At 43.1% G+C, this 115,343-nt stretch carries 117 protein-coding genes, 1 tRNA gene and 2 pseudogenes (2 of these 120 cut by a window edge); 34 read left to right on the top strand and 86 right to left on the bottom strand.

The window, feature by feature from the left end; translation table 11 throughout:
- From ACSW3C_RS16180 to ACSW3C_RS16150, 7 genes are all read left to right on the top strand, one after another.
- Window positions 1-732, top strand: the 3' portion of a protein-coding gene (locus ACSW3C_RS16180; protein ID WP_486563845.1) for a hypothetical protein. The gene continues 720 nt to the left of window position 1, outside the view; only the last 732 of its 1,452 coding nucleotides appear in the window; its start codon lies beyond the left edge, outside the window; the stop codon is at window positions 730-732.
- A gap of 149 nt (window positions 733-881) precedes the next feature.
- Window positions 882-1,424, top strand: a complete 543-nt coding sequence (locus tag ACSW3C_RS16175) for a helix-turn-helix domain-containing protein (RefSeq protein WP_486563843.1) — start codon at window positions 882-884, stop codon at window positions 1,422-1,424.
- A 13-nt stretch (window positions 1,425-1,437) separates the two neighbouring features.
- Window positions 1,438-2,541 carry an ABC transporter ATP-binding protein gene (locus tag ACSW3C_RS16170; protein WP_486563842.1) on the top strand — a complete coding sequence of 368 codons (1,104 nt, stop codon included), beginning with the start codon at window positions 1,438-1,440 and terminating at the stop codon, window positions 2,539-2,541.
- Window positions 2,534-3,355 carry an ABC transporter permease gene (locus tag ACSW3C_RS16165; protein ID WP_238079861.1) on the top strand — a complete coding sequence of 274 codons (822 nt, stop codon included), beginning with the start codon at window positions 2,534-2,536 and terminating at the stop codon, window positions 3,353-3,355. Before ACSW3C_RS16170 ends, ACSW3C_RS16165 begins: the two co-directional genes overlap by 8 nt.
- Complete coding sequence (locus ACSW3C_RS16160) at window positions 3,339-4,139, top strand: ABC transporter permease (protein ID WP_486563841.1); 801 nt, start codon at window positions 3,339-3,341, stop codon at window positions 4,137-4,139. The genes ACSW3C_RS16165 and ACSW3C_RS16160 overlap by 17 nt, the downstream gene beginning before the upstream one ends.
- The gene (locus tag ACSW3C_RS16155) at window positions 4,136-5,209 is read left to right on the top strand and encodes an ABC transporter substrate-binding protein (RefSeq protein WP_486563839.1); all 1,074 of its coding nucleotides are present in this window, start codon (window positions 4,136-4,138) and stop codon (window positions 5,207-5,209) included. The genes ACSW3C_RS16160 and ACSW3C_RS16155 overlap by 4 nt, the downstream gene beginning before the upstream one ends.
- 179 nt (window positions 5,210-5,388) lie before the next feature.
- Window positions 5,389-6,588 carry an MFS transporter gene (locus ACSW3C_RS16150; protein ID WP_486563837.1) on the top strand — a complete coding sequence of 400 codons (1,200 nt, stop codon included), beginning with the start codon at window positions 5,389-5,391 and terminating at the stop codon, window positions 6,586-6,588.
- Window positions 6,589-6,628: 40 nt separating this feature from the next.
- On the opposite strand, the gene ACSW3C_RS16145 is transcribed toward ACSW3C_RS16150, so the two are convergent.
- The 14 genes from ACSW3C_RS16145 to ACSW3C_RS16080 form a co-directional block, all read right to left on the bottom strand.
- Complete coding sequence (locus ACSW3C_RS16145; RefSeq protein ID WP_486563836.1) at window positions 6,629-9,226, bottom strand: VWA domain-containing protein; 2,598 nt, start codon at window positions 9,224-9,226, stop codon at window positions 6,629-6,631.
- Window positions 9,210-10,976, bottom strand: coding sequence for a vWA domain-containing protein (locus tag ACSW3C_RS16140; protein WP_486563835.1), 1,767 nt, complete (start codon window positions 10,974-10,976; stop codon window positions 9,210-9,212). Before ACSW3C_RS16140 ends, ACSW3C_RS16145 begins: the two co-directional genes overlap by 17 nt.
- 14 nt (window positions 10,977-10,990) lie before the next feature.
- Window positions 10,991-11,860: a DUF58 domain-containing protein gene (locus ACSW3C_RS16135; RefSeq protein WP_486563833.1), complete on the bottom strand. Its 870-nt coding sequence runs from the start codon at window positions 11,858-11,860 to the stop codon at window positions 10,991-10,993.
- Entirely contained in the window at window positions 11,860-12,852 is a 993-nt protein-coding gene (locus tag ACSW3C_RS16130) for an AAA family ATPase (protein WP_486563832.1), read from the bottom strand. The genes ACSW3C_RS16135 and ACSW3C_RS16130 overlap by 1 nt, the downstream gene beginning before the upstream one ends.
- Before the next feature lie 17 nt (window positions 12,853-12,869).
- Entirely contained in the window at window positions 12,870-14,375 is a 1,506-nt protein-coding gene (locus ACSW3C_RS16125) for a hypothetical protein (RefSeq protein ID WP_486563830.1), read from the bottom strand.
- A gap of 17 nt (window positions 14,376-14,392) precedes the next feature.
- On the bottom strand, window positions 14,393-15,241 hold the full coding sequence (locus ACSW3C_RS16120) for an ABC transporter permease (RefSeq protein ID WP_486563828.1): 849 nt from the start codon (window positions 15,239-15,241) through the stop codon (window positions 14,393-14,395).
- A 1-nt stretch (window position 15,242) separates the two neighbouring features.
- Complete coding sequence (locus ACSW3C_RS16115; RefSeq protein ID WP_486563827.1) at window positions 15,243-16,175, bottom strand: ABC transporter ATP-binding protein; 933 nt, start codon at window positions 16,173-16,175, stop codon at window positions 15,243-15,245.
- On the bottom strand, window positions 16,172-18,580 hold the full coding sequence (locus ACSW3C_RS16110) for a hypothetical protein (RefSeq protein WP_486563826.1): 2,409 nt from the start codon (window positions 18,578-18,580) through the stop codon (window positions 16,172-16,174). The genes ACSW3C_RS16115 and ACSW3C_RS16110 overlap by 4 nt, the downstream gene beginning before the upstream one ends.
- Window positions 18,581-18,670: 90 nt before the next feature.
- Window positions 18,671-19,564 (bottom strand): transcriptional regulator CcpC, encoded by an 894-nt coding sequence (ccpC, locus tag ACSW3C_RS16105; RefSeq protein ID WP_238079873.1) that lies wholly within the window; start codon window positions 19,562-19,564, stop codon window positions 18,671-18,673.
- Window positions 19,551-21,032, bottom strand: a complete 1,482-nt coding sequence (locus ACSW3C_RS16100; RefSeq protein ID WP_486563875.1) for an MDR family MFS transporter — start codon at window positions 21,030-21,032, stop codon at window positions 19,551-19,553. The genes ccpC and ACSW3C_RS16100 overlap by 14 nt, the downstream gene beginning before the upstream one ends.
- A gap of 181 nt (window positions 21,033-21,213) precedes the next feature.
- Window positions 21,214-21,654 (bottom strand): cyclic-di-AMP-binding protein CbpB, encoded by a 441-nt coding sequence (gene cbpB, locus ACSW3C_RS16095; RefSeq protein ID WP_238079875.1) that lies wholly within the window; start codon window positions 21,652-21,654, stop codon window positions 21,214-21,216.
- 186 nt (window positions 21,655-21,840) lie between these two features.
- The gene (locus ACSW3C_RS16090; RefSeq protein WP_486563825.1) at window positions 21,841-22,092 is read right to left on the bottom strand and encodes a hypothetical protein; all 252 of its coding nucleotides are present in this window, start codon (window positions 22,090-22,092) and stop codon (window positions 21,841-21,843) included.
- Window positions 22,093-22,161: 69 nt separating this feature from the next.
- Window positions 22,162-22,920, bottom strand: coding sequence for a 2,4-dienoyl-CoA reductase (fadH, locus tag ACSW3C_RS16085; RefSeq protein WP_486563823.1), 759 nt, complete (start codon window positions 22,918-22,920; stop codon window positions 22,162-22,164).
- A 150-nt stretch (window positions 22,921-23,070) separates the two neighbouring features.
- On the bottom strand, window positions 23,071-25,113 hold the full coding sequence (locus ACSW3C_RS16080; protein WP_486563821.1) for a putative bifunctional diguanylate cyclase/phosphodiesterase: 2,043 nt from the start codon (window positions 25,111-25,113) through the stop codon (window positions 23,071-23,073).
- A gap of 237 nt (window positions 25,114-25,350) precedes the next feature.
- Between ACSW3C_RS16080 and ACSW3C_RS16075 the strand changes: the two genes are divergently transcribed.
- Window positions 25,351-25,812, top strand: a complete 462-nt coding sequence (locus tag ACSW3C_RS16075; RefSeq protein WP_486563819.1) for a YkyB family protein — start codon at window positions 25,351-25,353, stop codon at window positions 25,810-25,812.
- Between the two features lie 103 nt (window positions 25,813-25,915).
- Here the strand turns inward: ACSW3C_RS16075 and ACSW3C_RS16070 are convergent, their stop codons facing one another.
- The 5 genes from ACSW3C_RS16070 to ACSW3C_RS16050 all read right to left on the bottom strand — a co-directional run bounded on the left by ACSW3C_RS16070 (window position 25,916) and on the right by ACSW3C_RS16050 (window position 30,479).
- Window positions 25,916-26,782: an NAD(P)-dependent oxidoreductase gene (locus ACSW3C_RS16070; protein WP_486563817.1), complete on the bottom strand. Its 867-nt coding sequence runs from the start codon at window positions 26,780-26,782 to the stop codon at window positions 25,916-25,918.
- 171 nt (window positions 26,783-26,953) lie between these two features.
- The gene (locus ACSW3C_RS16065) at window positions 26,954-28,195 is read right to left on the bottom strand and encodes a hypothetical protein (RefSeq protein ID WP_486563815.1); all 1,242 of its coding nucleotides are present in this window, start codon (window positions 28,193-28,195) and stop codon (window positions 26,954-26,956) included.
- On the bottom strand, window positions 28,153-29,349 hold the full coding sequence (locus tag ACSW3C_RS16060; RefSeq protein ID WP_486563814.1) for a DUF58 domain-containing protein: 1,197 nt from the start codon (window positions 29,347-29,349) through the stop codon (window positions 28,153-28,155). The genes ACSW3C_RS16065 and ACSW3C_RS16060 overlap by 43 nt, the downstream gene beginning before the upstream one ends.
- Window positions 29,349-30,284: an AAA family ATPase gene (locus tag ACSW3C_RS16055; RefSeq protein WP_486563812.1), complete on the bottom strand. Its 936-nt coding sequence runs from the start codon at window positions 30,282-30,284 to the stop codon at window positions 29,349-29,351. The genes ACSW3C_RS16060 and ACSW3C_RS16055 overlap by 1 nt, the downstream gene beginning before the upstream one ends.
- A 27-nt stretch (window positions 30,285-30,311) precedes the next feature.
- Entirely contained in the window at window positions 30,312-30,479 is a 168-nt protein-coding gene (locus ACSW3C_RS16050; RefSeq protein ID WP_272493164.1) for an aspartyl-phosphate phosphatase Spo0E family protein, read from the bottom strand.
- Window positions 30,480-30,692: 213 nt separating this feature from the next.
- Here ACSW3C_RS16050 and ACSW3C_RS16045 point away from each other — a divergent pair, with 213 nt between their 5' ends.
- Together ACSW3C_RS16045 and ACSW3C_RS16040 are read left to right on the top strand one after the other, a co-directional pair.
- Window positions 30,693-30,881 (top strand): YkvS family protein, encoded by a 189-nt coding sequence (locus tag ACSW3C_RS16045; protein ID WP_207962332.1) that lies wholly within the window; start codon window positions 30,693-30,695, stop codon window positions 30,879-30,881.
- A 50-nt stretch (window positions 30,882-30,931) separates the two neighbouring features.
- Window positions 30,932-31,549 (top strand): hypothetical protein, encoded by a 618-nt coding sequence (locus ACSW3C_RS16040; RefSeq protein WP_486563810.1) that lies wholly within the window; start codon window positions 30,932-30,934, stop codon window positions 31,547-31,549.
- A gap of 77 nt (window positions 31,550-31,626) precedes the next feature.
- Here the strand turns inward: ACSW3C_RS16040 and ACSW3C_RS16035 are convergent, their stop codons facing one another.
- Window positions 31,627-32,073 carry a MarR family winged helix-turn-helix transcriptional regulator gene (locus ACSW3C_RS16035; RefSeq protein WP_486563808.1) on the bottom strand — a complete coding sequence of 149 codons (447 nt, stop codon included), beginning with the start codon at window positions 32,071-32,073 and terminating at the stop codon, window positions 31,627-31,629.
- 72 nt (window positions 32,074-32,145) lie between these two features.
- Window positions 32,146-33,579, bottom strand: coding sequence for an ATP-binding protein (locus ACSW3C_RS16030; RefSeq protein ID WP_486563806.1), 1,434 nt, complete (start codon window positions 33,577-33,579; stop codon window positions 32,146-32,148).
- Between the two features lie 167 nt (window positions 33,580-33,746).
- Here ACSW3C_RS16030 and ACSW3C_RS16025 point away from each other — a divergent pair, with 167 nt between their 5' ends.
- Entirely contained in the window at window positions 33,747-35,501 is a 1,755-nt protein-coding gene (locus ACSW3C_RS16025) for a B12-binding domain-containing radical SAM protein (RefSeq protein WP_486563804.1), read from the top strand.
- Window positions 35,502-35,632: 131 nt separating this feature from the next.
- Here ACSW3C_RS16025 and ACSW3C_RS16020 read toward each other — a convergent pair whose 3' ends face one another.
- From ACSW3C_RS16020 to ACSW3C_RS16010, 3 genes are all read right to left on the bottom strand, one after another.
- Window positions 35,633-36,982: a TrkH family potassium uptake protein gene (locus tag ACSW3C_RS16020; RefSeq protein WP_486563874.1), complete on the bottom strand. Its 1,350-nt coding sequence runs from the start codon at window positions 36,980-36,982 to the stop codon at window positions 35,633-35,635.
- A 133-nt stretch (window positions 36,983-37,115) separates the two neighbouring features.
- The gene (locus tag ACSW3C_RS16015; RefSeq protein ID WP_486563803.1) at window positions 37,116-37,871 is read right to left on the bottom strand and encodes a TerC family protein; all 756 of its coding nucleotides are present in this window, start codon (window positions 37,869-37,871) and stop codon (window positions 37,116-37,118) included.
- Between the two features lie 355 nt (window positions 37,872-38,226).
- Entirely contained in the window at window positions 38,227-38,625 is a 399-nt protein-coding gene (locus tag ACSW3C_RS16010; protein WP_486563878.1) for a hypothetical protein, read from the bottom strand.
- 129 nt (window positions 38,626-38,754) lie between these two features.
- Here ACSW3C_RS16010 and ACSW3C_RS16005 point away from each other — a divergent pair, with 129 nt between their 5' ends.
- The gene (locus tag ACSW3C_RS16005) at window positions 38,755-39,030 is read left to right on the top strand and encodes a hypothetical protein (protein ID WP_486563801.1); all 276 of its coding nucleotides are present in this window, start codon (window positions 38,755-38,757) and stop codon (window positions 39,028-39,030) included.
- A 12-nt stretch (window positions 39,031-39,042) separates the two neighbouring features.
- Here the strand turns inward: ACSW3C_RS16005 and ACSW3C_RS16000 are convergent, their stop codons facing one another.
- The 4 genes from ACSW3C_RS16000 to ACSW3C_RS15985 all read right to left on the bottom strand — a co-directional run bounded on the left by ACSW3C_RS16000 (window position 39,043) and on the right by ACSW3C_RS15985 (window position 46,594).
- The gene (locus tag ACSW3C_RS16000) at window positions 39,043-42,126 is read right to left on the bottom strand and encodes an efflux RND transporter permease subunit (RefSeq protein ID WP_486563799.1); all 3,084 of its coding nucleotides are present in this window, start codon (window positions 42,124-42,126) and stop codon (window positions 39,043-39,045) included.
- A gap of 156 nt (window positions 42,127-42,282) precedes the next feature.
- Window positions 42,283-43,857 carry a peptide chain release factor 3 gene (locus tag ACSW3C_RS15995; protein WP_486563797.1) on the bottom strand — a complete coding sequence of 525 codons (1,575 nt, stop codon included), beginning with the start codon at window positions 43,855-43,857 and terminating at the stop codon, window positions 42,283-42,285.
- 179 nt (window positions 43,858-44,036) lie between these two features.
- Window positions 44,037-45,527 (bottom strand): UDP-N-acetylmuramoyl-L-alanyl-D-glutamate--2,6-diaminopimelate ligase, encoded by a 1,491-nt coding sequence (locus ACSW3C_RS15990; RefSeq protein ID WP_486563796.1) that lies wholly within the window; start codon window positions 45,525-45,527, stop codon window positions 44,037-44,039.
- Between the two features lie 14 nt (window positions 45,528-45,541).
- Window positions 45,542-46,594 (bottom strand): M42 family metallopeptidase, encoded by a 1,053-nt coding sequence (locus ACSW3C_RS15985; protein WP_486563872.1) that lies wholly within the window; start codon window positions 46,592-46,594, stop codon window positions 45,542-45,544.
- A 90-nt stretch (window positions 46,595-46,684) separates the two neighbouring features.
- Between ACSW3C_RS15985 and ACSW3C_RS15980 the strand changes: the two genes are divergently transcribed.
- Window positions 46,685-48,277 carry an ATP-binding protein gene (locus tag ACSW3C_RS15980; RefSeq protein WP_486563794.1) on the top strand — a complete coding sequence of 531 codons (1,593 nt, stop codon included), beginning with the start codon at window positions 46,685-46,687 and terminating at the stop codon, window positions 48,275-48,277.
- A 220-nt stretch (window positions 48,278-48,497) separates the two neighbouring features.
- Here the strand turns inward: ACSW3C_RS15980 and ACSW3C_RS15975 are convergent, their stop codons facing one another.
- Window positions 48,498-49,880: an aldehyde dehydrogenase gene (locus ACSW3C_RS15975; protein ID WP_486563793.1), complete on the bottom strand. Its 1,383-nt coding sequence runs from the start codon at window positions 49,878-49,880 to the stop codon at window positions 48,498-48,500.
- 390 nt (window positions 49,881-50,270) lie between these two features.
- Here ACSW3C_RS15975 and ACSW3C_RS15970 point away from each other — a divergent pair, with 390 nt between their 5' ends.
- On the top strand, window positions 50,271-50,423 hold the full coding sequence (locus ACSW3C_RS15970) for a hypothetical protein (RefSeq protein ID WP_486563792.1): 153 nt from the start codon (window positions 50,271-50,273) through the stop codon (window positions 50,421-50,423).
- A gap of 125 nt (window positions 50,424-50,548) precedes the next feature.
- On the opposite strand, the gene ACSW3C_RS15965 is transcribed toward ACSW3C_RS15970, so the two are convergent.
- The gene (locus ACSW3C_RS15965) at window positions 50,549-52,444 is read right to left on the bottom strand and encodes an endonuclease MutS2 (RefSeq protein ID WP_486563790.1); all 1,896 of its coding nucleotides are present in this window, start codon (window positions 52,442-52,444) and stop codon (window positions 50,549-50,551) included.
- A 521-nt stretch (window positions 52,445-52,965) separates the two neighbouring features.
- Here ACSW3C_RS15965 and ACSW3C_RS15960 point away from each other — a divergent pair.
- Window positions 52,966-53,038: transfer RNA gene (locus ACSW3C_RS15960), tRNA-Val, on the top strand.
- A 255-nt stretch (window positions 53,039-53,293) separates the two neighbouring features.
- Here the strand turns inward: ACSW3C_RS15960 and ACSW3C_RS15955 are convergent.
- Together ACSW3C_RS15955 and ACSW3C_RS15950 are read right to left on the bottom strand one after the other, a co-directional pair.
- Window positions 53,294-53,962: a Type 1 glutamine amidotransferase-like domain-containing protein gene (locus tag ACSW3C_RS15955; RefSeq protein WP_486563789.1), complete on the bottom strand. Its 669-nt coding sequence runs from the start codon at window positions 53,960-53,962 to the stop codon at window positions 53,294-53,296.
- A 251-nt stretch (window positions 53,963-54,213) separates the two neighbouring features.
- Window positions 54,214-54,723 (bottom strand): DinB family protein, encoded by a 510-nt coding sequence (locus tag ACSW3C_RS15950; protein ID WP_486563788.1) that lies wholly within the window; start codon window positions 54,721-54,723, stop codon window positions 54,214-54,216.
- A 333-nt stretch (window positions 54,724-55,056) separates the two neighbouring features.
- Here ACSW3C_RS15950 and ACSW3C_RS15945 point away from each other — a divergent pair, with 333 nt between their 5' ends.
- Together ACSW3C_RS15945 and ACSW3C_RS15940 are read left to right on the top strand one after the other, a co-directional pair.
- A complete protein-coding gene (locus ACSW3C_RS15945; RefSeq protein ID WP_486563786.1) occupies window positions 55,057-55,926 on the top strand; it encodes a cation diffusion facilitator family transporter in 870 nt (289 codons plus the stop codon).
- Window positions 55,927-55,993: 67 nt separating this feature from the next.
- On the top strand, window positions 55,994-57,214 hold the full coding sequence (locus tag ACSW3C_RS15940; protein WP_486563785.1) for an amidohydrolase: 1,221 nt from the start codon (window positions 55,994-55,996) through the stop codon (window positions 57,212-57,214).
- A gap of 63 nt (window positions 57,215-57,277) precedes the next feature.
- On the opposite strand, the gene ACSW3C_RS15935 is transcribed toward ACSW3C_RS15940, so the two are convergent.
- The 4 genes from ACSW3C_RS15935 to ACSW3C_RS15920 all read right to left on the bottom strand — a co-directional run bounded on the left by ACSW3C_RS15935 (window position 57,278) and on the right by ACSW3C_RS15920 (window position 60,339).
- Window positions 57,278-57,895: an NUDIX hydrolase gene (locus ACSW3C_RS15935; RefSeq protein WP_486563784.1), complete on the bottom strand. Its 618-nt coding sequence runs from the start codon at window positions 57,893-57,895 to the stop codon at window positions 57,278-57,280.
- On the bottom strand, window positions 57,892-58,539 hold the full coding sequence (locus ACSW3C_RS15930) for an HAD family hydrolase (protein WP_486563782.1): 648 nt from the start codon (window positions 58,537-58,539) through the stop codon (window positions 57,892-57,894). The genes ACSW3C_RS15935 and ACSW3C_RS15930 overlap by 4 nt, the downstream gene beginning before the upstream one ends.
- A gap of 202 nt (window positions 58,540-58,741) precedes the next feature.
- Window positions 58,742-59,227, bottom strand: coding sequence for a GNAT family N-acetyltransferase (locus ACSW3C_RS15925; RefSeq protein WP_486563780.1), 486 nt, complete (start codon window positions 59,225-59,227; stop codon window positions 58,742-58,744).
- Between the two features lie 65 nt (window positions 59,228-59,292).
- On the bottom strand, window positions 59,293-60,339 hold the full coding sequence (locus ACSW3C_RS15920) for a flavin-containing monooxygenase (protein WP_486563779.1): 1,047 nt from the start codon (window positions 60,337-60,339) through the stop codon (window positions 59,293-59,295).
- 241 nt (window positions 60,340-60,580) lie between these two features.
- On the opposite strand from ACSW3C_RS15920, the gene ACSW3C_RS15915 reads away from it, so the two are divergent.
- Window positions 60,581-61,462 (top strand): alpha/beta fold hydrolase, encoded by an 882-nt coding sequence (locus ACSW3C_RS15915; protein WP_486563777.1) that lies wholly within the window; start codon window positions 60,581-60,583, stop codon window positions 61,460-61,462.
- 56 nt (window positions 61,463-61,518) lie between these two features.
- Here the strand turns inward: ACSW3C_RS15915 and ACSW3C_RS15910 are convergent, their stop codons facing one another.
- From ACSW3C_RS15910 to ACSW3C_RS15900, 3 genes are all read right to left on the bottom strand, one after another.
- Complete coding sequence (locus ACSW3C_RS15910) at window positions 61,519-61,929, bottom strand: phage holin family protein (RefSeq protein WP_486563775.1); 411 nt, start codon at window positions 61,927-61,929, stop codon at window positions 61,519-61,521.
- Between the two features lie 245 nt (window positions 61,930-62,174).
- Window positions 62,175-62,420 carry a DUF3006 family protein gene (locus ACSW3C_RS15905; RefSeq protein WP_486563774.1) on the bottom strand — a complete coding sequence of 82 codons (246 nt, stop codon included), beginning with the start codon at window positions 62,418-62,420 and terminating at the stop codon, window positions 62,175-62,177.
- Window positions 62,420-63,469 carry an MBL fold metallo-hydrolase gene (locus tag ACSW3C_RS15900; protein ID WP_486563773.1) on the bottom strand — a complete coding sequence of 350 codons (1,050 nt, stop codon included), beginning with the start codon at window positions 63,467-63,469 and terminating at the stop codon, window positions 62,420-62,422. Before ACSW3C_RS15900 ends, ACSW3C_RS15905 begins: the two co-directional genes overlap by 1 nt.
- 103 nt (window positions 63,470-63,572) lie before the next feature.
- On the opposite strand from ACSW3C_RS15900, the gene ACSW3C_RS15895 reads away from it, so the two are divergent.
- On the top strand, window positions 63,573-64,031 hold the full coding sequence (locus tag ACSW3C_RS15895) for a GNAT family N-acetyltransferase (protein ID WP_486563771.1): 459 nt from the start codon (window positions 63,573-63,575) through the stop codon (window positions 64,029-64,031).
- A 42-nt stretch (window positions 64,032-64,073) separates the two neighbouring features.
- On the opposite strand, the gene ACSW3C_RS15890 is transcribed toward ACSW3C_RS15895, so the two are convergent.
- On the bottom strand, window positions 64,074-65,396 hold the full coding sequence (locus ACSW3C_RS15890; RefSeq protein WP_486563770.1) for a sodium-dependent transporter: 1,323 nt from the start codon (window positions 65,394-65,396) through the stop codon (window positions 64,074-64,076).
- A gap of 156 nt (window positions 65,397-65,552) precedes the next feature.
- Between ACSW3C_RS15890 and ACSW3C_RS15885 the strand changes: the two genes are divergently transcribed.
- Window positions 65,553-66,056, top strand: a complete 504-nt coding sequence (locus ACSW3C_RS15885; protein WP_486563768.1) for a TspO/MBR family protein — start codon at window positions 65,553-65,555, stop codon at window positions 66,054-66,056.
- Window positions 66,057-66,121: 65 nt separating this feature from the next.
- Here ACSW3C_RS15885 and ACSW3C_RS15880 read toward each other — a convergent pair whose 3' ends face one another.
- Both ACSW3C_RS15880 and cax read right to left on the bottom strand, forming a co-directional pair.
- A complete protein-coding gene (locus tag ACSW3C_RS15880) occupies window positions 66,122-66,535 on the bottom strand; it encodes a pyridoxamine 5'-phosphate oxidase family protein (protein ID WP_486563767.1) in 414 nt (137 codons plus the stop codon).
- 73 nt (window positions 66,536-66,608) lie between these two features.
- Window positions 66,609-67,661: a calcium/proton exchanger gene (gene cax, locus ACSW3C_RS15875; RefSeq protein WP_486563766.1), complete on the bottom strand. Its 1,053-nt coding sequence runs from the start codon at window positions 67,659-67,661 to the stop codon at window positions 66,609-66,611.
- Between the two features lie 398 nt (window positions 67,662-68,059).
- Here cax and ACSW3C_RS15870 point away from each other — a divergent pair, with 398 nt between their 5' ends.
- From ACSW3C_RS15870 to ACSW3C_RS15855, 4 genes are all read left to right on the top strand, one after another.
- Window positions 68,060-68,587 (top strand): DUF3139 domain-containing protein, encoded by a 528-nt coding sequence (locus tag ACSW3C_RS15870; protein WP_486563765.1) that lies wholly within the window; start codon window positions 68,060-68,062, stop codon window positions 68,585-68,587.
- A 163-nt stretch (window positions 68,588-68,750) separates the two neighbouring features.
- Window positions 68,751-68,957, top strand: coding sequence for a YuzF family protein (locus ACSW3C_RS15865; protein ID WP_248511619.1), 207 nt, complete (start codon window positions 68,751-68,753; stop codon window positions 68,955-68,957).
- Between the two features lie 277 nt (window positions 68,958-69,234).
- On the top strand, window positions 69,235-69,636 hold the full coding sequence (locus ACSW3C_RS15860) for a VOC family protein (RefSeq protein ID WP_486563763.1): 402 nt from the start codon (window positions 69,235-69,237) through the stop codon (window positions 69,634-69,636).
- A 253-nt stretch (window positions 69,637-69,889) separates the two neighbouring features.
- On the top strand, window positions 69,890-70,141 hold the full coding sequence (locus tag ACSW3C_RS15855; protein WP_486563762.1) for a hypothetical protein: 252 nt from the start codon (window positions 69,890-69,892) through the stop codon (window positions 70,139-70,141).
- 11 nt (window positions 70,142-70,152) lie between these two features.
- Here ACSW3C_RS15855 and ACSW3C_RS15850 read toward each other — a convergent pair whose 3' ends face one another.
- A complete protein-coding gene (locus ACSW3C_RS15850; protein WP_486563761.1) occupies window positions 70,153-71,880 on the bottom strand; it encodes an ABC transporter substrate-binding protein in 1,728 nt (575 codons plus the stop codon).
- 106 nt (window positions 71,881-71,986) lie between these two features.
- Here ACSW3C_RS15850 and ACSW3C_RS15845 point away from each other — a divergent pair, with 106 nt between their 5' ends.
- The 4 genes from ACSW3C_RS15845 (at window position 71,987) to ACSW3C_RS15830 (ending at window position 76,552) form a co-directional block, all read left to right on the top strand.
- Window positions 71,987-73,201: an MFS transporter gene (locus ACSW3C_RS15845; RefSeq protein ID WP_486563760.1), complete on the top strand. Its 1,215-nt coding sequence runs from the start codon at window positions 71,987-71,989 to the stop codon at window positions 73,199-73,201.
- Window positions 73,202-73,563: 362 nt separating this feature from the next.
- Window positions 73,564-74,799, top strand: coding sequence for a diaminopropionate ammonia-lyase (dpaL, locus tag ACSW3C_RS15840; RefSeq protein WP_486563759.1), 1,236 nt, complete (start codon window positions 73,564-73,566; stop codon window positions 74,797-74,799).
- Between the two features lie 27 nt (window positions 74,800-74,826).
- On the top strand, window positions 74,827-75,990 hold the full coding sequence (locus tag ACSW3C_RS15835) for an acyl-CoA dehydrogenase family protein (RefSeq protein WP_486563758.1): 1,164 nt from the start codon (window positions 74,827-74,829) through the stop codon (window positions 75,988-75,990).
- 4 nt (window positions 75,991-75,994) lie between these two features.
- On the top strand, window positions 75,995-76,552 hold the full coding sequence (locus ACSW3C_RS15830) for an SLOG family protein (protein ID WP_486563757.1): 558 nt from the start codon (window positions 75,995-75,997) through the stop codon (window positions 76,550-76,552).
- A gap of 270 nt (window positions 76,553-76,822) precedes the next feature.
- On the opposite strand, the gene ACSW3C_RS15825 is transcribed toward ACSW3C_RS15830, so the two are convergent.
- Both ACSW3C_RS15825 and ACSW3C_RS15820 read right to left on the bottom strand, forming a co-directional pair.
- A complete protein-coding gene (locus ACSW3C_RS15825) occupies window positions 76,823-76,963 on the bottom strand; it encodes a hypothetical protein (protein WP_486563756.1) in 141 nt (46 codons plus the stop codon).
- 143 nt (window positions 76,964-77,106) lie between these two features.
- Window positions 77,107-78,897 carry a S9 family peptidase gene (locus ACSW3C_RS15820; protein WP_486563755.1) on the bottom strand — a complete coding sequence of 597 codons (1,791 nt, stop codon included), beginning with the start codon at window positions 78,895-78,897 and terminating at the stop codon, window positions 77,107-77,109.
- A gap of 188 nt (window positions 78,898-79,085) precedes the next feature.
- Here ACSW3C_RS15820 and ACSW3C_RS15815 point away from each other — a divergent pair, with 188 nt between their 5' ends.
- Complete coding sequence (locus tag ACSW3C_RS15815; protein WP_486563754.1) at window positions 79,086-79,361, top strand: DUF4190 domain-containing protein; 276 nt, start codon at window positions 79,086-79,088, stop codon at window positions 79,359-79,361.
- A gap of 40 nt (window positions 79,362-79,401) precedes the next feature.
- Here ACSW3C_RS15815 and ACSW3C_RS15810 read toward each other — a convergent pair whose 3' ends face one another.
- From ACSW3C_RS15810 to ACSW3C_RS15800, 3 genes are all read right to left on the bottom strand, one after another.
- Window positions 79,402-79,797, bottom strand: a complete 396-nt coding sequence (locus tag ACSW3C_RS15810; RefSeq protein ID WP_486563753.1) for a DUF4870 domain-containing protein — start codon at window positions 79,795-79,797, stop codon at window positions 79,402-79,404.
- Between the two features lie 55 nt (window positions 79,798-79,852).
- Window positions 79,853-80,569, bottom strand: a complete 717-nt coding sequence (locus ACSW3C_RS15805; RefSeq protein ID WP_486563752.1) for a hypothetical protein — start codon at window positions 80,567-80,569, stop codon at window positions 79,853-79,855.
- Window positions 80,570-81,209: 640 nt separating this feature from the next.
- Entirely contained in the window at window positions 81,210-82,004 is a 795-nt protein-coding gene (locus ACSW3C_RS15800; RefSeq protein ID WP_486563751.1) for a VLRF1 family aeRF1-type release factor, read from the bottom strand.
- 147 nt (window positions 82,005-82,151) lie between these two features.
- Here ACSW3C_RS15800 and ACSW3C_RS15795 point away from each other — a divergent pair, with 147 nt between their 5' ends.
- The gene (locus ACSW3C_RS15795; protein ID WP_238079941.1) at window positions 82,152-82,310 is read left to right on the top strand and encodes a YfhD family protein; all 159 of its coding nucleotides are present in this window, start codon (window positions 82,152-82,154) and stop codon (window positions 82,308-82,310) included.
- A 104-nt stretch (window positions 82,311-82,414) separates the two neighbouring features.
- On the opposite strand, the gene ACSW3C_RS15790 is transcribed toward ACSW3C_RS15795, so the two are convergent.
- The 24 genes from ACSW3C_RS15790 to ACSW3C_RS15675 form a co-directional block, all read right to left on the bottom strand.
- Window positions 82,415-82,963 carry a GNAT family N-acetyltransferase gene (locus ACSW3C_RS15790; protein WP_486563750.1) on the bottom strand — a complete coding sequence of 183 codons (549 nt, stop codon included), beginning with the start codon at window positions 82,961-82,963 and terminating at the stop codon, window positions 82,415-82,417.
- 43 nt (window positions 82,964-83,006) lie between these two features.
- The gene (locus tag ACSW3C_RS15785) at window positions 83,007-83,369 is read right to left on the bottom strand and encodes a cupin domain-containing protein (protein WP_486563749.1); all 363 of its coding nucleotides are present in this window, start codon (window positions 83,367-83,369) and stop codon (window positions 83,007-83,009) included.
- Window positions 83,369-83,839: an NUDIX hydrolase gene (locus ACSW3C_RS15780; RefSeq protein ID WP_486563748.1), complete on the bottom strand. Its 471-nt coding sequence runs from the start codon at window positions 83,837-83,839 to the stop codon at window positions 83,369-83,371. The genes ACSW3C_RS15785 and ACSW3C_RS15780 overlap by 1 nt, the downstream gene beginning before the upstream one ends.
- A 2-nt stretch (window positions 83,840-83,841) precedes the next feature.
- Window positions 83,842-84,252: a VOC family protein gene (locus ACSW3C_RS15775; protein WP_486563747.1), complete on the bottom strand. Its 411-nt coding sequence runs from the start codon at window positions 84,250-84,252 to the stop codon at window positions 83,842-83,844.
- Window position 84,253: 1 nt separating this feature from the next.
- Entirely contained in the window at window positions 84,254-84,700 is a 447-nt protein-coding gene (locus ACSW3C_RS15770; RefSeq protein WP_486563746.1) for an ASCH domain-containing protein, read from the bottom strand.
- 12 nt (window positions 84,701-84,712) lie between these two features.
- Entirely contained in the window at window positions 84,713-85,555 is an 843-nt protein-coding gene (locus ACSW3C_RS15765) for a nucleotidyltransferase domain-containing protein (RefSeq protein WP_486563745.1), read from the bottom strand.
- Window positions 85,556-85,560: 5 nt separating this feature from the next.
- Window positions 85,561-86,040 (bottom strand): NUDIX hydrolase, encoded by a 480-nt coding sequence (locus ACSW3C_RS15760; RefSeq protein ID WP_486563744.1) that lies wholly within the window; start codon window positions 86,038-86,040, stop codon window positions 85,561-85,563.
- A 16-nt stretch (window positions 86,041-86,056) separates the two neighbouring features.
- Window positions 86,057-87,181, bottom strand: coding sequence for a DNA polymerase III subunit beta (gene dnaN, locus ACSW3C_RS15755; RefSeq protein WP_486563743.1), 1,125 nt, complete (start codon window positions 87,179-87,181; stop codon window positions 86,057-86,059).
- Window positions 87,182-87,201: 20 nt separating this feature from the next.
- On the bottom strand, window positions 87,202-87,672 hold the full coding sequence (locus ACSW3C_RS15750; protein WP_486563742.1) for a nucleotidyltransferase family protein: 471 nt from the start codon (window positions 87,670-87,672) through the stop codon (window positions 87,202-87,204).
- Window positions 87,673-87,677: 5 nt separating this feature from the next.
- Window positions 87,678-88,556, bottom strand: a complete 879-nt coding sequence (locus ACSW3C_RS15745) for a GNAT family N-acetyltransferase (RefSeq protein WP_486563741.1) — start codon at window positions 88,554-88,556, stop codon at window positions 87,678-87,680.
- Window positions 88,557-88,569: 13 nt separating this feature from the next.
- Window positions 88,570-89,430 carry a hypothetical protein gene (locus ACSW3C_RS15740; protein ID WP_486563740.1) on the bottom strand — a complete coding sequence of 287 codons (861 nt, stop codon included), beginning with the start codon at window positions 89,428-89,430 and terminating at the stop codon, window positions 88,570-88,572.
- Window positions 89,405-89,728 (bottom strand): DUF2087 domain-containing protein, encoded by a 324-nt coding sequence (locus ACSW3C_RS15735; RefSeq protein ID WP_486563739.1) that lies wholly within the window; start codon window positions 89,726-89,728, stop codon window positions 89,405-89,407. Before ACSW3C_RS15735 ends, ACSW3C_RS15740 begins: the two co-directional genes overlap by 26 nt.
- A gap of 24 nt (window positions 89,729-89,752) precedes the next feature.
- Window positions 89,753-90,130 (bottom strand): hypothetical protein, encoded by a 378-nt coding sequence (locus tag ACSW3C_RS15730; protein ID WP_486563738.1) that lies wholly within the window; start codon window positions 90,128-90,130, stop codon window positions 89,753-89,755.
- Between the two features lie 50 nt (window positions 90,131-90,180).
- Window positions 90,181-90,738: a ribonuclease FAU-1 family protein gene (locus ACSW3C_RS15725; protein WP_486563737.1), complete on the bottom strand. Its 558-nt coding sequence runs from the start codon at window positions 90,736-90,738 to the stop codon at window positions 90,181-90,183.
- 12 nt (window positions 90,739-90,750) lie between these two features.
- Complete coding sequence (locus ACSW3C_RS15720; RefSeq protein WP_486563736.1) at window positions 90,751-91,290, bottom strand: Rossmann-fold NAD(P)-binding domain-containing protein; 540 nt, start codon at window positions 91,288-91,290, stop codon at window positions 90,751-90,753.
- A 20-nt stretch (window positions 91,291-91,310) separates the two neighbouring features.
- Window positions 91,311-91,871 (bottom strand): NUDIX hydrolase, encoded by a 561-nt coding sequence (locus ACSW3C_RS15715; protein ID WP_486563735.1) that lies wholly within the window; start codon window positions 91,869-91,871, stop codon window positions 91,311-91,313.
- A 60-nt stretch (window positions 91,872-91,931) separates the two neighbouring features.
- Window positions 91,932-92,390 carry a GNAT family N-acetyltransferase gene (locus ACSW3C_RS15710; protein WP_486563734.1) on the bottom strand — a complete coding sequence of 153 codons (459 nt, stop codon included), beginning with the start codon at window positions 92,388-92,390 and terminating at the stop codon, window positions 91,932-91,934.
- A gap of 245 nt (window positions 92,391-92,635) precedes the next feature.
- Window positions 92,636-92,875 carry a hypothetical protein gene (locus tag ACSW3C_RS15705; RefSeq protein WP_486563733.1) on the bottom strand — a complete coding sequence of 80 codons (240 nt, stop codon included), beginning with the start codon at window positions 92,873-92,875 and terminating at the stop codon, window positions 92,636-92,638.
- A 111-nt stretch (window positions 92,876-92,986) separates the two neighbouring features.
- Window positions 92,987-93,637 carry an SIMPL domain-containing protein gene (locus ACSW3C_RS15700; RefSeq protein WP_486563732.1) on the bottom strand — a complete coding sequence of 217 codons (651 nt, stop codon included), beginning with the start codon at window positions 93,635-93,637 and terminating at the stop codon, window positions 92,987-92,989.
- A 94-nt stretch (window positions 93,638-93,731) separates the two neighbouring features.
- Window positions 93,732-94,457 carry an amino acid ABC transporter ATP-binding protein gene (locus ACSW3C_RS15695; protein WP_486563731.1) on the bottom strand — a complete coding sequence of 242 codons (726 nt, stop codon included), beginning with the start codon at window positions 94,455-94,457 and terminating at the stop codon, window positions 93,732-93,734.
- 4 nt (window positions 94,458-94,461) lie between these two features.
- Window positions 94,462-95,187, bottom strand: a complete 726-nt coding sequence (locus ACSW3C_RS15690; protein ID WP_486563730.1) for an amino acid ABC transporter permease — start codon at window positions 95,185-95,187, stop codon at window positions 94,462-94,464.
- 49 nt (window positions 95,188-95,236) lie between these two features.
- The gene (locus tag ACSW3C_RS15685) at window positions 95,237-96,046 is read right to left on the bottom strand and encodes a basic amino acid ABC transporter substrate-binding protein (RefSeq protein ID WP_486563871.1); all 810 of its coding nucleotides are present in this window, start codon (window positions 96,044-96,046) and stop codon (window positions 95,237-95,239) included.
- A gap of 350 nt (window positions 96,047-96,396) precedes the next feature.
- Complete coding sequence (gene cyoE / locus ACSW3C_RS15680; RefSeq protein WP_486563729.1) at window positions 96,397-97,335, bottom strand: heme o synthase; 939 nt, start codon at window positions 97,333-97,335, stop codon at window positions 96,397-96,399.
- A gap of 168 nt (window positions 97,336-97,503) precedes the next feature.
- Entirely contained in the window at window positions 97,504-97,749 is a 246-nt protein-coding gene (locus ACSW3C_RS15675; RefSeq protein ID WP_486563728.1) for a hypothetical protein, read from the bottom strand.
- Between the two features lie 126 nt (window positions 97,750-97,875).
- Here ACSW3C_RS15675 and ACSW3C_RS15670 point away from each other — a divergent pair, with 126 nt between their 5' ends.
- The gene (locus ACSW3C_RS15670; protein ID WP_486563727.1) at window positions 97,876-98,307 is read left to right on the top strand and encodes a YusW family protein; all 432 of its coding nucleotides are present in this window, start codon (window positions 97,876-97,878) and stop codon (window positions 98,305-98,307) included.
- A gap of 75 nt (window positions 98,308-98,382) precedes the next feature.
- Window positions 98,383-99,219 carry a KPN_02809 family neutral zinc metallopeptidase gene (gene ypfJ / locus ACSW3C_RS15665; RefSeq protein ID WP_486563726.1) on the top strand — a complete coding sequence of 279 codons (837 nt, stop codon included), beginning with the start codon at window positions 98,383-98,385 and terminating at the stop codon, window positions 99,217-99,219.
- Between the two features lie 61 nt (window positions 99,220-99,280).
- On the opposite strand, the pseudogene ACSW3C_RS15660 reads toward ypfJ, so the two are convergent.
- From ACSW3C_RS15660 to ACSW3C_RS15645, 4 genes and pseudogenes are all read right to left on the bottom strand, one after another.
- A pseudogene (locus ACSW3C_RS15660) lies at window positions 99,281-99,745 on the bottom strand (methyl-accepting chemotaxis protein); the annotation flags it as partial.
- Window positions 99,746-99,817: 72 nt separating this feature from the next.
- Window positions 99,818-100,192 (bottom strand): annotated as a pseudogene (locus ACSW3C_RS15655) (PAS domain S-box protein); the annotation flags it as partial.
- A gap of 193 nt (window positions 100,193-100,385) precedes the next feature.
- Window positions 100,386-103,205, bottom strand: a complete 2,820-nt coding sequence (locus tag ACSW3C_RS15650; RefSeq protein ID WP_486563725.1) for an S-layer homology domain-containing protein — start codon at window positions 103,203-103,205, stop codon at window positions 100,386-100,388.
- A 278-nt stretch (window positions 103,206-103,483) separates the two neighbouring features.
- Complete coding sequence (locus ACSW3C_RS15645; RefSeq protein WP_486563724.1) at window positions 103,484-104,491, bottom strand: GTPase; 1,008 nt, start codon at window positions 104,489-104,491, stop codon at window positions 103,484-103,486.
- A 142-nt stretch (window positions 104,492-104,633) separates the two neighbouring features.
- Here ACSW3C_RS15645 and ACSW3C_RS15640 point away from each other — a divergent pair, with 142 nt between their 5' ends.
- Together ACSW3C_RS15640 and ACSW3C_RS15635 are read left to right on the top strand one after the other, a co-directional pair.
- Window positions 104,634-105,080, top strand: coding sequence for a hypothetical protein (locus ACSW3C_RS15640; RefSeq protein WP_486563723.1), 447 nt, complete (start codon window positions 104,634-104,636; stop codon window positions 105,078-105,080).
- A gap of 237 nt (window positions 105,081-105,317) precedes the next feature.
- Window positions 105,318-105,770 carry a hypothetical protein gene (locus ACSW3C_RS15635; protein ID WP_486563722.1) on the top strand — a complete coding sequence of 151 codons (453 nt, stop codon included), beginning with the start codon at window positions 105,318-105,320 and terminating at the stop codon, window positions 105,768-105,770.
- A 110-nt stretch (window positions 105,771-105,880) separates the two neighbouring features.
- On the opposite strand, the gene ACSW3C_RS15630 is transcribed toward ACSW3C_RS15635, so the two are convergent.
- From ACSW3C_RS15630 to yhbH, 10 genes are all read right to left on the bottom strand, one after another.
- Window positions 105,881-108,280 (bottom strand): DUF2339 domain-containing protein, encoded by a 2,400-nt coding sequence (locus ACSW3C_RS15630; protein WP_486563721.1) that lies wholly within the window; start codon window positions 108,278-108,280, stop codon window positions 105,881-105,883.
- Between the two features lie 340 nt (window positions 108,281-108,620).
- Window positions 108,621-109,190: a manganese catalase family protein gene (locus ACSW3C_RS15625; protein ID WP_238079986.1), complete on the bottom strand. Its 570-nt coding sequence runs from the start codon at window positions 109,188-109,190 to the stop codon at window positions 108,621-108,623.
- Between the two features lie 15 nt (window positions 109,191-109,205).
- A complete protein-coding gene (locus ACSW3C_RS15620; protein ID WP_486563720.1) occupies window positions 109,206-109,475 on the bottom strand; it encodes a spore coat protein CotJB in 270 nt (89 codons plus the stop codon).
- Window positions 109,472-109,690: a spore coat associated protein CotJA gene (locus tag ACSW3C_RS15615; RefSeq protein ID WP_238079988.1), complete on the bottom strand. Its 219-nt coding sequence runs from the start codon at window positions 109,688-109,690 to the stop codon at window positions 109,472-109,474. Before ACSW3C_RS15615 ends, ACSW3C_RS15620 begins: the two co-directional genes overlap by 4 nt.
- Before the next feature lie 69 nt (window positions 109,691-109,759).
- Window positions 109,760-110,293, bottom strand: a complete 534-nt coding sequence (locus tag ACSW3C_RS15610; protein WP_486563719.1) for a mycothiol transferase — start codon at window positions 110,291-110,293, stop codon at window positions 109,760-109,762.
- A gap of 2 nt (window positions 110,294-110,295) precedes the next feature.
- Window positions 110,296-111,234, bottom strand: a complete 939-nt coding sequence (locus ACSW3C_RS15605; protein ID WP_486563718.1) for an aminoglycoside phosphotransferase family protein — start codon at window positions 111,232-111,234, stop codon at window positions 110,296-110,298.
- Window positions 111,235-111,258: 24 nt separating this feature from the next.
- Window positions 111,259-111,984 (bottom strand): alpha/beta fold hydrolase, encoded by a 726-nt coding sequence (locus ACSW3C_RS15600; protein ID WP_486563717.1) that lies wholly within the window; start codon window positions 111,982-111,984, stop codon window positions 111,259-111,261.
- Between the two features lie 4 nt (window positions 111,985-111,988).
- Entirely contained in the window at window positions 111,989-112,504 is a 516-nt protein-coding gene (locus ACSW3C_RS15595) for a GNAT family N-acetyltransferase (protein WP_486563716.1), read from the bottom strand.
- Between the two features lie 305 nt (window positions 112,505-112,809).
- Window positions 112,810-114,210: a SpoVR family protein gene (locus tag ACSW3C_RS15590; protein ID WP_486563715.1), complete on the bottom strand. Its 1,401-nt coding sequence runs from the start codon at window positions 114,208-114,210 to the stop codon at window positions 112,810-112,812.
- Window positions 114,207-115,343: the 3' portion of a sporulation protein YhbH gene (gene yhbH, locus ACSW3C_RS15585; RefSeq protein ID WP_486563714.1), read on the bottom strand. Its footprint extends 21 nt past the window's final position; the window shows 1,137 of its 1,158 coding nt (coding positions 22-1,158); its start codon lies beyond the right edge, outside the window; its stop codon occupies window positions 114,207-114,209. The genes ACSW3C_RS15590 and yhbH overlap by 4 nt, the downstream gene beginning before the upstream one ends.

The raw sequence follows: 115,343 nt of genomic DNA, 5'->3' as shown, positions 1-115,343 counted from the left end.
GGTAGAACCCCATCGGGAGAAACTTTTGTCTCTGCCCATAATCCTGAATATATAAGACGATCACTCGCCCATACCTTGCATGATCGCTGGTCGCCGCATACATACACGGTCACGACCGAACATGCCTATGTAACGGTCACGGATCAAGCACCTGACGCCATGCAGGATGAACTCGTTCATTATATGGGTACGCATTACTATAATTTTTTAATCCATTACTTCTATCGCATTATGTTATTGCGGGTTTCCTACGAATACAGCGAAATCGTCTGGAGCAAAGATGAAGAGTACGTGAAATCACTAATAAAGTTAATCACGTTGTTTTCTTCCTGGTACTATTTCAGAGAAATCAGCACCCGTTCTGAAGGAAAAGAGCTCTCTTTGGCATTCTATAAAGCCTTCAATATCGAAAACTTATTTAATGAAGTTAACTTATCCCTGAATGAATTGTATAAAGCCCAGGAGAACAGCAGAGCAGGACGCATGAATATGTTATTATTCATTCTCACTGTCTTTACTGTTGTGTCAGGTATTTATGGTATGAACCTCGTCATTTCGGATTGGGAAGATCCATTCGGCTGGAAAAAATATACCTCTTATACGTTTTTCGAATGGATTTCGCTAGTGACAGCAGTAAGTGGCATCGGCCTTTCCGGCTATTTGATCGTCAGCATGCTGATTAAGTTCATTTTGCGAAAATCAAGGGATAAAAAGTCCGATCTGTATATGTAATCAAACCGGTTTCCTGCCCAGGCGGCAAGGACCGGTCTTTTTTTAGTTACCCACTTGATTTCCCAGTGTAATTTTGTATAATAAAAAAGGTTTATAGTAAACTTAAAGTACAGTATTACTAAACTCCGAAAAAAGAGGAGGGATGTTGCGTGCAAATCGGAGGGAAGATCAAGAAACTTCGTTTAAAAAAAGGACTTACCCAAGAGGAACTAGGTGAACGGACCGATTTAACGAAGGGATACATCTCCCAGTTGGAACGTGAATTAAACTCACCTTCCATCGAAACTCTTTTCGCCCTGCTCGAAGTGCTTGGCACAACACCGAAGGAATTCTTTGAGGAACCGAAAAAAAATATGAAAGTGGTCTATTCTCCTGAGGACCAAACAACATATACGAACGACGAACACCAATACAGCATTCGTTGGTTAGTTCCACGTTCAAATGAGAACGAAATGGAACCGGTACATATCACCTTCGAACAAGGCGGTGAGTTCAAACAATTTGAACCGTCACTTGCGGAGACGTTCATTTACGTGTTGACAGGCAAAATCGAAGTAGAGCTAGGCAAAAAACGGTACCTTGCGAGTGCAGGCGAATCCGTCTATTACGAGGCGTCCGACCATCACCGGGTTTCCAATGCAAATGATGGCCCGAGCGAACTGATACTTGTAGCGACAGAATCTTATTTATAAAGGGAGGTCCACCATGACTACTGAACCAATTATCCGCTTTGAAAACGTATCAAAGCGCTATGGCACGGACACAACCGTGTTGAATGAAGTTTCTTTTGAAATGGAAAGAGGTAAATTTTATACATTGCTAGGTCCATCTGGCTGTGGGAAAACAACGATCCTGCGATTAATTGCCGGCTTCATCGAACCGAGTGAAGGCAGCATCTTTTTTAATGGCCGTAAAATCAATGATGTACCGGCCAATGAACGCCAAGTGAACACCGTGTTTCAAGACTACGCTCTCTTTCCTCATTTAAATGTCTATGAAAATGTCGCTTTTGGGCTGCGTATTAAAAAAGTGAAAAAGGCGGAAATTGATCAGCGCGTAAAAGAAGCATTGAAGTTCGTCAATTTGGAAGGCTATGAAAATCGGGAGATTACCGAAATGTCTGGTGGACAACGTCAACGTGTCGCTATCGCCCGTGCCATTGTCAACGATCCTGAAGTAATTTTACTTGATGAACCGCTTTCGGCTCTTGACTTGAAGCTTCGTTCCGAAATGCAATATGAGCTTCGTGAATTGCAGCAGCGCCTTGGAAAGACCTTCGTATTCGTTACCCACGATCAAGAAGAGGCTCTTGCCATGTCGGATGAAATCTTTGTCATGAATGCAGGAGTCATCCAGCAATCAGGAACACCTATTGATATTTATGATGAGCCGATCAACCGCTTTGTTGCAGACTTCATCGGCGAATCCAATATTGTCTCCGGACGGATGATCGAGGACTATGTAGTCGAATTTACAGGGAAGCGATTCGACTGTGCAGATGCCGGCTTACAGCCAAATGAGAAAGTGGATATTGTACTCCGGCCAGAGGACTTAGAGATTACTTCTACAGATAAAGGAAAATTGAATGTCAAAGTGGATACCCAATTGTTCCGCGGTGTCCATTATGAGTTATCTACGTATGACACAGACGGGAACGAATGGCTCGTCCACTCCACTAAGAAAGCAGAAGTCGGAGAGATGATCGGCCTGGACTTCAATCCTGAGGACATTCACGTCATGCGTTTGAATGAAAGCGAAGAAGATTACGATGCACGTCTCGAATCGTATGGAGCATTGGAAAATGAATAAAGGATTACAGCGGATCTACATGCTTCCCTATGCACTATGGATTGTGCTGTTTGTTGTGGCGCCAATCGCACTCGTCCTTTACTATTCGTTTTTCGATATAACAGGACATTTCACATTTAGTAACTACAAGAGTTTTTTTTCGTCGACCTATTTGACGTTAACCATCAGCTCATTCTGGTATGCCCTGCTCATTACGTTCTTTGCCCTGCTCGTCTCATACCCGACAGCCTATCTGTTGACGAAGACAAAACATAAGCAGCTTTGGCTTTTGCTAATTATTATCCCTTCGTGGATTAATCTGTTGCTGAAAACGTATGCCTTTATCGGTCTGATGGGACTCTATGGTCCTTTGAATGCTTTCCTGGAAGCGATCGGCATCGGCAAGCAACAAATTCTGTTCACCGATTTCAGCTTCGTCTTCGTGTCGGTTTATATTTTTATTCCGTTTATGATCCTTCCGATCTTCAATGCGCTGGATAAGCTGAATCCTGCGCTGATCGACGCTTCCCGTGATCTTGGGGCAAGTTCTTGGACAACATTTAGACGGGTCATCTGGCCTCTTACTTTGAATGGAGTGAAATCAGGTGTTCAAGTCGTATTCATCCCTGCTCTGTCGTTGTTCATGATTACCCGGTTGATTGCCGGAAATAAAGTCATTACACTCGGAACCGCCATTGAACAGCAATTTCTCGTCACGCAGAACTGGGGCATGGGTTCGACGATCGCCGTCTTCCTCATCCTCTTCATGTTCATTGTGATGGTCATTACAGGCGGCAGCGATAAGGGGGCGTCCGTAAATGAAAAAAATAAATAATTTACAAAAACTATATCTAATTGCTGTGTTTATCATTTTGTATGCCCCTATTTTCTATTTGATTTTTTATTCGTTCAACTCGGGCGGCGGCATGTCTCATTTCGAGTCATTCACCTGGGAACATTATGCCGCAGTCTTTGAGGATAAACGACTCATTGTCATCGTGCTGAACACCGTAATCATCGCATTGCTCTCCGCCCTGCTTTCCACAGCAATCGGCGTGCTTGGAGCAATGGCCATTCATTTCATGCGCAATAAAGGCATGCGGAATGCTGTACTTTCATTAAACAATATATTGATTGTCAGTCCGGATGTTATTATTGGTGCTTCCTTTTTGATTCTATTCACGATGATTGGCGTGAAGCTCGGATTCGCCTCGGTGCTGATTTCCCATATCGCGTTCAGTATTCCGATTGTGGTGATCATGGTTCTTCCGAAATTGCAGGAAATGAGCTCCTCCTTAATCGATGCGGCGTTAGATTTAGGGGCGTCTAGAAGGGATGTCGTGACACGGGTTATTCTGCCTTTCATCCAGCCAGGCATTTTCGCAGGCTTTTTCTTGGCGTTAACGTATTCGTTGGATGACTTTGCCGTCACCTTCTTCGTGACCGGAAATGGCTTCTCTACCCTTTCCGTCGAGATCTATTCTATGGCACGTGCAGGAATCACTCTGACTATCAATGCACTGTCCGGTTTGATTTTTGTCATTACCGTCATACTCGTTCTTGGTTATTATGCTATTAGCAACCGGACGAAAATGCCTCTTACGGGGGTGAAGAAATGAAAGAATTGCTTCGAGGCGCCATTCTGATCGTGGCCGTTTCCCTTATCTTGCTGCTGATCAATGACAATTTAAGTGAAGGCAGCAATAAAACAGGGAAAAACATTTTGACCGTTTACAACTGGGGAGAATACATTGACCCCGACCTGCTGAAGCAGTTTGAAAAGGAAACGGGCATAAAAGTGATTTACGAAACATTTGATTCTAACGAAGGAATGATGGGGAAAATCGAACAAGGCGGGACATCCTATGATATTACGATGCCGTCTGAATATATGGTAGAAATGATGGCTGAAAAAGATTTATTGCTGCCTATCGATTACAGTCAAATTCCGAACATCAAACATATTGATCCTTATTTTCTTGATCTTCCGTTCGATCCGGGCAACAAATTTTCCATTCCGTATTTCTGGGGAACGGTAGGCATTGCTTACAACCCTGATCTGCTCGATGGCCAAACATTCGAAAGCTGGGAGAATCTTTGGGATCCGTCCTTAAAACAACAAGTTATTCTTGTAGATAGCGCAAGGGAAACAATTGGCATGGGGCTGAATTCCTTACATTACTCCTTGAATTCAACTAACATCAATGAATTGCAAGAAGCGACCGAGAAGCTGAAAAAGCTCAGTCCGAATGTGAAAGCGGTCATTGGAGACGAAGTGACTCAATTAATGGTGAACAACGAAGCGGCGGTTTCACTCACTTGGTCTGGCCAGGCAGCTGATATGATGAGTGAAAATGAATCAATCGACTATGTTGTGCCCGAAGAGGGCTCCAACTTATGGTTTGATAACTTTGTCATTCCACGGACCGCCAAAAATATTGAAGGCGCTCACGCTTTCATCAATTTCATGCTCGATCCGGAAGTAGCGGCACAGAATGCCGATTATGTTGGTTATTCCACGCCAAACCTGACAGCGCTTGACTATATGGATCCCGAGGTGGTAGCAGATGAACGCTTCTACCCAGATGAAGACACACGCAGCCATTTGGAAGTGTACAAAAACTTAGGTCTTAAAATGTTAGGTATATACAACGAACTCTTCCTGGAATTCAAAATGGATATGAAATGATCAAAGCTGTCACAGAAAGCGGATTTCTGTGGCAGCTTTTTCAATTGCCACGGGTCATACTTCATTATCAATTCATTCCCTCTTACTTTTTCGGTGCCTAACAGTATGAGAACGCCAGCCACATATGATAAAATATTTCAGAATGCGAAATGTTATGTAGATAGAAAGAGGGGATGCCGATGACAACAGCTTCATCGAAAGCCGCATTATATATATTAATGTTTAACATGTTTATTGCCATGTCAGGTATCGGTCTCATCATTCCCATTATGCCGCAGTTTCTGGGCACATTCGGCGCGGCGGGAAAAGTACTTGGATTTCTAATTGCCATCTTCTCTTTTGCACAATTTATTTTCTCCCCACTTGCAGGAAGCCTGTCAGATCGACATGGTAGGAAAAAAATAATTATCTTTGGCCTAATTATTTATGGCCTGTCCCAGCTGGCCTTCAGTTTATCGACAGAAGTCTGGATGCTGTTCATTGCCCGTTTCTTCTCCGGTTTCGGCTCAGCTTTTATCGTGCCGCCGATGATGGCATTCGTTGCGGATATTACTGCCTACGAAGATCGTGGGAAAGGCATGGGGCTGCTCGGTGCATCCATGTCACTCGGCTTTATGATCGGACCAGGAATTGGAGGCTTTCTCTCAAAAGTGAGTTTGGAGTTCCCATTTTATGTCGCGGCAGGCGCAGCCATTTTTGCCGCGCTTTTGTCCATTTTCATCCTGCCGAATCCTGTGCCAACGACTGAACAGGCACAAACAATGAAAAAACAGGATAACATATTGGCCCAATTGGTTCGATCAACAAAAACACCTTATTTCATCATGTTGCTTGTCATGTTCGTTTTCTCATTCGGACTTGCGAATTATCAATCCACGATCTCTTTATACGTAGACCATAAATATGGGTATACGCCTTCTCAAATTGCCGTATTGATTACAGTCGGCGGGTTTGTCGGCGTCATTGTCCAAACTTTTGTCATCACCCCGCTATTTAAGCGTTTTGGCGAAATGAAAGTTATCCTTTTCAATCTGGTACTCGCTGCCTTATCCATGGTATCCATCCTGGCGGTCAATACATTTTGGACAATTTTGATGGTCGCTACCGTCTTTTCGATTGCTACATCCTTGCTTCGGCCCGCTGTCAATACGCTCGTTTCCAAATTGGCTGGAGATGAACAAGGGTTTGCAGCCGGCATGATGAATGCTTACATGAGTTTAGGAAATATGGTCGGCCCAGCGCTGGCAGGCTCCATTTTCGATTTCAATATTGCGTTTCCTTATATTTTAGGAACGGCTATCCTCTTGATCTGCTTCGGGATTGCAGGCTATTGGTCCAAACGAAACGCAGCGCTCTTACATTCAACAAGAACAGCATAGAAATGCCCATCTGACTGATAGAGTCGGATGGGCATTTCCCTTATCTTCGTTTTTTCGCTTTCAACAGCTCGGAAACATGGCCGGACTCTTTCTGCTTTTCATTTACAATCGATTCTGTCTCGCGTTTCTTCATCGGTTTCCCTTCGATGAGCCCGAAGCGTCGAATGGTGATATCAATGAAAAACAGCAGCATGGCCGCAAGTAAAAAGTAATTTCCAATCGGTAATCGATTACCGCTTTTAAATGGATGCTGCCTGAAAACTTCTGCGGGATTTTCCACTAAAGGTTGCCCCCCGGTCTTTTCGGCAATTGCTTGAAGAAGCTTAGTATTTGGCTCTCCTGGTTTGAATTCTGCACTATAAGGTACAGAAACGCCTGCTTCGAATAAGCCGCCACGATCATCCGTCACCCCAAAGAAGACGAGACCGGGTTTAGACTCCAGCGTGACGCGTGTTTTCCCAGGTGCCAGCGGTTCAGTTGTAACAGGGATTTCCTCTCCCTTTTCATTCACCACGGCAATATCCAAAAACGCTGCTTTTCGAGAACTGTCGGTTACGGTATAGGTTCCTCCCCGATCATGGGTAATCATATACGGCACATCTTCGTAACTCGGTAATAGTCTGGAGATGGCTGTATTCCAAAACTCAGGGTAGTGTTCCCATCTGGCCAAATCGCCTGACCATTTGCCCGTTGAATCGGACATGAAGGCGATTGTTTTTCCTAATCCATAACTCCACTCCGCCAAAACCGGGTCATTTTTTGGACTTTCCGCAACAATGGTCGCTGTACTTTTCGGCGTCGTGGCGATGTAAGCATTCATTTGAGGGACACCCTCGCTGAAGAGAGCCAGCCACTTAGGCACTTGATGGAAGGACATGTAGAAAGGGTCGTCTTCAATATATGTCCTTGTCATCATCGTTGTTTCACGCGTCAGAATGGAAGGGACTGTCGATTCATCAATGACATTATAAAAGCGTCCTCCCCCTTGCTCAGCAAGTTCTTCGAGCAAAGCACCATCCGCATCCGAACCGATAGCAACTGTAGTAAGCGTAATATTGTTCTTTTTTCCTTCTTTGATTACTTCCTCATAATCAGGAGGCATCGGCGATTGGCCATCTGTCATCAGAATAATATGTTTTCGCTGTAATTCCAAATCGGCAAGATCTCCGTACGCTTTCTCTACAGAAGGGAAAATGTCAGTTCCGCCACCAACAGGAATAGACAGGATCTTTTCCATGGCATCTTGCTTTTGTAATGGCCCAACAGGTATCAATTCCCATATTTCATGATCAAACGCCGTAAAGCCGAATGTATCATCATCTCTTAGCAGTTCGACTGCACGAGCCGCCGCCTCTCTTGCCAGGACAATTTTCGAACCTGACATACTGCCTGATCTGTCTAAGGCAATGACCAAGCCTAAAGAAGGCAATTGCTCCTTCCCTTTCACTTCCATTTCAACTGGCAGAAGCCGTTCGATCGGTGATTTGAAATATCCTCCCAAACCAAAGCTTTCCTGGCCTCCAACCATCATGAAACCGACTCCGAATTTTTTAACAGCCTGTTCAATAACGGTCATTTTCTGCTCACCGACTAAATGCCCCGGAACATTATCAAAAATAATAGCACTATATCCAAGATAGCCTGAAAGCGATTCAGGAAGCTGCTCAGCAGACACAACATCAACAGCCAAAGAGCGCTGATCGAGCAATGGCGGAATAGCAGATGGGTTATCTTCTGTTTCGACTACTAAAATATGCGGCGATTTTTCAAGCATCGTCACAGAAAGCATCTTGTTGTTTTCGAGGAAGCCATCATCCGGAACGATGAGCTTCGCTTCATATTTTAATAAACCCTTTCCAGAAGCCGTTGTTTTAAATGAAAATGCATTCTTTCCTTCATCTAATTGAACCATTTCACTTAGGACCTCTTCGTCGTTCCGGTAGATGATCACTTGGCCATTCGTTGCCGTAGATGATTCAACGTCCAGTTCGATGAATTGCTGCTCCCCTTCATAAGCCGTTTTCGGTGTTTCAAACTTTGTAATAGAGGCGTCCTTACGATTGGAACGGTTGAGCAGTACCGTATCAATTTCTACTCTTCCGCCTTGGAATTTGGGAAGTATCTCTTCCAGCGATCCATCTGTCTCCAAACCGTCCGTCAGTAGGACGATCCTTGTGGCAACGTCCTTCTTTGCAATACTGGCCGCCAGATCGATCGCTTTCCCAATATTTGTCGCGTCACGGTTTTCCATCGGCTCCATTTTAGGCAAGCTAATCTCATTGTCCGTCAATTGTACATCCGTGCGGAATCCCCCTGCAAATGAATAAATACCGACGGTCTGATTCGATTTGCGATGTTGCAAACTATCGATGATCCAACTATCAGCCGTATCACCTGCATTCTCTATCGAAATGGAACGGTCCACAACGAACAGCACTTGCTCTTCTGTATCGTGAAGCCGAAGATAAGGTACGGTTAATGCTAGAACAACACATAAGATCGTCAAGCAGCGTAGGATGAAAAGCACAACAGCTCTGTCTTTCACTTTTAACTTGGAAGTCTTCCACGCATACACCAGATAAATCACAATGGGAATTAGCAATAAGAGCCACAACGGATGATCAATTCGAATATCCACGTCTGCGTTGCACCTCCCATTCCATTACGAGGAGAAGAAGAATAGGTAAAAGAAAAATCCAACCGATTGATTTTTGCCCTACTTCTTTTTCATTTCCCTTCGATTCCATTCCAATCTTATACGATGTGCCATGCCCCAGTTTTTTTTCTTCCTGCTCGAGTTGAACAGAAATAAGGCTTTCCCGCTTATTGTCGATAAGTTTGTATATCCCCGGTTTTTGCGGCGCAACAAAGTCAGTGCCGCTAGAAAATGACGATTCGTACTCATCTTCCAAATTAAAAATTTCAATCTCCTTCGTATCCGCATGAGACAAAATCGCTTTCCTTTGGGAAGGACTGAACGTTCCTCCTACAGATGATCCGGAGCGGAGCGACTCCGTCACACTCCAAAAGAATAGTGGAAAAGAGGGATGAAGCGGCCAGTCCGTCATCTCAACATCGGCTAAAACGACAATATCTCCACGTTTAGATCGCTGGATAAACGGCTCATCTCCAATGCTAGCAATGGTGTCCATTCCTTCGAATGGCGGATAGAGAGAACTGACATATACGTCGTGAATCGGCGCGATGGAAAACAGTACATCTCCATTGTCTTCTAAAATACCAGAAACCGGATGAGCATTTGCATCATTTCTGCCGATCAGCAAAATAGGCTGTTCCCCTTCCTGCAAAAAGGAAGTTTCATTCGACACTAAAATGGTAGCCGTATTTTGTCGCTGTTTCATTTCGTTAATTGAACCAGCCGTCACATCCATTCCTATCGCCTGAAACGCTTTACGGATTAATTCATGAAGTTGACTGTCCACCATGGCATCTGAAATTTCGTCACCTAGTAGAATAAAAGCTTCATTGTCTACATCATACTGATCATCAACAAGGAGTTGTGCCTTTAGAGCGATTTGAGAAGGCAAATCCTTAAAAGAGATCAATGTCTCTCCTTCACTCTTCAAAGTAAACTTCTTTGATCCCAATTTTCCACCATGTAAGGCATCTGTGATCTGGAGGGTTCCATCCACTTCCTTCTCTGATTGATTGACAAGCTTGACAATCGCCTCTGTTCCATCAGCAGTTTTGACTGCTCCAAACTTATCAATCGAAACATTTGCAAGGTTTGGCTCGCTTGCGTGGACGTAATAATCGATCGCTTCATTTCCATCTGAGAAAACGGATCGATCCAAGTAATCAGTGAAAATATGGACAGTCGCAGATTGGTCGGCTACAACCGATTTCATGAACTCCAGTGTTCTGCCCATGTTTTCATGATCGTATGTAACCGACAACTTTCCAATGGAAGCCTGAATGACTTCCAGGTTAGTTTCATCACGCAGCACCAATTCCGGCTCCTTGCCTGTCGTGATGATCGTTATCGCATTCCCTTTATTGTCTTCGGCTAATTGGGTCATTTCTTGCTTATTCACCTCAAAAATGGATGATCCATCTTCTCCTGCAAGCATACTTGCCGAGGTATCAACAACAAAAACGATTTGTCTTCCCGCTGCTTGTTCCGATTTCACAAAAGGTCCCAGTAAAACAAATAGAAGAAGAAGGAGCGCGGCCATTTGCAAATAAAATAAAGCGTTTTGCTGCAAGTTTTTTAAGAAAGGGGATGCTTTCGTTTCTCGCATGGATTGTTCCCAAAAGAGAGTTGAAGAAATCGTCCGAGTCTCATACCGCTTTCTAAAAAAATAATAGAGCAGGACAGCCAAAGGAAAGATGACTGTCCAGCTATTCACTACATGATTAAACCCCACTTGGCATTCACTCCCTACCGTACCCAGCCTACATGTCGCATTTTCTTCGATACCGTATCCAAAATTCCATCAGCCACTTCTGCCCGAACGGTCTGGATACCGTATTTTTTGGCCAAACTTAAAAATTTTGATTCATGTTCTGATTTTCTGTCCATGTACTGTTGTTTGGACCTTGAAGTCATCGTCACTTCCACCGCTTGCTGTGTCTCCATATCTAGCAGACGGATATCTCCTTGAAGCTGAGGCTCTTCCTCGGATGGGTCATGCACAGTAATCACACGGCAATCTTTGCAAATTCCTGGAAGCCTCTTAAACAATTGCTCCCATTTTCCCAATGGTTCCAGTCCGTCCGTAATAATAAATAAAACCGTGACCGCCTTTGGTATATGGCGTAGTGCATAATCTGTGAAATCCCCAGGTAATGTCGGCTGATCGATTTGGGTAATAAACTTTTTCAGAGCTGCGCGCTGCAAGGCTCCTTTTCTTCGAAAGAAATACTCTTGTTGTTCATTTTTCGTAGAAAAAGTAACCGTATCACCACTCTTTAAACCGATCTGACCAATCCCGATGGCGAGTTGCCGGGCAAAATCCCACTTCTGTTCAAAGCCCATTGATTTTGTGGCGTCTAACAAAATGTGTATCCGCATTTCTTGTTCATCTAGAAATTGTTTAATAAAAGGTTTATCCGTTCGAGCATATACATTCCAATCAATATGCCTAAGATCATCACCTGGATGATATTCCCGAAAGTCAGAAAACTCGAGAGACGTGCCCGTCTTTGTTGAACGATGCGTTCCTTTGTGATGGCCCAGGTATCGGGAACGTGTCACAATTTTCAATGGACCGAGACGGTTTGCGAGGCCATCTGGAAATAAATCCGCCATTACAAGGCTGCTCCTTGACGCGTTTCCTCCACCAGTTTGTCAATCAGGCTGTCGACATTAATTCCTTCCGCCTCGCCTTCATAATTGACAAGAACTCTGTGCCGCAATGCCGGTTTCGCGACAGCTTTAATATCAGAAATCGAAACATGGAACCGTCCTGCCATAAAAGCCCTGGCTTTCGCAAGTCGAATAATCGATTGCAGCCCCCGTGGCCCGCTTCCATACTGAACATACTTCGTCCACATGTCTCCGGTCTCTTCTTTCTCATATGTGGAGGTGACCAAATCGACTGCGTACTCAATCATGTCATCTGCAATGACAATTTCTTTGACCATTTCCTGGGCAATACAAATCTCTTCTTGTTGCATGACTTTACGGACAACGATACTTCTGGCTCCCGTTGTGCGCAACATAATCTCTTTCATTTCTTCCTTCGTTGGATACGGCAGAATGATTTTGCACAGAAAGCGGTCCATCTGGGCCTCCGGCAAAGGATAGGTGCCTTCCATTTCAATCGGGTTTTGAGTGGCTAGAACGAAAAATGGCCGAGCCATCTTTCTCGTCTCTCCCATCACTGTCACCGTTTTCTCCCCCATTGCCTCTAGGAGAGCACTTTGTGTTTTCGGCGTGGCACGGTTTATTTCATCTGCCAAAACCATCTGGCTAAAAATAGGGCCCTCTTTGAAAACAAAGCGCTGGGTGCCGTCTTCACTTCTCTCCAAAATACTAGTTCCCGTAATATCCGCCGGCATCAGATCCGGTGTGAATTGAATTCTGGAAAAGGATAAATCCAAAACTTCGGAAATTGTACGAATTAGCATCGTTTTTCCTAACCCTGGCAGCCCCTCAAGCAAGGCATGCCCGTCAGCTAGAATTGAAAATAAGGAGAATTCAATTGCCTCTTGCTGCCCGACGATAAATGTACTGATTTCCTCTCTTACTTCACTTAATTTGCTGCTCATTTCTCCAAACTGCTCAGGTGTGAATGACATATCTACAACTCCCGTTCTCATTCGATTGACGAAAAATAGTCAGATAGAATTCTTTGCAAATCCGGTGACAATTCCATCTTCTCTGTGCTTCGTATATACGAATCTTTATACTTGCCGACCACTTCTTCGTAAGGACGGATTGTACCCCGTTCCACTAAATCATCACGTTCGTTTTCTTCTATGAAATTGCCTTTGCCCAGATCTCCCTTGACTGTTGAAGGGTCTCCTGAGGTACCAAATCGGTCAAACGGTATGGACAGAAGATCACGGCCGCCTTTCCCAGTGCCTGCCCCGTTTCCTCCTGAGCCTCCGCCTGAGCCTGAGCCTGACCCTTGACCTTGGCCCTGACCCTGGCCTTGGCCTTGGCCTTGGCCCTGACCCTGGCCTTGGCCTTGACCCTGGCCTTGGCCCTGACCTTGGCCTTGACCTTGACCTTGACCTTGGCCTTGACCTTGGCCTTGACCTTGGCCTTGACCTTGCTGGCCTTGGCCTTGACCTTGGCCTTGACCTTGGCCTTGACCTTGGCCTTGACCTTGCTGGCCTTGTCCTTGGCCTTGACCTTGCTGGCCTTGACCTTGGCCTTGACCCTGACCTTGGCCTTGACCCTGACCTTGGCCTTGCTGACCTTGACCATTTTGTTGTCCATTCGGATTATTGCCTGCTGAAGCCAGAGCAGGTAAGGATGGCGATTTGCCGATCTTATTTAATGCGCTTTGTGTCTCACCTGTCTTCCGAGCTAATTTATCCGTAAGGTTTTGGAGGTCCTCCAGTTCTTTCTTTTCGTCATTTGTCAATCCGTCTGAATCCTCGGAAGTGGATTGGCTCTTCTCTGCGAGACGCTGTTCCTTTAATTTTAATTCCTTTTGTTTTTTAATTGCTTCTCTCAATAATTGTTCAGTCGTTTCGGCCTCCCGCAAGTTTTTTGCAAGGGATTCAAGCTCCTTTTTGACTTCATCTGTCTTTTGCTTTTTGGCCAGCTCCTCAATTTCTTTCGTAAACTCTTTCACAATTTCTTTTTCGGCCATTTCCGATTTTGCCTCTAACTGTGCTTCTGAAGGAAATAGAATGAGAAGACTGAGGACGAAAGAAGCAATGCAAAAACTAATCAACATGGCACTATTCCATATCTTCTTCTTCCGTTTCTTGAAAAGTTGTAGAGCCTCATTTGATTGATTTTCCGCTTGTTGCACTAACAACCGGCCCATCGATGACTCTTCGACCCTTTCATCCACCGCGGTCACAAGAAGATTGTCCGGGAAATAATGATCCAACCTCCATTTGGCCTCTTCGTATGTAACTCTGCGTAAAATGATAAATACAATTGTCGCGGCAAGGACTAAACCTGCTGCAACAACGGCAAACCATGCATAGTTAGGGAGGACAAACAGCCGGGAAGAAACCATGACAATGACCGATCCTAGTACCGATAAAAACAATCCAGCCTGTATCATATAAACAGTCTTTTCGAATTGAAGCTTCCTCTGGGCTTTGCGAATAACGTCACGCAATATTCCTTTCCGCACTATTCATCCATCTCCCTTCACTTCCGTCTCTTTGTGTTGACACGTAATTTTTTAACTGCGATCAAAATCGCGATAATGGTAATTACTCCATAAAACAATAGAAAACCAATCCAAATTGGAAAATCTACTTTTGTCATTTCTTCCACCATTCCTCGAACGCCAGGAGATAGAAAAGAAGCAAACAGGACACCCGGGTTAATGGATGCTAAGAAATGGCCAATGTAAGATGGTGTTACAACGGTCCCCGTTTGATTCATCATTTTCATTTGCATAGTAATGATGAATAAAAAGCCGGTCACAACAGAAAGGAATAGCATTGTACCATAGGTGGCGATCATGGAAACGACCGTTTTTCTAATTAGCGTTGAGAACATGACACCTATGCTGCCAAAGGCGAGTAATATTACAAACAAGAATAAAAATATCTTAATGAAATCCCATGGTGAAATACCGCCAAACAGAAAGACCAAACTATATACCGGCATGCCCGCAATGATTAAAAATAGCAAAAATGCTACCGAGGAAAATAACTTTCCTGAAATGATCTGAAACGAACTTTGCGAAGTCGTCAATAAGATCGGCAGTGTTTGCTTTTCCCTTTCAGAACTGATTGTTCCCGCTGTCAACCCAGGGGCGGTGAACAGGACGAGTCCTAATTGAATGTAGGACAGGAAAGCGAAGAGCACAAAACTCTCACTCGGCCTGAAATAGGATGTACCCGATACTGTAACTGTCATGAAGATGTATCCAAAGACAAATACGCACATCGCCAAAAGGAAAAACAGCATGCCGTTGAACGACTTGAACGATCTAAATCGTAATTTAAGCTCCTTGAAAAGAACCGGATTTGTTCCAATCAATTTCATTTCACTCGGCTCCTTTCGTTATTTCCATAAAGACGTCCTCTAGATTCGTCACATGTTCCATGAATGAAACAATCGGAATTTCCTTTTTGACTGCTTGTTGCAGTAAAGAGATTTGACTTTCTTCATTCCCAACATACTTAAACGTGATTCCATCCCATGTTTCAAGCATCTCAATAGTAGAAACATGAGGCTGTTCTTCAAAAAATGACAACGTTCTGCTGACTGCATCGACTGGCACTTTGACTGTAATTACTTTTTCACCTTGAAGTTTGGCTTGGATTTCTGGTACGGAACCATGAGCGATCAATCTCCCATTATCGATCACTCCGATCTCGTCGCACATCTCTGCTAATTCAGGAAGAATATGAGAGGAAATTAATATTGTCTTCCCCATTTTTTTTAGCGTTTTTAAAATATCTCTCATTTCCACTCGCGCACGTGGATCTAATCCGGAAGCCGGTTCATCTAAAATGAGAACCTTCGGATCGTGGATAAGACTTCGTGCCAGACAAAGTCTCTGCTTCATACCACGCGACAGCAGATCTACGTAGGAATATCGTTTATGAGATAGATTCACAAGTTCTAGCAATTGCGGAATTAACTTTTTCCGTTCCTCCGCAGGTATTCCGTAGCTGGCACCATAGAAATCCAAATATTCATCTGCTTTTAATTGGTCATACACGCCGAAGAAATCCGGCATGTAACCGATCAATCGCCGGACAGCAGCCGGTTTTTCTCTCACATTGACGCCGTCGATGATCACGTCTCCAGAAGTGGCTTCCAATAAAGTCGACATGATGAGGAAAGTAGTCGACTTCCCGGCCCCGTTCGCACCAACGAAGCCGAAGACTGTGCCTTCATGTAAAGTTAAATTTAAATTATCCAATGCTGTAAAGGAGCCGTATTTTTTAGTGAGTCCTTTAATTTCTATCATTTCGCCACCTCGCCTTCAATCTTTAATTGAGGTGCCCGCGCCTCTGTCCCTTGCTGTGCATCATGGAAATCCATCCGAATCTTCACTTGGCCATTCGCTGGAATATAAGGATTCGGATGATCAATGGTTATTTTCTTATCTGCCGGAAGTGCATCATATTGTTCTGTTTGGTTGTTCCAGATGGTGACTGCATAGCGGTCTGTTTGAATTTTGGATAGTTCAATTGTCTTCCAGCCCAAATTATGTTTCAGCAGTTCTTCTGGAATTTGCCACGTTTGAATATATACATCTTCATCGAAATAATAGGTATCTGACTGATATCCGATTGAATGAGCTTCAAAGTTGTTTGTCTCCGAAATAAGCTGAACTGCCATTGCTTCAGGGTCGACGGTGAATGAGCCATTAATTTCAACCTTCGCTTCAATTGGCTGCATAATCATCGTTAAAGCGGATGTTTTTGCTGTTTTGACATTTTCCAAATTGACATCGACGAGCTGTGTATCCGTATAACCGGAAATCATCGGTTTTGCTGGTGCTGTCATAAACGAATCAGCGAACGAGACGATGCTTTCTTTCCTCATTTCCATTAGGTCGTCACTTTGGATCGGACTTGGTCCATAATACATTTGATTGGATCTTCTCGCGATAAGAGCGGATGTTTTTAATGTTTCTTTTACATCTGCAGTTTCTCCAGGACCGAGGTCACCGACTTTGATTTGTCTAGTTCCGGACCATATGATTATATCTGTTAACGCAAATGGAAAATGGTTCGTTACGGTTCCAGTCAGCTCTTTATCACGCACGATCAGATCCGTTTCGATAGACCCCTCTGATTCAATGGAAGTTTTCCCTGCCAATGAAGCAACATTCCAATAGCCAACATCCCGCAAATGCATTTTCGATCCCGCTGCATCTCTTTCCAGCATTGCTGTTTTATGTGCTTCTATCTGAGTTGGGCCGAACAGCATATTCATCGATGTGGATGCACTCAGAGACGTAGTAGGAGGTGCATTAAAAGTGAAATCCCCTGATTTATTCGTCAGGATCGTCTCAACAAAATAGCCTTCCATCCCGCCTTCAGGCAAGACATTCAAGACTGCGGTCTGCTGCAGTTGGGCTTTACCTATCCGATCTTTTGCTCCATAAGCAAAAATAAAGATAGAAGTCATAATTGCGATTGTCGGGACAATCCACCAAGTATGTTCCCGTTTATCCTTCTTCTTCAGGAAGATGTATAAGACTGGAACGATAATTATGATATAGAGAATGATAATTCCGACTAATAGTGGCGCAGAAACTTTAAAAGAAGGGAATAATTCATTTGCATTCCCGATTGTATATCGAATGGCTTCTAATGGATTTTCATAATAGCCTTGGCCGCTTGCTAAATTTTTTTGTACTTGGGCATTTAGCAGCGCATTCCACCAAGAAGTCGTTCCTGCCATTTTAGAAAAGGGCTCATCTCCAAAAGAGAAGGACGTCTGGATAATGGCTCCATTTCCAACTTCCCGTATGCCTGCTAACGGCTCAGAAGCCGAACCGTATAACACTTGGGCACCTTCACGAACGGACGCTTTTGATGAGGCGATTGGCGTGTCAAATTGTTCTGAGCTTGCCCATTTATTTAAGACGGATGGATCAATGGTACCCTTACCCTCTTGTTTTAATGGAAGCAAGTCGGAAAACAAACCTGATTCAGCACTTAATTGATCCGAGTCGCTGAAGACAACAATCCCGCCTTGATTCACCCAATCCACTAACGCTTGCTGTTCCTTTTGTGGTAGATCGGCTACAGGGTATTCATCGAAAACGATAAAGTCAGTTGCACCCCAGCCATCTGCTTCTTCTGGAAACTGGTTAACACCGACCTTTGAGGCATCGATCAACTGCGTCGAAGAGGTATTAGGAAATCTGACTCCGCGCAAACCGGCAAGGCGATCCATATTGCCCGTGAAAGCCGTGATCAGTTTGACATCATCGTAATACATGGCAGTGACAATTTGTTTTGATCCTTTATGGTCAATTTCTTTCCCTTTTTTCCATCCACCTTCATAAAAGTGAATGGACTTCGCATTGCTAGAAGACCCATACATGTTGTAATCAAACATCCGCGGGATAACGAATGTAATGGTTTTCGTCTCACCCGCTCCAATATCAAGCGGGAAGGATTCCCCAATACCGGTATCATACGATTGCTGCAAATCAATGACGACATCGCCGCTGAATGCAGTCCCTTTGTTTTCAATGACAATTGTCACTGGTGCTCCCCTGCCATATTTCGCTTTCCCATCTATGCCTGCGGTAACTGTAGCACGAAGTTCAGGTGCCGCCATTGCATGAGTAAGCGGGGTCGCCAATAAGGCGAACATGAACAAAAGAACGATTCCCCACCTATTTTTCAACATTCCGATAATCCTCCCATCAATTGACTCCATTGCTTATTTCTATTTATCTACCTAATTAGTACGTCAATAAAGAATTAAAGTTCCCTTAAATTACAACTCTGTTTCTTTTCTGAATTTATCAGCCCGCTGTTCAACAATTTGAGCAAATGCGGCGACTTGTTTCAAGGAAAAGGTTGAATCATATCCAATGAGCCATGTATCACGAGTCAGTTCAAACTCTTCTTCACTATTTAATAGCGGAATCATGTTAACATCCTCATCTCCGTGCAGCGTTATAGATGGCAATATCGCATACCCGATGCCGTTTAATGCAAGCTGCTTGCATGTTTCGATCTGATCGACGGTGATCTGCCTCTTTGGATATTTGGAGAAATGACGCTGCCACCATCTTTGAATTTCCATATAGTAATTCGAGTCGCTTTTGAATTGAATGAATGGCCGTTCGCTGGTTTTCAATTCATCAATGGATTTGATTTCTTTATCAACAAGGTAGAGTTGATCACGAAACAGATACGTTTTTCTGCTTTTCCAATCGACTTGTCCACGGACGATGCCAACATGGGCTTCTCCCTCATATAATGCTTTAACAATTTCCGAACTCCATCCGGTCATCAATGATATTTTGGCATCTGGATACAAGTTCACATATTCTTTCAGCACTTGGGGGAGCCACGTTTGACCGACAATGGAAGCGCAAGCAATTTTCAATGTTCCATATACCTTATTGCCTAATGAGGCAATCATCTCTGCCGTTTCTTCTTTCTTGGCGATGGTCTCATTGGCATAAGCAATAACAAGCTCTCCTGCTGGAGTCGGTTCAAGTCCTTTTTGAGAACGGACAAACAGTAATGTCCCCCATTCCTTTTCTATGGTCTGCAAACGTTGAGACAACGCAGGCTGAGACAAAAATAACCGCTCAGCTGCTTTTCTCATATTTCCTTCCTCGTATAGTGCTTTAATAATTTCTAATTCAGTCGTTGTCATGTAGTTTCACCTTTCCACGCGGTATCCGCAAAATAAATAGTAAGCTAATGACTGCAAACAGAGCTACCGTCCCATACACCCATTGCAGCGAATGGTCGAGGCCAGCTTGTAATTCTGTAATCTCCTGAACCGGAAGCCGCTGTCTCGTTTCCTCTGTCAACAATGCGTTAATATCATTCACGCCATAGTTGACATGATGATTAGAAAAAAATGACACTAAGGAACTGTTCAGAACAGCACCAAAAATTGCGGCACCTACTGTATTTCCAAAGTTCCTCATAAACATATTTGCAGCCGTAGCTGCCCCTCTTTCGGCTCGAGAAACGGCACCTTGGATGGTTACGATGAAAGAAGTACTTGTTAGTCCCATTCCCACACCGACGAAGAAGCTCGAAGCCGCTGCCCATATAGGACCTGACCCTGCACTCATCAAGACAAACAAAACCGAACCGACAATTAACGAAATCCCTCCAGCAAAGGAAACAGGAAAAGGACCATACCGAAGCAATAAATGACCAGCCACCGATGACGAGATCGGCCATCCAATCGACATCGCGGTCAATGTAAAGCCTGCGATAATGGCCGGCTGCTCCATGACACCTGTGACATATGTCGGCAAGTAAGAAGAAACGCCAATTAAAATGACACCCGTCGTCAATGAAACGATATTTGCGTATAAAATGATTGGATTCTTCCACAATGTAAAGGGAAGCATCGGATTTTCTGCTTTTCGCTCAACAAAAACAAATAACACGAGGATAAAGAGCCCAACGATCAATATGCCTAAACTGATAGCAGAAATCCGTTGAAAGGATTGTCCCCCTTCTACAAGCCAATAAAGGATAATGGATAAGGAACTTGTTAATAGAACAGCGCCTTTCATATCGATGACGGCTTTCCCCTCAACCTTTGGTTCATGTAAAAAGAAATAAATCCCGGCCATGGCGAGCAAGCCGAGCGGCACATTTACCCAAAACACGTATGCCCAATCCAAATACTCGACGATCATACCGCCGATGACTGGACCAGATACTGCTGAAATCCCCCACACACTTGATAAATACCCTTGGATTTTCGCCCTTTCTTCCGTCGAATAGATATCTCCGACAATCGTCGTTGCAATTGGCATTACAGCCCCTGCACCTAATCCTTGAATGAGGCGGTAGACGATCAACAGCTCCATGGAACCCGCAGTTCCACAAAGGATAGATCCCACTAAGAAAATCGTCAATCCGATAAAAAAAATCGGCTTTCTCCCAAAAAGATCAGCCAATTTTCCGTAAATTAACACGGTAACAGTACTCATCAGCAAATAGGCTGAAAAGATCCAACTATATCGGGAAAAACCTCCTAAATCTGAGGCGATTGCGGGCATGGCAGTTGAAACAATGGTTGCTTCCACTGCTCCTACAAACATGGCCAGCATGACGGAAACTAATACAAGAGGGCGTTTCGTCGTCTTTTGCATATTTTTCATTACTATCCAACTCCTTCTGGAAAACAATATAATTCAGTTCCTTCAGGAACAAAGGGCTGTCTTCTGACAGCTCCACAAATAATAAAAGGCCCCTTTACGGAGCCTATGATCTCATCCTATCCGTCCGTTCGCAAAAGGATTTGAAGATCGTTACAGACAATGATTTCAATCATCACGGAGTTGTATATATATATTTTTTAAATTGCTTCAGAACAACTCTTCTTGTTAATATGCCTGCAAAAACACCATCATCATCAGTTACACAAAGAAAAGGGTGGTTTATAAGTAAATCCAATCCTTTTTGAAAACGGTCTGTCGTTTTCACGTTCGGAATATCAGTCTGCATGATTTCATCGACTTTAATCGTTTCAAGTCGCTCATATTCAATTCGCTCCAAGCCTAAAATCGCATCCGTAATCATCCCGATTCCTAGCAGACCCTTCAAACGATTTTGCGAATCCAGTACGGGAATGGCAGAATAACCTGTTTTGGTAAGGACAAGAAGGGCGTGTTCCGCAAAATTGCCGATCTGCACATGAGCAACTTTCTCAGCTGGGATCAGATACTCTGCAATCGGCATAAAAAGAAAATCCCTGTTGTTGACAGAAATCAAGATAAATCCGCTCCTTCTCTATCTAAACTATTCAATATCATATTTCCTCCCTTATCATACCATATGTACCACCCCATCTGCTCGTGGAATTTTCCAACTATAGATAGTGAGAAATGGGGCATCATTCTGTCAATAAGTTCAAATGGAGACATTTCCTTATATTTTGGTCAAAAAGAAAAGGCCCTTCTAATAAGAAGAAGTGCCCCAATAATAAAAGATAACAATTAAAATGAAGATAGAACTTACCAAGATGACCCATAATATCGGATTGACTGTGAAAGGATGTTCCTTCACAACATCAGGGATAGGCCGGTCTCTTTCATTTAAGACGACTTTCGGCATGTTCAGCTTACGGACTGCCTTTATCCCGATCAAGACGATGATGCCGACAACCAGCATTGTCGGGATTACCCAAACATCAAAGAAATAATATGCCACTTTCAACCATCCTCCTGCAACTTATCGTGTGCATTAGCATGTGCGAAAAGGCAAGACTTATCCATTTTATTAGAAAGGATATTGATTAAGCCATTGGCCACCATCCAACGTGACAATTTCACCATTCATATAAGATGCTTTGTCCGACATGATAAATGCAGCCAGCTCAGCAATTTCCTCTGGTGTACCTGTTCGGCCAAGCGGGACAGATTGTATCGTCCGTTCCTTCGCCTTCTCAGATTGAAACAGCTTCTCTGCTCCGCCCGTACGCTCGATTGGACCTGGTGCAATTCCGTTGACTCTGAAGCGATATTTCCTCCCCCACTCCACAGCGAGTGTTCTGGTTAATGACATGACTCCCGCTTTCGCCGCGGCAGAATGCACAACTCCTGGACCTGCATCCCAGGCATACGTCGCCAGCATATTTAAAATGGATCCCTTCATACCTTTCTTGATCCAATAGTTTCCAACCGCGCTAGAACAATAAAACGTGCCATTCAGCACAATATCAATAACCGCTTTCCAGCCATTTGGCGACAGCTCTTCCGCATGGACAATGAAATTACCGGCAGCGTTATTGATCAGCCCATCAATTTTACCAAACTTCTCATCGGCGAAATTGACCATCGCCTGCACAGATTCAACGTCACGGACATCCATCTGAAATACGGAAGCCTTGCCTCCCATTTCTTCATTAGCGGCCTGAAGCCGATCCATGTCTCGTCCTGTAATGATGACGTCTGCTCCCTCTTGCACAAACTTTGCGGCCATCGCCTTCCCCATTCCGCTTGAGCCGCCTGTGACGATAATCACTTTTCCTGTAAACATTCCTACTCCCCCTTTTTATGAATGAATATTCACTCACTATGTTAGCATATACTGGATGAATTTTCGACACTTGTTTCAATTAACAATGTCCCCCCGGTCAAGAGAAATAAAAAAAACTGCCTGGATCGCAAAAATCCAGACAGTTACTCATTAAAATCCTTTAAAATATTTTTCCACCACTTCTTTAGCAGGAATTGCTTTGCTAAAGAGAAAACCTTGCGCTTTATGGCAGTGGGCTTCCTTTAAGATCTTCGCTTGCAAATCCTTTTCCACGCCCTCTGCGATGACTTCCATGCCAAGATTATGGGCGAGATTGATGATCGTTTTTGCGATCGCCTCGTTTTTTTCGTCACTTTCAATATCTTTGACAAACGAACGATCAATCTTGATAATATCGATCGGATATGACTTCAAGTAACTCAAAGAGGAATAGCCTGTGCCGAAATCATCTACTGATATCGTCACGCCGATGCTTTTCAGTTCATTTAAGGTTGCCAGTGTGTCATTCATGTGCATTAACGCGCTTTCCGTTATCTCCACTTCCAACGATGAGGGTTGTATTCCATGGGCATGGATAATTTTTTTAACATTGTCAGCCAGATTGCCCGTTTGGAATTGCTGTGGAGAAATATTAACGGCAATCCGCACCGGCCTAAACTGTTTTGCAGACCACTCTTTTAATTGGGAACAAACCCGGTCCAATACCCATTCCCCGATTTGATGAATTAACCCGGATGCTTCCGCTATCGGAATAAATGTGGCAGGTGACACAAACCCGAATTTGCGATTATTCCACCGGAGCAACGCCTCGAAACTGCTAATATGGCCAGATTTCAGATTCACTTGCGGTTGATAATGAATCTCCAGCTCTTCGAACTCAATGGCACGTCGAAGGTGCGCCTCCATGACCGCTGTATCTGGAAATGCTGTATTCATTTCTTTTTGATAAAAACGATAATGTGCCCTTCCACGATCTTTCACATATTGGATGGCCCGCTCACATTTATGAAGCAATTCTTCCAAAGACTTTCCGTTTTCAGGGAAAACAGCTATCCCGATTGAGGCGGATAAAAAATATTCCTGATGGTGATAATAAAACGGCCTGCTGAAATCACTCAAAATCTTTTGGGAGAACTTTTCAACATCTGTTAACGAATGGCTTCTCATTGTAATAATGAATTCATCGCCGCCATTGCGATACAATTTCCCCGATCGAGGACAGATCACTTTGATCCGTTCCGTAATTTTCTTAAGTATTTCATCGGCACCGGTTCTTCCGAGCGCTTCATTAATAGTTGAAAACCGGTCCAAATCCACATGGATGAATGCCAGATGCTCTTCACTTTTCAGCGCATACTCAGAATCCTCATCAAAATGTTCTTTCAATGCTTTCCGATTCCATAAGCCCGTCAATTGATCATGATACGATAAAAAGAGAAGCTTTTCATTATTCTTGGAATGAATAGATGTATCACGCAAAATGAGATGGATTTCAATCGTTTCTTCATCCACCGAGACCGGGAGAGTCTTAACATAGGCGGGTAAATAGTGACCCAACTTATGGCAGAATAAACTGCCATCCATCTCCAATGATTCGCCTTTCAGTGCTTTGGAGAAAAGTTGTGTGAACGCTTCCCGCTGATCTGCCGCGAATAATTCACCGATATCTTTGCCTACTAGATCCTTCGCATGATAGCCGAACGCACTGTAAACCGCTCGGTTCGAATCAATGATGGCATTATGACAGTCTACCGTAATAATGGGATCCAAATTATCTTCTATCAATGAAGTATATTTTTGATGGATTCGTTCTCTTTCTTTCCGTTCTTTTGCCAACTCGTCATGATAACGCAGTTCAATCCAGAATAACTGCTCATAGGATTCCGTCACTATCGGAATATACGCCACTTCGAACGTTTCATTCGTGATCGGGTGACAGATTATGGTACGATGCGCTTGAACATCTTTTGATCTCACAAGGTCTTGCAAAGGATGCCAAAGCGGACCCAACCTTGCTTCAGCAGTTGCTGTCTTCACATCAGGAAAATGTCGAAGTGCCGCCTCATTCAATTCAAGAACCAAATAATCCTCTGCTTCTTTTTTCCCAATTAAGAATAAGAGTGAATATGGATGGGCAGTGACATAAGTCTCCATGTATTGTATGTATGAATCTTGCAAAACTAATTTTCCCATGAATGCCTCCATGTATGCACAAACTGGTACAGCTTGCTTTCTCAATTGGTTTGATTTGAAAAATATTGACTTGTAACCGCTTTTTCCCTCACTATTTTTCAAGTATACCTTTAATATCGACAAAAATATAGAGAATTCACTACCCCCAGATCTTTTTTTCGACATCCGTTTGGCAAAATGCAAACATACCATTATGATGGAATTACAATATTCGTTTGATGAAGGGAGGAGAATACTATGGATAACCGTCTGACTCCGCACAATTTGGCTGTAGCCATTTATACAGTTAACCGCCACGCAAAAACAGCAATTGATAAAAAAGCCCTATATCACTTGAAAAACGAGGCCATCAAAAAATTACTGGATGAAGGGAAAGCCAAAAAAATTGGACTGCATTTTGTAGAGAATCCGCAATATAGTAAACAAAGCTCGACTGTACTTGTTGAGTGTGGAGATTTTCTTTTTCACACACTGCCTGAGAAAAGCGACTTTGACACATTGCCCCATCTCGGTGAACAAGATCAATCCTACCGGAATCCAAAGGAACGAATGAATTTACGAACAGCACGTATGATTTTGGACAAGTATGTCTATCCGATGCAACAAACGTCAAAACAACCTCAAAGGAAACCACAGAAAATGGAACGTTCCCCCATGTCAAATACAAGCCGTTTCCGTTCTTCTTATTTTGATTCGTAAAATACACCACTTCTCCTCTCAACCCACCAGATCTGCTGAAACATAAGTTTCCGCATATAAAAAAAGGCTTTCTGTCGTCACTCCGAACAGAAAGCCTTTTCGCTTAATCAAGATATGCAAAGTAAAGTGCTTGCGTCCCTTTTGAACCATATCCTTCTGCAACAAGGTTATCATACATTTCCCTTGCAAGGGAAAGTCCAGGCAGGCGCAGATTCATCGCTTCTGCTTCCTGAAGCGCAATGTCCATATCCTTCAGAAAGTGTTTTATGTAGAATCCTGGCTCAAAATTACTGCTCAGCATACGTGGCGCCAGGTTGGACAGTGACCAAGAACCTGCAGCTCCAGAAGAAATCGACTCAAGGACCGTGTCTAAGTCAAGACCCGCTTTTTTGCCATACGCCAAGGCCTCACAAACGCCGATCATATTGGTTGCAATAGCAATTTGATTACACATTTTGGCATGCTGTCCAGCACCGGCTTTTCCTTGATAAACAATTTGAGAACCGAATACCTCCAAAACAGGCAAAACACTTGCGAACGTTTCCTTATCCCCTCCACACATAATCGAAAGGGTCCCATTTCTAGCTCCCACATCTCCTCCTGAAACAGGGGCATCCATTGCATGCATTCCGAGCTGCTCTGCTTCTTCGGCAATTTTTATCGCTAATGTAGGACTGGAGGTAGTCATATCTATAAAGATCTGCCCCTTTGAAGCTCCTGCAAAAACACCATTATCCGAAAAATATACTTCCTCCACATCATGAGGATAACCGACCATTGTGAAAACAATATCCGTTTCAACAGCAGCCTCCCTTGGGGAAGAAACCCATTTGGCTCCTTCATCAACAAGTGGCGCAGCTTTTTCAGCAGTCCTTGTAAAGACGGATACCTCATGCCCTGCTTTGAGCAAATGGCGTACGATACTCGCTCCCATTACACCTGTGCCGATAAACCCTATTTTCTTTTGCATTCCCGCTCTCCTCCAATCGGATCTTTTCTCTATCGTACCAGAAAACCAATTCCTTCACTAATCGAAAAATAAAAAAAAGGAGGACAGAACCTATAAATAGGGTCCGTCCTCAAAAGGGGGAAATGAGAATGTTGCTGTGTTCAATTATAATATCCCCCGGTTAAAACATCTTTAAACATCTTTTTTAAAATATTTATCTTTAATTTTTTCGATTTCAGTTAAGAAAAGCTGAAAGTCAGATTCCGAGGGAGGATGGGAGCCATATCGAACGTTGTTATAAATATCGAAAAGCGGTTTATTATTCCCCCAGCCCATACGCCCAAACCATTCAGAAATCGTTTCACCGCGCATTCTGGACATGTCTTTCTGCTGTGCTTCTGTTTCGAAACGTTCGAATGTCTTGCGGATTTCATCTTTTGCAGCTGAATAGTCATAGCTTAATCGGCTCTCTTTCGCCAGGCGGTTCTTTCTGCCTCGGAATTCGAAGGAATAGTTTACTTCTTTCTTATGATCTCGTCCCTGTCTCTTTTTACGTATCAAATAAATCATAACCGCCACTAATAGGATCATCACCGTGACTAAAATGATTGTTTCAAACACGCTGCCAGAGCCGCCAAACACCGTCACTTCTTCATCCATTCGAAAATCAACAAAATGATCTTCTTCTTCCAAATTTTCCTCTATAAATTCTTCTGCTCCATTTTTGAAAAAGTCTAAAATAGGCTCCATAAAAATACCAAACGAACGGAATACACTACCAAACAGAAAACCGAATACCCCTGAAATTCCTGTTCGGATCAAATCCATTCCGAAGTAAACAATTAAGTAAACAGCTACACCAAATCCGGTAATGTATCCAAAAACTTTACCAGCTTCTTTCGTTTGGAAATTACCTGTTTTCTTACTTGTAATCCAAATGGTCAAAAGACGTATAAAAAAGTACAAAAAGGATGTAGCCAAATAAAGATAAGCCAACTGCTCCAGCAGTTCAAATACGTTATGGTAAATAAACATCAGCCGCACTAGATAATAAAACCCGACAAATGCGATCGTGTTAACGAATAGGAAAGGCCACCCCATTATTTTAGTATCATTAAAATTAGCCTGAATCCTCCAAAATGTAAAAACGAAAAATATGAAGACATTCAATAGAGGTGCGTGAAATAAGAGTAATGGCAACGTGACAGCCAGACTAATAAGTAATCCCAAAGGCAGAGAATAATCCTTCTTTTGAAAAATAATATAGGACAGAATGCCGCCAGCTATAGCTAGCAGGAGCCAAATATACGGAGTTCCGGTTGTTGTTTCACCTAAGAAAAAGACGAAAACATAGACGAGCAAAAACAATTCAACTGTCAGTCGCTCGGAAATTATGAATCGGTTCCCGTCTTGTCCAGTTGTTCTTTGTTCCATCCTTCGTCCTCCCCTTTTTCTACAATAGCGTCCAACTTTACAACATATTTTTTTGACCAGTTTTGGATCAATGCTTTTAATTTTGGACTTTCATGACTGACCATCACAATAGTATCGGGGAGTTTGCCTTTAGACTCTAGATTAAGTAGCATTGTCTCAAATGGCATTTTCGCATGTTTTTCGGATAATCGCGCCAATGTTTCCAATGTCCTTAAAAATTGCACTTTCCCAATTCCATTCGGTAGATACAAATACGGCGTGGACGCAAACGTATGTATATTGATTGCCACCGAGTATGGTATATTATGAGACTCACAATATTCTGCATAGGAGGCCAGACGTTCCACTTTCTCCTCAAACTCTTGTGATCTGTGGTCTTTTTCAACTACATTAAGCAGTAAAATGACGGTTCGGTCGCTAACAGGCAGAAATTGCTTTGTTTGCAGCTTCTGCATCCTTGCACTCGCTGTCCAATGGATTTGATCAAAACGGTCAGTCGGCACATAATCCCTCGTGCCAATTGGTTGGAAGACATCTTGATAGAGTGAGCGTCTCTGGTCAAATTCACCTGGACGGAAAGGAGCGGACTGCAAATGGTCCTCTCTCTTTTTCACTTTTGGATAAACTAAATTTTCAAAACGGATCGGTTCATTCAATTCCATCATGACAGAACCGTCGCCAAATAAATGTGGTATTTCAAGAATGACACGGGTAATCCGCGAGAGCCCACGCTTCTTGCCTTCTAAGGGAATTCGCAATTCGATTTTTTTATTTTGGCCGATGGCAAATGGAACTGATAAATCGTAAATCCCGCTGAAATGTTTTAGATTTTCTTCCCGAGGAGCGACTGCATCTTCAATTGATAATTTTAATGTTCCGTTCCATATAGGAACTCCGCCATTTTCAAACAGGAAGACAAGTTCTTCTTCATCTCCAACAAGATACCGATTTCCTTTTCCCTGCAATTGAAAGGTGATTTCCTTCCCAACATTGGAAAAATAGTAATTTTGGAAGGCAAGCATTGCAAATACAGCTCCAAAACAAGCTCCCAGCAACTCTTGTCCAAAGATAAAAGAAAAAAGGAAAAGGGCAAAAGTGATAATCATTCCATTATAAATCCACTTAAAACCATTTTCGTACCGTATCCAGGTCATTAGACTGTCGCCTCAATCGGAGCCGGTATGGAATAGACGATTTCGTCCAAAAGATCGTGTAAACTTTTTGTCAAAACTCCCTCAGTTGACAGCTCCATTCTGTGCAATGCTGCAGAAGGTAAAATTGTTTTAATGTCATCAGGTGTGACAAAATCCCTGCCTTTAAGAAATGCATATGTTTTGGACGCTTGCAGAATCGCCAGTGCTGCACGAGAACTTAGCCCTAACTCCAAGTAAGGATGCTCCCTCGTAGCACGTACGATTTTTAAAATATACCGCTCAATGTCTTCATGCACCATGACATCCGAAGCCTTTTTCGACCATTCGGCTACAGTTGCTGTATCAATTAGCGCTTTTGTCCGAATTTCACCAGGCGCTTTGCTATATTGTCTAAGAATTTCGTGTTCTTCTTCAAAAGAAGGATAATCGATGACCAATTTGAAAAGAAAACGATCCAATTGCGCCGCAGGCAGCGGGAAAGTCCCCTGCTGGGATTCAATTGGGTTTTGCGTAGCAATGACCATAAAAGGAGTCGGCAATTTCATTGTTTCGCCATCAATCGTAACTTGTCTTTCTTCCATAGCCTCCAGCAAGCTCGATTGCGTTCTGGGTGTTGCCCGGTTGATTTCATCCGCTAACAGGATATTCGTTGAAACCGGTCCTTCTTTCAATACAAAGTCCTGTGTCTGCGGATTATAGAAACGGATTCCTGTCACATCTGATGGTAGTACATCGGGTGTGAACTGAACCCTTTTGAATAGCCCCTTAAACGCGTTGGCGAAGCTCTTGGCCATCATCGTCTTTCCAGAACCCGGAACACTCTCTAAAAGAACATGTCCCTGTTGCAACAATGCAATCAGCATCATATCGAATTCTTTTTCACGGCCGATGATTGCCTGATTCAATTCCTTTTTAAACTCTGCGATAGTTGTCATTTCCCCATCATCCCCTCACAACATAGGTTATTTCTGCTCCGAATACGCTTCCAAAGATACACTGAATTTGTTCAATAAGAAATCAAGCTTCTTGCTCAGCTCAATCGTCTCTTTAGAGGTGAGCCCTTCCTGTTCTGCAGATCGGATCAACTGGTTTCGTACGGATTCGATTTCCTCCTCCAAACTAAATGGCAAGGCTCTTCCCCCTCCAAACAACAAGTACCTAAATTATCATTATACACTAAATTAATTGAAAAGTAATGAAAATATTTTGACACAATGCGACAAACTTCAACGTATTCATCTATTCATTTTTGGTTGTAAATTGATTTCCTAATAAAACACTTTACGTTTTGCAATTTTTAAGGCAAACTATAGAAGAATTCAAGCCACAAGGAGTTGGAAGTTATGAAAATTGCAGAAGTAGGCAACATTATAGAGTTCAAAGACGGCCTGCAAGGGATTGTGGAGAAAGTAAACGAAAACTCGGTTATCGTCGACCTAACTTTCATGGAAAACTTCAACGATTTAGGATTGGAAGAAAAAACTGTAGTCAACCATAAAAGGTACACCATTCTGCACGGAAGTGACGAGTGAAACATTTTCGTTCCCAAAACGTCCAATACAACATACAGGAGGGATTTTCTATGAAACTCAATTGGAAACTAGTATCAACCGGAATTGCAGCAGCCCTATTTCTGACAGCATGCGGAACCGACAAGGACAGCTCTACGCCGGAAGAAGGTTCAACTGCACCTGATCAAGTGGTGACAGATCAAGGGTCAGAAGAAAACGGCACGCCAGCCTCCGAAGATGCTCAGAATGACACTGCGTTAGATAATGCGGAGTCGGTGACAAGCGATGAACAGAACTATTCGATGCAAATTTTACCTGGATTTACATTAACGGCTGAAGAACCTGGCCGTGATGTTCTATATTCCGATAAAAACTCTGAAGCGTTTATGCGGATTGAAACGAAACCGAATGATGGAGACAGCTATGATGATTGGGTAGCCAACTCACAGGAACTTGTGAAGGCTTCGACAGAAGAGGATGTACAAAATGTGACAGACGCCAATTTACTTCCAGCAGGAGACGGCATTGAGAATGCAGTCGCTTTTAATTCCAAATCGGATGAAGTCTCTACAACAGGCGTCGTATTTGTGAAAGGCAATCTACTCGTCAGATTGACCATTTTCGATACACCTGAGGAGGATCTTGGGGCAGACTTTATCAAAATGGGCCAAACCATTCAAGCTAAATAATAGGAAAACCAAAAAGGAGCTCTGTCAAACGTGATTGTCTCATCACATTTGACAGAGCTCCTCTACTTTGGAATGACTCACGAAGACAGGTCTTTAATGAACAGTCCTAACTTCCGAAGAAGATGAATCGCCTGCTCCTGCTCTTCTGACGTTAACCCAGACATAATGGTTTGAATGTTTTTCTCGTGAGAAGGGAAAATGGAGCGGATCAATTCTTTGCCTTCCTCTGTAATCTCCATGAAGGTGACCCGTTTATCTTCCTCGCAAAAAACCCGCTTTAAAAGACCCTTTTTCTCCAACTTATCAACCACATATGTCATAGAGCCGCTACGAAGCAATATTTTCTGCCCTATTTTTTGTATAGGCTGCCTACCCTTATGAAACAATAATTCCAACACAGCAAATTCTGTCGGATTCAACCCATACGTTTCAATTATTTTATTGGCCTCTTCCGAAATTACCTTGCTCGCCCGGCTTAGAACAATAAACAGCTTTAACGCGCGTTCGATCTCTTCTCTCTCCACTTCCAAATCCACCCTCTATATCAACCTAGATAACACTATTATACTGGCTGTTTCGGGCGACTGTCAAAGTTCCTATGATACGACAGTTTGCTTAATACTTTCCAACTCAATTGCAGCATTTGCTGCACGAGGAAATTTCAATAAGAACTTAGTTCCGCTGCCAACTTCACTCTCGACCGAGATAGTCCCTCCGTGTTCTTCCACTGTTTTAAGGACAAATGGCAACCCTAAGCCAGTTCCTCCTGCTTTCGAGCTGAAGAATGGCATGAATACTTGGTTGACTTGCTGTAGTGACATGCCTTTCCCTGTATCTCCAATCGAGAGAATCAATTGACCATCTTCCTCATCACTTGAAATAGTCAATGTTCCACCGGCTGTCATCGCTTCAAATGCATTCTTGCAAAGATTCAAGATGACTTGCTTCAGCTTATCAATATCACCATAGACAAATGGAGTGGAACACAGATTCCGATTTTGAACAATGTGGATATTTTCAAGAAGCGCTTTCGGCTCGAGGACTGAAACCATATCCTGTATGAGATGATCCAGTGAAAAAGTAGTTTTTTTACGGTTGACAGGCTTTGACAGCACCAACATTTCACTCAGTATTGATTCCATTCTTTTAATTTCATCTTCAATGACAGAAATATACCGCAACGATTCTTCAGTTGCAGTAGCGCTGAGTAGCTGAGTAAAGCCTTTTAAGGTTGTCATGGGATTGCGGATTTCATGGGCAATGCTAGCCGCTAATTGGCCGACCGCGGATAATGTTCCAGAATGCGCCAGCTTTTCTTCTAGCTCTTCCCTCTCTGTACAATCCATAATTTGAATGATGAACATATTTGTATCTTTTTCATACGAAATTGTAATATGATAATATCTTGTGTCGCCTGATTCCCGCTCGAACTTTTTGTTCAGTTCAGCCAGGCCAGTAGATTTGGCAACGGACATTTGTTCTGTAATCGTTTTAGCTGTCAAATCGGGAAACAGTTTCTCCAGTTCGGTAATTTGGCGGCCATTAAAAATTTCTCTATCAAGATTGAAAAATTCATGACTGCGCTCGTTTACGTCACAAATCTTTCCTTTCTCATCAACCAGCATCATAAAGCTATGGGCAAAACGAAAGGCATTGTAGTATGATTTAATGGACATACTGGTCTGTTTTCTTGGCAAATCGAAGATGACACCTATTTTATTTACGGCATGCAAATAGAATAAGTGCGCTTCCACACTTAACACATCATTCATTCTTGACACATTCATCGGCATCCTAGCCATTTGCATTTGGCCGGAGTCAAGCAATTGTTCCGAAAATGAATGCCAATCCTGGATGGAGGTCGTATCAATGAAGTCCTCTATGGAACGAAATTGTTCACATTCGAAGTAAACCCTGAATGGTTCATTCATTTCAAAGATTGATCCATCCATCTCAAGGATGATGCCCGGTCGACAGCGATCATTCAATATAAAATAAAGATTTTCTAAGTTATTATTTTCGTTTTCCAAGTTGATACCTCCCGTATGCCCTCTACAAACCGTATGAAAAATTGCGATAAGTTATTCATGATACACAGTAATAGCCTTATTTCAGATTATTCCATATTATTTTGTTTATTAAAATAGTTCTAAATATGCATATTGATTATTTTCATTGAAAATTAAAGGAGAAAACTATGAGTATTGTACTAACAACTTTGAATGCAAAATATATCCATACCAACTTGGCTATCAGGTATTTAAAAGCGTATGCCGAGCCGGAATATACACCAATTCTAACAGAGTATACCATTAAGGATCCTACAATGAACATTGTATCAGATATTTATCAAAAAAAGCCAAATATCGTTGGATTTAGCTTATATATTTGGAACATTGAAGAATCGATTAAAGTCATCCGGATTCTCAAAACCATCGATCCTTCCATCCTTATTGTAGCAGGTGGCCCAGAAGTTACTTATGATTATGACAAGTGGCTGGAACGAGTCCCTGAAATTGATTTAATTGCAATTGGTGAAGGAGAACGCACATTTAAACAAATATGCGATTGGCAGGCCGGAAAAATTCCGCTGGAGCAAGTACAAGGAATTGCCTATATGGAAAACGGAAAATTAAAGGTCAATACACCGGGACCTAAGTTGGATTTGCGTGAAATTCCGACCCCTTTCCGGTTCGAAGAAGATTTGCCCAATTTGCCAAACCGAGTTACCTACATCGAAACAAGCCGTGGCTGCCCTTTTTCGTGTCAATTTTGCCTTTCTTCCATTGAAGTCGGTGTTCGGTACTTCAATCGGGAAGCGGTCAAGGAAGATATTCGATTTTTGATGGATCATGGCGCGCGGACGATAAAATTTGTCGACAGGACATTCAATATCAGCAGAAGCTACGCTATGGAAATGTTCCAGTTTCTAATTGATGAACATCGTCCAGGGACTGTCTTTCAATTTGAAATTACAGGAGATATCATGCGACCTGAAGTCATTGAGTTTTTAAATGAGAATGCCCCTGTCGGTCTCTTTAGATTTGAGATCGGTGTCCAATCGACAAACGATGCGACAAATGAACTCGTAAAACGACGCCAAAACTTTGAAAAATTAACCCGGACAGTCCGTATGGTGAAAAACGGAGGAAAAATTGCACAGCATTTGGATTTGATTGCAGGTTTGCCTGAAGAAAATTACGATTCCTTTAGAAAGACATTTAATGATGTCTTCGCCCTGCGGCCTGAAGAACTTCAATTAGGGTTTCTAAAGCTTCTCAGAGGGACCGGTCTTCGGATCCAGGCGGAACAGTATGGATATACCTATGTAGACACTGCGCCGTATGAAATTCTATCCAACAATGTGCTGACCTTTGAGGAGATCATCCGAATCAAACAAACGGAGGATGTATTGGAGAAATATTGGAACGATCAACGGCTTCCCCGGACTGTCGAATATCTCGTTTCTCAAGTCTTTGAGACACCATTTGATTTCTTCCAACAGTTCGGTACATTCTGGGAGGAGAAAGGCTGGTCCCGAATTGGGCATCAACTACAGGATTTATTCATCCGACTGGATGCTTTCCTTCGTTCGGACGGAAAGGCCGACATGCAAATTGTGGCCAGTTTGATGAAAATGGATTATTTGGCGCACCACAAGTTCCAGCCTCGCAAGATCTGGTGGGAAGATGCCGTTTCCAAAAAGGTTCTCTTGGTACTCGAAGAACGGTTGCTAAATGACCTTCCATTGCTTGGAGAGATGAATGGAAATGAAACATGGAATTCCCGTAGCATCCGGAAGCAAACTTTCATTACTAAAACCTTTATTGACCCGAACAAAATAAACGCTGGACATTATGAAGTCCGTGAAGGATATCTCATTACAGTGTTCCATTCTGACAAAGAACCGTCATTCCTATACTTGGAAGACGAAGCACTTTCCTACGCTTAAACCTATCATGTGGAGTAGAGACGATTCGTTTCTTCTCCACTTTTTTCATTTAAACAGAAAACAGAAAGAGCTGCCTCAGTTACTCAGCTTTGCTAAGTAACCGGACAGCTCCTTTTTTATTGCAACATCTATTATCCAATAATGACTCGTTCCTTCGGGTAATGATACGTGGTCTTATTTGTTTTTCCGCCTAATGTATAGAGGAAGGAAATGAGTCCGACTCGCCCGATAAACATTAAGATCATAATAATCACCTTACCGATAATCGATAGATCGGATGTAATGCCGAGTGACATTCCGCAAGTTCCGAATGCGGACGATATTTCAAACAGCAACGCGACAACCGGCACGCCAGGCTCTGTTAACAGCAAGATCAATAAAGCCGTCATGACCATCATCGAAGCTAATAGAATGACCGCATATGAACGAAAGACATCGATCAGTTTAATTTGCCGCTTGAAGATATGGATGACATCATTGCCGCGTGCAAAATTGATGAGGAACAGAATGGCGATCGCAAACGTCGTCGTCCTGATTCCTCCCCCTACCGAGCTCGGTGAGGCGCCGATAAACATGAGCGAGCTGATAAAGATATCAGTTGCTTCACTGAATTGTGTAATATCATACGTCGTGAGCCCCGCCGATCGGGATGATACCGAATGGAATAACGCGGTAAAAATCCTTTCATGCCATGCCATTCCTTTGAATGAGTGGAATGATTCCAATATAAAGATCATCACTGCACCCCAAATGAGCAGCAAACCGAATGTAACGGTCGTAATTTTCGTAAACAAAGAGAACCGGAAATGCGGCACCTTTCGTGAAAAGAAACTCTTTACCTCAATTAGAACAGGAAACCCGATAGCCCCTGCAATAATTAGAATCATGACGACGGTCTGGAGGAAATAGTCATTGTAATAAGGAAGCAATGACGCCTGGGTAATATCAAAACCAGCATTCGTCGTAGCTGATACCGACATGAACATTCCATTTAAAAACGCTGCAGAAGCGGTGTCATAATACTTTAACAAGTATAATGACAAGATGATTCCGCCAATCAGTTCAATTAAAAAGATAATAACGACAATCTGTCTGATCAATTGAACAACACCTGCAAGGGAGTATTGGTTATGATCCACCATGATCAATTGCCGTTCCCGCAAGCCGATCCTCTTCTTGACCATCAGCCAGAAAAATGTACCGATCGACATTATGCCGATTCCGCCAATTTGCAATACGATCATTAGCATGCATAATCCGAACACTGAGTAGGTTGCCCCAATATTAATGGGAGACAAGCCGGTCACACTGACCGCACTGACCGCCGTAAATAAGCTGTCAATGAACGAGACATGGACGCCTGGTTTATAGACTCCAGGTAAATTCAGCAAGATATAAGAAAAAGCAATTGCTAAAAAGTAATAAAAGACTATGACTTGTGCCGGAGTGAACCTGTATAAACTTTCACGGGTAAATTTCATTGTCATCGAGTTCCTTTCCACCACTTGAAGAGATCCATCTTCCCATTTTAGTGAATTTCAATCGAAAAATAAAGGAAACATGAAAAAATAAATCCGGCGACCCTAATTAAAGAGTCACCGGATATTCATATTCCTATGCTTTTTTGCGTTTTTTTGTTACAGCTGTCAGATAGCCTCCAATAGCAATTGTCGCGAGTACGATCCAGAACGTCGTTTTCCACAAAGGTGAATGTGGAAAGGCTTCATCAATAATTTGAAGTTTATGGTGTGCCAATGTAAGGACTACCAACTTCACCCCTACCCAACCAACGATAAGGAATGCAGCTGTTTCCAATGAAGGATACTTCTCAAGAAGCACAACAAATTGTCTCGCCGCAAAACGAATTAAAATCAAACCGACAATACCGCCAAGCAACATGACGACAAACTGTCCGCCATTAATGCCCCCGATATGAAAATCTCCAAGCTCCGGCAATGTGACGGCTAAAGCGACAGCTGCAAGCATGGAATCCAGCGCGAAGGCAATATCAGCCAATTCGACTTTCAATACCGTCATCCAGAAACCCGATTGCTTTCTCGGTTTATCCACTGCATGTCCTGCATTCTCTTTTCGCTTATCCAAAATATTTTTAATGGAAATGAACAATAAATAAATGGCTCCCAGTGCTTGGATTTGCCAGATGTTCACTAAAAAAGTAATCATGAACAACGCGGTGAAACGGAACACAAATGCACCAAGCAACCCATAAAATAAGGCTTTCCGCTGCTGCACCTTCGGCAAGTGCTTGACCATAACAGCCATGACCACAGCATTATCTGCCGCCAATAACCCCTCCAACACAATTAGTACGACAAGTACCCATGCATACTCCAACAAAATTGCTTCCAAAAAAGTTCCTCCTCATTTTTCCAATTAAAAAAAACCCTCACCTAATAAAGGCAAAGGTCTCGCTAAGTCAGAAATTTGAAGTAAATATCCTGCTATCATAACCGATGGCTGGAGCCATGTACTGACGACTATGAAATAGGTTTCCCTATAGCTACTCCCCTTTGACATCTGTCAAAAGAATATTAAGTTGTCGGGCCATTTAATAGTAGTATATCATATTCGAGTTCAAATATCATGGTCCATCACCTTTTTTTCTTTTGAAGCCTTTGACTTGCGGAGTTGCTATTCATTTGCCTTTCCTCTAGTACTATATGTGAGAGTACAAGTATTATGCCTAATTCATTCCATCCGGCAATTAGAGAATGAACTGGTTCTGGGTCGCCATCTGCACATTGTATACGGGTTTCAACTGGCCGTTCTTCATATAGTCCTCTTTCATCCGCATGAACTTGGCATCCGGGTCGGTTTTCAAAAAGCTATTGCGGTCTCCGAACGTTTCCTGATAGTGCGCGTATTTTGCCAGGCGCGGCAAGAAGTCTTCACGGATCAATTTGGCAGGTGGTTTCCGTAACACACTGCGACTCGTCCGTAAGGATTTTCGCTTGGAGACGTCTTGTGTCTGTTCGATTTCGCTCGTCAGTTCCTCTGCCCGTTCCTCCAAGCAGTATTTATTGGCATTGGCCTCGATCTTCGTGCCGTCGAGGAAGTATTCTTCCATGGTAATGTGTTCTTCTTCGATCAACCGCAGAATCATGGTCTCAAGCTACTCATCCATCATCCCGCTCATCCGGTTACCCCGGAAATCATTGATCGTCCGGAAGTCCGGCTGCTGCATCGCGGCGAGCCACATGGACGGCAGGTTTTCCTTTCGTAGAGGGTTGTCGTGACTTTATTTAAAAAGGACGATTTTTTTGTTGTTTTTATACAGCGTACTGAGTGGATTGGAGTGGAAGGCGGCGACTCCGGGAGGATCAGCGGGACAGGTGAAACACCCAGCGAGCGCAGCGAGGAGTGGTTCACCGCACGCCCTCCGGAACGCGTCCGCCTGGAACGGAAAGGAACGGCGGAGAAAAGATCTCCATATTCTTTTTATGAGAAAAGGGCTGTCACAGAAACTCAGTTTTCACTGACTTTCTGGACAGCCCCTGTTTTCGCATGATTTTTTTGTTTATCAGTCTCGTGCCTGCCGTTTTTTACCGACTGCCCGTCTTCTCGTTTCCCGATCGATCAAACTATAGATGATCGGAACAATATAGAGCGTTAAGAAAGTTGAGCTAATCAGGCCTCCGATGACCGCAATGCCCATCGGCTGATTCATTTCTGTTCCTTCACCAAGGCCGAGTGCAAGTGGCAATAAACCAAGTATAGTTGTCAATGCCGTCATAAGAATTGGACGAACCCGGTCTCTTACCGATGCAATAATTGCATCATAGGAGGACAAACCTGCCTGTTTCCGCTGATTGATGTAATCCACCAGAACAATCCCGTTGTTTACAACGATTCCGACAAGAACAAGAATACCTATGACTGCCGTTACACTAATCGGCGTATTCGTTGCCAGCAGTCCAAGCGATACACCAATTATCATTAATGGGACAGAAAACATGATGACAAATGGATATTTAAATGATTCAAATTGAGCAGCCATTACAATATAAACTAGAACTACTGCAAGCAGCACAGCCAACAGCATATCATTGATGGCACTTTCAAAAAGTTCACGGTCGCCGCCATAGGACATTTCCGTTTCCTCCGGCAAATCAATTCGATCCATTACATCATTTACTTTTTTCGTCATATCCCCTAATGATTCATTCGAGGCATATTTTATTGTATACGTAACCGAATGGGCTTGATCCACCCGTTGAATGGCAACAGGACCTTCCTGCACAGAGATCGTAGCTACCGAGCCAAGATCGATGAACGTTCCTGCCGGTGTACGAAGCTTCAGCTTCTTCAATTTGTCAATGCTGTCCCTATATTTTTCGTCATACGACACCATGACCGAAACGACTTCGCCACGCTTATCTACGATTTGCGTTGCAAATGAACCGCGTGTAATGGAGTTGACAGTCTGGGCGATTTGATATGGCGCCAAGCCGGCGTCGGCCGCTTTGGCTGGATCCACATCAATATGAATTTCTTCAATCGTGTCCTGCAGTGTATTGGACACTTCCATGACAGATTCCATTTGCTCCAGTTCTTCATCAATCTTTCTGACCGCTTCATCCAACCGCTTCTCATTGATGTCCTTCAAGGAGAACGTCAGCGTGTTAGGGGAAGAGCCAGCTGCAGTCTGCATATTAAAGCCGACTTTCGCCTGATCTCCAACCGCCTTCATCACTTTCGGCTGAACCTCGTCCACAAATTCAAAGACAGAGCGCTCTCTATCAGCTAGAGGAACAAGCTTGACATACATTTCCGCTGTGTTGGACTCTGAACTTTCTTGCGCCATGCTTTGCTGGGTTCCACCCACTAAGCTGACATAGACTTCAACTTCATTTTTGTCTTTCAGCTCATTCTCAATCTTCTTGACCACTTCGTTCGTAGCGGATAATGAAGAGCCGTTCGGCAAATCAACAGAAATGCTGAAAAAACCTTCGTCGGTCGGCGGCAAAAATTCAGTTCCCACTTTAAATAACCCAAATCCGCTCGCCACTAATAATAGCAAGGTTAACGCCAACACAATAATACGATGTTTCAGTGACCATTTTACGGATCGTTCAAATGTATTCCACGACTTCGAACGCCTTCTCCGTGCCTCCAGATTCTTTTGCGGTTTCTTCAGCATCCTGCTTGCCATCATCGGTACGACAGTAAGCGCAACGACAAGGGAAGCAAAGAGGCTGAATGAAATAGTCAATGCAAATTCCGTGAAAATCTGTCCAATCAAACCGCTGATGAAAATGACGGGAACAAAGACGGCTAGCGTTGTGAGCGTAGAAGCAGTGATAGCGCCAGCAATTTCCTTGGCCCCTTCCTTGGCGGCGTCTCGGGGTGATTTGCCCATGCCAAGATGCCTTTCGATATTCTCAATAACGACAATCGCGTTATCCACAAGCATCCCGATACCGAGGGCAAGAGCCCCGAGCGTCATAATGTTCAACGAAAAATGAGCAAAGAACATAAGAACAAATGTAACAATGACAGAATAAGGTATCGCAATTCCGATGATAATCGGGCTTTTAATTCCCCGGAGAAACAAGAAAAGCACAATCATGGCAAATAGTCCGCCGAGCAGAAGGGACTGCCCGATGTTGCCAATCGCGAGTTTTACATAATCTCCTTGGTCAAATAAAATATCTGCGGTTACTCCTTTGAATTCCTCTTTCTCCAACTGCTTATCTAATGCTTCTTTGAAAGCAGTGGACACTGTCGCAGTGTTGGCTCCGGATTCTTGCAATACCGACATGAGTACGGCCGACTCATCATTCGCCCGTGTTTCAGAAGTCGATTTTGCCTCCATCAATGCAACATCTTCTGCTACGTCAGCAATCGTCAGCTTTTCACCCGTCAAAGGATTGGCCCCTACTGCCACATTGCGAATATCAGAAATCGTGGTCAGCGTACTTAAAATTCTCGTTGTCAGCTGCTTCCCGTCTGGAGTCTCAATCGGTTCTCCCGGCATGGATACGTTGCCAGCCTGAATCGCTTGGACAATATCGGATTGAACAAGACCGTTCTCTTCCAGCTTCTTTTCATCCAAGATAACTTGGACTTCCTCCACTAGCTCCCCGGAGACTGTAACACTCGCGACCCCTTTTGTCCTGCGCAACTCGGTTTCCAACTGCTCTGCAATTTTTCGGATATCTACATTGTCACCGGAAGCGCGAAGGGACAGCTGGATCACTGGAAATTGGGCTGGATCGAATTTCATAAAGCGAGGCGCGTTTGCCCCTTCCGGCACCGGAACCTGATCGACCCGCTGCATGACATCCAATTGAACATCGTCGATGACTGTCGACCAATCAAACATGAGCAGAATAAAGTTAGCACCTTCCTGCGATGAGGACTGCATTGACTTTAAGCCAGGCGTAGTCGATAAACTATCTTCTAACGGCTTGGTCAATTTCTCACTCACTTCCGTGGAAGAGGCACCTGGATAACTCGTCACCACAACAGCAACCGGCGGGTTCAATTCTGGTATCAGGGTGACAGGGATTTTAAAGAAAGATACGGCCCCTAATATGATGACGAGAAACATCGTCACCATCGTAAAAACCGGCCGTTTAATGGAGAATTCACTAATTTTCATTTACACGTCTCCTTCACATCTCTACAGCATTATCTCAATCATATTGAAAGCTTTCTGCAACTTCAATTCGCAGGCTTCCGTTTTTAAAATATTTACCGATTTGTCACAAATAAAAATGGTCCGGACACATCGTTGCCGGACCATCAATGATTTATTTTACAACAAACTGTATAACCGGATATCCGGATATTTATCGTTGAACCAACGCATTGCAAAATCATTTTCGAACAAGAAGACCAGATTGTCATGACGATCTTTTACAAGCATTGCACGTTGTCCCGCCATCGTTTCTTTTACATCCGATTCGTTTTCAATCCATCGGGCGACTTTCGAACCGATATGTTCCATTTGCACTTCCACGTTGTATTCATTTTTCATCCGGTGCTCAAAAACCTCAAATTGCAGCTGGCCGACAGCCCCTAACAAGACCTCTTCCGTATGAAGCGTTTTATAATATTGGATGGCCCCTTCTTGAACCAACTGCAAGATCCCCTTATGGAAATGCTTCGATTTCATCACGTTTTTCGCCGTAACTCGGACAAAAAGCTCCGGAGTGAACTGCGGCAATGCTTCGTATTGGAACATTTTCTTTCCGCCAACGACTGTATCCCCGATTTGGTAATTTCCAGTATCATATAATCCGATAATATCGCCAGCGACCGCTTCGTTCACCGTCTCCCGGTCATCCGCAAGAAATTGAGTTGTCTGCGACAGCTTGAATGACTTGGAAATCCGCGGCACGGTAACCGACATTCCCCGTTCAAATGCTCCTGAGACAATCCTCACAAATGCAATTCGATCTCGGTGTGCTGGATTCATATTCGCCTGGATTTTGAAAATAAACCCAGAAAATTCATCCGCGTACGGATCCACTTTCTCTTCATCCTGCGTTTGCCGAGGCTGAGGTGCCGGGGCGAACTGCAAAAATGTTTCTAAAAATGTCTGCACGCCAAAATTAGTAAGCGCACTGCCAAAGAATACGGGCGTCAAATCACCTTTCGCCACCCGTTCTTCATCAAATTCATTGCCAGCTTCATTCAACAGCAGTACATCTTCCAATGCTTGTTTATAATAGGACGTTTCCATCATAGGATGTTCGACCGCAAGCCCTCCGTCCTCGCCAAGCGGAAGGAACTTTTGATCATTCTGCGGGCGTGCAAGCTCCACCCTTTGATTGTGCCGGTCATAGACTCCAAGAAATTCTTTCCCCATGCCAATAGGCCAGTTCATCGCATACGATTCAATTCCGAGTACCTCTTCAAGTTCCTCCATCAATTCGAGGGGCTCTTTCCCTTGACGATCCATTTTGTTCATGAATGTAAAAATCGGAATGCCCCGCATCCGGCAAACTTTGAACAATTTGATGGTTTGCGGCTCTATTCCCTTCCCTGAGTCCACCATCATGACAGCAGCATCGACAGCCATCAGCGTACGATAGGTGTCTTCACTGAAATCTTCGTGTCCAGGTGTATCTAAAATATTCACCCGTTTTCCGTCATAATCGAACTGCAAGACGGATGACGTAACAGAAATACCACGCTGCTTCTCAATTTCCATCCAGTCAGAAGTGGCGTATTTTCCTGTTTTCTTTCCTTTTACCGTACCGGCATCACGAATGGCGCCGCCAAAGTACAACAACTTCTCAGTCATTGTTGTTTTCCCCGCATCTGGGTGGGAAATAATAGCGAACGTCCGGCGAGATGCAATCTCATCCTTTATCGGTTTTTGCATTTTGTTATCTCCTTATATATGAGCTTTTTTAAGCATAGAGCGATTGATGTCTCTTTTCAACCATTTTTTCTTATTACTGCGCCATTTCTGACCCTTTGAAATCCTGATTGTAATGCTTTACGTTAGAATATGCGAAAAAGAAAAGGGACTGCCCTATCGCGGACAGCCCACTCCATTGGTTATTCGCTCAATATCCGGTCGCCGAACTTTTTTTTCGCTTCCTCCAGCGCGATTTCCGCGTCGGAGTGCGGGTATTTTTCATTACCTATGATCTGGAAGTCCTCGTGCCCTTTGCCGGCAAAGATGATCATATCACCTGCATTTGCGACGGCGATGGCGTGTCGCACCGCTTCGGCACGGTCACCGATACATGCATATTGGCTATGTGTCATGCCGGCTTCCAATTCAGATAAAATCGATTCATTCGGCTCATACCGAGGATCGTCCGTCGTCAGAATGACATAGTCAGCTACAGATGCCTTCTCTGCCATAACCGGCCGTTTTTTCCGGTCTCGATTGCCGCCTGTGCCGATAAGGAAGATCAGCTTAGAACCCTCTTTTTTATAAGGCAAAACAGATTGGATCGCTTTCTCAATGGCATCCGGCGAATGTGCATAGTCGACAAACATCGTGATTGGCAAATCGGTTTCGACTTTTTGCATCCGCCCTTTCGCAGGGGAAACGGCAGAAAGATGTACGAGGATTTCTTCCGTTTTCATTCCTTTTGCATACAAAGCCGCAATTGCAGCGAGTGCATTATAGACATTGAATTCGCCGATCAATTTCGTGCTGACTTCATAGATGCCTTCGGGACATGTTAGTGTAAACGATGTTCCGCCCGATTCCATTTGAATATTTGACGCTTTGAACATCGCCTCATTCTGCACACCATAGGTCAAGACGGGATAAGGTGTCATCATACTCATCCGTTCGCTCCACGGATCATCCGCATTGAGTATCGCATATTTGAACTTCTCTAAGTCTTGCCCAAGCTGTGCGAATAAAAGTCCTTTCGCATTTCCGTAGTTTTCCATCGAACCATGGAAATCCAGATGATCGTGGGTTAAATTTGTAAAAATCGCGATATCAAATTCCGTCCCCGCCAGACGCCCTTCCACTAATCCGTGAGAGGAAACTTCCATTGTCATCACTTCGCATCCTTCTTCAGCAGCTTGAGAGATCATCTGCTGCGTCGTGAGGACATCTGTTGTCGTATTATCTGTTTCATAGTGCACGCCATCTAAATTAAAGCCGATCGTTCCCGTGACAGCTGTTTTCACACCAGCTTCCCGCAAAATGGAATGGATCAGATTGCTGACGCTTGTTTTTCCGTTCGTGCCAGTTACACCGATCATCGTCATCCGTTTGGAAGGGAAACCGTAAAATCGAGGGGCAAGCAACGCAATTGCCCGCGCGGTATCCTCCACGTACACGACAGCCACTTTATCCGTATCCACATGTACAGGTTCGGAGGCAATTACAACACGCGCCCCTTGTTCGACGGCCTGCTGAGCGTAGTTATGTCCATTGACCGTGAATCCTTTTATACAGACAAACACTCCTCCAGCACTGACAGCCCGCGAGTTGACCGCAAGATCTGTCACTGCCTGTGGAAGCTGCCCTTCTATTCGTCCAATCGGCACAATTGATAATAAGTGTTCGGTGTTCATGTTATTTCCTCCATTCAGTCTATCATGGCTGCATTTACATAAGCGTGCAACAGCTGCGATGTCGCTTTCAATGAGTCGATATGCGTGCGTTCCATTGCATGCGATGATTCAATGCCTGGGCCGAACAGAGCATGTCTTACGTCGAAACCAGCCCGGATAGCAGCTGAAGCATCTGATCCATAGAAAGGATAGATATCCAGTTTGAATGGAATGCTTCCCTCTTTACATAAAGAAGTCAGTTGCCGGGTCAGCTCATAATGATACGGGCCCGTGGAATCTTTTGCACAAATGGAAACCGTGTATTCATCGGACGTCTGCCCGTCACCGATAGCTCCCATATCAACAGCGATATATTCCACTGTCTCAGGCGGAATATTTGAGTTGCCTCCATAGCCGATCTCTTCATTGTTCGAAATGTAAAAATGGGTTGTGTGAGGCAGATCAGTCCCCTGTTCTTTCAAGCTTCGAACGAGCTCCAACAGCAATGCGGTACTCGCCTTATCATCTAAATGGCGAGATTTGACAAAGCCACTGTTCGTCACTTCAAAACGCGGATCAAACGATACAAAATCCCCGACTTCAATCCCGAGAGAGCGGGTCTCATCTGCCGTCTTCACTTTCTCATCAATCCGGACTTCGATATTATCCGCACTCCGTTTAGCAGTGCCAGCATCTTCGTACACATGGACCGTCGTCTGGTGCATTAATATCGTTCCGGAAATGACTCGCCCACAAGAAGTATGTATTTTGCAGTATTCCCCTTCGACTGCATTCCATCTGAAGCCGCCGATCATTGTCAGTTTCAAACGGCCATTCGATTTAATTTCTTTCACCATAGCACCTAATGTGTCGGTATGAGCCGTCAACAGACGATGGCGAGACGTATCTTTACCTTCCAATGTCGCAATAACTGCCCCTTTGTTCGTTTTCTTGAAGGGAACTTCCATTTTTTCGAATTCAGAAGCGATGAGCTTCATCACTTCGTTTGTATAGCCAGACGGACTTGGGGTTTCTACTAACCGTTTCAATAACGCTACAACACTTTTTTCATCAAAATTCATACGGATCACCTTTTGTCATTTTTTTAAAAAACATACTCCCAATTGATCGAAAATCATGTATGATTATCGGTAATATTATTTCGAGGGGTGCTGAAAGTGGAAACTGATAAGCTGATCCAATCCCACAATAATTTCATTATACTTTTTTTCGCTTCTGTCGTCATCGTTCAACTCTTCGTTCTGCCATTTGCAGATTATAAACTATACTGGGTGTTCGTGCTCGCAGGTTTTCTTTACACGGCTCTATTGCTGATTCTTTGCAGACTTAACGATAGAAGATACGCAACTTGTATTCGCTCTCTGATTCTGTTTGGCGCAAACCTATATGTATTCCTTCTCAATTTCCTATATCCCGATATTCCCTTTTTACTTTACTTGCTTTTCCCAATCATTTTTGCGTTCGTATATAATCACAAGCGAACGACTATCTTTTTAGTTTCACTTACATCATCCCAGCTGGGGATTCTATATTTCCTGTTTCATGATTTATATTCAACTATCGATCACTCTCGTCTCGTCGCCCATTATGTATTCTTACTACTGATGGTACTCGTTCTGACTGTCCTTTTCGTCTTCAGGGTGGGGCCTGAGTGGAAGAGATTATTTGTCGAAAACAGACGGAAAGAAGAACAGTTAACCTCGAAAGATGGATATTTGCATTTATTTTTCGAACATGCCCAAGACGCCATTGCCGTATTCAGTTTAGATTTACGCATCATTACGGTAAACCCTGCGTTCGAAACGATGTATGGCTGGAAAAAAGGCGAGTGCCAAGGAAAAAAGATTCAGCTTTATCCCGACAGTGAATTGCGCGGCGTTGTTTATCGGACTGAACGCGTCAAGCAAGGGGAAAGTTTTCATTTGAGGACAAAGGAAATGCGGAAAGACCAGACATTGTTCGATGCGGAAATGACAATCGCTCCGATCTACAATAATCAGCAAGAAATCATTGCATTTTCCGTCATCGCAAGAGATATTACGGATAAGCTGCAAGCCGAAAAGCTTAAGATGGATGCCATCAAATTAAAGGCCATTGGGGAAATGGCTGCAAGCGTTGCCCATGAAATGAGGAATCCAATGACCTCTGTTTCCGGCTTCATCCAAATGATGAATGATGATCCAGCGAATCCCTACCGTCATTTTACAGAAATCATGGGCGAAGAAATAAAAAGGATTAATTTGATTTCAAGTGAGTTTCTCATCTTCTCCAAGCCAAATATAAAAAAGACAAGCGAATTTGATATTGAACATGCACTACTGGAAGTCATCAATCTCTTTGAAAATGAATTCCAAATGAGGAAGATTAAATGTTCCATTCATCTAGCGGAACATCCAGCTTATATTTTTGGCAATGAAGAAAGTATTAAACAAGTTTTTATCAATATTTTGCGAAATGCCGTAGAAGCACTTTCTGATCGAGGAGTTCTGCAAATTAAGAACCAAATCATAGCTGATCAGCTAAGCATTGAAATCTACGACAACGGATCAGGCATGAATAACGAAGCACTCGAACAACTCTTTGAGCCTTTTTATTCTACGAAAGAGGATAGCTCCGGACTCGGCATGGTCATCACAAAAAAGATTATATATGATCATAAAGGCAGAATCGAAGTTACTAGCGATCCAGGGGCGGGTACCCTCGTATCCTTGACTTTTCCAATCGTCAAAATGAACCCGCTGGCTTGCTAATAAACTCTAAAATAGAGAGAAATTAAAGAGAGTATGGAAACGGTCAGGTTCTCCATACTCTCTTTTTTACGTCTAACAAGTTCTTTTTGCGGCCAACTCTTTTCGGTTAACGAACCGCCGTCTCGGAGTTGTCGCCACGACAAATACCCGTAATGCTCTACTGTCTTATAAACTAGAAAGCTTTTATTCTATTACTATTTCTCGGCTTTTTCTTTTTCTTTTACTTTAAAAGCCGCTTTAGCAGGGATAATTTATTGCCGTAAGGCGGGAAACCAAACCGGACAGAAATGGCAGTGCTTTTATGCATCAAGGATTTTGCATGCGTGAATGTGTCAAAGCTAGCTTTTCCGTGATAAGCATTCATGCCGGATGGACCGACCCCACCAAATGGCAAGTGCAGATTAGCAACATGGCTGATCGTGTCATTGACACACCCGCCACCAAACGGCAATTGTTCTGCAAAATAATCCGCCGCTTTCTTATTTTCAGTGAACATATAGGCTGCCAACGGTTTCGGCAACTGACGAATCCTATGAATTAAGGAACCTAGATGTTCATATGGCAAGATGGGAAGAATCGGCCCGAAAATTTCCTCTTCCATAATCGGGTCTTCCCAAGTGACGCCAGCCAGCAGCGTCGGTTCCATATATAGCTCTTCCCGATCCACATGTCCTCCGAACACAACATTTGAACGATGGCCTTGCAAAAAATTTTCAAGCCGGTCAAAGTGATTCTCATGAATGATTCTGCCGTAATCCGGACTTTGAGAGGCATCCTTTCCATAAAACCGGAAAATAGCCTTTTTCAGCTCCATCACAAAGGCATCGTGTACGGATTCATGAACCACAACGTAGTCAGGTGCGACACAAGTTTGTCCATTGTTCAGGAATTTCCCCCAAACGATGCGCTCCGCCGCTTTATCCAGCTTGGCAGTCTGATCGACGATGGCCGGACTCTTCCCACCAAGCTCCAGTGCAAATGGTGTTAGCCGCTCTGCAGCCGCCTTCATCACAATCTTGCCGACCCGGGCGCTTCCAGTGAAAAACAGGTAATCAAAAGGACCGTGAAGCAGGGCTGATGTTTCACGCACACCGCCTTCCACTACATATATATATTCTGATGGAAAGGTTTCCGCAAGGATTTTTTGGACAACTCCCCCTGTATGCGGGGCATTTTCAGAAGGCTTTACAACTATGCAGTTGCCTCCTGCTATTGCACCAATCAAAGGTTCCATTACAAGCTGGAACGGATAATTAAATGGACCAATAATTAATACGGAACCATACGGCTCACGAATGACACTACTTTGAGCAGGTTGCAAATGGAGCGGTGTTTTAACAGGTTCCGGCTCCATCCAGTCATCCAGGTTTTTCATCATATACGAAATGCTGTCCAAAATAAAACCAATTTCCGTCATATACCCTTCAAAAGGACCTTTATGCAAGTCTTTCCATAAGGCGTCGAGGATATCACTTTCATATCGCATGATAGCACCACGCAGTCGGTCAAGCATCTCTTTTCGAAACGATGCTGGCCTGGTCGCACCGGAATAGTAAAAATTTCGTTGCTTCTCGATAATCTGTTCGACATGTATGGCTTCCAATGAGTTCCCTCCTCTTACTCGTTATCGCCATCATAGCCGGAAACTCAATTTCATGCAAAAAATAATAAACCGAGACAGAATGTCAATATAGCAAAAGGACTGAATTTTAGTTCCGCTAATTTCCGACCAATTACGCAGTTTGGCGAAATGACTCGAAACATATACTTGTATTAAGAAAAAAGATCACCACAGATTAAAACGTTTACGAATGACAAGCACGTCCTATTGTGAACCGGCGTCCCCTTTTGAAGAATAGCATGTGAGCCGACACCTTCTCGGGATAGGCCTAATGATTCTTTTTGCGTCCTTTGTGTTTGGGTGAGAAGTTTTTCAGGGTAAAGAATAACCACATAAACGAAAACGATTCAACACGAAATGGAGGAAAAGGACATGACGACAACAGAAACTTGGTGGGAAACGATTTTTGAAGGAAATCTTTCATTGGGACTCAACAAGGAGCGCATCGCAGACCTTGAAGGAGAAACCTTCCTCTACTTTAACGACGGCAACGTTATAACCGAACACGAAAATATGACACATTGAAATTCCTAAGCATACGAAAACAAAGATGTAAATCGTCAGAAATGCCACGATTCCTTGCCAGTCAGGCAAATGGAAACGTTGCGATCTCTGACGATTTTTATTGCCTAGGCTGCTTCTTAATGGAGTTAACGGTCACGCGATTCCTTTTGCAGCTTCTTCAACGCCTTTTTCGAACCTCTCGCCAAATCATGCTCCATTTTGCGTTCCTCATAGGAAGTAAACAGCGTTTGCAAATCGTAAGACGGTGGGTACAATTCCGTTGCTGGAATTTCCAAAGCAACGCGCTTTACATTCACTTCCATAAACTCTCCCTCATTAAAGACCACGACATTGTTAAATTGATTCCGCTCTTGATAAATGATCCCGCTTTCTCCAGACTCCAATAGCTTTACTTTGTCACCAATGGCATACTCGTATACCAATTCGCTTTCTTGTTTCAGGAGTCGTGGTTTTCGGATCTTTTCACTTCGCACTTTCGCAAAATCATATTCTTTTTCATTCATATATCGTTTTGCCTTCGTGATCACCTTATCATGCAGCTCCATTTTCCTCGCAATCCACAAAGCATTGCTTTCTCCCGACATTCCGATTAAGAGCTGATACGTCGGTTCCAATGTTTCATTTTTAAATTGCATTGCTGCATTCATAAAGTCATCATGTTGCTCCGAGAACCGTTTGATCTCTCCGTAATGCGTCGTGGCGACTACAATGCATCCCATTTGATAAAATTCTTCCAGCGATGCAATGGCAAGAGCTGCTCCTTCGTTCGGTTCAGTGCCACTTCCAATTTCGTCGAAAAGCAGCAATGTTCGATGGTCAGCCACACGCATGATATCCGAAATATTTTTCATATGGGACGAGAATGTGCTGAGGGCATTCTCCATGCTTTGATTATCCCCAATATCAACAAAGATCTGATGAAACAGGGAAATCTCTGTCTCGGTCGTACCACTAATATGGAGGCCGGCCATCGTGGCCAGTGTTAACAGTCCAAACGTTTTTAAGACGACCGTTTTTCCGCCTGCATTCGGTCCGGTAATAATCAAGCCTCGATATGAATCACCAATTTCAAAATTTAAAGGAACGGCGTGGCTGCCGAGCAAAGGATGTTTACAGTCGACTAACTTGCTGTAGCCATGTTCATTGACACGTGGCGCGATTCCTTCCATCTGCTTACTGAGCTTCCCTTTCGCAAAGGCGAAATCGTATTGTCCAATCAATTCAATATTTACTTTAATCGCTTGTAAATGTTCTGCTACAAGCCCTGTCAGCGTAGCCAAAAGCTGATATTCTTCAACCGCTTCCTCAACCCGCTGAATCGACAGCTCATTCGTTAACTTGGCAACGACTGCCGGCTCAATAAATACAGTAGAACCTTTTGAAGATTGCTCGATAATGACTCCCTCTATTTGATGTTTGTAGGTAGCTTTAATTGGTATCGTATAATGATCGTCTTTTTGGCTAATAAAGAATTCCTGGATCATCTCTTTATTGGCTGGATTCCGCAAAAACTTCTGAAGCCGTTCTTGAATCTTCCCCTTCGTCGTTTCCATCGCTTTCCGAATTCGGCCCAGCTGACGACTGGCAGTGGAAGCTACTTGATTGTTCACGATAATTGATGCGATTTCATTTTCCACTTGCAGGAGCTCAGTCATGGATTGTGAATAACTGCTTAACGTCGGAGCATAAAACGATTTCTCCTGCATAAACTGTTTAATTTTCCGGCATCCCCGCAAAAAATCAGCAATTCCTGTGAAATCAGCCGGCTCCAGCATCATGCCCTTTTCAAGTTTAGATAACGTTCGATGTACAGCGGCGACTCCCGCCATCGGCAGATGGGTATCCATATCAACGAGTGTTCTGGCTTCCGATGTTTCGCGCAGCCTCTCCTCGACAATCTTCAACTGGCTGCTCGGCTCAAGTCGCTCGACCAGCTGCTGCCCCAATTCACTGGAACAGCATTCTTTTAATCGTTCCTTCAACTCATTCCATTGCAATTTCTCATATGTCATTTCATTCATTCGGCATGCTCCTCATTTTGTAATAAATGAAGATACCCATTCAACTGATTTTATTGGAGGATGAATGGGAACGATCCGCTGGAGAAATCATACTACAGCAAGAGAACCGCCCCAAAATAAAAAAGCAGCGGGATACCCGACTGCTCGAAGTTCGAATTATAAAGATGCAGAAAAACCGTTAGCTGAGACTAACGACAAGACCGGAACCCTTATAAAGCGATGTAGGTATCTTCATAGGTTGGCGAAATAATGCAACACAAAGAAACGGCAGGATAATTTCCTCCTACACGAAACTCAGGTTGAGCTATTTCATTCAGTTCATCCTATTTCGATCCTACTTCACTCATAAAAAGAGCACCTCTCTTTGTTCCAATCAAAACCAATCTCCTTTTATTGTATGGCAGACCTTCGATCACTGTCAACAATGACTGAAAATATTTATTTTTTAACAGGCGCTTGCAACAACCTAGCGAGCATGCTAATATAATAAATGTGTTCGAGAGAACATTCCTAGCAAAACCGATTCCGTAGCTCAGCTGGGAGAGCGCTACCTTGACAGGGTAGAGGTCGCTGGTTCGAGCCCAGTCGGAATCATTGGGTGCCAAACCCTTGGAAGTATTGTCGGAACAACGATACTTCTCCGAAACAGTCTTATTAGGCCGGATGCCTAGGGGCTGTTTTTTTGTGGTTTTTTACCTTTTGTCCGCTGATTTTCTCCTCTACTATCTTCACACTCCTCTTTATAATGCCCGTTTCATTCCCCACGGAGTAGATTTGTTGGATCTTCCCCTTAAGCCAGCCTCTTGTTAAACCAAAGCACCTGTTTGTTAAACTCAGTTTTATAAGATATCAAGTTGAAAGGAGTTTCCAAAGACCTTCGGATACAACTTCTACAGTTCCTTCGACTACTTTGATTGCGGTTTGATCGTCAATCGCGTACGCAGGTCCCTGCATACTGGATGCCCATTTCTCTGCGGCAGCAAGGGTGTTTCCCGGCAACAGCTCGTGATTCAGGTGCGGAAAGATTGAAAAGTCAACGAGGCTCAGTGTTTCATCACCACCGCCTGGTGGAGTCCAGCCAACAAAATATTCCCCTATGTTAGGGGTCATCACCATGCTCCCGGCACTCATTCCCACATAGACTGAGTTCAGTGACGGAATAAGGTCTGATAGCCCGGATTGACGCATCCAGTGACATAGGTAGAGGGCGTCGCCACCTGACACCAGCAATACATCTGTCTCCTGAACCACGGGTACCCAGCGGTTTTCGTCTATACTTGGAAGCGCTGTGAGCTCCAAGATGCCGATGGATTTCCAACCGAGGTTCACCATGGGATTTTCTTCTTTCCCACTGATGAACTCCCAGGCTTTGACGCCAGGTCCAACCCATGGATGTCCATACATCGCAGTGGGGATGCACAAAGCGTTTGAGTCAGCAATCGGCTTGCCCAGCATGTCAACAAGTTCATCGTGTATGCTTTTGTTTATGACGCCTCCAGATGTAAGCAGAAATTTCATAACTTCACTCCTTCCCATAGTTTGTACTGACAAGCTATGACCTTTCGGTATAAATGGTAATACAAGATTAATTATTAAGGATTACAACGGTATAAGTTGCTGGTTGGAGCCCAGTATGAATCCTTTAGCGCCAAATCCACAGGAAGGTTGTCGGAACAACAACCTTCTCCGAAGATCGTCTTATTTAGCCGAATGTCTAGGGGCTGTTTTTTTGAGGTTTTAAACTGAATGTCCATTAATAAACAAAGTTCTTAATTTGCATCCAGTTGTGTTTTAATATCTTTTATTTGTTCAATGTGACGCTTTTCATGCAAATAGATGACTTCAATCCATTGATCCAAAGGCAATTCACCGAAAGCCGGATGCTTCACTGATTTTTTTGTCAAGATAGATTCATCGTCAATCGTGCTAAGAAAAGCCACCAATTTTTCTCTAGAACGATTCAGCAAATCAATTATTTGTTCAACATTAAATGGATCGTTATCGGGTTCAACTATTTTTGGAGCTCTAATCTTTCTCGTCCTATCTAATAGGAGACCAATTTTTTGACGTTCCTTCTGAGTACTATTTTCCTCCTTAAGTCCCCAGGCAATCGCCTTAATTGTGACCGATTCTACTAACACTAAATGATGACATACTTGCGCAATACTCCAACTATTCAAATCAGGTTTACGATTAAATTGATCACCACTTAAATAGGTTATTTCTTTCATTAAATCATTTCTTGTCTCTTCGAAACTATCACTTATTAATTTCTGCATCCTATGTTCCCCCTTTCACTCCTAAACATATTTCAACACGAAGTGGTAAAGCACCTTTATTAATGGCTTAATAATTCTAACTGACAATGGATCAGCTCCTTAATCAACTAGCTAGATTAGCAAACTATAATTGTCACCCTACCTCATACATGCTATTGTTAAAGAACGCCTTAACGAAGTGAGTGATTCTATTGATACGAATAACGCCAACCGGATTTCATATATTTTTCAATTTCTCACCCTCGACTGTAATCAGTCGAGGGTTTTTTGTTGCTTACAGGAAAGAATGTTTCCTCAGGGAATTATCTATGATATCGAAAGGAGGTGAAGGAGTTGGAAGACCTTAAATATAAAAACTTAAAATTAGGAGAACGCGGAGCCATCATAAGTATCATTGCTTATATATGCCTCTCCATCATTAAACTCATTGTAGGATATTGGAGTGATTCTGCTGCTTTACGAGCGGATGGTTTAAATAACACGACGGATATAATTGCATCGGTTGCCGTTCTGATTGGATTGCGGATTTCACAAAAGCCAGCAGATCAAGATCATGGCTATGGGCATTGGAAAAGTGAAACGATCGCTTCAATGGTTGCATCCTTCATCATGCTGGCGGTTGGGATTCAAGTATTAAACGAGGCAATCATGACTACCTTCCAAGGCGTCAAAGAGCCTCCTCATCTAGGAGCAGCTGTTACAGGTGTTTTTTCAGCAATCGTTATGTACTTCGTCTATCGATATAACAAAAAACTAGCCACGCGAATAAATAGCAAGGCGGTCATGGCGGCTGCGAAAGATAATATTTCCGACGCTTGGGTCAGTATAGGGACAGCGATAGGCATCTTTGCTTCACAATTTAACATGGGTTGGCTGGATACCGTGACCGCCATCATTGTCGGTCTGTTGATTTGTAAAACGGCCTGGGATATTTTCAAATCCGCTTCTCATGAGCTCTCAGATGGTTTTGATGTGGACAAAATTAACCTATATGAAAAGATCATTAAAGAAGTCGACGGAGTTATATCCGTTAAAGAGATGAAAGGCAGATTTTACGGAAATAACGAAGTGCTTGACGCAGTCATCCTGGTTGATGCCTCCTTAACTATTGAGGAAGCTCACGAAATTGCCACTCGAGTGGAGTCACTATTAATCAATGATCATGGCGTATACGATGTCCATATACATGTCGAACCAGATTAAATAGTAGGTTAATAAGACTTTTCTAGTTTATAATACGAAAAAATGAAGATAGAAAGCAGGGAGCCAATTGAATTCATCCTACTGGTTAACAAATGTTCTGTTAGAAAACGGGTACCATTTTGAGAATGAAGTGATCACAGGAACCCAAACCGACACCTTCCACCTCCTGATTGAAGATGGGAAGATCGCTAAAATAGTTTCTTCCGATACGTCAATAGATGATAAGTTGCCGAGAAAGAATGCAGGAAACCTTTTGGCTCTGCCATCTTTTAAAGAAATGCATGTGCATTTGGACAAAACACTGCTGGGTGACCAATGGAGGTCCGTCACACCTGCAGCCAATATATTTGAGCGGTTTGAGATTGAAAAACGGGTTCTCCCTACGTTGCCAACGACAACGAAAGAAAGAGCAAAAGTGCTAATTGAAACACTGATGAAAGCGGGTTCTACACATATCCGAACTCATGTGGACCTTTATCCTGAAGTGGGGCTTGACAACCTGTATGCTGTCCAGGAGGCATTATCCGATTATGAAGGCATGCTCTCCCACGAAATCGTCGCCTTCCCGCAACACGGATTGCTTCTGTCAAACAGTCAGGATTTAGTGAGGCAAGCCGTTCGTCAAGGTGCCACATTAGTGGGAGGGGTCGATCCAGCAACTGTTGACGGTGATATGGAAAAGTCCTTGCAAGAAATGATGGAAATTGCCGTTGAAGGAAATGTCGATATAGATTTACACTTACACGATCCTGGTCAACTGGGATTGGCTACTATTAAAAGACTTGCCAAGTTAACGGAGGAGGCAGGATGGCAGGACCGCGTGACGGTTAGCCACGCATTCGCATTAGGAGATATGGCCGGAAGAGAAGCAGATGACATGGCTCAAATGCTTTCAGATCTTGGAATTTCAATCATCACGAGCGTGCCTATTGGAAGAGTTATTCCTCCAGTGAATTTTCTACATGAAAAAGGGGTACAAGTCGGAGTTGCCTGTGACAATATTTTCGATTCTTGGTCTCCGTTCGGAAATGGCGATATCCTGGAACGCGCCGGCCGGTTCGCAGAATTGTCCGGCCGAGTGACGGAGCGCAAACTAGGTGAAACGATTGGTTTTATTACTGGCGGCATTACTCCATTGAACGAAGCAGGAAAACGACTGTGGCCCCAAGTTGGTGATGAAGCGAATATCGTCTTAGCAGAAGCAAGTTGCTCTGCAGAAGCAGTCGCAAGACGAGCTAAACGAAAAGCGGTGTTTTACAAGGGGAATCTTGTGGCGGGATCGCTTTAATCAGGAAAACTCTTCTTGAAAGCCCGATTAGATAAAAATCCTAATCGGGCTTTTTCCTCTCAATTAATCAAATATCGTTTCTTTCGAAGGATCCCTTAAAAACTCAAACATCTTCTTAATCTGACATTCCGTATTTCGATTAGCTGATACTCTAGGTAATTGATCTTCCTCGAAAAAGCCGATACTGCTTGTCTCCCCGCTAGCACTGGCTTCTCCGCCAATCAGCTCGCATAAGATAAATATTTTATAATAGTGATAGGCTTCCGGAGGATGAGGATGTTTATTCTTATCAAACAAAGCCAATAGTCTTACAGGAACTACATCGTAGCCGGACTCTTCCTTTATTTCTTTCAATACATTTTCAGAGGGTGACAATCCGATATCGCAAAAACCACCAGGCAATGCCCACTTGTCATCCGCTTTTTCTTTAACCATTAAAATCCGTCCGTCTTTAAAAACGACTCCGCGCACATCGTTTTTGGGTGTTTGATAACCTTCTTCATTTGTAAAAAGTTCTCTAATCTTCTCTATTTCTAAATCAGTATGTGCCGCCATCATCTCTACACTTATCTCGCGTAATTCTTCATAGCGCTCGATATCATACATGTCTTTGGAAAAAGCCAGTCCTGACTGTGCGATCGCTTGAATTCGTTTTGTCCACTCCAACCATAGATGATTCATTTGCCAACTCTCTCCTTTACCAAACAGTGGAATTCCTTAACATTCGATAACACGGAATTGGGCTTTTCACCAAATGAACCAATTTGCTCTTTCGCCAGCCAACTCACTCTAATAGTAGTAATACCAGCTTTCTTGCCTGCAATAATATCAGCATCGGTATCTCCAATAAAAACAGTATCTATTTTATCTACCTTCAACAGGTTTACTGCTTTCAGTAGCCCCTCCGGATCAGGTTTAGGCTTTACTACATCATCACCGGTAACGATAACATCGAACATCCCCTCCATATTCAATGCCTTTAAAGAGATATCTAAACTTCTTCGCGCTTTTCCCGTGAAAATACCTATTTTGATATGTAACGTTTTTAGTAACAATAAAAGTTCGATTATCTCTTTGTTCTCCAGTACTAGCTCATTATGATATTCGGAATAAATTTGGTAAAAGTGTTCGATCGCATCTTCTTTCGCAGGATGTAACAGCTGTTGCTGAATAATGCCAATTTCAGATGGTCCAAACATCTCTTCAACTTGTTGCGTAGTTAGTTTTCTTTTATCGAACACCTCAAAAACCCTTTGAAAAGAATAAAAACAGATTGGCAACGTATCGGCTAACGTTCCGTCAAAATCAAATATGACAGCTTTCATTCCTACTCCCTCCCTCATATGTCAGCCTGCCAGCAACACATCTCAGGAAGCGGCAAACTTTTCTGAATCAACCTTACATAAGATTGTACTATTTCCTTAGAAGAATTGGTAATTTTAGTAGGAATTATTAATTCTCAAAAAAACAGCGCCCTTTAGAAAAGGCGCCAGTATCTAATAGATTTATTCTAATACACTATTTCTTCTAATACCGATAGAGCATCGTCTTAGATGTACCAACCGTTTCATAATCCTGAAATCCAAGTTTTTCATACAGCTCAATCGCACCTCTGTTTTCCAAATCCACACTTAGAGAAATGCCTGTGTACCCTTCCTCTTTTGCACGTTTAATAACATTTTGCATCAATGCCATTCCGACACCTTTGCCTCGATATTCTTCTCTGACAGCAATTCCTAGTTCAGGTGTGTCCTCATCGACAAAGCCATATCCTTTATTTTCTGAATCGAATATCCTGTACCATACTGCCCCCATCGCTTGGGCATCATCATTTTTGGCCAGTAAAGCGAAGTCTCCTCTTCTCCCCCACCCATCATAGTATTTTCGTAAATTCGGTTCACTCAACAGCTCCCCTATGGATGGTTTGTTTTCAGGAATGTAAATGGATTCATAAAACATCTCCTGAAAGAAATTGTAATCTTGCTTGTCTCTCAACTCTTGGAATACAACCATTATTTCTCTCCCTCTATATCTCGCTGTAATACTTACATCATACCATTTCGTTTCTATCCCAACTCTTAATCTACAATTTTCTGCATGATATAGTTGGCATCATCCCCAACACCCAGCAATAAGGAGGATCCCCTATGCGATTGCCACGGTAAACCGAGAAAATAGAGACCGTTGATCGGGCTGACTCCACGCTCATGGATGACTTCCTCTCGTTCATTTAAAACTCCATCAATATGTATCCAACCATAAGAAGGCTCGAAACCGGTCGCCCAGATGATGTTGTCCACCTGAATAGAGGTCCCGTCTTCAAAGAATACATTTTTTCCGTCTGCATTCGAAACCTTGCCCTTCACATTGACCTTTCCTTTTTTTATAGCAGAGCGTAGTTGATAGCCAAATACGGGGTCGCCCTTTTCCCTTAGCTTTCGTCCAATAATCGATGTACTAGTTGCATGTAACAATCCGATTTTATCAAACCACCAAAATACACTTTTTCTACCTACTGTTAAAGGAAAATAGCGAAGCGGTTTACTGACAGCTAAGAAGGTATTACTTGTCTCCGCTAACTCTACGGCAATTTGTGCGCCACTGTTCCCCCCACCGACAACTAGAACATTCCCTCCATTCAGTTGACTTGCATTCTTATATTCGGACGAGTGTATTTGAAGAATATGAGAACTCACTTGTTTCGCATAGTCTGGCACCCGTTTCGTATGGAAGGGGCCGGTTGCAATGATGACTTGACCAGCCCAATACGTCCCTCTGTTAGTTTCAATACAAAATCCTTCTGAATCTCGTGTCAGTTTCAGCACTTTTGTTCGGAGTTGGATCGGCAACGACAATTCTATTGCGTACCGTTTCAAATAATCGGCCACCTCATCTTTTGTCGGAAAGCCATGGGGATCTCCCTCGAGTGCTAATCCCGGCAATGAACTGTACATCCTAGGCGTAAAAAGTTGAAGAGAATCATATCTTCTCCTCCACACCTCCCCCACTTCCGTCCCTTGATCAAGAATGACAAAGTTTTTACTATATCGCTGCAAATAGTAACCCATTGACAACCCTGCCTGTCCTGCTCCAATTATGAGGACATCTACTTTATACGTATTCAATCCCAAATCCCCTTTCATTCAAACGTTCATTTGAATATAATGTACCTTCATTTCGCTAGATAGTCAAACGTTCATTTGAATGAAAAACTCTTCTTTCTCAAAGTTAGAAAGCATGTGCGCTTTGCAGGATTTTTCTAATTGCAGGATTCCTATCATGCTCCATCGAATACAGAGCTATAACAACATCCGAGTTCTTGAAATTCATTAGATCAATAAGAATACAGCGAAATGAGGTTCTGAAATGCAGAAGATAATAACTGCTATTGGGGATAAAAAAATCGAGGCCTTGAGGGGTGGAACAGGAAGCCCCACTGTTGTCATCTTGCCGGGCATGTCCTCTTCCATGTATGAATGGGAGCTTGTTTATAATCAACTATGCCAGTTAACGACAGTCGTTGTTGTACATAGACCAGGAGTTGGTAATAGCGAGCTTGGCGAGGAAAGCAGGACTACGTATACGACAGCTCTTGATCTCAAACAGTTCCTAGACATACACAGGATTACTGAGCCCGTCCTGCTAGCCGGGCATTCCTACGGCGGTTTATGTGCGCAGCACTTTGCAAAGCTCTTCCCGAACTCAGTTGCAGGTGTTATTTTAGTCGATTCGACATCCATTCATCTTCAAAGATTAAACCAAATTCCTTTGTCTCATGATGACGATTCTGACGAACGCTGGATAGAGAAATGCATCCATTATTCCAGGATGACCCCGAAGCAATTGGCTGAAGAGATCAAACCACAACTGGAAAGCAACCAACTTATGCTTTCCCCTTCGGCACAACGTAATATGATCCTTTGTCAAACGAATCCCAATTTGTACAAAGCGATGGCTTCAGAAATAAATGCTTGGGAAAACTGTGCGCTGAACATAAAGCAAGCAGGTGAATTTCCTGACGTGCCACTTGTAGTGATCGGCAGGGATCCTGAATATTCCGTCCGCCATACGGAAGAGATGACGAAAGAAGATGCGATCGCCATTGAGAATGTGTGGCAAAATTTGATTCTGGAGCAAGTTACGCTAAACGGTACTGGCAAATATATCTTAGCGGAGGACGCGGGTCACTCCATTCATTTGGATCGTCCTGATATCATCGTAAAAGCGGTTAAAAACCTGTTTATTTAAACTCTGGCACAACTTGAGAGGACTGGCATTCTAACAGTAGTTTCCATGTCTTTTTCTTATTTCCTGTCTCTTTTATTCCGTAATATCTCAACAGCATTCTTAACTGCCTCAGGAATAGGCAACCCGATTCTTCCGGCATTTTCCGTAATGGACAAGATTTCATTGATGGAATAAAAAACGATGACCATTGTCATCACAGCTTCCGATGACTGGATTCCACTTTCGCTTAAAATAAGATCGATCAGATGAGCAACCGTTACCATGACAAAAATAAATACTTTCCGTGCAATGCCCAGCATGCCGACATGACTCCTCAGTCTTCCTGCGAGGGCACTTGCCACCATGCCAGTAATAAAGTCAATGACGACGAGCGTTAGTAATATAGCTAACATGGCGTTCCAGCCACCGAATAAAAAAGTAAGAATTCCTGAAAAGAAAGCCGGTATCACTTTCAAATAAACATCCATACATTCGCTCTCCTTATGTGTGCTACTTGTTACATTTGTTCATGCCATAGACTTGTCCGTATCTCGACATCCATGCTTGCAAATGAAACGTTGCTTCTCCATTTTAGTTAGAAAAAATTGCTTCTGTATAGCATATGGAAGCTGCTGAGTACTTGAGTGTACGATTGCCTTCATGAAAATTCTTCGTCTTCAACCCAACAAACAGAAAAAACATCCCCCTCCAATTTCAGGAGGCAGGATGTTACTCACTTCTTATTCTTCAATTTTTCCAACAGGCTTCGTACGTTATCTTCCAAATCCTTCGTCTCTGTCTCCAGCCTTTCAATTGCATAGGAACCATCTATTTCCTCGATCGTTACGATGTCTCCTTCTTTTAACTCAACATCTTCTTCTCCAACTTCAATCAACAAACTCTTTTCCTCTGCTGGATAGTCTATAAATACATAATAGCCGTTTTCCATCCGGTCCAATGTATACTTTTTCTTCTGCATTATCGTTCACACGCCCATCCATCTTTATCGCGGTCCATTTTTGCCTGATAGGCGGGGTGGCTTTTGCCGACGCCCTTCGGATAGACTTTGCGTAATTCCGTACAATTCTTAAAGAATGTTTGTTTGACAGGTGCCGGCTTTGCAGCTGGTACTGGCTGCTTTGCTGGAGCTTTTGCTGACGGTTTGCTTGGTCCTGAAGCCGAAGACGCCGATTTACCGCAGCTATTTGCCACTGTGTGCTTAACCCCATTTGTTGTAACTGTAATATCGCAATCGACTGCCGTTCGATAGATTTTTGCTCCGACATTTTGCAACCGTTTCTCTACAACTGAGCTGGGGTGCCCGTACGCATTATTCTTGCCATAGGAAAGGACTGCCACACTCGGCTTTACGTTGCTAATAAACGCTGCTGAGCTGCTCGTTTCGGAACCATGATGGCCATTTTCCAGAACAGTCGCTTGTACATTGTATTTAGAACGAATTTCATCCTCAATTTCCGAGCTTGCATCTGCCATAAGCAGGAATGAGACTTGATTGTATGTCGCTTTCAGCACTATGGATGCATCATTCGTATCCTCGGCAAGCTCATTGACATGCAATACCCGAATAATCATATTCGGATCCAGTGCAATCTTGTCTAATTCCTTAGGTACCTTAAACGGAATGTTCTTCTTATCTACCAATTGCAGCATGTCGTAATAAGTTTGTGTAGTATGCACTTTACCGCTGTCAATAAATTGACCAACTTGGAAAGTATCCAATACATCGATCAAACCGCCGATATGATCAGCATCCGGATGCGTGGCAACAACTACATCTAGTTTTTTTACTCCTTTGCTCTTTAAGAAAGAAACAACGGTCTTTCCTGCTGTTTTCGGCCCACCGTCAACGAGCATATTTTTCCCGTTAGGTGCCTGAATTAACACTGCCTCCCCTTGCCCTACATTAATAAAATGGACTTTCAATTCACTTGTCGCAGCTTCTGAAGAAGCGGGCAAGATGCAAAGCAGTAAAAGCAAAGTTGCTAGTAACCGTATAATGTTTTTCATGATGACCTCCTACTAGTATTCATCTATAATAATAGAATGGAGGACTCTTCTTTGTCTACAATAAAATGGATATTTTTCGCTACCCAATATGGAGGTGTAACTTTTGAAAATTATTTCTGTACATAAAGACAATAAACGGTTTGAGGAATTCGTCGCTTCCTTCTGGGAGCAATGGGGGAACGAGTCTAATATGATGTTTTATAAAGACTGCATGGCCCATTCGGCGAGCTCTGACGGTGATCTTCCGTCCTTTTACATTGCTTTAGAGGACGAGAAAATTATAGGCACCTACGCCTTGCTTCGCAATGATTTAGTAAGCCGGCAAGACATTTCGCCTTGGCTTGCCTGCCTCTATGTAGATCCGTCTTTCCGGGGCAAATCGATCGGGTCCCAGCTGCTGGCGCATGCTGTGCAGGAAGCAAGCCGAAAAGGATACGAAAGTCTCTATTTAACAACTGATCATACCGGTTATTACGAAAAATATGGTTGGACAAAGATGGGGAATTGCTACGACCTATTTGGCAACCTTTCTTCCATTTATCAAAAGTCAACAACAATGTAACCATAAAAAAAACGGTCGCAGGAATTCGACCGTTTTTCACTTTTATTTAGTTAGAAAAGAAGCAATGAATATGATCAGTATCGCAAGCGGTGCGAGATAGCGGACAATCCCCTTCCAGACAGAATGGAATGCACTGCTCGTTTTCAGTTCATCCGCTGTATCCTGATTCGACATTACATAGCCGGCAAAGAAGGAAATCAATAATGCACCAATTGGCAAACCAAAACGACTCGTCAGCATATCTGCAAAATCAAAGAACGTACCGCCTGGCAATTTCCAATTGGATAACACACCGAACGAAAGAGCACTCGGGATGCCAACTACAAAGATGAGCGCTCCAAACACCCAAGCAGCCCGCTTTCGGCGATCATGTTTTTTCCCGATGCCTGTGGATACGACGATTTCAAGCATTGAAATGGAAGAAGTCAATGTAGCAAATAACATTAAAATGAAGAATACAATCATAAAAATTCCGCCAAACGGTATTTCGTTAAAAATCGCCGGCAAAATGACAAATATCAGTCCAGGCCCTTCACTTGGCGAATGGCCAAGCGCAAAGACTGCAGGAAAGATGACGATACCTGCCAACACAGAAATAAAAATATTTAAAATCGAGACATTCCATGCAGACTGGCCGAGCCGTTCCTCTTTCGGCAAATAGGATGCATACGTCATCATCGCCGTAACCCCTACGCTTAAAGAAAAGAACGCTTGACCGAGCGCCAGCAAGAACGTCTTACCCGTCAAGTAACTCCAATCGGGTATAAATAAGAAACGGATCCCTTCCATCGCACCTTCGAGTGTCAGTGAACGAATGGCCAGCAGGATAAAAAAGATAAACAGCAGCGGCATCATCCACCGGCTGGCCCGTTCGATTCCGCCTTTAATCCCGCCTTGCACGATCCAAACCGTCAGCAGCATGAAAACCGCCTGGCCAGCTAGAACCTCTATAGGGTTAGCAATGATATCACTAAACAATACCCCATAATCAGAGGTGTTCAATCTAAAAAATATAGCCCGGACCAAATAGGATAAAATCCAACCGCCCACTACGCTGTAGAAGGACAATAAGATAAACGATGTGATCACACCCAGCCACCCGATCCAATACCATTTCCGTCCAGGAGCCAGTATTTTCAACGAAGTAACCGCATCATGCTGGCCCCGCCGTCCAATGATGAATTCAGCCAATAAGATCGGCAGTCCGATTGCAACTGTACATAAAATGAATAACAGCAGAAACACACTTCCACCATTCGATCCCGTCATGTATGGGAATTTCCATATGGCACCGAGCCCGATCGCACTGCCGGCCGCCGCCAATACAAATCCTATCTTCGAAGTCCACTGCTCTCTCTGCTTCAATTCAAACCACTCTCTCTTTGCTATACAGTACTAAATTTTGTTCAATTATAACGCATATTGATGAAGTTTCCTTTATATTTATTATTCAGCAAACTTCTTATCTCCTGTTTTAAAACGCTCATCCAGGGAATGTGAGTAGTACTTGGAGGTGTTTGAATGGAATTAGTTAAAGTGAACGGCAAACTGGATGGCAAGAAGCTTGCGCTAACCGTGCTTGTCCCGATTATCGGTGGCTCCATTACTGGATGGCTTGCGAATCGGCATGCCCAGGAAAAATATAAGAAGCTGGAGAAACCTTCCTTTTCTCCTCCCCCGTCCATCTTTCCAATTGCATGGACAACACTTTACGGGTTAATGGGCTTAGCAAAATACCGGGTGCAAACGAAGAACGAATCTGGCATGGGCAATGATAAAGCGGTACCGATGTATGATATTCAACTTGGACTAAATTATTTATGGTCGTTCCTCTTTTTTAGATGGGGCTTGCGTGGTACAGCACTTGTTGAAATGACAGTACTGTTAGGTTCCATCGCCTTGACCACTTACGAATTTTATCAAGTGGATCGGACAGCGGGTACCTTGATGATTCCTTATATCGGATGGGTAATGTTTGCATTGACTTTAAATTATTCGACCTGGAAATTGAATGACCGCAAGTAAGAAAAGACTCTGTCATGATAAAAGCTGTCCCATGTCCAATTGGCATGAGACAGCTTTTATCTTTATTACAAGGAGATATCTTGTGGTTCTTCCCCTTTTTTATTCATTAAACGCATGGCAGTAGGCGTCACCTTCAAAATGACTAAATTAGGATCTTCAGGACCTTCAAACCAAGGCTTCATCGCATCATTCCAAATCTTTTCCTTCAATCCCTCTTCATCTGAAATGGTCACCGTTCCAGCAATCTCTAAAAAGGCATCCCCAAATCCTTCTCCATCGTAGCCGATGAGGATATGGGTATTCGGATTACTCTCCAGTTCATCCACTTTGTCGGTCTGTTTCGATGTGGCCGTGTAAAGAGTAAATCCGTCATTGAAGAACGTCATATAACGGCTGAATGGCTTTCCCGCTTCTACAGTTGCCATTGTCCCAACATAGCTTTTGTCCAAGATTTTTTTTGCGGTTTCTTTTGCATCCATAGTAACACTCCTCATTTTTTATGGTCTCTTTCTACTCTTCCTACTTTCAAGCCGCGCTAAACATGCAGGAATTTCATAACAAATAAAAACCGATGCCGATAATGATGTACGCTGCAAACAGCGTCAGTCCCTCAAACCAGTTCGACTCCCCGTCATTCGTCAAGTTGATGACGAGAAGTGTTGCTGTGATCATGGCAATCAATTCCGGGATCGTGAAGACGAGCGGCATTGACGTTTGCATGAATAACGAAACGAGCACTAGCACAGGCGCGACGAACATGGCGACTTGTAAAGTAGAGCCGACGGCAATTTCCACTGAAACATCCATTCGATTTTTCATCGCCATCGTAATCGCGGAAAAGTGTTCTGCCGCATTTCCTACAATTGCAACGATAATGACACCGATGAACAATTCACTCCAGCCAAACTTTTCACCTAGCGTCTCAAATGTGCCGACGAGCTGTTCGGAAACGAATGCGACGGCAATGGTAGAAATAAATAAGATCACAACAGCTTTCCATTTGGACCATTCGGGTTCTTCCGTTTCCTCCTCTGCCTTATCAGTTGAAGAGAAGACTCCTCGGTGAGTCACTAACTTGAAAAACAAACCTGCTAAATATAAAGCGATCAAAATAATCGATATACCGATACTAAGAGTGATCGTCGCCTTCTCATCCATGCTCATGGAGAATATCTCTGGTATGACAAATGCTACAATAACTGCAAAAATGAGCAGTCCCGAATTATAACGCGCATCATGAATACTAAAGTTTTGGCGTTTATATTTTATGCCGCCTGTAAAGAAGGAGAGCCCCAACACGAGCAGCAAATTGCCCAGAACCGAACCAGTCAATGAGGCCAGCACGATCCCGATCAATCCAGCCTGCAAAGTGAAGAAGGAAATAATTAATTCAACGGCATTGCCGAATGTAGCATTTAACAGACCGCCCACCCGAGGGCCGCTAACAATCGCCAAGCTTTCCGTCGCCCTGCCAATATAGCCGGCAAGTGCTACAATGCTGACGCAGCATAATAAAAACAAAACAATATCATTCCAATGCAAAAAAGCGCCCAATAACACAAACGGAACACCGACAAAAGCAAGCACCGCAAAAATACGATCCATCAAGACAAATCACCTCATTATGCGTATTCTAATGTTCCCTTTTTAGGATGTGAACAAACAGGCATACCTAGCCAGACAAAAGTCCTTTTCGAATATAAGGATGATATTACCATTGCAAAGAAGTTTGGTGCGGTGTAATATATAAGCATAAGCTGCATTGTTCGTATACACATTAAGTTTTAACCTTTAAGCTGTAAACGGGAGTTTTATATGAAAACCGGAATGGCAGGCCCAATCCATTATTGATTGGGACAAACAGGAACGTTTTTGCGAACACCCACTTTGAGGAGTGGTGGTTTAAAACTTTCTATGATTCGGTACGGCAAAGGCGGCTTACTTAAACCGTTCTTAATTCGAGGTGCCACTCTTCATTGGGTGGTGCCTTTTTTGTTAGATAAATGACACTTGGAAAAGAGGTTACATCTTTATTACCTCGAATATTACCCTTCTCTTCTTCGTCCATTTCTCCATACATATTTCTGATCAAGTTACTTAAGGGGGCAGATAATATCTTTTCATCGAATCAAAAAAAAGTGATGAAACTAGTACTGATTCTCCTACTGATAATCGGATTCATCTCCTTGCCTAAAATCATTATTTATCTTATTAATAATGGGAATCCATATGATAAAGCCGTTGTTACGAAACACGTCCCAACTTATTTAGAAAAACAAGGTTACTCAGATAGCGATATTGCGGAGCAACGCTATATTGAACCAAAGCATACGGTCAACAGAAAGGTTCTTCATGGCCATTATGTAGTGATCTTTAAAGACGAACCGGGATTGGAATATTATTATGGCGTGACAAAGTTTCGAAAAAAAGTAGTCCAATTTTGCGGGAAAGAAGATCAATCCGGAGAACTGATAACGAAAGAAACTAAACATAGCGAGAAAGATTGTTTAGATCAGTTTGCCAACAAATAAGTGTATATGCTGTCAAATCGGAATACAACAGCTACTACACGATTCAAAAGAAAAGGAGCCACTCTCATTGCTTTTCAATGAGCGGCTCCTTTTGCTATGCGTTTGTCACCTGTCAGTTGTGCTTTGCATATGATTACATGACGACAATGAAGGAGTGAAGAAAATGGAATTACAGGCGGTTTATAATTACGATCCTTTCGTCTATGAAACATTACAGTCTATCGTAGGTAAGTTCATCGTTATTGAAACGACCCAAGGGTCCATCGAAGGTACCATTAAAGCTGTAAAACCAGATCATGTTGTATTGACGGGACGCTCTAAAGATTTTTATGTAAGAATTGCGCAGATTGTTTGGCTCATGCCAGATTAATTAAAATGAATGGGGGTATCTTACCCCCATTTTTTATTTCCATTAAGAGATTTCATTCTTGTGGAAGATTTACAAAGTTGAGGCTCTCACACTGGATATCTTCTATCAACTACATATGAATGTATTTTGCAACGAAAGCAATCAAGCTGTCATTCGAATTACCTATTGTCAGTCATGACTCTCAAATATCACAGGCAATCTATATTTTTCGCAGCTAAGAAAAAGGTTTTTGACGGATTGAGGAGAATATAATCAGAGGAAAAGGAGGAATTACATAGTGTCTAACTTCATATCCCATATTGCAACAGTAGAAATCCCAGTGTCCAACCTCGCCCAATCCATTGAATTTTATACGGAAATTCTAGGGGTTACCGTCATTTTCAGGGGAGAGACGCAGGCCATGCTTTCATTTGAAGCCAAAGGCGTGCCGACCTTGTTCCTTGTGCAAACGGAAAACAAGCAACGTCTTTCTTTTGTAAACTCCTTTACGGGTGTAGAGCATACTATTATTGATTTCTACACTGAAAATCTTGCGGAGTTTCGTCAATGGCTGATGGAACGCAAAGTCGAAGTCGGAAGCCTGAACGTTAACGCAGAAAATGGACTTGGCGGTTTTGGCTTTAAAGACCCGGATGGAAATATGCTAAGCGCATGCAATATTCTCCACGAACACCAGTAGGACAGGAATTTTACAACAGGCGAGGAGCTGCTTTTCCTCGCCTGTTTCGTTCAGTCATGTTGCTTTCCGCTCCTTCATAGTCTCTACTACTACCAAAAGATAAGGAGAGGCAAATATCCGGAAAGTGATACTTATTTGTTTAACACTCTTTCTCATTGTTTTGATTAGCTATGCCCTATGGAATCAGAGGGATACAAATGGTTCTCTGGAGTCCGATGGGGACATACCGGCAAAATACAATGAAGAGTTGATGATGGATAAAATAATTGAAACCGATTTTTCGAACATCGTGTTCCAGGCTCTTCAGGAAAAAGGCTACGAACTACATGAAAGTGCAGGCTACCAATTCATTTCGGACAAAAGGCAAGTCATCACATTATCGATGTACGACATCGATATCTATGATGAAAAAGTTGTTCAAGACATTCAACATATTATAGATAGTGTCTCGCAGGAAAATGGTTTTCCTCCATTCCACGTTGAAATCCACGTCATACATCGCTGATTTTCTTCTCGCTACTGCCTTTTCCATACTTTCCGATAATCCACCCGACCATTGCAATTCAATTTGATGTTAACATACGCACTATTGTCCGGCTCGTACACTGTGTGTTGACGATGATTTAAAAAGAGAATGGCATATTCCGATCTTAACAGGTCTTCTATTTTAAAATAAGAATCCCATTGTGTCTGATTATCTTGTGAAGACCTAATCATACTGATCACATCGTCCATTCTCTTCCGAAGATGATCCGAAACGCATGGATAAATTGGAAATGAAGGAGATTGGATTACGTGCAACAATGAAACCATTTCATCATTTCCTAAAGCGATACCGCCTACAAACATATCATACGTTGAGATGGAATCTTCATTGCACAACGTCGTAGAATCGACCAATTCCAATTGAGACGCAATCCCCATATCACGCAGTTGTGCTTGTAGCTGCTTTGCCGCTTTTTCATGATTAGCGCCCGGGCGAATTTGCTGTACTGCAATTTTTAATGTAAGATTCTCAAAATGCTTTTCGGGCACTCTGACTCTTTCTGCATTTTGATTTTCTAAGGAACGCTTTGACACAAAGCTGGTCGCCCTGAACTCATTATCATGCCCTTCATTTCGCATGTCTACCGGAATTAGTCTTTCAAGTATTTCCTTCCGTATTTCTTTTCTTCTTAACGGTCCATCCTTTACACAATTGCAACTAATGAACGTGGCTCCCTCTTCGATTTGCTTTACCTGTCTCCACGAAGGATTCGGTTGGTTCAATAAAAAAGGATGGTGTTGCCTTTTCTCATATTCAGCCGGCGCTTTTATGATCTCTATTCGATCCAGCCATGGCCTTGTTGAAAAATAGGATGTATTCACCCCGAGCTGAATCATATTTTCATTATTGCATAGCACTTGATAAGGACCACTTCCAATAGGGAAACTGCGGAAGCTTTCGTCTGCTCCCTTCTCGATTGGGATAATGGAGGCTTTCATTGATGCCAAACTTCGTGGAAACAAGTAATCCACCCTGATCAGTTCAAATTGAATGACCGTCTCGCTGCAGATGGCCATGCTTTTAACTTCTTGGAACACGCCGATTTCTTTCTGTAAACGGCATAGGGTTAACTGCACATCTTCACTAGTCAGTTTTCTTCCATGATGAAATTGAATGCCTTTATGTAAATAGAAAGTCCATTTCTTTCCGTCAGCAGTTTCCCAATGATGGGCGATACGGGGTAACAGCTTTCCTGTTTCCGCATGATACTCTACCAGCCTATCAAAGATTTGCTGTACCATATGGGCGTCATGCCGGGATTTGATCAACATAGGATCCATGATCAGCTGAGTATCGTAAAAAGGATATCGTAATGTATCCAGCTCTTCATCCTTTTCTCTGCCTGGAGATAAGCCAAGTGTATTCGTAAACCACTCATAAAATTTATCCTTGGCAGATTGGCTAACCGTTTCAACCAACGCAAAAGCATCTTTGTAGCGGTCTGTTTCTGCAAGCCGTCTTGCTTCCGCAATTAAAATGTCGTCTTTTGACAGAAGAAGTGTTAATTTCGGTTTTTTCCCCCTCCCCCTCTCCGTCGCCCAGTTTACGACTTGCTCATCATGTAAGGCATTCATAATATTTTTTACGTGTCTTTCAGAACAATTCAACATACCTGCTAGCAAGGCAATGGAAGTTTCAACTTGGGACCCGCGCTCAAAGTGATCGGCCAAAGTAAGCAAATGCTCGATATATCTCATGTCAACACTCCAATTAAAGGTGAACTATTATTATAAAAAGAAGCACTTTTTGTTCACCTTTTTCTATTCTATACTTCTCCTAGATCAAATGAAAGGAGAGTTAAAGGTGAAACAGATTCTTGCAGAAGACGCGTTATATAAAAACAGAAATTTTCTATTTCTATGGGGTGGAACTACTTTATCCAGTTTCGGGATGCAAATGTATAGTATTGCGATCCCGTTGCTTATCTACGACTTAAGCAAATCAGCATTATCCATGAGCATGATGAGGGCCATTGAATTTTTCCCAAATATCTTCCTAGGGATGCTCGCCGGTGTTTTCGTCGACCGTTTGAATCGCAAACGAATGATGGTATGGACAAGTTTAATTCAGGTGCTTTGTATGGCCGCCATACTCGGTTTGCTTCTGGCGAGACAACTTGAGATATGGCATTTATACATAATTGGTTTTGTACTATCCTCTGCTGGTTACACGTTTGGCAATGCAAATCATTCTGTTCTTCCCCAATTGATTTCTAAAGAGCAGTTGACTTCCGCTAATGCAAAGCTTTCTCTAGTTGACACACTGATTCGTATGATAGGTCCAGGTATTGCGGGTATGCTAATTGCGGCCTTTTCTTATGAATCCACTTTGTCCATCTATTTTGGCTGCCTGTTTCTGTTGTTTCTATTTATGCAGTTGCTTCAAGTGCCGCCAAAGGAAGTTAAAACCAATGAGAAGAATTCACTCTGGAAGGATATGAAAGAAGGGATTGACGAGCTGTTTCGCAATAAAACATTATTGATTCCAACGATGACAGTCCTTTTCAGCAATTTCGCTTCGAGTCTTGTAATTGGGGTACTTGTCTTCTTTGCAACAGATGTGTTAGGGGCAGATTCCAAACAGATTGGCTTCATGTTCACGATATCAGCTATAGGCGGAATCGTCGGTGCCAGTGTCGTCGGAAAACTGCGCAAACGTTTTGGAAGAGGCACACTTTACACTTACTCATTACTGTTTGATATTACTGCCATGGCACTTTTAATTTTTTCGCAAACTTGGTGGATGATTGGAATCTCACTAGCGATTCGGACTTTTTCTACCACCCTATCAAATATTGTGTATTTTACAATACGTCAGGAATTCACCCCGAATCACCTGCTCGGCCGAGTAGCGGGAACCTCCTCTATGCTTATGAAGTTAACATTGCCTCTTGGCTTATTTATCTCGGGGTTATGGGCTGAGTGGTTTCCCATCCGGATCTTATTTGTCATATCCATGTGTATTTTCATATTGTTATTTCTGCGTTTGTTTAATCACTCATTCCGCAAACTTATTTGAAAGGCATCCTTGGATGCCTTTCTAGTTCTTTAAATACCATTCTGCTTTATCCAGAAGCTTAAAAGTGAACCTATTCGAAGTTTTTTTAGCACTACTATTTTTGCCTCCCCCTTCCCCTTGCTCTCCAACTTTTATCCCTTCTAAAGATTCCACTCTAACTTAGATAAAGGAATTTATTAGAGACTCAGATAGCAAGCATGCAAATTTGTATTAAAGGGTAACTATAATAAGAGACTCCTAAAATACTTCGCATAATTAATACCATAACTGCAGAAACTCCTTTATCCAGCATCTAGTTGGAAATGTTTCAATTATTAAAGCTATTACAGTAAGATAAGACTACTAGCAGAGGAGGCCGTGGCATGACAAAACATTTAAGATGGACATTAAATAGATTTCATTCTAAAAGCTCTGCCAATACCGATCTATTCTCTTTTCAACTTCAAACGATTGATCGAGTTAGAAGTTTTTTGCGTACCTATCCATCCTATCAAAAGACCCCATTGTATTCTTTGAAAAATCTCGCTACCCATCTGAACATTAGTAACCTGGCGGTGAAAGACGAGTCTTTCCGCTTCGGGTTAAATGCTTTCAAAGGGATGGGAGGACTTTATGCTATAGGGAGCGTAGTTGCTCAACGAGCAGGGCTCGATCTACATTCTTTAACTTACGATCAATTGTTGGAAGTACGAAAGAATCTTGAAAAGATGACTTTTATCACTGCTACTGACGGCAACCACGGACGAGGAGTGGCGTGGGCTGCTAGCAGACTTGGACAAAAGTCTTTGATTTTCATGCCAAAAGGATCTTCTCTATCGAGAATCCAAAGTATTAAGCAAGAAGGAGCGGAAGTTCAGATTACTGACATGAATTACGATGATACCGTGCGAATGTGTTCCAATTTGGCAAAGGAGAATGATTGGATACTGGTTCAGGATACTAGTTGGAAGGGTTACGAAGAGATACCATTATGGATTATGCAAGGGTATAGTGTCATTGCGTCAGAAATGACCGAGCAGCTACATACGGAACAGATGAAACCGCCGACTCATGTGATTTTACAGGCTGGCGTCGGCTCCTTCGCAGCTTCCATGGCCGCCTATTTCGCGAATGCATATCCTGATAATCCTCCGCAAATTATTTTAGTTGAACCAGGAGCCGCCGATTGCTTCTTCCGATCCTTCACTACGCACGATGGACATATGGAACAAGTGAAAGGAGATCTTGCTACGATTATGGCAGGCTTGTCCTGTGGTGTTCCCAATCCATATGCGTATCAATTGCTCAAAAACTTGGCAGTTGCTTCTTTTTCTTGCGCTGACTCCCTTTCTGCCTTAGGAATGAGAGTACTCGGAAACCCAATTGGTGATGATGAAAGGATCATTTCAGGCGAATCTGGTTCTATTCCGATTGGCTTGCTATACTATTTACGTACGACCGAGGAAGGAGCAGAAATTTGTAATGCCCTATCCATCGATGCGAACTCACGCATTCTATGCGTCAGTACAGAAGGTGATACGGATCCTTCTTTCTACCGTGACATCGTTTGGAAAGGTTATCATTCTAACCTTCCTGCTTATTCAGAGATCATCAAATGATGTTTTTGATTGGATGTGTATTCAGTAATGAGGAAAGAACTTTTTATAAAATCGGAATTGCAACGAGAGTGGGTAGCAAAACTTGCTCATTTAAAGGAATCAATTCAAAGCAATGCGGATGAAAACGATCGTCTTTCTAAGTTCCCTCGGAAGACAATTCAAACTCTTGTAGATATGGGCTACACCAAGCTTGGATTGCCGAAGGTATACGGGGGAAGCGGGATGACTGTCTCCGAAATGATTATGTTGCAGGAGACTTTGGCTTCATACGACGGTGCGACCGCGTTATCAATCGGATGGCACCAGGGAGTGGTCGGGGATTTATATGAACATCGGGCATGGAGTGAAAATCTTTTAGATCAATTTTCCATTGATGTACAAAACGGAGCACTAGTAAATCGGGCTGTCAGTGAAGCGCAAACTGGCAGTCCTACGAGAGGTGGCCGGCCTCAAACGATCGCTGTCCCAGTAGACGGCGGCTGGAAAATTACCGGCCGGAAGACCTTTACCTCTATGTCACCTGTATTGACCCATCTTCTCGTCACAGCTTGGGTGGAAGAAAAAAACGGGGTTGGAACCTTTTTGATCAAACGCTCTGCAGCTGGTATATCGATTGACCCAACATGGGATATGGTCGGTATGCGTTCAACTGAAAGTCATGATCTGGTACTCGAGCAAGTATTTGTGGAGGATGAACAGCTGGTTGAGTTTAACACTGCGCCCCGTTCAGAAAAGCTGAATGGCTGGTTATTGCATATCCCGGCTTGCTACCTCGGAATTGCGCAGGCAGCACGGGATTACGCAGTCCATTTCGCTGCTCATTATTCACCAAACAGCATTCAAGGGACAATCGCCACTTTGCCAAATGTCCAGGCGGCCATCGGGCAAATGGACTTGGAATTAATTAAAGCCCGCCATATTTTATATAGCACAGCGGAAGCCTATAACGATCTTTCCAGAAGAGCTTACATGCAGCAGGAACTCGGGGTGGCGAAAGTGGCAGTGACGAATTCAGCCATTTCGATTGTCGACCAGGCCATGCGCATCGTCGGGGCAAAAAGCTTGGAAATGTCATGCCCGCTCCAGCGTTACTACCGCGACGTCAGAGCCGGTTTGCATAACCCGCCGATGGATGATATGGTCATTTCCAAACTGGCCGCCCTCGCGATTAATGAGGCCGAGAGGAAGTGATCAGATGCTGAAGCGGCTTGTCATTACTGGATATAAAGCGCATGAACTCGGGATCTTCAACGATAAGCACCCGGGCATTCCAATTATCAAGAAAGCGGTGGAAAACAGGCTGTTGCCACTAATTGAAACGGGTTTAGAGTGGGTGATAATCAGCGGTCAGCCTGGCGTTGAGACATGGGCAGCGGAAGTTGCGATCGATTTACAGCTCGAATATCCAGAGCTCCAGCTAGCGGTGATTACGCCTTTTGAGGAACAAGAGAAAAATTGGAACGAGGCCAAACAAGAGGCCTACGAAAATCTGATGATCCATGCGGATTATAACGTTAGTCTTACGAAACGTCCGTATGAGGCACCTTGGCAATTCATCGAGAGAGATAAGTTCCTCCTGCGCAACTCAGATGGGCTGCTGCTTGTATATGATGATGATAACGAGGGGTCGCCCAAATTCATGAAGAAAATGGCAGTCTCCTATGCCGAAAAAAGTGCTTACGAAGTAATTACCATTACGGCAGATGATTTACAGTTGGTAGCAGAAGACATGCAGCGGCAGGATTGGAATTGAGTAGACAGATGGGTAAGCACCCATCTGTTTTTTGTTAGGTATTATCCTTTCTTGAAGAGTGGAATGAGGTAGAAGTGAATGGGCATGTTGTATTGAGGAATTGAACGCCATTAACTCCGGATATACGCCAATATATCGAAGTGAACGCCATTATCTCCGGATGTACGCCAATAAATCGAAGTGAACGCCATTAACTCCCGCTGTACGCCAATAAATCGAAGTGAACGCCATTAACTCCGGATGTACGCCATTAAAACGAAGTGAACGCCATTAACTCCGGATATACGCCAATAAATTGAAGTGAACGCCATTGACTCCCGCTGAACGCCAATAATTCCAATTGAACGCCAATATAACGAAATGAACGCCATTATCTCCGGCTGAACGCCAATATAACGAAATGAACGTCATTATCCCTGGCTGAACGCCGATAAACGAAGTTGGCGCGCAGCACCCAACCAGATTTACGAATGGGTTTACTGGTTATGCAGAAGTCTGCAGGGCGCACCAAAAAAACAGCCTAGCGCATCTCTCTCGCTAGGCTGTTATTCCATTCATTTTTGATGTTTCTCCAGAAACTCCAACATGCGGCTGTATACAGTAATTTCATTCTCTTTTTTCGAGAAACCATGTCCTTCGTCGTCGAGCACCAAATATTCGACATCCCGCCCGAGGGCTTCCAGTTTGGCTACAATCTGATCAGATTCCTCTTTAACGACACGAGGATCTTTAGCGCCTTGGATGACGAGCATCGGTTTAGTCATGCCGTCTAAATAAGTAACAGGTGAGTCCTTTTCAAAACGCTCCTTATCTCGCACCGGATCGCCAATCCAGCGGTCCATGATCGGCTTCCAATGTGGAGGAACAGACTCGACAAAGGTGAACAAATTAGAAACGCCGAAGATGTCGACGACCGCTTTGAAGTAGTCTGCATGTCGACCATGCAATAGCAAGGCCATATAGCCGCCATAGCTGCCACCAACGAGGAATAGCCGTTCCCGATCCGTATGGCCGTTTTCAATAAGCCATTCAATGCCGGCGATGCAATCTAGACGTGGCCCCTCTCCCCAGTCCCGCTCCACCATCTTTGTGAATTCGGAGCCATAGCCTGTACTGCCTCTGAAGTTAGGGGCAAAAATGGAGTATCCTCTGTTCAGGAAACATTGGAACATGGATCGGAACATCTTTCTTTCTGCTGCCTGCGGACCGCCATGCGGCCAAAAAATAGTGAACCCATTATCCTGTTCGGCTTTTGGTTTGAATAATAATGCTTCAATTTCCAGACCGTCAAATGATGAATACGTTATAACTTCTGGTTCTACCATCTGCTCTTTATTCACACCAAGCACCCGGTTTTCCGTCAACTGCTTCCATTCCTCTCCGTCGGATGAACAGAAGATGTTCAAAGGAACCGTTGCACTTCGCCCCAACAGATAAACGGCTCCAGACTTAGCTACTTCTAACTGATCCACTGTGTCAATCGGAAGTGAACAAGACTTCAAGGTTTTCGACTCGACCTCATATTGATATAGTTTATCGACAACTCCATGTGAAGTTGTCAAATAAAAGATGTTCTTTTCTTTAACCCAGTTGATGGATCCTACACTCTCCCCGCTAATTTCTAATTCCTTCGTAAATGTTTGTGAAGGAATATCGAATTTAGCTACATAGGAAAAGTCACTATCATAGTCTGTGATGAAATAGATCGTATCGTTATCGATAAAGAGCGGATTAAAAGACACATGCACTTGATCAGGATCCGGAGTCAGATAAATCATTTCATCCCCGATTTTCACAAAGCCAATCACATACGTATTCGCAAGCGAACTAACATACACTAACTTTTCTTCATCCTTTGATACAGCTGCCAACTGAGTGGGCGCCTTATCACCGAGATGCAACAGGATGTCCTTGCCTGTCTTCAAATTACGCATATGGGTGTTCAAAAAGTTAGGATTGTCTTTTGAAGTGACATAATAGATACGTTCTCCATCGTCACTTACATAACTAAGAAAGAACTTTTCACTTGAATCCCCTGTGATCAAGTCCTCTGGTAAACCACCCTCGAATGGCACGGCATAGATTTGATAGTTCTCATCCCCATCCCGGTCAAATCCAGCCAACACATAACGGTTTTCCGGATCGATTTCAATAAAGGCGCAGGACTCATCCGCATGAGCAAATAAATACGGATAGGTTTCAGGCAAATCCATCGCCCATAAATTCATTTTTCCATTCATATTCGTGTTGAAGATCAGGCGTTTTTCATCTTTGCTGACGGCAAAGTTTGTAATCGTGTACGTCCTAAAAAATTGTTCAACTGTCGGCTTCGTAAATTGAATCATCTCATCACCCCTGAATTATTAAAAAAGTAGTACAATTCTTCCTCTTCCATTATAACGAAAATAGATCAGTGAAACTAGTAACCCTACTCATTCGTACAGTACTAACATAGACTATGGAAAAGGGATATTTCCTAGTACAAATATGGTAATATAGAAAGAAAAGATTTAGTGACTTGGAGGTGAATCGTGTGCAACAACCGCAAACCATCCAACAACGTCCGGAAGGAAACGGCCTGGCTGTCGCAGCCCTCGTTCTCGGCATTATCGGAGTCGTACTTAATTTAGTTATCATCATTCCTTACTTTTTAGGTATTTTAGCAATCATTTTCGGATCTGTGGGACTAAAAAAATCGTATGGCCGTGGAATGTCAATAGCCGGTATTATTTTAGGATCTGTTGCTCTCTTGATGAAAATCTGTTTTTGGATACTGATTTTTATTCTGGGCAGTATAGGAGACTACTAATTCCATTGCAGAAAAAGCGATGACGTAGCTGTCATCGCTTTTATTTTGCCTGGTTCACTTGCTTTTCAGCCATCTCTCCGATAATTGGAAGCTTGTAGTAGTTTCCATTATATGCTTGATACATCATGAAAATCATGATGGCAAACGCAAGCAACGATATGAGGAAACTAAAGATCAGACCAATGATAGGCAGGAAACCTAACACAATATTGATCAAGAACACTGCAACCGCTAAAAACAAAGATTGGAATGCATGATAGCGGATGAAGCGGTTTTCTTTTTCAATAAAAAGGAATACAATGCCGATAATGAAGATGTAGCTGAGCATTCCTCCAACATTAGGTGTTAAACCTATTGTTGTTTTCTCCGTTTCTTCCATTACTGCAGGCGCCTGCTCCAAATTCGGGTCCTCTCTCTTTTGTTCGCCTTCGCTCAATCATTTCCCTCCTCATTTGACTATATTGAGCGGACGCCTGTTTCATTCCTCTATCTCAAGTGTCATCTGAATGTTTTACTGGGCTTCTTTTCAGCTTAGCTGCGTAGAGCGTAGTCATCTTGTATCCCTTCTCTATCTTCTCCGCCAAATCATGGCTGCGTTCATAGATGATGGATCGTAGATGGTCCATTTGCCGTGCCATTTTCTCCAGCATCCCTTCTTGCCGATCAAGCCGGCTGGTCATTTCTAGTTGGGCTGCTGTTTGTTTCTCGAGAACTTCGGCAACCCTCTGTTGATCCTTTCGCTGTTCTTCCATTCTCACTAATAATTCATCATGCAGCTTTTGTGTGTCTTGTAAACTTATCGTCAGTTCCTGGTTCGAGCGATGTATGGTTTCAATTTGCCCGATTAGCTCCTGCTGTTCGGCTTGTTTTGAGAAGAAAGATTCGTGCAATAGCTGATTTTGTTCCTCTAATTTTACCAATCTTTCTATGACATTCTCTTCAAATGCCGCTTCTTCATATTGCTGCTCCCTGAGCTCCTCTAAGCGATAAGAAACCGATGACCATCGATCCTTTTGTTTTCGTTGCTCTTTCGTCAATTTCACTGCCAATTGGTGTATGCTCTCGCGCATCTCCTCGTCAATCTTCCGCTGATCTGTCTTCCACTCCGTAAGTGGATCATAGCTACAGCAATCCTGATTGGGTTCATGTATGGATTCTTTATTCATAAACATCTGTGGATGTTGTCGGCCATTCATAAAAAGTCCCATATCAATTCCTCCTTTGCCCGTATCCTATGCACTTTCCTATATCTGAGGTGATTAGTACTGTGGCTTCAAACAGAAAAAGACTGCCCGTAAAGGCAGTCCCAGAGCGTAGACAAAAGCATATTAATTTGTTGTGGCGTATAAAAATAATATACACCCGCTACTTACATTTAGATTCCTAGTAAAGTTGATTTACGCTTCTGGCGTCGCTTTCCGGGGGGGCGGGCGGTAAGCCTCCTCGTCCGCTACGCTCCCTGTGGGGTCTCACCTGTCCCGCTGATCCCCCAGGAGTCGACGCCTTCTGCTCCAATCAACGGATGTTCTGCTAACAAGGTATGTTGTTATTAATAATTAATATGATGGACCTCGTATAAAAGAAGTTTAGAGAGTCTTCATGTATTTACTCAACAATTAAGAAATTGTATTAAAGGCAGGGAGCGCAACGAAGACTCCTATGGGAATAGCATGAGCTGAAGACCCCGCAGGAACGGAGTGACGAGGAGGCTGAAGCCAAGCCCATGGAAAGCGAAGTTGCGCTCACTGCCGATTGGTTTATGCAATTCTATTCATCTCAAAGTGACTTTGTCTACAGTCTGAGACTGCCCGTAAAGGCAGTCCATTCCCAAGCAATTCTTTTTCCAGTTTATCGTTCAAAAACCTGATGCAACACCTTACTCGGTTCCATATTGATCAGGTTCTTATAAATGCAGTTATTCGGTTTCTGACGAAGCGAACCCGCAAACGATTTTGCTAGATCTGCTTCACCGACTACGTAAAGCTCTCTCCATCCTTTTTCCTTCCTCATATTTTCTACAATGGTACCCATGTCTTTATAAAATCGATCTAGATTTTCTCGGAGTCTTTGATCCAAATCATCAACATGGCTTCCACCCGTTCCACGCTGGTTGGCTGAGTTCAAACCTTTCTGCTCTCTCCACACGTCCAAGCCCGAGTCGAAGGAATAAGTCTTTTCATCATGGACAAAGCCCATGGCAGTATCCAGAATACGCACCTCACCAAAGCTTGGCAAGACGACGCCTGCTTGCGGGTACGCTTTCATCATATATTCAAATTGCTCCGTAACCGGGTGGTTTTCCCAATAGAAATTGGTTTTTACAGGGATTTGAACATAATGGACTGACCAAAGTTCAGGGTTCTCTGACGCAAAAATAACGACTCCTTTAAGCAAGTCGTTTTTATGGGCATTGATTTCCTCGGCCACTTTAGCTTTTACTTTCTCAAATGCTTTTATTTCCCGTTCGTCTTTGGATGCTTTCAAATATTCATCCAGTCGTTTTAAACCATTTTTCAATTGTATTTTCCAAGCACCGTTCTGTTGCTCCGGGTCCGCAGGGTTCGTGTTCAAATAGACGGTTAACACGCATCGATGATCACAGTGAAAGTCTTGTAAGGCTTGAAGTTCCTTGCTAATTGACATGTATACTTCGACCTCCTTGAGATTACTTAACTATTCTTATACCCTATGAAAATTAGAATAAACCAAATAATCTACTTTTTATTCTCCGTATAAAAATTTCTCTCCATGCCATATTAGTGAGGACAATATCGAAAGGATGATGGCAAAATGGGAAGAGATAATCACAATAATAAAACAGGCAAAAATAGTGCTTCATTGCCACAAACACCTAAAAATCAAAAAATCAATTCCAACGATATGAAAGAAGAAATCGCAAGTGAAATGGCTGAACTGCATCAAGCGAAGAAGAAAAAGAAATTTAGATGATCGATTTCTTTTTGGTGAAAAGTAATTGAAACAACACGAGCCGATCACCCTCAAAAAGGATAATCGGCTCGTCACTAATTGATTTTGCAATTTGAATCTGATGATCATAAGCTGTCATTCCATTCGTGTGTCAGCACTCCAAACAACAAGGAGTCTCTCCAGTCATCCCCAATTCTGAGATTCTGGCGCAAATGCCCCTCCTTTATCATCCCCGCTTTCTCAAGTACTCGGGCGGAAGCGATGTTGCGAGGATCACATGTGCCTAAGATACGGTGCAAGCGCAAGGAATGAAAGCCAAATTGAAGCAAAAGGCGGGCAGTCTCGGATGCAAGTCCCTGTCCCCAAAAATCAGGGTGAATAATGTAGGAGATTTCCCCTTCCTGATTCGAGAGGCTGCGGATATTTACTTCTCCGGCACCTACCAGTTTCTGCTGTTGCAAATGAATGACCGCGAAAACGAATCGGGTACGCGGAATTCTCTTCGCATCTTCTATTATTGTTTGGACAAACTCAAACGAATCCGTTACTGTATTTGGTCCCCACGGTTGATAGCGGGAAACCTCTGGTAAGGATGCATATGAATGAACATCTATCCAGTCATCCAATGTCAACTCTCTCAGGCATACCTTGGAACCTGTTAGTTCACCATTCATGGTCTATCACCTTTTCTGTCGGCTGTATGATCAGCTAATTCAATTAATTTAGTGAAACTAAATAGTTATTAAGAAATGGTTCCAACCCTTGTGATTCCACAACCAAAGCTGTCATTCCTTCAGCAGACTCCGTTTCATGTTCTTCCCCTTTGTCCCAAAAGACGATGTCTTCCGCTTTCACGTTTATCCCGGATTCATATCCTGTACGTACCCAACCTTCCCCTTCCAAAACGATCAGCAATTGTGGAACGGCCGCTTCATGGTAGCCGACAATTCCGTCTACACCAAGCTCTATAATGGCAACATGAGTAGGAGCATCGGTCATTAAAATTTTGCGCAAGAGCATTTTGGAATTGTATTGGGAGACTTCTTTCCCCTTTATTTCAGCTGTTCGAAAGATCTTCATTAAAGTTCCTCTTCCCCTTCACTTAACAAACGGAAATAATCTTGAATCATTGGCAGATCAGGCGGGCTGCAATTTACGGGGAGTTCATTCGGATAAAAAAATTGCACATCTAACACTTCATCCGAATTTCCTTGCAGCAAACCATCATACTGCCTGCAAATGTAGGTAGCGACAGCGTTATAGACTTCGTCACCGTGAGGATAACGGTAATAGAATTCTTTGCCCGAATAAAAATTAAATGGGATTAGCTCGATAGCTGTAAGATTTGTTTCTTCCAACATTTCGCGTTTAGCCACTTCCTCCAATGTTTCGCCAGGTTCCATCGTCCCGCCTGGCAACCCCCAACAATTGTTATCCGACCGCAGTTGCAAAAGCATCCGACCGAATTGATCAATTACAATTACATTCGCACCGGCCAGTATAATCGGCCGCGTGCCAACGAGTTGCCTTATCTCCCGGACATACCCCATCGTTATGCCCTATTTGCTTTGAACGAAGGACTCAATTCACTCCACACATCAAACAGATTGCCATCGGGATCCGAAAACACAAAGTTATTCCCGGCATGCCCTCTGTCTTCAATGTCACCGACTGTCACACCCAGGTTTTGCAGATCCTTCTGCAATTCTCGTAACGCAGACTCTCCATCTACTTCAAAAGTGAGGGAAAATCGCTTTGACCCCTTTGCATCCATAAAATTGGCCGATTCGTTTTCTTGAGATTTTACAAGAAAAAAACTTTGATTCGCCAAATCCAAAATCGCTTTGTCCTCATCTTCATAATTCAATTCTGCACCCAAATTTCCGACATACCATTGAGCGGATTCTTTCACATTTGTTACGGGAATATAAGTTGTCCCGACACGCAGCAGCTTTTCTGTCATATTAGTCTCCTCCTTTGACGTCTATCAAGGCAAATCGTTCACAAACTAGGAGCATTTCGTTGGAGTAGGGCAACCCGGCATTGCTCATTTCTTCCTTAAAAAAACGTTCATGAATATGTCTCCATTCCTCATACGTTCCTTCCCCTTCCGCTAATGCAAATACCTCATTGACTTCATTGAAAGGAATGAGTGATACTTCTGTAGTCTTAATGATGGCGACGGGTTCTTCCGAACTGTTTAAAACGATACTATACTCATTTACCTCCGGCAGCGGCTCATTTTCCTTTTCATACAGCACGTATGCCGAGCAGGTAGCGGTCTTTTTTCCACTGATAACTTTTTGCGCAAGTGCATCCGGCGTATCTCCAAACATCCAGGCGCTGACCGAATCAGGCTTTTCCTTGGATCCCCAGTATTGATCCCAATACTCTTTCGCTGCTGAATTCATTTTGAATCCCTCCTAGATGATCATTTCGATAATTCTGCGGCATCTCTCTTCTTCTGAATGGATACCAAACTTCTTACTTATATCAACGTTTAGTCGATAAAACTCTGAACTTAGATTGGCTATTGTTTCTAAAATATCTTTCTGATCCCTTCGGCAATCCCATTCAGCCAGTTTCACTAATTGCCAATCTTTCAACTGGCTTCTGGTGCCTTCTATTTTTGACCAAACACCATACGAACTCTTTAGATGAATCCCCATTTCCATGTACCAACCATAGGCTATCAGCCATCGAAGGCGATCTATATTGGAGAGCGCACTGTACATTTCTCCTCTCATGGTAGAACGATAGGCTTCATGAAGAAATGCGAAAACCTTTCCCCTCCACCATTCTATATCCCTTAAGTCCGGAGTATATTTCAGCTTCTCTACCTCTTCGAATATCGGAGTTAGAAGGCTATACGGGTCATAATATACCTGCAAGTCTTGTAGCCAAATGGATGGGGAAATATCTTCTATTACTTGGTACCATGAGTCTACTTTCACGAATCCTTCATAATGGGTCACAATAACAGGAGATACAGGGGAAGCTTCCTCGTAGAATAAAACATCACCCCACTTCGCAGCACGTGCTCTTTTTGATTCAATGAATTGTTGTTGCATTGCAGGGTTAACAATTACATGAAGGTCGATATCTGAATAAAGATCATAATTACCCCTTGCTAAGGAGCCTCCCTCAAAAACAGCCATGACTCCCGTGTCATTTATCAAGTCATCCAAAGCTTTGTCTATCAGTTGCTTTCGGTACTTGGGCAATCCCAAATCCCTCTCATGAAACTTGACTAATGATACCGACATCCTTATCAACTCCTTAATTTCACCAGTACATCCCCATGTTTCTGCAAGAACTCCTCCAATACCGTATGGTGGCTTCCAACAATATTGTCTGGCAGTTCATGTGGATAAAAATATTCAAACGCCATAGATTCCTTCGGATCGACAACAAGTTTGCCTATGATGGCAGTGGAATAATACGCCGCAGTCACTACGTAGAACTCGTCTCCATTTTCAGCTGTAATGAATTGATCAGGACCTGAATAGACATTGATTAACGACATATCGCCTGCCGTCAATCCTGTCTCCTCCCACAATTCTCGTCTCGCGACATCTTCCGTTGATTCACCAAGTTCCATCAAGCCACCCGGCAGTCCCCAAGCCCCTTCCGGAAATTTTCGTTGTTGCATTAAAATCCTGCCTTGCAGGTCAACCGCGACAAGCACGGAACCCACAAAAATCATGGGCCGATGCCCAACCAGTTCTCGGATTTCTTCTATGTATCCCATATTTTTGCTCCTTTCCTCACACCCGCAATGGAGATAATAATTGCAGTGTGGAATGCTGATCCTCTGGTCGAATTAATGCCGGCTTCATCAAACCATTGAAGCCCATTATAATTTTCTTACTGCTAATCCCTCTTAAGGCTTCCAATAAATATTTTCCGTCAAACGTCATCTGGACTGGTAATTGGCCCTCCACTTGAAGGATGTTTTGAACTTCTTCCAGTTCACCGATTTCAGTTGATTTGGAGGTTATTTTCATTTGATCATGTGCAGTAATTTCCAAACGGACATTGTTATGCTTCCATTCTCCTGAAAAAAGACATGCTCGATCGATTCCTGTTCTAAACTTTTCAGTATCTAAAACAATCGTTGTCTGAAATTCGGTTGGCAGCAAAGATTCTGTCTTCGGATAGATGCCTTCCAGCAAAACAGAATAAAGAACGGAATTTTCACATTGAAAAACGGCAAATTGTCCGTTTTTACTAATTCGAATCATAGCTGTTTCGGGTACCTTTAAGTTGGACAGCTCTGACAAGGCTTTATTGGGAACAATGAAATTGTCTGCCATTGAGGAAGTCGCAGGGATGACAGCCTGGGCCAAACGATGTGAATCAGTGGCCGTACAGATGAGTCTGTCTCCTTCTGCCTGCATATGTACACCCGTCAAGACAGGCTTTGAATCGCTCTTAGATACAGCAAAAACAGTTTGACTGATGGCTTTCTTCAGCTTTCCGAATGGCAATTCTATCGTCTGCATTGGTGGAAAATCAGGCAATTCTGGATAGAGGACATCACCATAACCGGACAGTTTTGTTGTAATCTCCTCGGATGAGACCGTTATTTTGGAATCTCTTATCGATACTCGTATGGTGCCAGGCAATTTCCTTAGTAGCTCTGCAAAATATTTTGCCGGGACAATCCCCTGTCCGGTTTCTATTATTGTTATAACTGTTTCCCCTTCTACTTGCTGAGGAATCATCTTTTTAATAAATATCTCTGTGTTGCCTCCAGTCAATGTCACGCCACTTTCTCCCGCCTCGATCTTCAAGCCAGTTAGAACCGGTAAGACGCTTTGCGACGGACAAACCTTGACGACCTCTGAGACGACAGAAGAAAATAATTGTTTCTGAATGACAAATTCCATGGAAAGACTCCTCTACTATGTTAATTACCTAGATGGACATTACACCAAATGGCATCCCAGTTCTTTTTAGCAATCCTCTTTTCAAATACGCGCATTCGTTCCGTGGACTGTTTAAAAAACGGAGTGGCAGACACTCGGCAATTCAGCACATCCTCCACCCCATGGGGTATACATAACACTAATTCCCCATCGGTATTCAGCTTTACACCGAGCGCTGTAGCCGTTTCCGGGAACTTTGAGATAGCATCCGCAGAACAGTGATACGCGGGAAGATAATTCCGAAGATGCATTCGTGCTTGATTTTTTACGGACCACGGCTCGTTCGGATGCAGTAACTGCAGTTTCTCCTCCCACTTCTTTTCGATGCTTTCATCCTCATTTTTCGAATCAAAATAAATGACATCGATATCGGGTAAAGGCGTCCGTTGTTCGAAACGATGCACGACATCCCAAATTTTCGAACGAACGAAGCCTGCGCAAATCCAATGCATACGGATCATCTCCCTTCCAGCGTAAGTAGACTGTGGTTCAAATCATTTTTCACGTCAAAACCGGCCGCTTTGTATAAGCCGATCGCTACATGATTAGAAGCATTCACGCAAAGACTTATCTCATCAATCCCCTCAAACCTAAACAAATGAAGAAGAGCCTTATGCAATACTCGAGTTCCTTTGCCCTGTTTTTGAAATGCATCGGATACGGCAATATATTCAATTGAACCTTCTCCATGGGCTGGATCAGCCTCTATGTATACATAGCCCATGATTTGATTATCACGAGCTTTAAGAATATGCAGCTGATTCTGTTCATTCAGCCGGTTGCATATGGTTTCAGCATTATAATATGTCTCGGGAAATGCCTCTTCATGAAGCGTTTTAAACGCTTCCCAGCAGGACGCCTCATACGGTACGATATCATCGGTAACGCAGCTCGCTTGAACACCTTTTTGTGCCACAAGCACAACATGCCTGCCTTTTTCAGTACCACTTTTCGTTGCAATAAACCGTTTAATCAATTTATTTTCACATGAATAGAAAAAGTGAAAATGATCCACTTGATGAGCAACCGTTTCGTAGAGGCTCTTCCATAATGTTTCAGCCAAATCGTCTACCAAAACGAAAGGACCCCATACTTCTGCGCTCCGTTCCTCGACGTCTATATCAAAACCAAGCGCTCCGACAATCCGATCAGACTGGTATGCAACTTTGAATGATTGAGACCAATCCAAGTCAGAGAAATCATTTTCCAGCGTATTTACAATTTCTTCCTTCTGTTCCCCGCAATAGCCAATATGATGAGCAGGTTTGTTATTCATCTCAGCCAAAAAAACAGCCAGTCCTCTGATGCTTCGGGGACTTTCAATCGTAACTTTCACAGAATTTCCCCCTTTATGTACTTCGATAGGCATACAATGTTTCTGATATTCCAAAATCCGATACTTGCTTCAAATGCAGCGAAAAAGGACATGTCGAATCGACTTCTTTTTCAATGAAATCTGCACCTTCTTTCCGGGCATCTTCTAGCTGCTTTTTCAACATTCCTTCCAGCAAGTACATATTTTCAACTGCATCAACGCCGACCCAGCCAAGCTCCCAGCCTGCAGAATCCGCTTCATAGAGCAAACTGAAACCGATAATGGTCCCATCACTTTCTGCCACGTAGCTATAGGTTTCCAGCAAACCATCATAGATAGCCGATCGCCACTCCTCGTCCGGCAATTCAGCTACCGGGTTATCCAGATGAGTCTCGGTATAGGTCCGCTTGCATAAGTGGACAAGGCTTGTTTCAAGGGTTGGATCGCTTTTTATATCCGACACTGTGCGAAAATGTTTATCAGTCTTCTGTAATTCGGCAACCGGTTTAAACTGAATGATCTCTGTTTTACGTATCATTACGAATCCATTTTCCGGTAATATCCTTTGCAGTATGGAGAACCGATCATCCAGCAGAAAGAACAAAGGCTTTTGATAGACCTTCTTTATGTATTGCACCACGTTGGCAAGACTCTCGTGATCTGTAGTCGACCACTCGTATGCCAGGCGTACATAGATGCAGTGCGGATGCCAGGTAGATGTGTGAGTGGAGGCAAATGCAAACGCTATTCCTTCATTGCAGAAAAGAAAACTGCCTTGATTCGACTTGCTGTTCACGCTTGCCTCCATTTCCAGCTTCAAATCTTCACATCCGCTGAACACCTCATTGAAAAAGCCGCTGTACTGCGTCTTACTCGGATTCTGTACGACCTCCATGATCCTCACCTTCTATCCAATACGTTTTTCCATCGTCATGCCGCTTCATGAATCCATTATCAATGAAAAATCGGCGGATCGTTGCAAAATCGGCATAGACTTGTCTGAGGATGTCATTCACTTCTTTTTCAGTGTACCTTACATCCTTTTCAAATCTTTTGATTATTTCTTCCGCAACGATATACTTTCGTTTCTCTTTACTCGGAAAGGTGTCCAGCGCGCCATCCAAACCGTTGCGGAAATAACTTTTCAAAATCTTTGCTCGTTCCTCGGACGTAATAATTAATTTGTTTATCAATGCTATCAACCTTTTCGATTATAGTTAAAAACCAATGTCGTATTCTTCACCATCTTCATTCTTCACAACTATGGAACCATTCTTTCGCTCTAATCCGACTAATATATAAGGATTCACTTCATCACTTTCACTATCTATTTCTTTAACTGTAACGATCGTTTGGTCATCAAGAATTTCCACATCTACGACTTCCAACTCTTTTGTAGGCGTTCCTGTTGATACGACAACCATACTTTTGCCCTGGGAAATACTAAACAATTTATAGCCTTTGCGGTCTGTCTTCTCTTTCTGTAGCTCTTCAACAAATATCCTGACTCCTGGCTCATCATCTATATCCTTCTTTTTCATAATCCAATATTCTTTAGTGCAAGCGCCCAGTAGAAAGACCAAGGCGATCATCATGGCTGCAAAACCCTTTTCACTTTTCTCCCATCTCCCTACTATGTAGACAATCAAAAATCATTTTTGTGACAAACTCCAGCCAATTCATGAAAATGCAATGTAGTCAATTCGAGCAATTGAAATTGATCCTCTAAAATGGCCTGCTTCAAGGAATTAAACTCATTCCAAGCCTGCGAGTATTCTTCCGAAGTGATAATCCCTTCCGAAAGCGCTGCTTCTAATTCATCTGCGTCCTTTTCAATCAAACTGCCTGATGGCAAGTAGATTAGATCAAGAAACAGATCATCCATCCATGGGCCATTCTTCTCGCAATAGCCATTACTTGTGCATATATCGATATACCACTGGACAACTTGATTCGATGCATCAAACACTGTTGTTACGGAATGTTGTTGCCCCTCTGGAAAATGCTGCAACCAACTATATCCTTTATCCGCGATACAGACAGGCGTATCGCCATATTGTTTAACAAGCGGAGCAGCCACTTCCTGCATTTGAAAGAGTGTCACATAGCCCTTATAATTCGCAGTTTCGTAGTATTTCTCTGCATAATTGCGTTGCAAGATCCTCTTCCAATCATATCGGCTGCCAAATTTCCTTTTCAGCAAATTCTGTTCCTCCTACTCCGGTCTTCTGTCATATGGATGTAATTGTCCTACAATCCGTCCAATTCCACCGGATTCGATTTGCGCAATAACGCCTGCTGAGATTTCATCATGCGTCAACCACCGGGACATTGTTTTTTCTTGTATGTACCCCAAAAAGACAACTTCCCGTATACAGCTAAACGGAATGTTCACGAGTTCGTCTTGAAAATATCGCCGACTCCCTTTAACGTGGATCAGTCGAAAAAAGTTGTCATTTTCATTCATGGAACAAACCTGTTCAACAACTTGATAATTTGGCGTCCAACTGACAATTAGATGGAAAGGCCCCCGTTTTTCAATTGCCTCTTTGATTTCCTCCAGGAAAGAATCCGCATTATAATCGACTTGAATAGGAAATATGGTATCGGGTGGACTACTTTCCATCACTTGTTTTAGCTTGCCTGCTGTGCGACCTACAACTGAAACGGCATAATTACGCTCAGCTAAGTAGATGCTCACATTACGAAGCATCCCTGTGCCACCGATCACAAGTGCATGCTTTGGATTCATCATTAATCTTCACCTGCCGTCCTTTATAAGGAAGGAATTTTTTGTGATGCCGATAAGTGATTCTTTGCCAAATAATAGGCACTTACGGAAAACAACTGCGTAATCCGTTTTTCTGAAATCATCTGTTCCATCACATCAAACGGATATCTTTTTACTGTAATCCGTTCGGTTTCATCCAGTTCCTGTTCAAATTTCTTTTTTGCATCCACAATCAGGAAGGTAATTACCTTGTTCGTCTGTGTAGCGGGATTGACCATGAATTCACCCAGTTGAATCGGCGGATATTCCGAAACATACCCTGTCTCCTCCCGCACTTCCCGGACGATTGCTTCCTCCCATGTCTCCCCCTCTTCCATTTTTCCTGCTGGAATCTCAAGAAACATTCCGTTTCCCGGATGGCGATACTGCTCGACTAACAAGATTTCATTGTCCTCCGTAAGAACGATGGCGTTCACCCAATCCGCATATTCATTCACATAATAATCATTAATAATCGTTCCGTCTGTCATTTGGCACGAATCTTTTCGCAAATTCCCAAAAGGGGTTTTAAAGACATACTCTGAATCTAGCACTTTCCAAGTCATTGTTGTTCCTCCTATTCCATCCGCGAAAGGCGCTTCCTCAATCAGCGTAGACCTTTCACCTCATGCTTCCTTCTTCAAATGATAAATATGAGTGTTCTCCGACTCTGAATCATCGCATACAAACCCGTTAGCCCGATAAAATGCATCCGCTTTCGAAGATTCTGTCCGGACCGTAATTACCTCAAAATGGTCGGCTGCATGTTCAGTAATCGTCTTCAATAGCGAAGAACCAACACCCTGGCGGCGAGCGCCGGACAACACATAAAATCTTCTTAACCTGGCTGCACGACCGCTCGGATCGTACGGCGATCGATTAAGCCCTCCGACGCCCAGCATTTGTCCTTCCGCATTTAGCACACAAAACAGCGCTTCACCAGGACCAGTATACCGGTTCGATCCGTCTGAATATTCTCGAACGAGCCTAGATACAAACCGATAACCTTCTCTCTCACTTTCTACTTTCAATTGCTCGATATCCACTTCATCTAACTCTCTCAACCGTTCTACCGTATAGTCCATGTACACACGCCCCCTCTTTTTTCCCGCTACCTACACATTCGTTATATGTCTGACCAAACCCTTTTATTTTTGGTAATCCTAACCGGATCAAATTAGTTATTACTGGAAAAGTAGTAATTTCGCTTCTTATTTGCTGCGTATCCCTGCACTCACAAAGATGCTTACCACCGGTTTTCGATGATTTACCACCGACACTCGGGCCGTTACCACCGACTTTCGGGCAGTTACCACCGGCTCTGCAACGGTTACCACCGATTCGCATGTTTACCACCGACTTCATAGCCTTTACCACCGACTCGCGGACGTTTACCACCGACTTTCGCGCAGTTACAACCGGCTCTGCATCGGTTACCACCGATTCGCATTTTTCCACCGACTTCAGAGCCTTTACCACCGACTCTGCAGCGATTACCACCGTTTCGCATTTTTACCACCGACTTCATAGCCTTTACCATCGACTCGCTGACGTTTACCACCGACTTCAAAGCCTTTACCACCGACTCACCCCTTTCAACAAAAAAACGCACAAATAAGTGCGCTTGCAGAAGTTTTTTCATATGATCCAGCCATCAGTCAGTCGTCCGATATCGCTTCAATCAGTATTGAAATTGGACTCGGACGGATGCCAGAACTACTATTTGCCCTGGCTCGATAGGGGTTGTTGTGCTTTTTGAAACTGCCATCAATGGCTGCGGGGTTCCTGATGGGAAGGAAGAATCCTCCGTAATTTTGATCGGTTTCGAATCAATTTGAACCTGCATTGCCTCTCCCAGTGCACGGGCTTTGGCAGTTGCTTGTTTCAATGCTTTTTGCAAGGCTTGCTCGTACAGCAGATTTTCATGATCGATTCCAAACTGCAAGGATCCGACTTGGTTCACACCATTTTGTACTGCGGTATCAATGACGCGTCCTGCATCCATTACATCGGGCACTTTAACGGTGATGCTGTTGGTAACTGTGTAGCCGCGGAATATCTGTTGTCCGTCTACATAGTCATAACGTGGATTGATGGTGAATGAAGTGGTCTGAATATTTTTTTTAGGAATCCCTAACTGCTGGAGTGCCTCAATGACCTGGTTCATCTTTTCAGCATTTTCCTTCAATGCTATAGTGGCATCCCTGTTTTCCGTAACAACATCCAGTTGGATTTTTATATAATCAGGTTCCCTTACAACTTGCCCAGAGCCAGTCACAGTAATGATTCTTGCCGGAGGACGTGTATGGTGCATGACATATGGGTAATACAATGGACTTCCACCTTTCTCCAAAGTTCATCCTCTATCATATGCAGCATCCTCCCTTCTGACATAGGACAAAAAACCAGCAGACGCAGCTGCTGGTTTAGACAAGAACTTTACTGAAAAAGGCTTTCGTTCGTTCATTTTTGGGCTGGTTGAACAATTCGTCAGGAGTTCCTTCCTCGACTAGCAGTCCATTGTCCATGAAAGCCACCCGGTCTCCGACTTCTTTCGCGAATCCCATTTCATGCGTCACGACCACCATGGTCATGCCTTCTAATGCCAATTGCTTCATTACATCAAGCACTTCTTTGACCATTTCAGGATCCAGTGCAGAAGTCGGCTCATCAAACAGCATGACTTTCGGTCTCATCGCGAGGGCTCTTGCAATGGCAACCCGCTGTTTTTGTCCGCCAGACAGTTGCTCTGGATAGGCATTTTCTTTATCTGACAAACCAACTTTCTTCAACAGTTGCCGAGCGAGTTCATTCGCCTCCTGTTTTCCCATTTTCCTGATTTTAATTGGCGCCATTGTAATATTATCAATGACCCGCATATGAGGAAACAGATTGAACTGCTGAAACACCATCCCAACTTCTTTGCGAATTTCATTGATATCCGTCTTTGGATCGTTTACCCGGACACCCTCGATTATGACTTCACCGCTTGTAATATCCTCCAGCAAATTAATGCAGCGTAAAAATGTACTTTTCCCTGAACCGCTTGGCCCAATGATGCAAATGACTTCTTTTTCTTTTATCTCATAGTCGATACCTTGCAGCACATGTAATTCTCCGAATGACTTATGCAAGCCTTTGATGGTAATCAATCGATCATCCCCCTGCCTGTGTACGCCCAACGGACAGGCGCTGTTTCCGAGGTGACGGCACATAGCTGTTGCTATATCGCTTTTCCACATAACTGATCAGTTTACCGAAAATGAATGTCAGCAATAAATACAGAACTGCCACTGTTAAATATGGTTCCCATGGACGCAATGTCGCACCTGCAACGACTTTCCCGGCGTACAGAAGTTCACCCCCGGCTATCATGGAGACCAGGGACGAGTCTTTCATTAAGGCAATCAATTCATTACCGAACGGTGGCACCATCCGCCGCAACGCCTGCGGCAAAATAATCAGCCGCATGGCGGTTTTATGTGGCATGCCAAGCGAACGGGCAGCTTCCATTTGTCCTTTTTCGATCGAATTAATACCCGCCCGGATGATTTCTGCGTTATAGGCCGCGCTATTCAGCATGAGCGCAGCTGCTCCTGAAACGAAGAAGCCCAGTGAATGGCCAAAAATGCTCGGTATTAAAGCTGTATGGATTAAGAGGAGTTGTACCAATAATGGTGTGCCCCGAAAAAAATCCACATAATACTTAGCCGGGTAATAAACCCATTTTCTCTTTGACAATTTCCCGAGCCCTACGAACAGACCGAGGATTAGCCCCCCTGCATAGCCGATTACTGTTAGACCGAGTGTAATCCAAAGTCCTCGGATGAACAGCTCCCGATAGTTCCATATGGCATCAAATCGAAAATCCAGGATATCCATTCTCTTCACCTCCAAGATGCGGAATTATCATGACAGTTTGACGAAGTGTTTATTCCACATCAAAGCCAGTGATTTCTTTCAGCTTGCCATTCTCTTTAATTTTCTTGATACCTTCATTCAGAATATCAAGCACTTCTTGATTTCCTTTTTTCACCATGAGTCCGTAATATTCCTTTTCAAAACTGTCATCCTCAACAGCTTTCAGCTTCACTTTTGGATTATTCTTTTGATAATCAATCATAACAACGTTGTCTCCGACAGATGCATCTGCATTTCCGTTGATCATTTCGCTGATCGCAAGAGGCATCGTTTCAGCAGCGAGAATTTTAGAGCTTGTGTCCCCTTGTAACCCTTTTACGACCATATGGCCTGTCGTACTAATTTGGACGGACACACGTTTATCCTTCAAGTCTTCAAAGCTCTCTACATCCGAATCTTCCGGTACGAGAATCAGTTGACTAGCGATATAATAGGGATCCGAGAAATCAAAGGATTCCTTTCGCTCTTTATTAATCGTTATCGAAGAAACGGCCAAATCTACTTCCCCGTTATTCACTGCCGGAAAAAGAGGATCCCATCCATAATTGCGGAATTCCACCTCCACGCCCGCTGCTTCTGCTACAGCTTTAACGATCTCAATATCAATCCCGACAATATTCCCTTTTTCGTCCATATACTCCATCGGAGCATACGTTGCATCGGTTCCGACAATCAATTTCTTCTTCCCGCCCGCTTCTGCTGCGTCCCCTGTATCACCTGTTGAACCTGTTGAACCATTTTTACTACCTGTGCCGCATCCGACCAGGAATATAGCCATAACCAAAACAGCAAAACGCACCAACCATTTCCCTCTATTCATACTAAACATACTGACTCCCCCCTAAATTCTACAAATTTACTAAAAACCAGAATACTTGAATTGATTATATATGAAAACGCTTTCTGTAACAACTGAATATTTTTAATTATTGAATATCCAGACATGTAAAAAAGCTTGCCTCCCTAAGGAAGACAAGCTTTTTCTAGTTAAAATATATCGCTAATTAATCGTGTTATTGGCCGTATCATCCAGATCAGAAGCCGGACGGGCAAGAATAGTAATTCAGGAACGAAAAATAACACATCCCCCAAAAAATCGATAATTCGATAACTCTCGCTCTCTCTTCTCCTCAATTTCCTTCTCATCTTCAAACTGCAACCCCTCATTCCTTATTGAAAGATAGGTAATGTGACTACAACCATCAGTAAAAAGATAATCGCAATATAGTTTACAGAATAAAGGAACATGACATATGCCCACTTCATATCATCCTTGGCGAAGAAGCCTTGGATAGAAACAGCCAGATACCCGATATTCATCAACGTGGCCAATGTGACAAAGACCATGCCAAGTGATCCTAGGTAGAATGGCAACGGCAGCAGGCAGGCAATATAGACGAACATTTGTCGCTTTGTCATTTGAAAACCACGAACGACTGGAAGCATGGCGACGTTTGCTGCTTTGTATTCATCATATTTACGCATGGCAATTGCAAACGTATGCGGCATTTGCCAGATGAACAAAATGAGGAACAGCATAATCGGCACAATATGGTAAGCAGGCGCAACAGCGGCCCAGCCGATCATCGGAGTAACCGCACCAGAGAGACTACCTATCACTGTATTCAGTGTGTACTTTCTTTTCGACCACATCGTATAAAGTACAACATACGTAAACCAGCCAATGAACCCCCAGATCGCTGCTTCAAATGTCGTGAAGAACAGCATAACCATTCCTACAGCGGACATGGCAATTCCGATGAGGAGAACAGTGCGTAAGGGTATCTTCCCTGTAACTGTAGGACGTTTTTGAGTCCTTTTCATCACTGTATCAATATCTACGTCATACCAGTTATTTATGACGAGGGCACCGCCCATCAATATCGTGCTGCCGATAATCGTCAGCCAAAACAAAGTTCCATTTACCCAAAGGGACTGGTCTGTAAAATAAAGCGCTAGCCAAAAACCGACGAATACAGGCAATGCATTCGCAATCAGGACAGGCGCTTTAAAAAGGGATTTCAAGTCGGCAATTAACGTACCGGAGCGTTCTTCTCCCCGGGTTGCCTCTTTTTCATCCCGCAATGAAATATCCAATTGTCGAGTCATTCTATATATCCCCCTTGGAGGTTATGATCAATTCATCATCCCTTTTATCATAACATTTCATGCAAGGAACTTTAATATTTTGGTCGTATTAAATGGGATATTTCATATAGGCCTCAACAATTCGTCACAAATTATTCAAAAACGAAATATATGGAAATTCTGTCCAATTTAGCCTTCCAGGAATCCAATGTAAATCCCCATTGTGAATAAAATAAATATGATTGCAATATACAACAGAAATACAACTACAAATACACCAACCGTCACGATCAAATACGCTTTTGCGAAGTTATTTCGCGGGTCTGCTTTATCTGTTGCCCAGATGATGAGCATGACGAGATTGACGATCGGCAAGACAATTAGAATCATCGTGATGATCCAATCTTTTAACGACATGGACTGTTCGTTTTGCATGACTGAATTTCGCTCCTTTCATTTTTCTATACGAATCGGAACGATATTAGTTTCGTTTTGGCATTTGAATAAGCCTTTGGGTAAGGGGACATGTTATTCATATAGGTATTTGAAAGGAGAATAAGCATGAAAATCCATAAGCTAATCAGCGTTTTACTCTTGTTCGTATTTGTACTCTCCGCATGCTCAGATCGAACCATTGTCACGGATCGAAAAGAATCAAAGGAAACTGTAGGAGATACATATGGATTTACTTCATTCAATTTAACGATTGAGACAAAAATGGAAAAGCAAGCGGTTTCGGTCATGTACGAAGAAAAACCGAAAAGGATAGAAGCCGAATATAGCAATAAAGAAAAAGGCATCAGCACTTTTGGAAATGAGGCGATGAAAAAACTCGATGAACTATTCAAGTCCATGAAATTAACGCCCGATATGCCAGAAGAGGATATGATCAAGACGGTCTCGGAAACATTTGAAATCAGCGATTATAAAATGATCAAGCTGAGCGTAAAGTTTGTCGGGCATGACGCAAAAGAGATTAGGATATCAAAATAAGCCAGTTCCATTTTCATTGATTTCGGGTATAGGAAGTCATACTTCATTTACCGACATAGTTAGGGAGGAAATCATATGGAATGGAAAGGTCGTAGAGGGAGCCGCAACGTTGAGGACCGCAGAGGCATGGGCGGGCCGGCCATCATGGGAGGCGGAATTGGCGGGATTGTCCTCTTGCTGGTCGTTATGTTTCTTGGTGGTGATCCCGGCGCCATTCTGGACGGAATGGGCAATTCCACTGAGAATACCAGCTACGTGGAAACGGAACAAGATAAGGAGCTCGCGGAGTTCGTTTCCGTTGTGCTAGCTGATACGGAAGATGTGTGGCACGACATTTTCAAAGAAGAAGGGCTCGAATACCGTGAACCCACCTTAGTCCTTTATTCGGGAAGCGTGCAATCTGCATGCGGTACCGCCGGAGCATCAATCGGCCCTTTTTACTGTCCCGGTGACGAAAAGTTATATATTGATTTAAGTTTTTATCAGGAGTTGCAGGATCAGTTCCAAGCACCTGGCGACTTTGCAATGGCGTATGTTATTGCACATGAAGTCGGTCACCATGTGCAAAAGCTGCTGGGTATCAGCGATCAGATGGCTGCGATCCGGTCTAAAGTGAGCGAGGAGGAATATAATAAATACTCGGTTCGCCTTGAGCTGCAAGCCGATTATTTTGCCGGCGTCTGGGCCAAGCATGCGCAAGGAATGGGGGTGCTTGAAAAAGGAGATTTGGAAGAAGCACTTAATGCGGCCAGCGCGGTCGGTGACGACACGATTCAAAAACGCGCAAGAGGCTATGTAGTGCCGGAGAGCTTTACCCATGGTACTTCGGAGCAACGAAAAAAATGGTTTTATAAAGGATTCCAATCCGGCAATATAGAAGATGGCGATACTTTTAATGCAAAAAATCTATAGACAGAATGATACCCAGAGGATTCCCCTCTGGGTATTCTTTTTCTTATTTATTAACTAAAACTCAGATGATACGAGATACTTCTTCGGATTGATCATCCAATTGCGCTGCGGAAGAAGCAATGGCCAGGAAGTCTTCCATTGCAATTTGAATTTGTTGTTGGCATTCTTCCACATGTTCTTGCGCCAGTGTCGTACCTGTTGCGATATTCCCGATCTCACGGGTAATTGACGCTACGCCTTCCCGCACTTCCACAATGGATTTTTCCACATTACCTGAGAGCTTTCTCACTTCCTTGGCAACGACATCGAAACCTCGGCCGTGCTCCCCTGCCCTGGCTGCTTCAATAGCAGCATTTAATGCGAGCAGATTTGTCTGCGCGGCAATGTCCCGGATCGTTTTTACGATATGCTGGATGGATTCCGCGTGCAATTGGAGCAGTTCCAACGTCTTCGTATTATCACGCGAGATCGATGCAATATTGTCGATTATACGAAGAAGCTCCTTGCTTCTGTCAATGCCGACATCTGCCCGTTCAGTCAATCCTTCCGCCATTTCACGCAGCTCATTCACAACTTCCGTAATGGAAGTCTGCCGATCAGTAATATTGGATGCAACTTTGGAAATGCTGATCACCCGCCGCCCATCCTCACTAAATACCGGCATATATGTCGCTTCGAGCCAAACTTTATGTCCGTCTTTATGCTTTCGCTCCACCTTCGCCTGTTTGGTGACCCCTCTTGTTAACTCTCTCCAAAATTCAGAGTACTCCCGGCTTCTTGCGAATTCCGCAAAGCATAATTCCTCATGAGGTAAACCAATCATCTCCTCTTGAGTAAATCCAACCGCCTTCGCAAAATTCTCATTAACATAGACGACTTTACGATTTAAATCAAAACGGATAATAGCCAAATTCCGTTCCAGTGCTTTTACAACATGATCATCCGTCACCTGCTCAATTGTATGTGAATTCATTACTATGCCCCTTCCAATTCCCTCATACTTGTAAGCCTATTGTATCAGTACGTTACTTTTATTTAATCACAAAGGGAGGAGAATTGGAATAGGTTGGATGAGCTTCAGGTTTTTTCTTTTGATATTCGTCACCTCTTTCACACCTATTAAAAAAACCCCTTGATCAAATAGATCAAGGGGAGATTTGTAAAGATTATCGTGATACTTTAATGCCTGTAAGTTGAAGCGGATTCTTCACAGTATCCAATACATTTTTAGAATCAGCAAGCTTTACAGTCAAACCTGCGCTAAGTTGTTCGTCAGTAACAGGTGTACCCAATTTGATAACTGCTGTTTTGGCAGCTGTGTTAACTGCTGCTACAGTTACTCCAGAAAGTGGAGTTGTTGCATTGCCAACGAATACTTCAAACGCATTTTCATCAACAGTTACATTCTCGCTGAATGTTAATGTAATTGTATCATTACCAGTCAATACAGCTGATTGAACTGTTGGTGCTACGTTTTCATTCAAAGTAATTGAACCTTGATAAACATCCATTGCAACAGAAGAATTTTGTGCCTTGATGTTTTGAATTGTTACGTTGCGCAAACCAGAGAAGTTAGCGGAACCTGGAGCTAATTTCAATTCAACTTGCTTCAAATTAGTAGATTTGACAGTCGCTGATTGGACAGTTGCTCCATCAATTTTATAGTTTGCTGCTGTTGTAGCAGTAGCTGCATCAACATTCTTATCAAATGTTACAGTTACAATATTGTTATCTGTAGCCGATTGAACAATTCCATTGTCTGCAACTTTGATTTTCTCAGTTGTTGTTGCACTGTCTTCACCACGGTTGAACTTGATGTTATTAGCTTTATCTACAGAAACGCCTGCTTGGCTTGCAACCCCTGCAAATGTTAATGCAACATTGTAAGATGCATTTTTAACATCATCTGTTCCAAGAAGCTTGGATAATTCCACACGAACTGCTTTCGTGTTCTTTGTTGATTCTAATGCAACAGCTTGTCCAGCGATGTCATGTGTTACGTTAGATGAAACATAAGAACCTTTTGCAGTCACTGTTGGGCTTCCGGATAGTGTTACATCCTTATCAAAAGTGATTTCCAAATATTCTTTGCCATTATCAGAGACTACTGAAGTACCAACTACTTGAGGTACAGCCGTGTCTTCTTTGAATGTTACTACTTTCGTAATTGCTTCGCCTGCTTGGCCGCTTAAATCTTTATAGCCAGCTGCAACGTTAACATTTTGGACACCAGTCAAATTCTTGTCAACTGTTACTTTGTATTCTGTTCCAGTAACTTTGTCGACTGATTGAACAGTATAACCACCAGAGACAGTTACAAGGGATTTATCTAAAGAATCAAGTTCCTTTGTAAATGTAACATTGAATGTTTTTGCTCCAGTTTGTACAACAGAAGATACGGATGGTTTTACGCCGTCCGGCTGTTGTTTCACAATTTGTACAACAGTTGGATTAGGTGCGATGATATTGCCAGCCATGTCTTGTAAACCGATGAATTTAACGTTGATTGTTTTATTTACTTCAACGCCTGCATCAGATAGATCAACAATTACTTCAGTTGCGCCTGCTGTTAGTTTAGCAGTTGCACCTGTTACAGTTTTACCATCTGCGTATTCTAACGTACCATCTGCAGCTTTCATAGGTTCAGAGAACTTGATTTTCACTTTTGTTGCTGAAATTTGCTCTGTACCAACTACAAATGGAGCAGTCTTGTCAGCTGCGAAATCAACGATCTCGTCATATTTCTTCAAAGCAACGCCAGATTTCGATTTAACGTTTTCAATTACAACTTTGTAACGCTTAGAAACTGGTTGATCCAATGTTAGAAGAAGAGTCTTTCCATCTTCTGAAAGAGTTGCAGAAGAAATAGCTGGATTTGCACCGCCATCAATGGAAGTTAGAGAAAGGTTAGCAGTTTTGAAGCTGCCATTTGCTTCGAATAGTGTAGATTTATCTACCGCATTATTAAACTTCACTTGAACTTGAGTGGCATTGATAGCCGCTACTGAAACTACTTCAAGTTCAGGATTCTCTCCAACTACTACAGTAACTACTAGCTCTTCAGCATTGTTGCCTGCTTTGTCGGCAGCGCTGTATGTCAATTTGTAAGTGCCAGGTACTTTTGTGTCGATCGCTGTAAGGCGTTCGCCTGCTTCGTTTGTGATAACAGAAGTGACTTCAACTTTTTCGTCAACATTGTCAGTCGCTGTTACTGTAGGTGCAGTAAATGCTGCGCCGTATTCGACGTTAAGTGTTTTTTCACCGTTATATACTAGTTTCGGAGCTTCTTTGTCTTCATCTGCTACTACTTCCAATGTGGAAGTTTTGTAGAGGAATGTTGCAAATTGGCCGCGAGTTGTTGTGTTTTTAGGGTTGAATTGTGGTGCTTTCGGGTTCGTGATATCAAAGTAATCAAGAACATCGATATATGGACGGGCTTCCGCTTTCGCTTTCGCAAGATCCGTAACGTCTTTGTTAAACTCTTTTTCTTTTACGAGTGATACTAGGTCAGTTTTATAAACTGCATCATATGCACGCACTAAAACAACAGCCATGTTTTCGCGTGTGATATTTTTACCTGCACCAAGTGTACCGTCTTCATAGCCGCCGAAAACGCCATAGTCTTTGACTAGAGCTGCTGATTTCAAAAGTTCATCGTTTGTTTTAGGCGTCAAATCTTTGAAGCGCATGTTTGTCTTGTAATCTTTTGGAACTTCATAGCCCATTTTTTCAAGCCATTTACCCATCATTTTAACTACGTCAGAACGAGTTAATGTTTTATTGGCTTTAAATGTTCCATCTGGGTAACCGCCGATGATCCCTTGTGCTACAAGCGCATTAATAGCTTCTTCATGAGTGTTTCCTTTGATGTCCGGAAAGCTTTTGTCTGCAGCACTTGCAACGACAGGTGCTACAGCAGATGCGATCAATGCCGCGGAAGCAGCACCAGCTATGAAATTACGATACTTTTTAGGTTGGTTGTTCATTTAATAACTTCCTCCTCAAGATGATGAATCTAGTAAGGGCAATTACTCCCATCTTTCATATACCCTCGTTAAACATTATTAATCTTATTTCACAAAAAAGATAGGGGTAAAATTTGGCATTGCTTTAAAACTAACAAACTATTATTTACTCTATTAAGCTTGATAAATAAACATTCCTTTTTATTCGAATCATAACGAACTATATGAAAACATAAAGTTATTTTATTTTTTATTCATCAAAAACCAACATCATTTTTATGATGTTGGTTCTTAATAAATCAATTATTTTTCTTTTTATCAGACTGTTTCAAAAATCTCTGATAAATCGGCTTTAATGATTTGGGTGTCAACTCAATTTCGTTCTCGTGCGCATATTTGACTGCTTGTCCTAACGCAATTGTCATGGCACCTGCCACACTGGCGCCCGCTACCATACCTGCTCCGGGAATGATTTTGACAATCTGCCGGAATACAGTCTTCCCTATATTCCCAACGATCGTCGCGATGATCAATTCCTTGGCATTATCCTTTGATATCGGCTTCCCATACAAGGTGGATAGCTTGAGCATGAGGCTCACTTGAAGTGCGGTGAGCGGGACAAAATCCGATCCGGGAATCGGAACCGCTCCAATGGTCGCTGCGGAGGCCCCCGCCCCGAATATCCACCGATTGGCGACGGCGGATTTATCAGCCATGTTGGCGGCCATCAGAATGTCCTTTTTTTTTGACTCCAATATGTCTAGCACTTCTTTTTGCAACAAGCCGATATTTTCACCCGTACGAGAGGAAATCGGTGTAACGACATAGTGAAAATTGGTATGCTGTTTAATATAGTTGACGAGTGTGGGAATGTCGTCTGCCGCGTCAATTTTATTGAGAACTAGGATGATATCCTTGTTCACTTTCGCGATTTTCTTCAATGAGGCAAGCTCTGTTTCAGATAAAACAGTGCCCGCTGCGTTCAGGAAAAACAAGATGACATCCGCTTCTTTATAAAACTTCATTGTCTCAGCGGAATGCTCGCTATAAATATCATCCAGGCCTGGCGTATCAACAAAAATAATTTTCTCACGGTACACAAACTTATTAATCTCCTGGGTCTCACCGGGCTTCGCTCCGACTTGCGCCACTTCCGCGCCCATCAGTCTGTTAATTGTCGAAGACTTCCCTGCATTGACATCGCCTATTAACGCGATGAGAACTTCCCTTTCCAATTGGTCATTGATTTCCTCAGATTTTTCTTTAAATATTTGATCAAATTCTTCATCCGAAAGCCAGTCCTTCATTCGAATCACCTTTTTCTTTGCTTGTTATGTATATATACGATTCCCCATGTCAAATGGATTCACACTTTAATTCTTCTCATTCCTGCATCATCTGTAACTTTCTTTTGGCAATAGTGTCTAATAATTAAAAGGTGGTGTCATGATGGTAAGAAAAATGGACATCCTCATAGTTTTTCTAATCGTGCTCATGCTGTTTGGCTGTCAGCAAACTCAACCCATTCATAATCCGGCGAATCAGCTCCCAACTATGAAGATACGAATCGGAGAAGAGACTTTTACTACTGCAAGGGGAGGTTATTGCTGGACGACCGGAAATCAATCCGAATGCACCGATGCATCCGGTAATCCATTTGATTATGGAACTAGCGCTCCACCCATCGACGCAGAACCAGGGAGTGAGTTCGAACTACTCTTCTCTGAAGCCCCATCCTCTTTTTCAGTCGAGTGGATGAATGATTTTGAACAGGAGACGCTTACAGAGCAGTCCTTGTTCTCCACTCCCTCTAAATCTGGTACGTATGGATATTCCGTTCACGCCAACTGGGATCAGGGAGATGTGACATTTCATTTTATCTTGCTTATTAAATGAGTGGAGCTGCATGTCGCTGGTAAGGGATTTTGAGTAAACACTAATAAACACAACGACCGGGGATCAATTTCACATAGGAATTGCAGTCCCTGGGTTTGTTATTGCATCAACATCTTGACAATGTATAGCAATGAATTAGCTGTAGCTTCTCTGTTTTTCATTCCGTTGTTAATTCTCTCAAAGACGAAAAATCAACACGTAAATGGTTTTAAAAGAACGATCGAGGAGGAGTTAGATATGAGCAAAATTATAGGCTTAGTATTATTTTTAGCTATCGGAATAACACTTGCAGCTTGCTCTGAAATAGGAGGAAAATCACCAAATAGCGAAAACCAAGAAGGACTTGAAGAAGAAGGAGAATTAACTAGAGCTGAAGTTCAAGAAGTGAAGGAGAATGAGAATTCTGCGGATATAGTGACAATCACCGATCCCTCAAAATTAGATACGATTAAAAAATCATTAGAAAATGTAAAGTGGGAACCCAATGTACAAGTCGAAATGGCAAGGGAACAAGATGTAGTAGTTACGTTGTTTTATGCTTTCGATAAAAACATGCCGGAAAGACTTTATGAATATCGAATTTGGTTTGAGGTTAGAACAGCTACCATAATCGGCGATAAGGAAAGTGAAGGCTACGGCAGATTAGATTGGGAAAATACTCAAAACCTTAAAAATGCCTTGGCAAATTAATTGGTGTTTATTTCGCAAAAAAAGCGCTCAACTCAGAGCGCTTTTTCTTGGTTTTTATATAGCATTTAACTGTTGAAAAATTTGCAGTTTAATCAGTCTGCAGCTCTTGCTTATGGTGTTGTCGACTCATCCTTCAATAAGGTCCTTGAGTAAAGCAATCCGACAATACCGATGACAATGAACAAAATGGCACGGATTAAGATTGAGATGCTTGCCATATCAACGATAAACAATTTGAGCAGGCTAAACCCTACTAAAATTGCCGCGAGAATTTTGACAACCTTCCAATTCATGACTTTTCCGATGCTGAAGGATATGAACGCAAAAGCCATTAACAGGAATGTATGAACAAAAAGGATGTATTCCCATTCCCACTCGTAGCCAAACGCAATCGTTAAGTACCATTTATTCAAAAAGATAAAATACAATACTTGCATGGTGACAGCCAATGCCGGAATCAGCTTTTTGAACCGGTCAGGCTTGAAATAAAATTTCCCTTTTAAGATCGTCCAGAATAGATACGATAAGCAAATGACATAGACAATCTGGACGAACAGATTCAACCACAATCCATCAGTGTTTGAGAAATTCGTCAAGTTAAATAACAAGACAAACAGACCCAAAATGAGAAATTCAATGACTGCAGCATGCGCCAAATAAATTCCGCGATGCCATTTAACAAAACTGAACGTGATCAGCATTGCGATTAAAAAGGCGAAGAAAAAGACATGCATGCTGGTTACCATATTCAAATCAAATGCAGTGATCAGCAAGTTTGCCATATAACCGACATAGATGAGTAACACCAGCTGTCCTGCAATAAAACTGATGTTGACCAGCTTTTCTTGTCCTTTCAAGATAGAAGGTACATTCTGAGTCAATGAATAAAAAATCAAGACGATCGTATAGATGAATATGGCCCAAATGAGATTTTCGATGGATACGAAAGAATCAATATGGATTACTGTTAAAATCGCCAGCGCCACGATACTATAAGCAAAAGCTCCGATGATCATCAAACGGATCGTATCGAAACGGATACCAAGCCAAAGTCCGAGCGTTGCAATAACAAGCATCAGCGTCAATTGAATGAGTGGCTCATCCAATCGGAATGAAAGAACCAACACGCTCGCTGCCACAATCGAAATCGCAGTAAAGATGCTCATTCCAAGTTTTTCGCCCTTTTTGTAAGCGATTGTCGCGAGTATGCCGTAGAGTGCAACTAGGAATCCATATACAGCCAAACGCATTTCATACTCTAAAATAGCGACCCAAAATAACATAACGGCCGCATTGGCATAGAGCATAATTTCACTAGAGACTGCTTTTTTGCTGAGCCCTCTCAAGTACGACACAAGCAAAACAATGTGTTGAACTAAGACGGAGAGCACGATGATATTCTTGTCGACAAAGAAGATATTCATGACCGTAAAGATGACGAGCGTCAGGTGGTACAAACTAAAGGAGACATAGTAGGAATACGTATGCCCCTGCTTCAAGGAAATATAGAACAATGACATGAATAACAACAACAGATAGATGGCGAACTGAATCGTGCTCGCATTCGTGTCCTCTAATAGGAAAGGAAGAAGAAAACCCGCAATGGCAGAGAACACCGTCAGCGTTTCGGATCTGAGTCTGCTAGATAACCAAAGGCCTGCAGCAATATAGGCGACAGCAATCAGGAATGCCATGATGTATGGAAAATACCCATAGAGATGATGCGCAGCAAATGTAGTTAATATGCCAAGCGCGATAAAACCGCCTAATAATGTCAGTCCAAACGGAGCACGGGAGTTCTTAATATTTCTCATTCCTGAATAATAGAGAAGTGCTGTTCCGGCATAACCAAGGAGAATGCGCACCCAATCCGTTATCCAACCATTATCAAACGCAACTTTCAGTCCCCACAGGACACCTAACAGCAAGATGAACATAAATACTCTTGGCAGCCAAAGGCCGAGCATTCTTTCTAAATTGAAATCCGCCTTCACCGGCTTTTCGGCTGGTTGCGCCTGTGACTGCGTGAGTATTTCAGGCGGTTGCATTTCCGATGACGAAACGCTTCGTGGTGGAATTGGAGGCAATTCCGCAAGCCGTTCTTGTCCTGAATGCACAGTAGTTTCCTTATGAATCTCTTCGGAAACCGGTTCAACGCCTTCTGCATGTGTCCCCAACGGAACTGATGGTTCGATATGCAGGATGTTTACTGGTTCTGCTGGCTCTAATGGGTCTACCGGTTCTTCTGGCTCCGCTGACTCAAATGGTATTACTGGTACTCCTAGTTCCATTGGTTCTACAGGTTCTGCTGGCTCTGCCGGTTTTACTGTTTCTACAGGTTCTTCTGGTTCTGTTGGCTCTACCAGTTCTACTGGCTCTGCCGAATCTACTCTTTCTACTGGTTCTGCTGGTTGACTGCTTTCCTTCTCAGCCAATTCCTTTTTTATGTGCAGTAATTCCTGCTCCAATTCGGACATTCTTTTTTGAATCCTATCCAAATCCTTGGACAATAGTCACACCCCTTTACTGTATAGTAGCGCAGATCAAGCCTGTCTGCCGATCACCAGAACAAATGAAATAGTGAATCGATCAAGAACGACTAGCCGGTCTCTATAAATTAGCTGAAATTATTGTATCACAATCTTCCAATTTATTATGTTATTATCTAACAAACTAGTATTTTAGTAACTATCTCTGCGTTGAAGACCCTATAAAAAGAAATATATAAACACTCAACTAGCAATGCGATAGGACTAGTTTAGTATAGGAACCTCTTTCTATATAAAAAACGTGCAGACAATGGATAGCATTGTCTACACACTACGCACTTATTCTTCTATGGCTGGCCACTTAGAAAAACTTCTTCCGGTCCCTTTCTTCTTTCAAGATTTCAACCGATTCTCTAAAACGTAGTGAATGTACATTTTCCCGCTCTCGCAAGAAACGCAGCGAGTCGTTCAGCGAAGTATCATCAGACACATCGATGATCCATTGGTAAGTTGCTCTCGCTTTCTCTTCCGCAGCGATATCTTCATAGAGGTCCGCTATTGGATCGCCTTTGGCCTGGATATATGTGGCAGTAAAAGGGACACCTCCAGCATTTTCGTAAAATAACGCGTTTCCATGACTGACAAAATGCGCGCCGAGCCCGGCCTCTTCCAATTGTTCCGGAGTCGCATCTTTTGTCAGTTTGTAAATCATCGTCGCAATCATCTCAAGATGAGAGAACTCCTCGGTAGCAATGTCATTTAACACCCCGATCACCTTATCAGGAACTGTATACCGCTGATTCATATACCGGAGTGCTGCAGCGAGCTCTCCATCCGCCCCGCCATATTGTTCTACCAGATACTTCGCAAGTCTAGGATTGCATGTGTCCACTTTCACTGGATAGAGCAGCTTTTTCTCATAAACCCACATATCGGTCCCCTTTCTTCACCTTTGCCATGGCCACGGCGGCTGATTCCAACGCCAGCCTGCCTCAATCGCCTGTTCGGTCGGGATGGAAGCAAGAGAGAGCGGACCGTATCGGCTTTCGTACTGATGCCTGATCTTCGAAGCCCGCTTGATCGCTTCTCTCCACTGATTCAAGGCATCCTGATCGTCCGGATGCGTGTTCGTGTAGAGGGTTAATTCAACCACTACAAAATCAGCTTCCTGCAACTGAAGCATCATTTCCCGTTCCTCTTCGAACGCTGGGTTCATGATATCCCCTCCTCCCGTGAAAATCCATCGACTAAAGCTGGCCAAAGCGAGCCATGGACCAATGCTTGTGCCGGTGTATACTGCGGAAGGCCGGGTGGCTGGAAGTTCATGAACAACTGTGGAGGCAGCACAAACTTCTTAACGAGAATGGGTGGACACGGATCTAAAGGTGAAACATAGGGCCTGTAACTTCCCCGGAAAGACGGGTGCTCCAAATCATCACTCCTCACGATATCGTATGCAGGCAGTGCATGTCTGATTCACCCGCCCAAGCTGCGGACAATCTAATTTTTCAATTTGCTCATCATCTTTTTAATGATTCTGATTTGGCCCCGATGACTTAGCTCGTCCTCAAAGACATGGAACCATTTGAAATAGTTATTGGCTGGGAGATCCCACCAAAATGGCTGTTGTTCAAATAGCCAGGAATCGGGCAATTTCTTAAATGTTTCGATGGTATGCTGTCTTGTTTCTTCCAATGCAGACAAATAATACTCGATGGGATTGCCTTTAATTTGTTCACGGGCTGGCGCTCCTAAATCCATGGCAGGATTCACCAATTCAATATCCTCCTCCGTAAACTCACGATCTTCAAATGTTAAAATTTGATATACCCTTTCCACAGACACTAAATGAGCAAGCAGCATGCCGATCGAATTGGCATCATCGTCATATAAATAATCAAGTTCTTCCACTGTCAATCCTCGTACTTCGTCTAACGTAGTATCCCTTGTGTAGTTCATCATGGAAACCAGCTTGCTGAACTCTTCGCCCAACCCTTCTTTTTTATCAATCAACAATAGAGTTTCATCTTTCATCTTCATTCTCTCCTTTTTAATAAAGTTAGATTATTAATCCTTGAACCTTCAAGCAACTCATTAAACCAGACGGCACATTGATAAGTATCCTGCCAATCAGACTGATCTTCTATTGCCCAGCATGCATATAAGGTAGACAAACCAACAGCAGTTTCCAGCAACCGGATTCGATCGATGTGCAATTCCTCACTGATGCGATTGATGCGGTACTCAAGCAGCGCATGAGGATCCGGTTTCTCCATCAAATGATTGATCATAAATGAAATGAGATCGAAACACGGATCTCCGCCTACCCCTTTCGGATCGATTGCTAACCAGCCCCTCTTCTCAGAATAAAGGATATTCTCATGATGCAAATCGCCATGAAGAAGGGCATGCTGATCCGTTTGCTCCATAATATTATTAATATATTCCTGTGCTTTGTGAATCAATTCAATCGGAATTTCCTGATTGCCGTTTGCATGGGCTTCATAGGCAGTCAATGAACCCGCCCAGTCTGTAATCATTGGAATCTTGCGGTCAGTCGGCAATTCCCGGCGTATCGCTTTCCATGTATCTAGAAAAATACGGACGACTTCCTCTTCGTCTTGCAGGTCCGATAGCATCGTACCTGGCGATAGTCTTTCGAGAAGCATAACCCCTTCCTCCCGATCTGCCTTCACTAATCTCGCACATCCCTTGCCATCGTACTGCTGAACGGTATCCATCTCATTCCGGCAATCAAAATTGGGAACCCCTAGTTTCAAGACGAAAGGCTGTCCATGTGCATCCTCAACGAACAGCACGTAATTATAGGATAAATTAGAAACCGGTCCTTGGATCGTCAATCCCCATTGTTCCGCATAATGAGCGACTTTCTCCGGTAGTGCTGCGAGCCACTTTTCACCTTCTTCCCGAAAACAACCAATAATTTTTTGTTGGAACTCAACAGGTATATCCATAAAAAAGTTTTCCACCTCTCGTAATTAGGATGAAGCTATTTTGTTTATAAAGCTCTCAACAATTTTTGAGTAGAGCAATGGCTGGTCTTGATGTACAAGGTGGCCGGCAAAAGGAAGAACCGCTACATGAAAATTTTCGTTCATCTTTGGATACTCGATAACTCCCATTACTTCATGCGCTTTGTCTTCACCTACCAGAAGGAGAGAAGGGCACTGAATAGAGCGAATCTCGCCAGTTTCATCGAAAGGATACCAATCCGTTTCGATTGATTCCTTTAAGAATTTCTTCCAATCAGACAGATGCAGCTGACTAAAGTATTGGACAATCTGCTCGTCCAAAAGCATAGCAGCTTGGTTGGCGGCATCCTTTTCACATAAGTCATTCCAATTATGCGGCCTTGTTGACGTGATGCCTGAGATGATCAAGCTGCTTAATCGGTCTGAATGAAGCTTGGCGAACTTCAATCCGATTAACGCTCCCAACGAACATCCAATCAGATGCGCTTTTTCAATTCCTAAGCTATCCATTGTTTCGATTAAATCAGTGACACTATCGGAAAAGTAAGTGGAGAACGCTACATCTTGTACATAGGATTTCCCGTGGCCCCGCAAGTCTGGAGTATAAACTTTGTAGTGCCCCTTAAAATATTCTTGCTGAAATAAAAAATCCGTCTGTCCAGTTTGCAATCCGGTATGCAGAAAAATCAGAGAATCCTTGCCTTCACCAGATACAGTGCAGTGCAAGCGCATCGTATCACCCTTTCTGCATCAAAATGCGATGATCCTTCCAACCATATGCAATCTCCAGGAGCTCTCCCCCGCCAATCGTAATAATTGCGCTGTCGATCACCTCACCGCCAAGACGCTCATAAAATTGCTTCGAAGGATTCTGTTCCAGCACCCAAACGAGCATTGAGGTAATTCCCATTTGGTCCAGCTCTTTTGAGATCGCCTCCACGAGTTGGGTGCCAATGTTCTTGCCTTGCGCATCCTCCAGCAAATAAATTGCATACAATTCGCCGGTATAATCAGCATATTTCCCAGATCTTTCTTTTCCACCTGTCGCAAACCCGACAATCTTCCCATTTTCATCCTCAGCGACATATAATGGATTCCCGCCGATCGCCCGGTTCCACATTTCGGCACGCTCTTCATGCGATAAACTTTCGAGATAGGAATCCGGAACAATTCCTTTATATGTTGAGCGCCAACTGTCGACATGCACAGTCGCAATCCCTTCTGCATCTCCCTGCTGAGCTTTCCGTATCATCAACACGCCCCCTTTCTTTCCATCTATTGCTAGTTTACAATACTTTCATAATAAACAGAAGAACTGCACGATTAATTGTTTCCGTAGCTTAAGCCCGGAAATCGGTCAATCATCAGCAGTGACCGGACATACTTCTACCAGAATTATTCACTATGCCGAGTTATCGTTCACTTTTCCGGTCACAAGTTCTCTTACCACAAACCAAAAAGGCAGCTTCTCGATCTGAAACGAACGAGATGCTGCCTTCTTGTAGCATTCCAAGTCATATTGTCAGTTCCCTCTTTCAGTCAGCAATCGATCTCGCCTTACGCATACCGCCGATGTATTTTCTTGCCGTCATATGAAAAGACAAGCTGCTTATCATCGACATACGTTTCTAGATGGACAATGCGTCCCCATAACTGATGTATATAGGGAAGGACGTTTTCAAGATATTGAAAATCAAGTTCCAATCCTTCATAACGGTGTACCAAATAGAGTTCCCCGTTTCTTACATAGTCACCATCCTGGACGACGATGTATGGAAATCCACCGTTCACCCGGTTCGCGACAATTTGATCTCGAACGGCTTCATACTGTTTGTCAGTGATCTTGTATTCATTTCCGCTCTTTTGAAAGATATAAAGATCTTCTTGTTTCATTAAATCCTTTGTTAAAAAGTTTCGGATGAAAGAGATATCAGAATCCATTTCTCTTACCTGAAACATCTTCTCCCGTCCGGAATTAGGCCGGATGCCCAATTCTTTCATTTCCTCTGTCGGATGGTCAAATCGCTTTTCAATATCCTCAAATATCTTTAATCCTAAATGATAGGGGTTTATGGATGTTTTCGAAGGCTGGATAACATTGGCGTTCAGGGTGGCAAACTCAATCGTTTCATCAGAGTCTAAATCTAATTCCCTCATAATCCGCTGATGCCAGAAGGTGGCCCAGCCTTCGTTCATAATTTTTGTCGACAGCTGTGGCCAAAAATAGAGCATTTCCTCTCGCAGCATCGTCAATATATCCCGTTGCCACTCCTCCAGCTCATCGCTGTATTGCAGAATAAATAACAGAAGATCTTTTTCGGGTGCTGGTGGGATTCGCTTTCGTTTTTGACTTTTCGCTCTCGGTTGGATTGTTCGGCGATCGAGTGCCCATAGATCATCATATGGGGTGATCACTTTCACCTCTTTCTCCTCTTCCTCTTCATCCAGCACATCGATGTTTTTCATTAAGGAAGGATCGATATGCTCTTGGATGGCGAGGACGGCATCGAGAAAACGCTCGACTTCTTCTTTTCCATATACCATTTCATACTGCGCGATCCGTTCAGCGGTCGCCGTCATACTTTCCACCATGTCCCGCCGGGTGTTCGAAAAATGGATATTGTTCTTGAAAAAGTCGCAGTGGGCGAGGACATGGGCGACAATCAATTTGTTTTGAATCAAGCTATTTGTATTGAGCAAAAATGCATAACAAGGATTTGAATTGATGACAAGCTCATATATTTGGCTGAGTCCCAAATCATATTGCAGCTTCATCTTATGAAATTGTTTTCCAAAGCTCCAGTGGGTGAACCGCGTCGGCATGCCATAGGCGCCAAATGTATAGATAATATCAGCTGGACAGATTTCATAACGCATGGGGTAAAAGTCGAGTCCGAATCCGGTAGCAATCTCCGTGATTTCATCTATCGCCCGTTCCAAATCCTTAAATGGCTTCATTCGGACCCCTCCTCCCTTTTCTGGAAAAAGCGTTTCAATGCGTAATAGACGTCCGCCTGCTCCTTCACGACATAATGATGGAATTTCGGATTGTTTATTTTTTCATAGGAATTCATGAGAGTGGAATATCTGCTGTGTGTATTGATTTCCCCGTACCCGAAAAGGTTTGACACCGCCATGAGTTCATCCACAAGCTGTACGCATTTTGTATTATCCGACGACATATTTTCCCCGTCTGAAAAATGAAAAGGATAAATGTTATAACGTGCTGGAGGGTACTTCGCGCGGATTAATTGCAGTGCTTTTGCATATGCGGTTGAACAGATCGTGCCGCCCCCTTCTCCTTTCGTGAAGAACTCTTCTTCCGTCACCACTTTCGCTTCCGTATGATGAGCTATGAATTCGAGCTCCACTTGTTCATATTTCGTACGCAAAAAGCGGGTCATCCAGAAAAAGAAGCTGCGGGCAACATATTTCTCAAACTTGCCCATCGAGGCGCTCGTATCCATCATCATGAGAACGACTGCCTTGGAATGAGGTTTTTGAATTTCATTCCATGTCTTAAAACGCAAGTCATCCTGATGAATCGGCGCAATTGCAGTACTGCCTTTCATGGCATTACGTTTTATCGCTGTCAGCAGGGTCCGCTTCTTATCAATATTGCCGATGAGACCCTTCTTTCGGATGTCATTAAATACAATCGTATCGACTGTGACGTCCGCTTGCTCCTTCGGCTCCATTGCAGGCAGCTCCAATTCCGAAAACAAAGCCTCTTCTAATTCCGCAACTGAAATCTCCGCTTCATAATAATCAGAGCCGGGTTGATCGCCCGCCTGCTTGCCATTTCCTGCGGCGCCCTTTTTTCCATCTTTGGCGACAACATCCCCGACTTTGCTCTCACCTTGCCCTTGGCCGACGTGCTTTCCTTTTTCATGGTTGTACCTTATTTTATATTCATCCAATGAACGGATCGGAATTTTGACCGTTTTGCGGCCGTCCGACAAGATAATGCTTTCCTCGCTGATCAAGTCAGGCAAGTTATTACGAATCGCCTCTTTCACTTTATCCAGATGACGCTGCTGATCCGTATGACCTTTCCGATGGAGAGTCCAGTTTTCCTGAGAAACGACGTA

It is taken from the genome of Sporosarcina sp. AD_1, from assembly GCF_057373025.1.
This window is presented reverse-complemented; position numbering and strand designations above follow the sequence as displayed.

Coding starts and splice junctions, on each gene's coding strand:
- ACSW3C_RS16170 (WP_486563842.1), top strand. CDS start 1,438: ATGACTACTGAACCAATTATCCGCTTTGAAAACGTATCAAAGCGCTAT.
- ACSW3C_RS16165 (WP_238079861.1), top strand. CDS start 2,534: ATGAATAAAGGATTACAGCGGATCTACATGCTTCCCTATGCACTATGG.
- ACSW3C_RS16160 (WP_486563841.1), top strand. CDS start 3,339: ATGAAAAAAATAAATAATTTACAAAAACTATATCTAATTGCTGTGTTT.
- ACSW3C_RS16155 (WP_486563839.1), top strand. CDS start 4,136: ATGAAAGAATTGCTTCGAGGCGCCATTCTGATCGTGGCCGTTTCCCTT.
- ACSW3C_RS16150 (WP_486563837.1), top strand. CDS start 5,389: ATGACAACAGCTTCATCGAAAGCCGCATTATATATATTAATGTTTAAC.
- ACSW3C_RS16135 (WP_486563833.1), bottom strand. CDS start 11,860: ATGGCGGATTTATTTCCAGATGGCCTCGCAAACCGTCTCGGTCCATTG.
- ACSW3C_RS16130 (WP_486563832.1), bottom strand. CDS start 12,852: ATGTCATTCACACCTGAGCAGTTTGGAGAAATGAGCAGCAAATTAAGT.
- ACSW3C_RS16120 (WP_486563828.1), bottom strand. CDS start 15,241: ATGAAATTGATTGGAACAAATCCGGTTCTTTTCAAGGAGCTTAAATTA.
- ACSW3C_RS16115 (WP_486563827.1), bottom strand. CDS start 16,175: ATGATAGAAATTAAAGGACTCACTAAAAAATACGGCTCCTTTACAGCA.
- ACSW3C_RS16110 (WP_486563826.1), bottom strand. CDS start 18,580: ATGTTGAAAAATAGGTGGGGAATCGTTCTTTTGTTCATGTTCGCCTTA.
- ccpC (WP_238079873.1), bottom strand. CDS start 19,564: ATGACAACGACTGAATTAGAAATTATTAAAGCACTATACGAGGAAGGA.
- ACSW3C_RS16100 (WP_486563875.1), bottom strand. CDS start 21,032: ATGCAAAAGACGACGAAACGCCCTCTTGTATTAGTTTCCGTCATGCTG.
- fadH (WP_486563823.1), bottom strand. CDS start 22,920: ATGTTTACAGGAAAAGTGATTATCGTCACAGGCGGCTCAAGCGGAATG.
- ACSW3C_RS16080 (WP_486563821.1), bottom strand. CDS start 25,113: ATGGGAAAATTAGTTTTGCAAGATTCATACATACAATACATGGAGACT.
- ACSW3C_RS16075 (WP_486563819.1), top strand. CDS start 25,351: ATGGATAACCGTCTGACTCCGCACAATTTGGCTGTAGCCATTTATACA.
- ACSW3C_RS16070 (WP_486563817.1), bottom strand. CDS start 26,782: ATGCAAAAGAAAATAGGGTTTATCGGCACAGGTGTAATGGGAGCGAGT.
- ACSW3C_RS16065 (WP_486563815.1), bottom strand. CDS start 28,195: ATGGAACAAAGAACAACTGGACAAGACGGGAACCGATTCATAATTTCC.
- ACSW3C_RS16060 (WP_486563814.1), bottom strand. CDS start 29,349: ATGACCTGGATACGGTACGAAAATGGTTTTAAGTGGATTTATAATGGA.
- ACSW3C_RS16055 (WP_486563812.1), bottom strand. CDS start 30,284: ATGACAACTATCGCAGAGTTTAAAAAGGAATTGAATCAGGCAATCATC.
- ACSW3C_RS16045 (WP_207962332.1), top strand. CDS start 30,693: ATGAAAATTGCAGAAGTAGGCAACATTATAGAGTTCAAAGACGGCCTG.
- ACSW3C_RS16040 (WP_486563810.1), top strand. CDS start 30,932: ATGAAACTCAATTGGAAACTAGTATCAACCGGAATTGCAGCAGCCCTA.
- ACSW3C_RS16025 (WP_486563804.1), top strand. CDS start 33,747: ATGAGTATTGTACTAACAACTTTGAATGCAAAATATATCCATACCAAC.
- ACSW3C_RS16020 (WP_486563874.1), bottom strand. CDS start 36,982: ATGAAATTTACCCGTGAAAGTTTATACAGGTTCACTCCGGCACAAGTC.
- ACSW3C_RS16010 (WP_486563878.1), bottom strand. CDS start 38,625: ATGATTCTGCGGTTGATCGAAGAAGAACACATTACCATGGAAGAATAC.
- ACSW3C_RS16000 (WP_486563799.1), bottom strand. CDS start 42,126: ATGAAAATTAGTGAATTCTCCATTAAACGGCCGGTTTTTACGATGGTG.
- ACSW3C_RS15995 (WP_486563797.1), bottom strand. CDS start 43,857: ATGCAAAAACCGATAAAGGATGAGATTGCATCTCGCCGGACGTTCGCT.
- ACSW3C_RS15990 (WP_486563796.1), bottom strand. CDS start 45,527: ATGAACACCGAACACTTATTATCAATTGTGCCGATTGGACGAATAGAA.
- ACSW3C_RS15970 (WP_486563792.1), top strand. CDS start 50,271: ATGACGACAACAGAAACTTGGTGGGAAACGATTTTTGAAGGAAATCTT.
- ACSW3C_RS15965 (WP_486563790.1), bottom strand. CDS start 52,444: ATGAATGAAATGACATATGAGAAATTGCAATGGAATGAGTTGAAGGAA.
- ACSW3C_RS15955 (WP_486563789.1), bottom strand. CDS start 53,962: ATGAAATTTCTGCTTACATCTGGAGGCGTCATAAACAAAAGCATACAC.
- ACSW3C_RS15950 (WP_486563788.1), bottom strand. CDS start 54,723: ATGCAGAAATTAATAAGTGATAGTTTCGAAGAGACAAGAAATGATTTA.
- ACSW3C_RS15935 (WP_486563784.1), bottom strand. CDS start 57,895: ATGAATCATCTATGGTTGGAGTGGACAAAACGAATTCAAGCGATCGCA.
- ACSW3C_RS15930 (WP_486563782.1), bottom strand. CDS start 58,539: ATGAAAGCTGTCATATTTGATTTTGACGGAACGTTAGCCGATACGTTG.
- ACSW3C_RS15925 (WP_486563780.1), bottom strand. CDS start 59,227: ATGGTTGTATTCCAAGAGTTGAGAGACAAGCAAGATTACAATTTCTTT.
- ACSW3C_RS15915 (WP_486563777.1), top strand. CDS start 60,581: ATGCAGAAGATAATAACTGCTATTGGGGATAAAAAAATCGAGGCCTTG.
- ACSW3C_RS15910 (WP_486563775.1), bottom strand. CDS start 61,929: ATGGATGTTTATTTGAAAGTGATACCGGCTTTCTTTTCAGGAATTCTT.
- ACSW3C_RS15905 (WP_486563774.1), bottom strand. CDS start 62,420: ATGCAGAAGAAAAAGTATACATTGGACCGGATGGAAAACGGCTATTAT.
- ACSW3C_RS15900 (WP_486563773.1), bottom strand. CDS start 63,469: ATGAAAAACATTATACGGTTACTAGCAACTTTGCTTTTACTGCTTTGC.
- ACSW3C_RS15885 (WP_486563768.1), top strand. CDS start 65,553: ATGGAATTAGTTAAAGTGAACGGCAAACTGGATGGCAAGAAGCTTGCG.
- ACSW3C_RS15880 (WP_486563767.1), bottom strand. CDS start 66,535: ATGGATGCAAAAGAAACCGCAAAAAAAATCTTGGACAAAAGCTATGTT.
- cax (WP_486563766.1), bottom strand. CDS start 67,661: ATGGATCGTATTTTTGCGGTGCTTGCTTTTGTCGGTGTTCCGTTTGTG.
- ACSW3C_RS15870 (WP_486563765.1), top strand. CDS start 68,060: ATGACACTTGGAAAAGAGGTTACATCTTTATTACCTCGAATATTACCC.
- ACSW3C_RS15865 (WP_248511619.1), top strand. CDS start 68,751: ATGGAATTACAGGCGGTTTATAATTACGATCCTTTCGTCTATGAAACA.
- ACSW3C_RS15855 (WP_486563762.1), top strand. CDS start 69,890: ATGGATAAAATAATTGAAACCGATTTTTCGAACATCGTGTTCCAGGCT.
- ACSW3C_RS15850 (WP_486563761.1), bottom strand. CDS start 71,880: ATGAGATATATCGAGCATTTGCTTACTTTGGCCGATCACTTTGAGCGC.
- dpaL (WP_486563759.1), top strand. CDS start 73,564: ATGACAAAACATTTAAGATGGACATTAAATAGATTTCATTCTAAAAGC.
- ACSW3C_RS15835 (WP_486563758.1), top strand. CDS start 74,827: ATGAGGAAAGAACTTTTTATAAAATCGGAATTGCAACGAGAGTGGGTA.
- ACSW3C_RS15830 (WP_486563757.1), top strand. CDS start 75,995: ATGCTGAAGCGGCTTGTCATTACTGGATATAAAGCGCATGAACTCGGG.
- ACSW3C_RS15825 (WP_486563756.1), bottom strand. CDS start 76,963: ATGACGTTCATTTCGTTATATTGGCGTTCAGCCGGAGATAATGGCGTT.
- ACSW3C_RS15820 (WP_486563755.1), bottom strand. CDS start 78,897: ATGATTCAATTTACGAAGCCGACAGTTGAACAATTTTTTAGGACGTAC.
- ACSW3C_RS15805 (WP_486563752.1), bottom strand. CDS start 80,569: ATGGGACTTTTTATGAATGGCCGACAACATCCACAGATGTTTATGAAT.
- ACSW3C_RS15800 (WP_486563751.1), bottom strand. CDS start 82,004: ATGTCAATTAGCAAGGAACTTCAAGCCTTACAAGACTTTCACTGTGAT.
- ACSW3C_RS15795 (WP_238079941.1), top strand. CDS start 82,152: ATGGGAAGAGATAATCACAATAATAAAACAGGCAAAAATAGTGCTTCA.
- ACSW3C_RS15790 (WP_486563750.1), bottom strand. CDS start 82,963: ATGAATGGTGAACTAACAGGTTCCAAGGTATGCCTGAGAGAGTTGACA.
- ACSW3C_RS15785 (WP_486563749.1), bottom strand. CDS start 83,369: ATGAAGATCTTTCGAACAGCTGAAATAAAGGGGAAAGAAGTCTCCCAA.
- ACSW3C_RS15780 (WP_486563748.1), bottom strand. CDS start 83,839: ATGGGGTATGTCCGGGAGATAAGGCAACTCGTTGGCACGCGGCCGATT.
- ACSW3C_RS15775 (WP_486563747.1), bottom strand. CDS start 84,252: ATGACAGAAAAGCTGCTGCGTGTCGGGACAACTTATATTCCCGTAACA.
- ACSW3C_RS15770 (WP_486563746.1), bottom strand. CDS start 84,700: ATGAATTCAGCAGCGAAAGAGTATTGGGATCAATACTGGGGATCCAAG.
- ACSW3C_RS15765 (WP_486563745.1), bottom strand. CDS start 85,555: ATGTCGGTATCATTAGTCAAGTTTCATGAGAGGGATTTGGGATTGCCC.
- ACSW3C_RS15760 (WP_486563744.1), bottom strand. CDS start 86,040: ATGGGATACATAGAAGAAATCCGAGAACTGGTTGGGCATCGGCCCATG.
- dnaN (WP_486563743.1), bottom strand. CDS start 87,181: ATGGAATTTGTCATTCAGAAACAATTATTTTCTTCTGTCGTCTCAGAG.
- ACSW3C_RS15750 (WP_486563742.1), bottom strand. CDS start 87,672: ATGCATTGGATTTGCGCAGGCTTCGTTCGTTCGAAAATTTGGGATGTC.
- ACSW3C_RS15740 (WP_486563740.1), bottom strand. CDS start 89,430: ATGGAGGTCGTACAGAATCCGAGTAAGACGCAGTACAGCGGCTTTTTC.
- ACSW3C_RS15730 (WP_486563738.1), bottom strand. CDS start 90,130: ATGATGATCGCCTTGGTCTTTCTACTGGGCGCTTGCACTAAAGAATAT.
- ACSW3C_RS15720 (WP_486563736.1), bottom strand. CDS start 91,290: ATGATGAATCCAAAGCATGCACTTGTGATCGGTGGCACAGGGATGCTT.
- ACSW3C_RS15715 (WP_486563735.1), bottom strand. CDS start 91,871: ATGACTTGGAAAGTGCTAGATTCAGAGTATGTCTTTAAAACCCCTTTT.
- ACSW3C_RS15710 (WP_486563734.1), bottom strand. CDS start 92,390: ATGGACTATACGGTAGAACGGTTGAGAGAGTTAGATGAAGTGGATATC.
- ACSW3C_RS15690 (WP_486563730.1), bottom strand. CDS start 95,187: ATGGATATCCTGGATTTTCGATTTGATGCCATATGGAACTATCGGGAG.
- ACSW3C_RS15685 (WP_486563871.1), bottom strand. CDS start 96,046: ATGAATAGAGGGAAATGGTTGGTGCGTTTTGCTGTTTTGGTTATGGCT.
- cyoE (WP_486563729.1), bottom strand. CDS start 97,335: ATGACTCGACAATTGGATATTTCATTGCGGGATGAAAAAGAGGCAACC.
- ACSW3C_RS15675 (WP_486563728.1), bottom strand. CDS start 97,749: ATGCAAAACGAACAGTCCATGTCGTTAAAAGATTGGATCATCACGATG.
- ACSW3C_RS15670 (WP_486563727.1), top strand. CDS start 97,876: ATGAAAATCCATAAGCTAATCAGCGTTTTACTCTTGTTCGTATTTGTA.
- ypfJ (WP_486563726.1), top strand. CDS start 98,383: ATGGAATGGAAAGGTCGTAGAGGGAGCCGCAACGTTGAGGACCGCAGA.
- ACSW3C_RS15650 (WP_486563725.1), bottom strand. CDS start 103,205: ATGAACAACCAACCTAAAAAGTATCGTAATTTCATAGCTGGTGCTGCT.
- ACSW3C_RS15645 (WP_486563724.1), bottom strand. CDS start 104,491: ATGAAGGACTGGCTTTCGGATGAAGAATTTGATCAAATATTTAAAGAA.
- ACSW3C_RS15640 (WP_486563723.1), top strand. CDS start 104,634: ATGGTAAGAAAAATGGACATCCTCATAGTTTTTCTAATCGTGCTCATG.
- ACSW3C_RS15635 (WP_486563722.1), top strand. CDS start 105,318: ATGAGCAAAATTATAGGCTTAGTATTATTTTTAGCTATCGGAATAACA.
- ACSW3C_RS15625 (WP_238079986.1), bottom strand. CDS start 109,190: ATGTGGGTTTATGAGAAAAAGCTGCTCTATCCAGTGAAAGTGGACACA.
- ACSW3C_RS15620 (WP_486563720.1), bottom strand. CDS start 109,475: ATGAACCCAGCGTTCGAAGAGGAACGGGAAATGATGCTTCAGTTGCAG.
- ACSW3C_RS15610 (WP_486563719.1), bottom strand. CDS start 110,293: ATGAAAGATGAAACTCTATTGTTGATTGATAAAAAAGAAGGGTTGGGC.
- ACSW3C_RS15605 (WP_486563718.1), bottom strand. CDS start 111,234: ATGGATATACCTGTTGAGTTCCAACAAAAAATTATTGGTTGTTTTCGG.
- ACSW3C_RS15600 (WP_486563717.1), bottom strand. CDS start 111,984: ATGCGCTTGCACTGCACTGTATCTGGTGAAGGCAAGGATTCTCTGATT.
- ACSW3C_RS15595 (WP_486563716.1), bottom strand. CDS start 112,504: ATGATACGGAAAGCTCAGCAGGGAGATGCAGAAGGGATTGCGACTGTG.
- ACSW3C_RS15590 (WP_486563715.1), bottom strand. CDS start 114,210: ATGAAGCCATTTAAGGATTTGGAACGGGCGATAGATGAAATCACGGAG.